Here is a 115343-nt window from a genome sequence, read left to right on the forward strand (position 1 = left end):
GAGCAGCTGCTGCCATTGCATTTGCGAAAGAAGGTGCAGATGTTGTTATCCCATATTATTATACGTATGAAAATGAAGATGCCTTTCGTACGAAGCAAAAAATAGAAGCCTTGGGCAGATATTGCTTATTAATTGTAGGTGATTTACGTGATGCCACCCATTGTAAGTATGTTGTACATCAAACCATTGAGCATTTTGGGAAATTGGATATTTTAGTAAACAACCATGCTGTCCAATTCATACAAAAGAGTTTATTAGATATTTCCGAAGAACAATTGGATGCGACCTTTCAAACGAATATTTATGCATATTTTTATCTCACAAAAGCAGCTTTGCCACACTTAACAAGTGGTGATGCTATTATCAATACAACTTCAATTGTAGCCTATGAAGGCAATGAACAATTAATTGATTATAGTGCTACAAAAGGTGCAATTGTCGGATTTACTCGCTCTTTATCCCAAAACCTAATGAAGGATGGTATTCGTGTTAATGCGGTTGCACCTGGACCGATTTGGACACCACTAATTCCATCTAGTTATCCAGCAAAACAAGTCAAAACTTTTGGCCAAGATGCACCAATGAATCGTGCCGGTCAACCATATGAGTTAGCACCAGCCTATGTTTACTTAGCTTCAGATGATAGCAGTTATGTATCCGGTCAGGTCATTCATGTAAATGGCGGAACAATAGTAAGTTCGTAATAGTTAAGCAAAAACCGAACATTAATGTTAATAATTGATGAATTGTTCGATTTTTTATTGACGTGACTGTAATAAATTTGTTATGCTTAAATCGACAAATCAATACGGAACCTCATATATTTTTGAGAATATGGCTCAAAAGTTTCTACCTGGCACCGTAAATGCTGGACTATGAGGGAGGATGAATCATTGTGGCTAGCACATGATCCGATTTAAGCATGCTAAAAGTCTGTTCGTCTTCTCTCATAAAATGGGGAGACGAATAGACTTTTTTATTGCTATTAGCTAAAAGATTGGTGCTTTGGATTGTAGTTTGCACAAATGGACCTTTCATGGACTTCTTCTAATCTGAACCGAAAATTATTCTAAGCGGCGGGAAAATGCGAGACTCCTATGGGAAAAGGAACAGTCTGAAGACCCCACAGCGAGCGCTTTTTGCTCGCGATGTCTAACTTCAGCGCCTACACCCTCGAGGTCTTAAGTCAATCCTCTTTATGGCAAAAACCGCCACACTGAGGCTTGGCTTAAGCTTGGCAGATAAGAAAAAACTTTCTTACTGCATAAGTGCAACTAAGACTTTCGCCCCTTGGCGACAAGCCAAGTTTTCTAATCGGGTGTGACCAAGGCGCTTACGTTTTTCTTTGAGGAGGCTGAAGCGTTCCCCATGGCAAAGAAGACACTGTGAAAACGAACAGAGAGAGTTTGAACAGATGTCGCACTTGTGCCCATGGTGAAAGCGAGTGTTTTCCCGTAGCGCTGGATTAGCACTTACGTAATAAAGGATGGAAGAAAGTTAACATAACGGTTAGTCACAGTTTATTTCAACTTGGATGGTAAGAAAATAAATAACATATGTGAAAGATAATCTTCTGAACAGAGCATTTCTATAAGACATAAGAGGGGGATATCAATGAAAGTTGGCATCATTATGGGAAGTATTTCAGATTGGGAAACAATGCAACATGCTTGCAAGGTGTTAGATGAATTACAAATTCCTTATGACAAGGAAATTATTTCAGCTCATCGTACACCAGATGAAATGTTTGTATATGCAAAATCAGCGCGTGAACGAGGACTAAATGTCATTATTGCTGGTGCTGGAGGTGCAGCCCACTTACCAGGAATGGTAGCAGCGCAAACAACGCTTCCAGTTATTGGTGTTCCTGTACAAAGTAAAGCATTAAATGGATTAGATTCACTTCTTTCCATCGTACAAATGCCTAAGGGTGTACCGACTGCTACCGTCGCAATCGGAAGTGCTGGTGCGTCAAATGCAGGCATTCTTGCAGCACAAATAATCGGAGCATTTGATGATTACGTGGCTGCTAAATTAGATACATACCGAAAATCAATGAAAGAAAAAGTAGAAGAAATGAGGGAAGACCTTGCCAACAACTAAAACAATTCTTCCAGGACAAATGATTGGGATTATCGGTGGCGGCCAATTGGGGCGTATGATGGCCATTGCAGCGAAGTATATGGGGTATAATGTGACAGTGCTGGATCCAACGCCAAACTGTCCAACAGCCCAAGTTGCGGATAGCCAAATCACCGCACCTTATGATGATATGGAAGCCATCCAGACATTAACCGAACAATGTGATGTCATTACGTATGAATTTGAAAATGTAGATTTACAGGCGGCATCCTATATCGAACAACAAGAAAAATTACCACAAGGTGCCTATGCACTGGAAGTCACACAAAACCGAGAAAAAGAAAAACGTCTCATGAAGGATTTGGGATTGCCAATACCAGCTTTTCACGTTATAACGGACCATCATTCGTGTGAAGAAGCTTTAAACGAGATTTCCTACCCAGCAGTTATTAAAACATGTAGTGGTGGATATGACGGAAAAGGCCAACTTAAATTAACATCACAAGATGACAACAGAGAGGCAATTCGATTTGCAGAAAATAACGAGCATTGCATTATGGAGGAATGGATTTCATTTGATCGAGAAATATCTGTAGTTTTTACACGATCACAATCTGGGGAGATAGCTTTTTTCCCAATTGCAGAGAATACACATAAGGACCATATTCTCTATCAAACAACCGTTCCTGCTAACATAAGTGAAGCGGTCAACGAAAAAGCTATCCATCATGCGAAAATTTTAGCAAATAAAATGAATATTGTTGGTACGTTTGCAATTGAAATGTTTGTACAAGGAGAAACTATTTACTTGAATGAAATGGCTCCAAGGCCACACAATTCTGGTCATTATACAATCGAAGCTTGCAATATTTCGCAATTTGCTCAACATATTCGTGCAATCTGTGGGTTACCATTAATGGAAATTAACTTACTAGAAGAAGCTACCATGATCAATGTTTTAGGCGAAGATATGGAAGGTGTACTAAGTGCAATGCAAAAAGTCTCAGGTGGGTTTGTCCATTTATACGGCAAAGAAGGCATTAAACCAAAGCGGAAAATGGGTCATATCACCTTTATTGGTGATACACATAAAGAAGCAATCCAGGAATTTGAGGAGGCAAAGCAATGATAGGTCGTTACACCAGAGAAGAAATGGGAGCCATTTGGACAGAAGAGAATAAGTTCAACGCATGGCTAGAGGTTGAAATCTTAGCTTGTGAGGCTTGGAGTGAACTAGGGGTTATTCCGAAAGAGGATGTCCAAAAGCTTCGGGAAAAGGCAGGATTTGATATCAATCGTATTTACGAAATTGAACAAGAAACAAGACATGACGTTGTAGCGTTTACTCGTGCAGTATCAGAGACACTAGGCCAAGAGCGAAAGTGGGTTCATTATGGATTGACCTCAACAGATGTTGTCGATACAGCACTTTCCTATTTATTAAAGCAAGCAAACGATATCATCCGAAAAGATCTAAATAACTTCCTAGAAATTTTGAAACAAAAAGCAGTTGAACATAAACATACGGTTATGATGGGAAGAACACATGGTGTCCATGCAGAACCAACCACATTCGGCTTGAAGCTTGCATTATGGTATGAAGAAATGAAACGGAATATCGAACGCTTTGATCTAGCAGCGAAAAATATTGAGTTTGGCAAGCTATCAGGTGCAGTTGGGACATATGCCAATATCGATCCATTTGTGGAAAAGTATGTTTGTGAAAAGCTTGGCTTAACACCAGCTCCCGTTTCGACGCAAACATTACAACGTGACCGTCATGCAGCCTATGTATCGACCCTATCCTTGATTGCAACTTCAATCGAAAAGTTCGCAACAGAAATTAGAGGCCTTCAAAAGACAGAAACACGAGAAGTGGAGGAACGTTTTGCAAAAGGTCAAAAGGGATCCTCTGCTATGCCACATAAACGAAACCCAATTGGTTCAGAGAATATGACCGGTATGGCACGTGTTGTGCGAGGACACATGGTAACAGCGTATGAAAATGTATCTCTTTGGCATGAACGAGATATTTCTCATTCCTCTGCAGAACGTGTGATTTTACCAGATGTCACCATTGCGTTGAATTATATGTTGAACCGTTTCGGCAATATTGTGAAGAACTTGACCGTTTTCCCAGAAAATATGAAACGAAACATTGGTAAAACACATGGTGTCATCTTTTCACAGCGCGTTTTATTAACTTTAATCGACAAAGGTATGGCACGAGAGACTGCCTATGATATCGTCCAGCCAAAAGCAATGCAAGCTTGGGAAACAGAAACACATTTTAAAGAACTTGTTCAAGCAGATGATCAAATTACGGAATTACTGACAGAAGAAGAGATTGACGCTTGCTTTGACTACACCTACCATTTAAAAAATGTCGATGCTATTTTCGACCGCATTGGCTTAGGAGGGGAATAACGTGAAGGCTGAACTGCTTTATGAAGGGAAGGCTAAGAAGGTTTATCGTGCTGCTGATGAAGAGGGGAAACTCGTTTTATCCTATAAAAATGATGCAACCGCATTAAATGGTAAAAAGAAGGAAAGCTTTACTGGAAAAGGCCGTTTAAATAATGAGATATCTTCCTTAGTCTTTTCCTATTTAAAAAAGAAAGGGATTGCCAGTCATTTTATCAAGAAGTTAAATGACAAAGAACAGCTTGTGTATGAAACGAATATTATCCCACTAGAAGTCGTTGTTCGCAACATGGCAACAGGCAGTATTACAAAGCGCTTAGGTTTTACGGAAAAAACCCCTTTCCAACCACCATTAGTGGAATTGTTTTATAAAAATGATGAATTGGATGATCCATTAATCAATGATGATCATGCATTACGATTAAGTGATATTTCACAAGATGAGTTACAAGTAATAAAAAAAGATGCCTTAATGATTAATACTGTCTTACAAGAAATGTTTCAAACGATCAATTTAATATTAGTAGATTTTAAGCTCGAGTTTGGTAGATTGCCAGACGGAACGATTGTGCTGAGTGATGAAATTTCACCAGACACTTGTCGATTATGGGATCGTCATACACAAGTAAAAATGGATAAAGATGTATTCCGTCAAGGGATTGGCGATTTATTGGATGTCTATGAAGAAATATTAAACCGACTGGAGGCAACGTCATGAGAAATGTAACCGTGTATATCACATTGAAGTCTGGAGTATTGGATCCACAGGGAAAAGCAATACAGGAATCGTTAAACTCACTAGGTTATGATGAGGTTCAATCGGCACGTGTAGGCAAGACTATCTCTTTACAAATAGAGGATGGTCCGAATTTAGAGAAACGTATTACCGAAATGTGTGAGAAGCTCCTAGCAAACCCTGTTATTGAAGACTATCGCTTTGATGTGGAGGAGGCTGTTCAGTCGTGAAATTTGCTGTAATTGTTTTTCCAGGATCTAATTGTGATCGTGATATGTACTATGCGGCAAAAGAAGTGCTGGGGGAGGAAGCTGATTTAGTTTGGTATGAATCAGCTGGTAATCTAGGAAACTATGATGGCATCCTTTTGCCTGGAGGTTTTTCGTATGGGGATTACTTACGTTCAGGTGCTGTAGCTGCAACATCTGAGATTATGCAACAAATAAAAGAGCATGCATCAAAAGGAAAACCAGTACTTGGTGTTTGTAATGGTTTCCAAGTTTTAACAGAGGCAGGGTTACTACCAGGAGCGTTAATGCGTAATGAGAAACTATCCTTTATGTGTCACTTTGAGGATCTAATCGTGACGAATAACGAAACCATGTTTACCTCTCTCTTTCAAACAGGAGAGACAATAAAACTACCAATTGCCCATGGTGAAGGAAATTACTTTTGTGACGAAACCACTTTAAAAGATTTACAGGCAAATAACCAAATTGTCTTCACGTATGAAAATAATCCAAATGGATCTGTTGCAGATATTGCAGGTATTGTGAATAAAAAAGGCAATGTTCTTGGCATGATGCCACATCCAGAACGTGCAGTGGAAATGTTATTAGGTAGTGATGATGGTTTGAAACTATTCCAATCACTCGTCCAAAATTGGAGGGAATCCTATGTTGTTAACGCATGAAATCAGCCCAGAGAAAATTGAAAAAGACAAAATCTATCAAGATATGGGGCTTAGTGATCAAGAATATGACATGGTGAAGACCATTTTAAAACGCCGACCTAACTTTACAGAGACTGGTATTTTCTCTGTCATGTGGTCGGAGCATTGTAGTTATAAAACATCAAAACCATTATTGAAAAAATTCCCTTCCAAAGCTCCACATGTGTTACAAGGTCCAGGAGAAGGTGCAGGAATTATTGATATTGGTGACAACCAAGCCGTTGTATTTAAAGTAGAAAGCCATAACCATCCATCTGCGGTTGAACCATATCAAGGTGCAGCTACAGGGGTAGGCGGTATTATTCGTGATGTGTTTTCCATGGGAGCCCGTCCGATTGCTTTAATGAATTCCTTACGATTCGGCAATTTAACGACAGAACGGGTGAAATATTTATTTTCAGAAGTTGTAAACGGAATTGCAGGCTATGGCAACTGTGTCGGGGTACCAACAGTAGGTGGAGAAGTTCAATTTGATGATAGTTATGAAGATAATCCACTTGTAAATGCCATGTGTGTAGGGTTAATTAATCATGATGACATACAAAAAGGAATTGCAACAGGTGTCGGAAATACCGTATTGTATGCAGGTGCTCCAACTGGTCGTGACGGGATTCATGGAGCAACCTTTGCCTCTGATGATTTAGCGGAGGACTCGGATAAAGATCGTCCAGCTGTGCAAGTTGGGGACCCGTTTATGGAAAAATTATTGATTGAAGCATGCTTGGAAGTGATTCATTCTGATGCACTTGTTGGGATGCAAGATATGGGTGCAGCAGGTCTTACGTCATCTGCAAGTGAAATGGCAAGTAAAGCAGGAACAGGTATGGAAATGGATTTAGATCGTGTTCCACAACGAGAACTGAATATGAATGCATATGAATTAATGCTATCTGAATCTCAGGAACGCATGTTATTGGTTGTCAAAAAGGGACGTGAACAAGAAATTATCGATATCTTTGAAAAATACGGACTTCAGGCAGTTGCAGTCGGTGAAATAATTGAGGAGCAAGTATTCCGAATTAAGCAGCATGGTGAAGTTCAGGCAGATATTCCTGTTGATGCATTAGCGGAAGAAGCACCCGTTTATCATTTACCATCACAAGAACCATCGTATTATAAGGTATTTCAAGAAATGGATAATATGATCCCAGCCGTAACAGACCATGTGGATATGTTAAAGAAATTACTAAAACAGCCTACGATTGCTAGTAAAGAGTGGGTCTATGATCAATACGATTCAATGGTCCAAACCAATACGGTAGTGACACCTGGTTCAGATGCAGCAGTGGTACGAGTGAAAGGTACAGATAAGGCGCTTGCGATTACTACTGATTGTAATTCCCGTTATATTTATTTAGATCCTGAAACTGGTGGAAAAATTGCCGTAGCTGAAGCAGCACGTAATCTTGTTTGTTCTGGAGCACGTCCACTAGGATTAACGGATGGACTTAACTTTGGTAATCCGACGAATAGGGAAGTTTTCTGGCAAATGGAAAAGAGTGTAGAAGGAATGAGTGAGGCAGCATCCACATTACAAACTCCCGTTATTAGTGGGAATGTTTCCTTATATAATCAATCGCAAGGCAAGGCTATTTTCCCAACACCAGTAGTTGGAATGGTTGGACTCCATGAATCTGTTGAACACATTACACCAAGTTATTTCCAAGAAGCAGGAGATCTCATTTATGTGATTGGCGAAACCAAGTGTGAGTTTGGTGGAAGTGAATTACAAAATGTACTGAATGGTAAATATGAAGGGAAAGCACCGGAAATCAATCTCTCTGTTGAAGCGAAACGGCAACAAGAACTTTTAGAAACTATTCAACAAGGTATCATCCAATCTGCACATGATATAGCAGAAGGAGGATTAGCTGTTGCATTAGCGGAAAGTGTTTTTCATGATAAAGGATTAGGTGTTTCGGTAGAACTTGAAGGGGACTTCACAACGGAATTATTTAGTGAAACACAATCGCGTTTTGTTGTATCGGTAAAACCTGAACATCAAGCACAATTTGAAAATAAAGTAAATGATGCATCTCAGATTGGTGTTGTCACGGCTGATGGGACATTTTCGGTAAAGGCGCAGAAGGAAGATGGAATACAGGAGGACGTCGAAACGCTTAGCCAACTTTGGAAAGGAGCAATTCCATGCTTGCTGAAATCAAAGGCTTAAATGAAGAATGTGGGGTATTTGGAATCTGGGGTCATGAGAAGGCAGCAGAAATTACGTATTACGGGTTACATGCCTTGCAACATCGGGGTCAAGAAGGCGCGGGAATGGTTATTAGTGATGGTGAAACCTTAAAACAATATAAAGGGTTAGGACTAGTTAATGATGTGTTTAAGGATGCTAACTTTTCCGAGTTAAAAGGGAATGCATCGGTTGGTCATGTTCGCTATGCCACTCAAGGCGATGGGGGTATTGAAAATGTGCAACCATTATATTTTCGTTCGCAAACAGAAAGTATGGCCTTAGCACACAATGGAAATATCATGAATGCTTATAAGCTGCGTGGAGAGTTAGAAGAAGAGGGACGCATCTTACAAACCACATCCGATACAGAGGTACTTGCACACTTAATTAAACGAAACGGCAATCAAGTGAATGAGACAACGATTGCAGAGGCATTAAATCATATTGTTGGAGCCTATGCGTTTGTCATTTTATTAGAAGACCGGATGTATGTTGCACTAGATCCACGAGGCCTGCGTCCATTATCTATTGGTAAATTAGGTGATAGTTATGTCGTGTCATCTGAGACATGTGCTTTTGATATTGTAGGTGCTACCTTCGAACGAGAAGTATTACCAGGTGAGTTAATCACAATAAGTGATAAGGGAATCGAAACAACACGATTTGCATTACGGGAACAGCGTAACATGTGCGCAATGGAGTATGTGTATTTTTCAAGACCAGATAGCAATTTAAACCATGTCAATGTCCATGCATCACGCAAACGAATGGGAATTGAACTGGCGAAGGAATCTCCAGTAGAGGCAGATGTGGTAACAGGTGTACCTGATTCCAGTATTTCAGCAGCGATTGGCTATGCAGAAGAGTGTGGTCTTCCGTATGAAATGGGGTTAATTAAAAACCGTTATGTTGGTCGTACATTTATCCAACCGTCACAGGAATTACGAGAACAAGGTGTGAAAATGAAGCTTTCCCCTGTAAGAGGTATTGTGGAGGGAAAACGTGTCATTATGATTGACGATTCCATTGTAAGAGGAACGACAAGTAGACGGATCGTTCGCATGCTAAAAGAAGCGGGTGCCACAGAAGTGCATGTTCGAATCGCTTCGCCAACTATTGAAAATCCATGTTATTACGGAATTGATATGTCGACAAGAAAAGAGCTAATTGCTGCAAACCATTCTGTCGATGAAATTTGTGAGATAATTGGTGCCGACAGTGTAGCGTATCTATCAACGGAAGGCTTAGAAAACGCGATTGTAAAAGATAAAACATTACACCAAGGAATTTGCAAAGCCTGTTTCACTGGTAATTATCCTGTAACCGAAAGAAATCAAAAAGCAGTAACAAATACAGAAAGTTAGTCCATTTTCTATTAAAATATCGCTGTATCAATTGTTAATAGCTTCTTACTGTGACAAAAGTTGGCTGTTTTCTATAAGATTGTTGTTTTTTCTGATGAATAGTTGATAGATTATGCGTCATAACTTAGAGGCTTTGGTTTCCGCTCCAGACAGTCCCTTTCACCACGGGCATAAGTACGACATCTGTTCAAACTATCCGTTTTCTCAGTGTCTTCTTTACCGCGGACAACATTTCAGCTTCCTCTATAGAAAAGAGGAAGTGCCTTGGTCACCCCAATTAGAAAACTTGGCTTGTCGCCAAGCGGCAAAAGCCTTAGTTGCACTTATGCAGTAAGTAGTTTCTTATCTGCCAAGCTTAAGCCGAGCCTCGGCGTGGCGTATTGTGCCACAAAGAGGATTGACTTAAGACCTCGAGGGTGTAGGCGTGGCCGATGAAAACGACACGTTCTTATGTCTATCGGCACTAGGACATCAATCGCTCGAAGCTAGACATAGGAAGCGAAAACCACTTCCTGTTCAAGTCTAGACTCGTGCTGTTCCTGCAGGAGTCTACTGTCCTAAGCTCCAATCAATTCTTTAAGTTGCTATGTATTTTGGACTCATTTCTAGCTGAGGAAAAACACGAAGACTCCTGCGGAAAAACGAGCCTAAGAGACTCCGCAGTGTGGGTTTCACGAGGAGGCTCGTGGGGAGTCCGCGGTAAAGTAGACACTGTGAAAACGAATAGTTTGAACAGATGTCGCACTTATGCCCCTGGTGAAAGCGAAGTGTTTTTCCGTAGCGGTTGTTATAGCGAAAACTTTACAACGTATAGAAGGTAAACAATAAAATAAGCAAAAATAGCCAAAAAGTTGAAAAAAGGCGGTGTAAGTATGTCCAATGCATATAAAAATGCGGGTGTGGATGTAGAAAAAGGATATGAAGCGGTAGATCGCATGAAAAAACACATTGCAAAAACAAGTCGTCCTGAGGTAATGGGAGGACTTGGGGCGTTTGCAGGTTTATTTGATATTAGTAAACAGGGTTATAAAGAGCCAGTACTTATTTCTGGAACAGATGGAGTGGGAACAAAGCTAAAGCTTGCATTTCAATTGGATAAACATGACACAGTTGGTATTGATTTAGTTGCAATGTGTGTAAACGACATTGTTGCACAAGGTGCAGAACCCTTATTTTTCCTAGATTACATCGCCTGTGGGAAAAATGAACCACAAATGATGGAAGAAATTGTAGCCGGTATTAGTAATGGGTGTGTGGATGCAGGTGCAGCATTAATTGGTGGAGAAACAGCTGAAATGCCAGGAATGTATGCAGAAAATGAATATGACTTAGCTGGCTTTACGGTAGGTATTTCGGACAAACAACAACTTATTACAGGAGATGCAATCCAAGAAGGAAATGTCGTCATTGGTCTCTCTTCTAGTGGTATTCATTCGAATGGTTATTCCTTAGTTCGCAACCTTGTATCAGATCTAGATTTACATACGATCTATGAGCCTTTTACACAGTCTTTAGGTGAGGTGTTACTAACGCCAACAAAAATTTATGCAAAACCGATAATGGAAGTGAAGAAAAGGATTATCATCAAAGGGGTGTCCCACATTACAGGTGGTGGATTTTATGAAAATCTACCAAGAATGCTCCCTGATGGCCTAGGAGTAGAATTAAAGAAAAATTCCTGGAATGTACCAGCTATTTTTCCATTCTTGCAAGGACGAGGTAGCTTATCAGATGAAGAAATGTATGGCATCTTTAATATGGGAATTGGCATGGCATTAGTGGTTAATGAGCATGATGTGGATGAAACATTAAAACTAGTACGTGAAACCGGAGAAAATGCATCTGTAATTGGATCGGTTGTACCAAAAGAAGGAGTGCACTTCACATCATGACACAAGTGAAAGCAGCCGTATTCGCATCAGGGACGGGTAGCAACTTTCAAGCAATCATGGAAGCGGGAGACTTAGGTTGTGAGATTGTATTACTTGTATGTGATAACCCTGATGCAACGGTAATTGATAAGGCTAAATATCATGACATTCCAGTTTTCGTATTTCAACCAACAAACTATGAATCAAAAGAAGCATATGAACAAGTCATTATAAAATATCTAATAGAAGCAAATGTTTCGTGGATTTTTCTAGCGGGATATATGCGGATTGTTGGATCAACCCTTCTAAAGGCGTATAAAGGGAAAGTAATTAATATACACCCTTCCTTGCTTCCTCAATTTCCAGGAAAGGATGGAATTGAACAGGCATTAGAAGCAGGTGTTACCAAAACAGGTGTAACCGTACATTATATTGATGCTGGCATTGATACTGGGCCAATTATAGCGCAAGAGACAGTTGAAGTATTACCACAGGATTCAATTACAACGTTAAAAAAACGAATTCAAAAAGCGGAGCACGAGCTTTACCCAAGTGTTATTAAACAGTTACTAAAAAAGTGAGGGATCGTTATGCGAAAACGAGCACTAGTCAGTGTTTCCAACAAAGAAAATATCACCGAATTTGTCCAAGGACTAGTAGGTTTGGATTATGAAATTATTTCTACTGGAGGTACTTTACGCGTATTAGAGGAAGCAGGAATTTCAGTAAAACCGGTTGAGGCGGTTACAGGATCTCCTGAAATACTAGATGGTAGAGTGAAAACATTACATCCAATGATCCATGGTGGATTGCTTGCCAAACGAGATAATCCTGATCATCGTCAGCAACTAGAAGATCATTCGATCACCCCAATAGATATGGTAATTGTGAACTTATATCCATTTAAACAAACGTTTGATCAAGAAGGTGTGACAGAAGAAGAAATTATTGAAAACATTGATATAGGCGGTCCGACGATGCTTCGTGCAGCAGCGAAAAACTTTTCAGATGTAACGGTTGTCGTGGATCCGAAAGACTATGAAACAGTTCTCGAAGCAGCACGCCATGATAAGTTAAATAAACAAAAAAGACAGCAGCTAGCAGCAAAAGTATTTCGCCACACTGCATATTATGATTCGCTGATAGCGAGTTATTTTACGGATAAAGAAGAAGCGTCCTTCCCAGAGACCTACACAGTTACATACGAAAAAGTTCAATCCCTAAGATATGGTGAAAATCCACACCAACAAGCAGCATTTTATAAAAATCCAATTCAAGACGGGATGAGCCTAGCGACTGCCAACCAGTTACATGGAAAAGAATTATCCTATAATAATATCCAAGATGCTAATGCAGCGGTTGAAATATTATCCGATTACAAGGAACCTGCTGCTGTTGCGGTGAAGCATATGAACCCATGTGGTATTGGAGTGGCTGATACATTAAACGTGGCATTTGATAAAGCGTTTGATGCTGATCCGATTTCTATTTTTGGTGGTATTGTTGCATTGAATGGAGAGGTAGATGAAAAAACAGCAGAAAAATTAAGTGAAATCTTTTTAGAAATCATTATTGCACCAGGTTTTACAGAGGATGCATTTCGTATTTTGACGAAGAAGAAAAATATTCGGTTACTTGAATTAGCTTCAGCTGATAATGAATCAACTACCCATAAACTTACAACCGTTAATGGTGGGGTTTTAATCCAGGAATTTGATAAAGCTGTTGTAATGAAAGACGATCTTACAGTTACAACCAAACGTAGACCATCTGAACAAGAAATAACAGATTTATTATTTGCTTGGAAAGCTGTAAAACACGTGAAGTCCAATGCAATTGTGTTAGCCAAAGATAATCAAACAGTTGGTGTTGGTGCAGGACAAATGAATCGAGTAGGTGCAGCAAAAATTGCAACCGAACAAGCTGAGGAAAAGGCAAAAGGTGCAGTCATGGCTTCTGATGCATTTTTTCCAATGCCAGATACAGTTGAAGTTGCTGCAAAAGCTGGCATAACTGCTATTATCCAGCCTGGTGGCTCTAAACGAGATCAAGATTCCATTGACAAGTGTAATGAATATGGAATCGCCATGGTCTTTACAGGTATGCGTCATTTTAAACATTAAATCCTTACATGGAAGGGAATGGTTTGGTGAAAGTACTAGTTGTCGGTAGTGGTGGTCGTGAGCATAGTATGATCATGAAGTTAGCTAAAAGTGAACAGGTCGATCAGTTGTATGCCGCACCAGGCAATGGTGGAATCGAAGAACATGCAACATGTGTTTATATCCAGGATACAGACATCGATTCATTAATTCGTTTTGTAAAAGAAACCGAAATTGATTTGACGATTGTTGGTCCGGAGAAACCATTATTATTGGGGATTACAGATCGATTTAATGCAGAAGGTTTGGCCATTTTTGCACCAACGGAGGATGGCGCTATGCTTGAGGGGAGTAAAAGCTTTGCCAAAGACTTTATGAAAAAGTATAGAATCCCAACTGCAGCATATGAAACCTTTACAAATGCCGAAGAGGCAAAAGCATATATTGAAGCAAAGGGAGCTCCAATTGTTGTAAAAGCGGATGGTTTAGCAGCAGGAAAAGGTGTTATTGTAGCAAAGACAAAACAAGAAGCGATACAAGCAATTGATGATATGTTAGTGGAAAAGGTTTTTGCAGATGCAGGTTCAACGATTGTAGTGGAGGAATGTTTAGTAGGTGATGAGTTTTCGCTAATGGCATTTGTACATGAAAACAATGTCTATCCCATGGTACCGGCACGTGATCATAAGCGAGCCTTTGATGATGATAAAGGACCAAATACTGGCGGAATGGGCGCTTATGCACCAGTAAGTGATATTACGGAGGAGACGATCACCTATTGCACAGAAGAAATTTTACAAAAGGCAGTAGATGGATTGGTACAGGAAGGGCGTTCGTTCACTGGAATTTTATATGCTGGCTTAATGATGACTTCTGATGGACCCAAAGTAATTGAGTTTAATGCCCGCTTCGGTGATCCTGAAACACAGGTTGTACTACCATTATTGAAAAATGACCTTGTCCAAGTCATAACAGATGTAATGAATGGACAAAATCCACAATTAGAATGGGAAAACCAAATGTGTGCTGGTGTTGTATTGGCTTCCACGGGATATCCAGGAAGCTATGAAAAAGGCGTTCCACTTCCGAATATCCCATTAGCGGAAAACTCGTTTATGGTTCATGCTGGAACGAAGCAAAAAGATGGACAACTTATTAGCAGCGGAGGCCGTGTTCTACTGGTGGGAGCAAAGGATGATTCATTGGAAGGGGCTACTAATCTAGTATATCGTTCACTCTCTTCCATGGATGGTACAGGTGCGTTTTTCTATCGTAAAGATATTGGAACAACAATAGAAACCTCCAAGTTATAGAAATAATAGGCTGTTGAGGAGTACTCGGCAGCCTATAATAGTGTTTAACACAAAGTCATGCAACACATCCCGAAAGTCGTGCAACCTCCGCATAAAGTCATGCAACATATCCCGAAAGTCGTGCACCCTCCACACAAAGTCATGCAACACTCCCTGAAAGTCGTGCACCCTCCGAACAAAGTCATGCAACACCCCCCGAAAGTCGTGCACCCTCCGAACAAAGTCATGCATCACACCCTGAAAGTCGTGCAACCTCCGAACAAAGTCATGCAACACCCCCCGAAAGTCGTGCACCCTCCGAACAAAGTCATGCAGCACCCCCCGAAACTCATGCACTTTCCTAATAAAATCATGCATCCCCATCCCATAAAAGAATTGTCACAAAAATTTCACTTTCGTACATAAAAACGTTACTGTGCGAAAGTGATACAATATGTTAGAATGGAATAAATTTTACATTTGGAGAGTTGCTCTATGTTAGAGAAAGGGACCTATTGGAGAAACCGTGAAATTAGAAATCAAGTTGCCGTAGTTGATGGCACATTAGCACCTACACTAGTTTTAAAAAATAGTACGTATTTAAATGTATTCACGAATCAATGGTTACAAGCAAATATATGGATTCACCATGATCGAATTGTATATGTCGGGGAAAATTTACCAAAAAATGTTGGGAAGGCAGAAATAGTAAATTGTCAGGGATTGTATTTAGTGCCTGGTTATATTGAACCACATACACATCCATTTCAATTATATAATCCGGAAGAATTGGCACTTCATGCGGCTAAATTTGGAACAACAGCATTGATTAATGATAACTTAATGTGGCTTTTTTTATTGGATCGAAAGAAAGCGTTTTCTTTATTAGATGAATTCCAAAAAATACCAGCATCGATGTACTGGTGGGCGAGGTTTGATTCCCAAACCGCTTTAAAGGATGAAGAGGGATTATTTAATACAGAGGAAGTATTGGCATGGTTATCTCATATTGCCATTGCACAGGGTGGGGAACTTACCTCATGGCCAAGTCTTCTAGCTGGGGACGACCGTTTATTATATTGGATTCAAGAAGCAAAGCGACGTGGAAAGCCAGTGGAAGGACATTTTCCTGGAGCTTCAGAATCTACTTTAACAAAAATGAAACTATTAGGAGCAACTGCTGACCATGAATCGATAACAGGTAAGGAAGCGTTTAAACGACTTCAGCTTGGGTACCATGTTGGCTTACGTTATTCATCGATTCGTCCAGACTTACCAAATCTATTAGAAGAAATGTTAGAAGAGGGTTTAACAGCATTTGATAATCTCACGATGACAACAGATGGCTCAACACCGGCTTTCTATGAAAATGGCTTAATTAATCTATGTATCTCCATTGCTATTGAAAAGGGTGTGCCAATAGAAGATGCTTACCGGATGGCTACTTATAATGTAGCAAGACATTTTGGTTTACAAGAACAGCTAGGTAGTATAGCTCCGGGTAGGGTGGCCCATATAAACTTTTTAAAAACAAAGGATAACCCACATCCAATAAGTGTACTGGCCAAAGGTACATGGGTTTTAAAAGATGGAGAAGAGCAGCCGATAACAGAAAGCATAGATTGGGATAAATATGGCATTAGAGCCGTATCCTTTGATTGGGAATTGGAAATGAGAGATTTACAATTTTCGATTCCGATTGGATTAAAAATGGTAAATGACGTTATTATGAAGCCTTTTCCAATTGAAACAGATGTTACATTAGAAGCATTGCCAGACCGTAATTATGATGCATTTCTTGTCTTAATGGATCGATATGGAAAATGGCGAGTAAATACAGCAATTAATGGATTCACCAATCGACTAGGTGCCATCGTTAGTTCGTACTCTACAACAGGAGACATTGTCTTAATTGGGAAAAGAAAACAAGATATGCTTCTTGCGTGGAAACGAATGAAAGAAATCGGTGGTGGAATTGTCGTTGTACATCAAGGAAATATTCTCTTTGAATTACCATTAAAACTTAGTGGCATTATGTATAATGGGAAAATGAATGATCTTATTGATAAAGTAAAAGAATTAAAAGATTTATTACAATCTTATGGGTATCAATTCCATGACCCAATTTATAATATTTTATTCTTATCTTCCACTCATTTACCTTATATTCGCATTACACAACAAGGAATAATCGATGTGAAGAAAAGGGAAGTTCTCTTTCCTGCAATTATGCGATAGCGTATAATAGTAGAAAACGTTCTAAAAGGTGTGAGACAATGAGACAAGGAATCATTTATGGACTATTCATCGCTCTTATTCTTCTTGTAGGGTGTTCTGGTGAGGAAGAAGGACAAGAAAAGGATGCAAAAGATAATAAGCCACGTGAAGAGGAGCAACCTGAAAAAACAGAGCCAGTTGAAGAGACGTTTGAAAATGTTTATCCATTAACAGGTATTGGAACAAATGAAGACGTTAATAATCGCATTGTAAGTGTCATGATTAATAATCATACAAAGGCAAGACCACAAACAGGACTATCGAAAGCAGATATTGTTTTTGAAATATTAGCAGAAGGAAGGATTACTAGGTTCCTAGCAATGTTTCAAAGTGAATTACCAGATGTAGTCGGTCCAGTGCGTAGTGCAAGGGAGTATTATTTTGATTTAGCCAATCGATATAATGCATTATATGTGTATCATGGTGCTGCTGGATTTATTGATAACATGATTGTTAATAGAGGAATTGAATTTTTAAATGGCGCACAATACGATAATGATGGACATTTATTCAAAAGGGAATCATTTCGACAAGCTCCACACAATTCTTACTTATTAACGGATGCAGTATATGAAGTAGCAGAACAAAAAGGGTATGATACAACTAATACATATGATGCATTGCCATTCCTAGACGATGATGAAATGGCAAATATTTCAGGTAATGATGCTAATCATGTGGAAATAGTTTATTCGGATAATCCAATGGAAATTGTGGAGTTTGACTATGATCAAGATAATGAGGCCTACACCCGTTTTAACGATAGAGAAAAAACGATTGAACTGGAAACAGAAGTCCCAATTCAAGTGGAGAATATATTCATTATAGAAGCGCATCATCAAGTCATCGATGATCAAGGACGCCGAGCTATTAATTTAGAAGATGGAGGAAATGCCTACCTTGTCCAGCAAGGGAAAGTACAACAGCTCCAATGGGAAAATCAAGATGGACAAATTATAGCCACTAAGGATGGCCAACCTGTAGGATTTGTACCAGGACAGACATGGGTTAACGTTGTTCCATCCAGTCCAGGGATCGATGAGTCGGTAACGATAACAAATGAGTAAGGAGTGGCGTTATGCAAATTGATAAGTTAAGAGGACCACAGTTAGATCAACTATTTGATGCAATACTATCATTAAAAGATCGTGAAGAGTGTTATCGATTTTTTGATGATATTGCGACAATGAGTGAAGTTCATGCAATTGCCCAACGCTTGCAGGTTGCACGTATGTTAACAGAAGGACATACGTATTCCAAAATTGAGAATAAAACAAATGCCTCTACAGCTACTATATCTCGTGTGAGAAGGTGTCTTAACTTTGGTAGTGATGGCTATCAACTTGTTTTGGATCGGGTGAGCGATTCAGAAGATAACTCTACGGACAATTAAAAAAATCTATACGTGAAAATATACTAATCTCTGTAGAATTCCCTTTTGCATACCTTGTTGCCTTGACGCATAATCTATATTGTGCGCAATAACTAGGATATGCACATAGCTTCGCTTTACGGAAAAACACTACGCTTTCACATGGTGAAAGCGAGTGTTTTCCGCTGCGGTGGTTGACCACTCATCCTATAAAAGATAATAAGGAAACATGTTAAAACTATTGCGCATCATCCATCTTATGTGCATGACGTTTCATACCAAAAACAACCTTCTTGTAGAAAAGTGTTGTTAAAAATAGCATACCTGAAAAAATGTCGTATTCTTATATCTTATAGGAAACGGCATTTTTTCTTTAAGAGATAAGGAAGTATAAATTCAAAGGTGTCTAGCACCAGGCGCCAGCGACTAGCGAGACTTCCCTTCACCTCCGTACGAAGACCTGGATGGTCTAGTATCGGCGCCCGACATAGGTGTAACCGTAGGTCCGTACATCTCTATGCGGGGGTGCCTTTGTGCTTTTCTTAGTTTACCATGTTATATAAGAACTACATCTGAACCCCAAAAAAAAGATATAACATTATCCTAAATTCCTATCCTAATTTTTGCTATAATAAACTAATGGATTATATTAATGGAGGATGCGACTTGTGAAGAATACAATGAACGAATGGAAGCACATATTTAAGCTAGACCCAGCAAAAGAAATCTCAGATGACGCATTAGAGAAAGTCTGTGAATCAGGAACAGATGCCATTATGGTAGGTGGCACAGATGATGTAACGCTAGATGGTGTACTAGATTTATTATCTCGTATCCGGCGTTATACGGTTCCATGTATTCTCGAGATTTCGACAATGGATGCTATTACACCTGGTTTCGATTATTACTATATCCCAATGGTAATGAATAGTACGGAAAAGAAATGGATGATGGATATTCAACATCAAGCCATTAAAGAGTATAAAGCGATTATGAATTGGGATGAGATCCTTATGGAAGGCTATTGTATTTTAAATGAAGAAGCAAAAGCATTCACCCATACCAATAGTTATTTACCAGATGATGAAGATGTTACAGCATATGCATACATGGCAGAGCATGTCTTCCACTTACCGATTTTTTATATGGAGTATAGTGGGACATACGGCAACCCTGAACTAGTAAAAAGCGTTAAGAATGAATTAACCAATACGCTATTGTTCTATGGTGGCGGTATTGAAAATGCAGAACAAGCTCGTGAAATGAAAGAGCATGCAGATGTTATAGTTGTTGGAAATAGTATTTATACCGATTTGAAAAAAGCATTAAAAACGGTACAAGCCGTAAAAGAAATGGAATAAGGGTGGTGTCATTGTGAGTCAAACAACTGCTGACTTACTAAATGGATTAAACAAACAACAGCAAGAAGCTGTCAAACATATAGATGGACCATTATTAATCATGGCAGGTGCAGGAAGTGGAAAAACGCGTGTCCTAACACATCGGATTGCCTATCTATTAAGTGAAAAAGATGTGGCTGCTCGAAATATCTTAGCCATCACGTTTACGAATAAAGCTGCACGTGAAATGAAGGACCGGGTTGGAAAACTAGTTGGCCCAGAAAGTGAATACATGTGGGTTTCGACCTTCCACTCCATGTGTGTGCGGATCTTAAGACGTGATATTGAACGAATTGGCTATAATACTAATTTCACCATTTTAGACAGTGGGGATCAATTATCGGCGATTAAGCAAATTTTAAAAGACCTTAATATGGATCCGAAAAAATTTGACCCTCGTGCAATGCTTGGAGCCATTAGTGGAGCAAAAAATGAACTGATTACGCCAGAAGAATACAGTCAAAATGTTGGAGATTTTTATGAACGCCAAGTTGCACAAGTTTATGAACGTTATCAAAAAGTGTTACGGAAAAATCAATCACTCGATTTTGATGACCTAATCATGCAAACTATTCACTTGTTTAAGCGTGTTCCAGAAGTATTAGAATATTATCAGCGTCGTTTTCAATATATTCACGTTGATGAGTACCAGGATACAAACCATGCCCAATATTACCTTGTCAAGCAGCTTGCGAGTCGTTTTCAAAATCTATGTGTAGTAGGGGATTCGGATCAATCGATCTATCGCTGGCGTGGTGCAGATATTGCAAATATCCTTTCCTTTGAAAAAGACTATCCAACAGCACGGACTGTCTTTTTAGAACAAAACTATCGATCGACGAAATCAATCTTAGATGCAGCAAATCATGTCATTGAAAAAAACACAGGACGCAAACCGAAAAAACTGTGGACGGAAAACCCTGATGGTAAGAAAATTAATTATTTTCAAGGACAAACAGAGCAAGAAGAAGCATTATTTATTGCAGAAAAAATTCAAGAGTTAGCCGAATCTAGCCGTTTTAGCTTAAATGATATTGCGATTTTATACCGCACTAATGCACAATCTCGTGCGATAGAGGATACGTTCATTAAATCAAATATTGCTTATCAAATGGTTGGTGGTACAAAGTTCTATGAGCGAAAAGAAATTAAAGATATGCTAGCCTATTTACGGTTGATTACGAATCCAGATGATGATTTAAGCTTTGAACGTGTTGTCAATGAACCGAAAAGAGGTATTGGTAAAACATCTGTTGAGAAATTGCGCGCTTATGCACAACAGCATGATATTTCGTTTTTTGAAGCGGTGAAAGAAGTTGATTTTGCAGGTGTACCCAAAAAAGCTGCTAATGCATTAGCAAAATTCGGGGAATTAATTCAAAACTTTTCCAATCAACAAGAGTTTTTAACTGCTACCGATATGGTTGAGGCCGTTCTAGAACGAACTGGTTATGAAGAAATGTTGAAGAATGAACGCTCATTGGAAGCACAGAGTCGTTTAGAAAACTTAGAAGAGTTTAAGACAGTTACAAAAGAATTTGAGAAAACAAGTGAAGATAAGACATTGGTTTCTTTCTTAACGGATTTAGCATTAATCGCTGATATAGATAAAGTAGATGAGGAAGAACTAGAAGATGAACCAAAAATAACCTTAATGACCTTGCATGCAGCAAAAGGATTAGAATTTCCAGTTGTCTTTTTAATTGGTATGGAAGAAAATGTCTTTCCACATAGCCGTTCTATGTTTGAAGAGGAAGAAATGGAGGAAGAACGCCGTTTAGCGTATGTAGGGATTACCCGTGCCGAACAGGAACTCTATTTAACTCATGCCAAAATGCGCACCTTGTATGGTCGAACGAATATGAACCCAGTAAGTCGGTTTATTAATGAAATTCCAGAGGATTTAATTGATGGAATTGAACAAATGAAAACGTCTATGTATGGCTCAATTGGACAACCTAAACAACAAGAAAAGCCTGCACCGAAACGTCGTGCACAGAAACTGAATCGGACAACTGGTGCAGAAAATGAAACATGGGGTACTGGAGATAAGGTAGAACACAAAAAATGGGGTGTCGGGACTGTTGTTAATGTACAAGGAGAAGGAGAAGCAACGGAATTAGACATCGCATTTCCTGCACCAACTGGTATTAAACGTTTATTAGCTAAACTTGCTCCAATCACGAAACAGTAGGGAGGGTGCTTCTCGTAAATGGATAAAAAGCAAGCACAAGAACGGATCACTGAACTAAAAAACTCACTTCACCAATATGGATATGAATATTATGTGTTGGACAACCCAAGTGTTCCAGATGCTGAATATGATGAGAAATTACAAGCTTTACAGCAGCTAGAGGAACAATTTCCAGATCTGATCACAGCAGATTCCCCTACTCAACGTGTAGGGGGTGAACCCTTAGATGCTTTTAAGAAAGTCACACATAGCGTACCCATGTTAAGTTTATCGAATGCATTTAATGAAACAGACTTACGTGATTTTGCTCGTCGTGCTAGTCAAGGTACCAGTCAAGCATTATCCTATGTTTGTGAGTTGAAAATAGACGGATTAGCCATTTCGCTAACATATGAAAATGGAAAACTTATTAGAGGTGCAACCCGTGGTGACGGAACGACAGGGGAAGATATTACGAGTAATATTAAAACGATTCGTAGTGTCCCCTTATCTATTAGAGAAAAGCGAAAAATAGAAGTGCGTGGGGAAGCCTTTATGCCACACAAGTCATTTCTAGCATTGAATGAAGCGAAAGAAGAAAATGGAGAAGAGCCATTTGCCAATCCAAGGAATGCTGCTGCTGGTTCGTTAAGACAACTAGATCCTAAGATTGCTGCATCCCGTAATTTAGATGTGTTTTTGTATGGAGTAGGGGAATGGGATGCCGATCCAATTGAATCGCACTCCGAGCGCCTCACGCTGTTAAAAGAGTTAGGATTCAAAACAAATCCTGAATGGAAAAAATGCGATACGATCGAAGAAGTCATCGAGTATGTCAATTATTGGACAAGCGAGCGCCCAAACCTCAGCTATGAAATTGATGGAATTGTGATCAAAGTAGATGATTTAAAAACACAAGAAGATCTCGGGTACACAGCAAAAAGTCCACGGTGGGCGATTGCCTATAAATTTCCAGCCGAAGAGGCCATCACTACGTTAACAGATATTGAGTTAAGTGTTGGTCGTACAGGTGTTGTCACCCCAACAGCTATTTTAGAACCAGTCAGAGTTGCTGGTTCAACGGTGAAACGTGCTTCCCTGCATAATGAAGATTTAATTCAAGCTAAAGACATTCGCATTGGGGATACAGTTGTCATCAAGAAGGCGGGCGACATTATTCCCGAAGTCGTTCGTGTAGTGGAAGAAAAACGGACTAAAGAACAACAACCATTCCATATGCCTAGCGAATGCCCAGCATGTGGGACCGACTTAGTTCGTCTAGAAGAGGAAGTAGCACTGCGTTGTATCAATCCGAATTGTCCTGCACAATTACAAGAAGGACTCATTCATTTTGTTTCTCGAAATGCCATGAATATTGATGGTTTAGGGGAAAAGGTGATAAAACAATTGTTTCAAGCAGATTTGATTGAAACGATTGCAGATATTTACCGACTAGAACGAAATGCGCTATTACAATTAGAACGAATGGGTGAAAAGTCAGTTGATAATTTATTAAAAGCAATTGAGGCATCGAAAAGTAATTCATTAGAAAAACTGTTGTTTGGCTTAGGGATTCGGTTTATTGGTGCAAAAGCAGCGAAAACCTTAGCAGCACATTTTGAAACAATGGAACATTTACAAAAGGCAACCTTTGAAGATATTATTGCGATTGATGAAATCGGCGAGAAAATGGCAGATTCCGTTGTTCGTTATTTTGCAGAAGAAAAGGTAACCGATCTACTTCAGGAGTTAAATAATTTAGGTGTTAACATGACCTATACTGGTCCAAAGCAAACAACTGAAGCTATCAACTCTGAACTAACTGGTAAAACTGTTGTCTTAACTGGAAAAATGGAGAATTTCACAAGAAACGAAGCAAAAGAAATAGTAGAATCTCTTGGTGCAACTGTGACCAGCAGTGTTAGTAAAAAAACCGATATTGTGATAGCGGGAGAAGATGCAGGTTCTAAATATGATAAAGCAGAAAAACTAGGCATTACGATTTGGGATGAACAAAAGCTACAAGAAGTTGTCGAAAGGTAGGAGTCGTAAACATGAAAAAGATCACCATCTATTTAATCGGCGTACTCCTTTTCCTAACAAGTTGTGCACCAGATATAAATGAAGATGAAGTGTTACATGAAGATGAAGCAGAGCAAGAAACATCGATTGTTCCTAGTTATCAGCTTTCAGAAGAAAATTACCGTATGGTCTTACCATATAAAACGAGTGCGGCCCGTGGTGTCATCACAAACCAAATGGGAAATAGGCTTGACATCGATGAAATGGAAGAAGGATTACGACGCCATTCTAAGGAAGTATATGATCCAGAAACATACTATTTTCAAGAAGGCCAATATTTAACGGAAGACACAGTCTATGAATGGCTTGGTGAAGGGGAAGAAGGGTTTAATCCTGAAATCCCTGAAGGTGCTGAAGAAGAAATATATCGGGAAAATCCACGTTATTTATCCCATATTTTGGAACAAAATTTTCTTAGAAGAAATGAGGATAACTCGGTTGATTTAGTCGGTGTTTCACTTGGTATTGCGCTAAAGTCTGTTTATCGTTTTCAAACTGAAATAGGTGGCCCGTATTATTATGAGGAAATTCCCAAAAGTGATATGTTAAATGAGGGAAAAGAAATTGCTCAATCCATTTTAGAGCGCGTTCGTGAAATTGAAGGATTAGAAGATGTGCCCATTTTAATTGGTCTATATCGAGAGGCTGAACAAGGTTCACCAGTTCCTGGGAATTATGTAGCCTTGACGAATGTAGACAGTGGTAGCCGAACAATTGATGAATGGGAATCCATAGATGAAGAGTATATTCTGTTTCCATCTGATGAAGCTGAAGAAAAATACTTTGATGAATTCCAATTATTTAATAGCTTTGCAAACGAAATTGCAACCTATTTTCCAAATTACGTTGGTGCAATTGGCGAAGGATTTTATATAAATGAAGAGCTTCGTAAGTTGACGATTGAGGTACCTCTTGAATTTTATGGGAAAGCAGAAGTCATTGGTTTTACACAATATACCTATGGTGTTATAAACGAAATGTTTCCAAATTACTATGATCTAGAAATAAAAATAAATTCAGATGATAAAATGGAAAGTTTAATCTATCGAGATGCAGGTGATGATAATCCAACCGTGCATATTTTTCATTAATATGATAGATTCATTGAATATTTCAAGCACTTCAGTTAAAATAATCATTGGAATGATGTAATGTAAATAATATGTTAAACCATATTTTGTTGAACGTATTATTTACAGATCGTGAAAGCGCCATTCACTATTTAAAGGGAGGTATTTTTATGGTAGTAGAGTATAAGCATGAACCATTTACAGATTTTTCTGTAGAAGAAAACAAAAATGCATTATTAGAGGCTTTAAAACAAGTAGAATCAAACCTAGGGAAAGAGTATCCACTTATCATTGGTGGAGAAAAGGTTACCACAGAAGATAAGATTGTATCCGTAAATCCAGCAAACAAAGACGAAGTAATTGGATACGTATCCAAAGCAAATAAGGAATTAGCTGAAAAAGCAATGAAAGTAGCGGATGAGAACTTTGAATGGTGGAGAAAATCTGATCCTAAATTCCGTGCAGATATTCTTTTCCGTGCTGCTTCAATCGTTCGTCGTCGTAAATTTGAATTCACTGCACACCTTATTAAAGAAGGTGGAAAGCCTTGGAAAGAAGCAGATGCTGATGTGGCTGAAGGAATTGACTTCTTAGAATACTATGGCCGTCAAATGTTGGAATTAAAAGATGGTGTAAAGGTAAATAGCCGTCCAATTGAACATAATAAATTCAATTATATTCCATTAGGTGTGGGACTTGTAATCTCCCCATGGAATTTCTTGTTTGCCATTATGACAGGAACAACTGTTGCTGCAATGGTTACAGGAAATACGGTATTACTAAAACCAGCAAGTACAACACCAGTTATTGCATATAAACTAATGGAAGTGTTAAAAGAAGCAGGTCTTCCAGATGGCGTTATTAACTACATACCTGGTCCTGGTAGTGAAGTTGGTGACTATTTAGTAGATCATCCACGTACACGTTTTGTTAGCTTTACAGGATCTCGTGAAGTAGGTACACGTATTTTTGAACGTGCAGGTAAAGTACAAGAAGGCCAAAAATGGCTTAAACGTACGATCATTGAAATGGGTGGTAAAGACACGATTGTTGTGGATAATGAAGCAGATCTAGAATTAGCTGCACAATCTATCGTACAATCTGCATTTGGTTTCTCTGGTCAAAAATGTTCTGCATGTTCTCGTGCCGTCATTCATGAGGATGTTTATGATCAAGTGAAAGACCGTGTTGCTGAATTAACAAATGAACTTACAGTTGGAAACCCAGCAGATGCATCCAATAACTTTATGGGTCCGGTAATTGATCAAGGTGCCTATGATAAAATTATGAGCTACATTGAAATCGGTAAAAAAGAAGGAAAACTTGTTGCCGGTGGAAATGGTGATGACAGCAAAGGTTGGTTTGTGAATCCTACTGTATTTGCTGATGTAGATCCAGAAGCACGTATTATGCAAGAAGAAATCTTTGGACCTGTTGTTGGGCTTACAAAAGCGAAAGATTTCGACCAAGCAATCGAAATTGCCAATAACACAGAATATGGCTTAACTGGTGCCGTGATTACAAATAATCGTACAAATCTGGAAAAAGCACGTGAAGACTTCCACGTAGGTAACCTTTACTTCAACCGTGGATGTACAGCAGCGATTGTTGGCTATCACCCATTCGGTGGCTTCAATATGTCTGGTACTGACTCAAAAGCAGGTGGACCTGACTACTTAATCCATCATATGCAAGGAAAAACAACATCTGAAATGTTCTAGTATAAGTTTTATCAAAACCTCTTTTGTCGATATAAATCGGCGGAAGGGGTTTTTTGCGTTTACACCTATGTGTGCTCTAATAATTTCCTATTTTAAAAAACAAGAATGGATGGTTATTTGCGCTTTTCCCCCTCATAGTTCCATGATTTAATGACAATAGCGGAACGACGATTACACTTGACCTTAAAAATAGCGCTTTTCTGGTCAATAGCGGAATGAGGACCCATTTACTTTTACGGGATGAATCCTCATTCCGTTATTCACAGAAAACCCTATGTTTAGAGCATGGTCGCGGATCCTCGTTCCATTATATTTATGTAAACATTGATAGTAAATTTATTCCCGTCGAAAGTGAACAACTTGTCCGAAGTGGAAAATCAACCACGGTGTATTATGTCGCATTTTAGATCAAGTGTGACACAGTATCTATCAACGATTCATTAAGATTCATCTTTGAAAAAGCAGCAATCTTTTAGAAAACCGTCTAAAATTAAAAAGGGAGTATAGGACAAACCATATTTGTAAAGAAAATAGATAGTAGGTTCTACATTAGTTGATTACCAATGCATAATTCTGCTATTATCAAAAGTATTGTAGGGTTTTCTATATGTTTTATGGAGGTGGATAAGATGTCTGATATATCAAAAGATCAAGTAAAGCATGTTGCGCATTTGGCGAGGCTTGCCATAACAGAAGAAGAAGCAGAAAAATTAACGGATGAACTAGGAGCCATTATTGACTATGCAAACCAATTAAATGAATTGGATACAACGGATATTGAACCAACGACACATGATCAGAATGTGAAAAATGTATTACGTAAGGACGAGCCAAGAAAATGGATTACAAAAGAAGAAGCATTGAAGAATGCTCCTGATCAAGAGAATGGTCAATTTAAAGTACCATCGATTTTGGAGTAAGGAGGGAAATAGATTATGTCACTATTTGATCATAGTATTAAAGACTTAGAGCAAAAATTACATAATAATGAAATAACGGTAGAAGATTTAGTAAACACTTCATATGACCGTATTAAAGAAGTAGATGATCAAGTAAAAGCATTTCTTACGTTAGATGAAGAAAATGCACGGAAACAAGCAAAGGAATTGGATAATACATCCACACGTGACAATAAATTGTTCGGAATGCCAGTAGGGATTAAAGATAATATTGTCACAAAAGGCTTGCGCACAACTTGTGGAAGTCAATTTTTACGTAACTTTGAGGACCCACTATATGATGCAACCGTCGTAAACAAACTGGATAACGAAAAAGCAGTGAACATTGGAAAGTTAAATATGGACGAGTTTGCGATGGGATCTTCTAATGAAAACTCAAGTTTCCAGCCAACCCGTAACCCATGGAATACCGACTATGTACCAGGTGGCTCAAGTGGTGGATCTGCTGCATCTGTAGCGGCAGGAGAAGTATTGTTCTCATTAGGATCTGATACAGGTGGATCGATTCGACAACCTGCAGCATTTTGTGGTGTTGTCGGAATGAAGCCGACATATGGTCGTGTATCTCGTTTTGGGTTAGTAGCTTTTGCTTCCTCTCTTGATCAAATTGGACCAGTAACGAGAAATGTGGAAGACAATGCACGCGTGCTTGAAGTTATTTCTGGTCATGATGAAATGGACTCCACTAGTGCAGATGTGGAGGTTCCGAAGTATACAGAGGCCTTAACCAATGATGTAAAGGGGCTAAAAATTGCGGTGCCAAAAGAGTACCTTTCTGAAGGGGTAGCATCAGAAGTGAAAGAATCCGTAATGAACGCCCTGAAAGTGTATGAATCACTAGGTGCAGAATGGGAAGAGGTTTCTTTACCACATTCCAAGTATGCCGTCGCATCCTACTATCTGTTAGCATCATCAGAAGCCAGTGCAAACCTAGCTCGATTTGATGGTGTTCGTTATGGTGTGCGATCTGAGAATGCAGACAATATGGTAGATATGTTTAAAATGTCTCGTAGTGAAGGATTTGGTGAAGAAGTCAAGCGTCGTATCATGCTTGGCACATTTGCCTTAAGCTCTGGTTATTATGATGCCTACTATAAAAAAGCACAACAAGTTCGTACCTTAATTAAACAGGACTTTGACAAAATTTTTGAACAATATGATGTGGTGATTGGTCCAACAACCCCAACGCCAGCCTTTAAAATTGGGGAGAAGATTAATGATCTATTAACCATGTATGCAAATGATATTTTAACCATTCCAGTGAACTTAGCTGGTGTACCAGGAATCTCTGTACCATGTGGCTTTTCAGAAAATGGTCTACCAATTGGTTTACAAATAATTGGAAAACACTTTGACGAAAATACAGTTTATCGTACAGCACATGCCTTTGAACAAGCAACAGATTATCATACAAAACGACCTCAATTAGGAGGTGCACAGTAATGAACTTTGAAACAATTATCGGTCTAGAAGTACACGTAGAATTAAAGACAAATTCGAAAATATTTAGTCCAAGTCCCAATATGTTTGGGGATGAGCCAAATACAAATGTAAATCCAATTGACTTAGGGTATCCTGGTGTTTTACCAGTGTTAAATGAAGAGGCTGTTAACTTTGCAATGAAAGCAGCAATGGCATTAAATTGTGATATTGCTACAGATACAAAATTTGACCGAAAAAATTATTTTTACCCAGATAACCCAAAGGCATATCAAATCTCTCAATTCGATAAGCCTATCGCGGAAAATGGCTGGATTGAGATTGAAGTAAATGGAGAAAAGAAACGCATTGGCATCACGCGTCTACACTTGGAAGAGGATGCAGGAAAGCTAACTCACGGGGATGATGGTTCTTCCTACGTTGACTTTAACCGTCAAGGTACTCCTCTAATTGAGATTGTGTCAGAACCAGATATGCGTTCTCCGGAAGAAGCGTATGCTTATTTGGAAAAATTGAAAAATATCATCCAATATACAGGTGTTTCCGATTGTAAGATGCAAGAAGGATCCCTTCGTTGTGATGCTAACATTTCCTTACGTCCTATTGGCCAAGAGGAGTTTGGAACGAAAACAGAGCTGAAGAACCTGAACTCATTTACCTATGTTCAAAAAGGATTAGAGTTTGAAGAAAAACGCCAAGAAAAAGAGTTGTTAAGTGGTGGGGAAATCCTCCAAGAAACGCGTCGTTATGATGAAAAAACAAAAGAAACAATTCTCATGCGTGTGAAAGAGGGATCTGACGATTATCGTTATTTCCCTGAGCCAGATTTATTGCCATTGTACATTGATGAGGCTTGGAAAGAGCGTATCCGTAATGAAATACCAGAACTACCAGATGCACGGAAAAAGCGCTATATTAAAGCGTTAGGCTTATCTGAATATGATGCTAGTGTTTTAACTGCTTCAAAAGAGATGGCTGATTTCTTTGAAGAGGCGATCGAAAAAGGCGCCGATAAGAAGCAAGTATCCAACTGGCTAATGGGAGAAGTGTCCGCTTATATGAACAAGCATTTGAAAGAATTGAATGAACTGGCAATTACACCAGAAGGACTCGCTAAGATGATTCAATTAATTGAGGATGGGACTATTTCCTCTAAAATTGCGAAAAAAGTATTTGCGGAATTAGTCGAAAAAGGCGGAGACCCAGAGAAAATTGTTAAAGAAAAAGGACTTGTGCAAATTTCGGATGAAGGTCAATTAACCGAAATTATTACCAAGATCCTAGATGAAAACGAACAGTCTATTACCGATTATAAGAACGGTAAAGATAAAGCTGTTAAATATTTAGTTGGTCAAGTAATGAAAGCAACAAAGGGACAAGCAAACCCACCAATGGTTAACAAAATTTTATTACAAGAAATTGAAAAACGTTAAAAAAGCTGGAGGAGGCTATTCCAATGTGGATTGGAGTAGCCTCTATTTTTGTATTTGAGCTTCTCAGTGCCCGAAACGGCGAGAGGAGAGGGAGAACGGTAACAGAGGAAGCTTTTCAGTGCCCCAAACGATGAAAGAAGAGGGGGAACGGTAACAGAGGAAGCCTGTCAATAACCGAATCAACGATAAAAGCAGCAAAACAGTAACAGAGCAACCGTCTAATTGTTTTCATTACCCTATCTTATAGGGAGATTCTAATTCTTATAGCCCACTAGCCAATACAAGGCTTTTCAAATAAGCTGAAAAGGGCTATTATATAGGTTGGACGTTATTATCGTGTGTAAAGTGTAAAGGTTTGTTTGACAATGGATATTAATTACGGTGAATGATCAAATTGGAGGGGACATGATGAAACGCGCCCGAATCATTTATAACCCAACTTCAGGCCGTGAAGCCTTTAAAAAAGAATTGCCACGTGTACTTCAACGTTTTGAAGTTGCAGGCTATGAAACATCAACCCATGCGACAACAGGAGAAGGGGATGCCGTTACAGCGGCTGAAATAGCCGTTGAGCGTAAGTTTGATGTTGTTGTTGCAGCAGGTGGTGATGGAACCATTAATGAGGTGATTAATGGGCTAGCAGAGAAAGAATATCGACCGAAACTTGGCATTATTCCTACTGGGACAACCAATGACTTTGCAAGAGCATTATCAATCCCAAGAGATATTAATAAAGCAGTAGATGTTATATTGGCTGAACAAACCATGCGTTTAGATATCGGTCGGGTAAATGACCATTATTTTATGAATATTGCTGGCGGTGGGAAGATAACCGAATTGACATATGAAGTACCTAGTAAATTAAAAACGATGCTTGGTCAGTTGGCTTATTATATGAAGGGGATCGAAATGCTCCCATCATTTAAACCGATCCATACCAGAATTTAATACGACGGAAATGTAGTCGATGAAGATATCATGTTATTCCTAGTAGCCAATACCAATTCAGTTGGTGGCTTTGAAAAATTAGCACCAGATGCGAAGTTGAATGATGGCTATTTTGATTTATTAATTTTACGCAAAACAAATTTAGCTGAATTTATCCGGATAGCGACACTTGCCACTAGAGGAGTGCATTTGGAAGATGACCATGTTATATATGCACGAGCAAAACAGATAAAAGTGGATGCGGAGGAAAAAATGCAGCTCAACATTGATGGGGAGTTTGGCGGTCTCTTGCCTGGGGAGTTTGTTAATTTACAGGAGCATATAGCCTTTTTTATTCCAGAGATATTTAAAGAAAAAGAAGAATCGTAAAAAACCCCCTTAGTGTTACATTAATAAATGATAACGCTAAGGGGGTTTGTTAAACGTAAGGGGAGGAGGTTATTCAATGGAAAACGATCAGAAATTTGGGATTGATAAAGCGGAAAAGCTACTAAAGATAAATAAAATGTTGACGGAAAGCTTGCAACAGGAAGAGGTACTAAGAAAAGTAATTGTTGCAGCAAGTGAACTTATTGATGTTTCGGATACACTCATTCTATATTTATACGACCAATCAACTAAAAAGCTTAAATTAGCAGAGGGTGAAGGGATTAATAAAGAAAAACTACAACATGTTGCCTTTGAACCAGGCGAATCTATAGCAGGCAAAGTGTTTAAAGGGAAAAAGCCAAAGTTATTCACCTCAGAGGACGAAATAGATTTATATATGAGAAACATGGCAACAGACAATTATTATTACTATTTTGAGGGAGTGTATAGGCGAAAAATAAAAAGTGCATTTTGTGTACCACTCCTTAATAGAGGAGAATGCCTAGGAGTACTCGTAGTTAATAATTTTAATCAAGATGGGGTCTTTACCAAGTCAGATATGCGTGTGATTGAATTTGTAGCAGATCAAAGTGCTATCGCAATCAATAATTCACATGTATATCGGAACTTGGAGGAAAAAAATGAGTTATTATCTCAATCTATTGCTATTCATGATGAATTTTATAGTTTAATTATAAAAGGAGGTGGGATGAAGAAAGTTATTCATTTACTAGAATCCGTACTCCAAGGTAAGGTAACTTTTCATGCTATTACTTTTTATAAAGATGCCGAATCCATTTTTCCAATCGTGCGAGGCGATGAAGTACTGGGAATATTAGAGTTAGAAAAGCCATTTCACTCCTATTCACAAATGGAACAGGTTGCTATAGAGCAAGCAAGTTTATCGATCGCATTAGAGTTAGTGAAAGAGAATGCTTTATTTGAAAAAGAACTTCATTTTCGGGAAGAGGTATTTAATCAATTATTGGAAAGTTTATCACAAGAAGATATGACACGATTACTAGAATATATAAACTGGGATGAAAAATGGAGGCTACAATGTATTATTATAGAGAGTAAAAACGGGGTACTGTGGGAAAAGAAAAAGATAACAGATAAAGAAAGGTTTATTAAGTCTATTGAAGCTATTACTAAAAAGATTAGTTCTCATAGCCTTGTTTTTACAAAGGCATATCAAATTATATTGATCATTCCACAAACTAAGGAAAATACAGTACAACGGGTTATCTCTTCTATAGATGATCAGTGGATAGGGGAAAAACAATTAATTTATGGTGTGGGAAGAGAAACATCTATTCATCATTTAGATGTTACATACAGAGAAGCGATGCGATCTGTTAGTTTTGCCAAGTCAAATCAAGCAATGAATGTTGTAGAATATGCAAAACTTGGGATAGAGCGATTACTCTATGAAGCCGACTCGGAAACGATTGAGTTGTTTATGGAAGATAAGTTGGGAGGACTTTTTAAATTAGATCAAAGTTATTTAAAAACGGTAAACAAGCTTATCGAAAATAACAAAAATCATAAACAAACCTCTCAAGATTTACACATACACCCCAACACCTTATATTATCGGCTGCGAAAGATTGAAGAAGTGCTTTCGATTGACTTAAGTAATGAAAGAGACTGGTTAAACTTAGTAATTGCACTTCAATTATTTCGTGGTAAGCAACAAAAATAATTTTCAATAATTGTTGCTTGCCACATTTATTTATATAATTTAGAGTATTATAATGATTGGTAACAGACGAAAAGGAGGTTTCAATCATGACGAAAACATATTACAATCACATTAATGGTGAATGGCTTTCATCTAAAACTGGAGAAACATATTCAAGTATCAACCCAGCAAACAAGGAAGAGGTTCTAGGTGTCTTTCAACGATCAGATGAAAGAGATGTAGAGTTAGCTATTGAATCAGCTGAAAACGCTTTCCTTGAATGGTCAAAAACACCTGCACCAAAACGTGGGGATGTTATATTTAATTTAATTAACTTACTAGAGGATCAAAAAGAATCATTGGCAACAATCATTACTAAAGAAGTAGGGAAGTCATTTCGAGAGGCACATGGAGAGGTACGTAAGACAATTGAAGCGATGAAACAGTTTAGTGGAGAGGCGACTAGATTAACTGGAGAGACTGCACCTTCTCAAGACTCGGATATTTTTGCATATACGATTCGGGAGCCATTAGGTGTTGTGGGTGTTATTGCTCCTTATAATTTTCCATTAGGGATAGGTATATGGAAAATAGCACCTGCTATAATTGCTGGAAATACTGTTGTGTTTAAGCCAGCTAGTAATACATCTCTGATTAGTGTTAAGATAATTGAATTATTCGAGAAGGCGGGTGTGCCAGCAGGGGTTATTAATATGGTTACTGGACCTGGAAGTGTCATTGGAGGTGCAATTGGAAATAACCCTAAAATAAAAGCTGTTTCCTTTACTGGATCAACTGATGTAGGATTAGCATTAGGAAGATCAGTAACGAAACGTGGTGCAAAAATGCAAGCAGAAATGGGAGGAAAAAACCCAGCTATTATATTAGAGGACGCTGATATTGATAAAGCGTTAGATAGTATCGTTGTTAGTGGGTTTTTAGATAATGGTCAACGTTGTACAGGTACTAGCAGATTAATTGTACCAAAATCAATCGCTAAAGAAGTGACAGATAAATTAGTAGACCGTGCTCGAAGTCTGAAAATTGGCGAAGGGTTTGGAGAAAATGTTGATAATGGTCCTGTAATTGATGAAAATCAATTAAATACCTACCTACATTATGTAAGCGTTTCCCTAGATGAAGGAGCAAAGTTAGCATATGGTGGTAAGCAATTAATGGATAATGGTAGAGATAAAGGCTTTTTCGTAGAACCAACTGTATTTACTAATGTTACAAAAGATATGACAATTTTTAGGGAAGAAATATTTGGACCAGTAATTGCGATTATAGAAGTAGAATCTTATGATGAAGCAATAGAGCTTGCTAATGACTCTGATTTTGGTTTATCATCAACCGTTTATACAAATGATTTACAAAAGGCATTCCACTTTGTTCGAAATATTCAATCTGGTGTTACTCATGTGAACATGCCTTCAACTTATTTTGAAAATCAGTTTCCGTTTGGAGGAAAGAAAGAGTCTAGTATAGGACCTCGAGAACAAGGATCGACAGCTTTAGACTTTTGGACAGATTATAAAACAGTGTATATGAAACCATAAAAAATAATTAGGAGAGGGGGGGAAGTTCTTGAAAACAGTTGGAGTTATTGGATGTGGATTAATGGGTCAAGGTATTGTTAAAAATCTACTAAAAAATAATTTTATCGTCTATATTAACGATATTAATGAAGATGCAATAGAAAAATTGGTGAATGAAGGTGCAAAAGCTACTGAAAGTATAGAAGAAATAGCTAGTAAAGTAGAATGCTTGATCTTATCACTACCTTCACCACAACTTATTAAACAGATAATGTTAGATGAACAAAATGGAGCAATATCTTTCATGCAACCAGGTAGTTATATCTTAGACATGAGTACAAATGATGTAGGCGCTACAAGGGAAATACATGATAAAGCCCAATCAAAAAATATAGAATTTTTTGATTGTCCATTAAGTGGAGGACCATCTGGAGCGGACAGTGGGACACTCACTATTATGGTAGGTGGAAATAAAGAAGCTTTTACCTCGATTATGTCTGTACTCAATGCAGTAGGAAGTCATATAGAATATATAGGCCAAAGTGGGGCAGGTCAGGTTGTGAAGCTATGTCACAATATGGTGGTAGGAGGTGTGATAGCACTATTAAGTGAAACCTTTTTGACAGGTGAACAAGCAGGTGTATCGAAAGAAAAGATTGCTTCCATTTTACAAAAGGGTTCAGGGCAGACAAAAGTAATGGAAGTTTTTGGACCTAATCTATTAAATAGTACATTTCAAGAAGTGAAGTTCTCACTGTCAAATATGCAAAAAGACATCCACTTGTATCAACGATTAGCAGAGACATCCAAGGTTCCAACATTCGCAAGTCAAATGATACATCAGTTATATCAAGTCTCTCAAAATAGAGGAAAAGGACAATCTGACTCTACTGTAGTATATGAATTTTTAGCTGAACTAGGTGGAGACAAAAAAAGCCCTGTACAGTAAGAAGAATAATTTTAAAAAACAAGGGGGAGAAATTATGAGTAATGAAATGCTATTTGGTCTTTGGAAAGATTGGAGATTACATGCTCTCGTACTAATAACAGTTGTAATTACAGAGGCAATTGGAACTTTTAGCTTTACAATTGGCCCTGGTGTTGTAATGTTACTTCCTATGCTATATGCCTTGATTATCGGATTAGCTCTATACTTCACACCTTTGGTCAAAGAAAAACAGTCAAAAAATGCAGAACCGATTATTGTATTAGGTGTTTCCTTATTACTAGCTAAGATTGGGGTTATAATTGGCCCAGATTTACCAGAAATAATAGCAGCAGGTCCCGCGCTCTTATTACAGGAGTTAGGTAATTTAGGAACGATTCTTATTGCTTTACCTGTTGCTGTATGGTTAGGACTTAAGCGAGAATCGATTGGTATGACGCATTCCGTGGCTCGTGAGCCAAATGTGGGTTTAATTATGGATAAATTCGGTATTAACTCACCTGAAGGTCGTGGGGTTATGGCAGTTTACATTTTTGGTACTGTTTTTGGAGCAGTGTTCATGGGACTTATCGCTGGATTTCTTGCTACATTAACTCCATTAGACCCTCTTTCATTTGCAATGGCATCTGGGATTGGAAGTGGAAGTATGATGGCTGCAGCTAGTGGCTCATTAGTTGCATCATTTCCTGAAATAGAAAATCAAATTGTAGCATTTGCTGGTGCCAGTAATTTATTGTCATTGTCGACAGGTCTTTATGTCAGTATTTTTATCGCACTACCATTAACAGAAAAGCTTTATAAGAAAATGACAAAATCAGATGAAGATAAAAAGGCAGCTTAATTAAAGGGGGGAATTTTCATGTTGTTAAAGAATATACAAGAGTGGACATTGTTGTTGGTTATATTTGGTTTTACAGCAATACTTGGTAATTGGGCTGGATATGACGTTATGCCGTTAGAAGCAATACCTGGAATGATTGTTCTAATCTTAATATGTTTAGCAGGATTTATACTACACAAATTAATACCAATTGATTTCCCAAGCGTTGCTTACATTGCTATAATAGGGGTTATTGTTTCAATGCCGTGGATGCCTGGTTCTGAACAGGTTGTTGCTTGGACAAGCAAAATAGAATTACTAGCTTTAGCAACACCAATTTTAGCATATGCAGGTATTTCAATAGGACGCTCATGGACAGACTTTATGAAATTGGGCTGGAAAACAATTGTGATAGCAAGTTTAGTATTATTAGGTTCCTTTATAGGTTCAGCCTTGATTGCCGAAATTGTGTTGAGATTTCAAGGTATTATATAATCTTAGTAAATACTCCTTTAACATTTAATCATTAAGTGTAAAGGAGTATTTTTCTATAAAAATACAAATTGGATATGCTAATATTAGAACCAATACATATGAACGAAAAGGAAGGTACCAATGGCAAAACAACCTGCACCAGTGAAAAAGAATGAAACGATTACACTACAATTTGAAGACCTTACCCATGAAGGGAATGGAGTTGGTAAAGTCAACGGCTATCCACTCTTTGTTCCTTATGCTTTACCAGGTGAGGAAGCAACTGTAAAAGTGGTTAAAGTCAATAAAAATTTTGGATTTGGAAAATTAATCGACGTGACAACCCCTAGTCCGGAGCGGGTAGAGCCACCATGTGATGTCTTTTATAAATGTGGTGGCTGCCAGATTCAACATATGAGCTATAACATGCAGTTAGAAATGAAGCAAAATCAAGTGAAGAACGTTATGCGTAAAATTGCACATCTTGATCATATCCCAGTATATCCGACAATTGGAATGGAGGACCCATGGCGTTACCGAAATAAGGTAGCTATCCCTGTTGGGGAAAAGGATGGAGAATTGATTACAGGGTTCTATCGAAAAAAAAGCCACCAAATCATTGATGATATGGACACATGTGTTGTCCAAGATGATCTAAATGATCGAATGGTGGAAGCGGTAAGACGAATTGCAGATCGGCTAGGGATTTCTGCTTATGATGAAAAGTCTGATCGTGGTGTATTACGCCATATTATGGTTCGTACTGGACGCGAAACGAAAGATACAATGGTTGTGATCATCACAAGAACGGAAAAATTGCCACATCAAGAAGAGCTAGTTCAAGAGTTAACGGCTACGTATCCACATGTGAAATCCATTATCCATAATATTAATAATAAGCGTACAAATGTCATTCTGGGTAGGAAAACGAACGTTATCTGGGGAAAAGAATATATTTATGACTCAATTGGTGATATTCAATTTGCCATTTCAGCAAAATCTTTTTACCAAATAAACCCGCCGCAAACGAAAAAACTGTATGAAAAAGCATTAGAATATGCAAAGATTGATCGTGATGATGTCGTAGTGGATGCCTATTGTGGGATAGGAACAATTTCATTATTCTTGGCACAAAAAGCGAAGAAAGTATACGGGGTTGAAATTGTACCTGATGCGATTAATGATGCAAAAATGAATGCCGAATTAAACGGTATAACGAATACAGAATTTGTCGTTGGCAAGGCAGAGAAAGTCATGCCACAGTGGAAAGAAGAAGGACTCGATCCAGATGTCATCATTGTAGACCCACCACGTAAAGGCTGTGAGGAAGATTTATTACATGCCATGGCTGATATGAAGCCAAAACGGATTGTGTATGTATCCTGTAATCCATCTACCTTAGCTCGGGATGTAAACATTTTAGAGGAAAGTGGCTATACGGCTAAGGAAGTACAACCAGTCGATATGTTTCCTCAGAGCATGCATGTAGAAGCAGTATGCCGACTGGAGCGGAGGGATTGAATATGATAGATAATTTTTGGCGTGAATTACCAAGACCGTTTTTTGTACTGGCTCCAATGGAAGATGTGACAGATGTTGTCTTTCGCCATGTAGTAAGCGCGGCAGCCAGACCTGATGTGTTTTTTACAGAGTTTACAAACTCTGAAAGTTATTGTCATCCAGAGGGAAAAAATAGTGTGCGTGGCCGATTGACGTTTACAGAAGATGAACAACCTATTGTAGCCCATATATGGGGGGATAAACCCGAATACTTTCGGCAAATGAGTATAGGTATGGCAGAACAAGGGTTTAGTGGATTGGATATTAATATGGGCTGTCCTGTACCTAATGTAGCAGGGGATGGGAAGGGATGTGGTCTTATCCGTCGTCCAGATGTTGCAGCAGAGCTGATACAAGCAGCTAAAGCAGGGGGACTGCCCGTAAGCGTGAAAACTAGACTTGGTTATACGGATGTAGACGAATGGCACGACTGGCTAACACACCTATTGAAGCAAGACATCGTAAATCTTTCCATTCATTTGCGTACAAAGAAGGAAATGAGTAAGGTAGATGCTCATTGGGAACTGATCCCCGAGATTAAGAAACTTCGTGACCAGGTGGCACCAGAGACACTTTTAACAATCAATGGAGATATCCCTGATCGTCAAACTGGTCTGAAGCTCGCCCATCAATACGGTGTTGATGGGGTGATGATTGGTCGTGGAGTGTTTAAAAATCCATTTGCCTTTGAAAAGGAGCCGAAAGACCATAGCAGCAAGGAATTACTCGATCTCTTACGATTACAATTGGATCTTTATGATCAATATTCTAAAGAATTAGAGCTACGTCCATTCAAATCCCTTCATCGCTTTTTTAAGATATATGTCCGTGGTTTCCGTGGAGCAAGTGGATTAAGAAATGAATTGATGAGTACAGGATCAACAGACGAAGTGCGGACATTACTCGATAAATTTTTAGAAAAAAATGTTGATGGGACGGATAAATAGCGATATGTCTCACGCGGTAGAGATAATACTAAACAAATTAATGGGGATTAAAATTCCAGGGTTAAGTCGAATAAGTCTCGGTTTTTTCAACAAGAACCGAGACTTATTTTGTTTTTACTGATTTGGATCCAATACGTTTCTATTTAAAGATTGCTTTTATTATTTTATTTGTCCTTTATCCCACATGTAACGGGCAGTAAGACCCCCACTTCCAGATTTTTTAGGAGATCTAAGAAAGATAAGTGGAGGATCAAACTGCCCGTAAATGTTCGATTCGTTCAACTAACCATCAGTGAGGGAGGAAAGGAACCCCTACTGATTGAAGATTAACTGATCAAGTATTGGGCACACCCCAACTGAGGCTTTGCAGTAAGTACCTACTTCAAAAGTTGAAACAAAGTAGGGTATCTGCCAATATTATCATTCTAAGAGAAAGAAAAGCTGCCTAATACTCGAGTCCTATTCGTGATCGGTTTAGAATTAATTTTAAAGAAATAGTAATGGTTTCTGCATAAAAACTGGTTACTTTTTTTGTAAGGTATCATAGGGATAGGTACCTAAATAGTTAGTAGTATAATAAAGCATCCTAATCTTTATGTAGATGAACTCCCAGGTTATAGAGAATGGAAAAGTAGGTGAATTACTAAATATGTTTGATCTTTTTAATCAAATTAGCGGAATGTTAAGCGGACCTATTCATGGTTTAGCTTATGGCTTCGAACAAATTCCAGTATTATTTGCCTTTTTTCTGGGGTTAGTTGGAGCTGTTGCGCCATGCCAATTAACGAGTAATGTTAGTGCAATTACTATTTATGGGAATAAATCACTGGTGGATAAAGTGCCCTGGTTACATGTATTCTTGTTTATTATTGGGAAGATTGTAGTCTTCTCTGCATTAGGAATAATCATTTGGTTATTAGGAAAAGAAGTAAATAGCATATTAACTCAACTATTTCCAGTAATCAGAAAAGCAATAGGACCACTTCTAATCATTATAGGGTTGTTTATGATTGGATTGTTTAAATTTAATAAATCACTTGGAAGGATCAAGTTACCAAAAAAATTAAAAGATAGCTATTTGGGAAGTTTTTTAATGGGCGTAAGTTTTACATTGGCATTTTGCCCAACGATGTTTGTACTGTTTATCATGACATTAATGCCAGTTGTTTTGACAACTTCCTATGGCGTTATATTGCCATCTGTTTTTGGAATTGGAACTTCTCTTCCCCTTCTACTTGTAATCTTTCTCATTTGGTATTTTGGTGCAAGTGGGGTAATCTTAAAGAAAAGCAGAAAGATAGGGGCTATTACCCAAAAAGTTGCCGGTGCATTACTCCTTGTTATAGGTATTTTTGATACATTAACCTATTGGGGGTAAAGTGATCTGTTTCTGTTTTGTTACTATCTTTAATATTTAATACCCATTTGAAGAAGTAATGGATACAGGAAATACGCATAGTGCGGTACTAGAATATAATGACAATCTTTTGTAATATTTTCTTCATAATTAATTGAAAAAATTTTTTTATAGTTAGGATAAGGGAGGGATATAGATGAAAAAAAGACTTTTATCTTTGGGTCTAGTATTTGCTTTTGTTTTAGGGATAGGAAATGTTGTATACGCTAATAGTGAAACAGAAGGCTGGAGTTTTGAAGAAATGCTACCATTCATGAAAGAAATGCACCCTGAAATGAATGAACAGCAAATGGAGCAAATGTATCAAGATTGTCACGGTTCAAGTGATAAAGTTCCTATGAATAACCACTTATAACATGAGTAGATTAATATCCCCCTATATTAGTCGAAATCGTTAAATAGAACTATCTACATTTAGGATAGTTCTATTTTTTATTAATGTCTCTTTTCGCAAACTTTGTTGTTTTCTACGTCGCATATCTATATAATGCGTAAAATAGTGTGGTTGATTTCCGCTACGGACAGTCGCTTTCACCATGGGCATAAGTGCGACATCTGTTCAAACTATTCGTTTTTACAGTGTTTAATTTACCGCAGGCACGGCCTCAGCCTCATCCATCGAAAAGCGTAAGCGCCTTGATCACACCCAATTAGAAAACTTGGCTTATCGCCAAGTGGCGAAAGCCTTAGTTGCACTTATGCAGTAAGATATTTTTTTCTTATCTGCCAAGCTTAAGCCGAGCCTCAGCGTGGTGTGTTTTGTGCCCGTGATGAGGATTTACTTAAGACATCGAGGGTGTAGGCGCTGAAGCTAGACATCAGAAGAAGACCACTTCCTGTTCAGGTCTAGACACGTGCTTTTCCTGCAGGAGTCGACTGTCTTCCGCTCCAATCAACTATTATATTAGCATCAATGATGATCTTAATAAGAAATAGTCCACGAGCCAGCGAAGTATACTTCCGTAGCGGTATTCATAGCTAAAACTATTGCGCATAAAACATCGTATATGCAAGATGTTTTATACTAAAAAGTAGCAATTTTTTAGAAAATAGCCTTATTACTTCAGTTTTTAAATTTACTATACAGGGGTATGGTATGGTAGTGTAGAAGTAAGCAAAGGATGTCTTACAAAATATATAAATTTAAATTTCGAGGAGTGTTATCAATGGTAAAGCATAAGCATGAAAAGCATATGCACATAGAACACAACTACCACGAACATCATAACCATGAGCATCATGGGACTGAACGCCACAATCATGATCATAATCATGATAGTCATGAACATCACGGTCATCATGGTAGTCACGGAAATCATAACCATCATGATCATGGAGATATGGTAGATAACTTTAAAAAGCGATTTTTTATTTCATTAATGATTACCATTCCAATTCTTGCTTTATCACCTATGATTCAAGATTTTATGGGAGTGGATTGGCGTTTTTCGGGTGATATGTATGTTTTATTCGCATTATCATCGATAGTATTTTTCTATGGCGGATGGCCGTTTATAACAGGTGGTATTAGTGAATTAAAAGATAGGAACCCAGGGATGATGATGTTAATTGCTCTTGCAATTACCATTGCTTATGGTTACAGTACTGTAGTTGTATTTGGATGGGATGGGAATCAGCTTTTCTGGGAATTAGCTACATTGGTCGACATCATGTTATTAGGTCATTGGATTGAAATGAGATCTGTAATGGGTGCATCAAACGCCCTTGAGCAGCTTGTAAAACTCATGCCAAATGAAGCACATCGCTTAGATGATAACGATGAAGTGACAGATGTTCCTTTATCGGAGTTAAAAAATAACGATAGGGTTCTTGTCAAACCAGGTGAAAAGATTCCTGTTGATGGAACAATCATTGATGGAAAATCTGCTATAGATGAGTCGATGCTTACAGGAGAGTCTGTGCCAGTAGAGAAGTTTAAAGGTGATGGAGTGATCGGTGGATCGGTTAATAATGAGGGTTCACTTACGATACAAGTGGAAAAAACGGGAGAAGAGTCGTATTTATCTCAAGTTATTAGCATGGTTAAAGAGGCCCAAGAGTCAAAGTCCAGAACACAGGACTTAACAAACCGTGCAGCTAAGTGGTTATTTTACCTCGCTCTAGTTACTGGGTTTGCAACTTTATTCATTTGGCTACTACTTGGCTACTCTATAGATGTTGCGATTGAACGAATGGTAACCGTAATGGTTATTACATGTCCTCATGCTCTGGGATTGGCAGCACCGCTTGTTGTTGCGGTTTCTACATCCATTTCAGCCAAAAAAGGGCTGTTAATTCGTAATCGAGCTAATTTTGAAGGAGCACGTAACCTAAATGCGGTAGTTTTTGATAAAACTGGTACCCTGACCAAAGGGGAGTTTGGTGTAACTAATATCGTGCCAAGTAAAGATTTTAAAGAGGTAGAAATTCTTAGTTTTGCAGCAAGTTTAGAACAAAATTCAGAACATCCAATTGCAACTGGAATTGTCAAATCTACTAAGGATAAAAAGGTTAAGTTAGGTAAAGTAACAGATTTTGAGTCTATAACTGGTAAAGGTATTCAAGGTATAGTAGACGGAAGAAAAGTAAACGTTGTCAGTCCAGGCTATGTAAATAGTAATAATTTAAGTTACGATCAGCAGTTGTTTAATGAAATGTCAGAGGAAGGGAAGACTGTCGTATTTGTTCTTCTTGAAGACGAATTGATCGGGATGATTGCATTAGCAGACATGGTTCGTGAAACAGCAAAAGAGGCAATTGCAGCCTTAAAAGGAAATGGAATATGTTCCATTATGTTAACGGGGGATAATAAAAAGGTTGCAAACTGGGTAGCAAAACAATTAGAAATTGATGAAGTATATGCAGAAGTTTTACCAGATGATAAGGCGAATCAGGTGAAGAAAATAAAAAAAGAAAAAGGCTGGAAGGTTGCTATGACAGGTGATGGGGTAAATGATGCGCCAGCTCTGGCAACAGCCGACTTAGGAATTGCAATAGGAGCTGGAACAGATGTAGCAATGGAAACTGCGGATGTTGTTTTAGTTAAAAGTAATCCAAATGATGTTGTTTCTTTAATGGAATTATCGAGAAAAACATATCGGAAAATGGTACAAAATCTTTGGTGGGCAACAGGCTATAACATTTTTGCAATTCCACTTGCAGCGGGCGTTCTAGCACCAGTTGGAATTGTGTTAAGTCCTGCAGTAGGTGCTGTACTGATGAGTTTAAGTACAATAATTGTTGCTATTAATGCAAGGTTATTGAAGGCATAATGGCCCGTATTCGATTTTATTCCGCTTCAAGCGCGAAATTACAAATCGATACCACTAGTTGTATAGGAGAATTTACAGCAAGGTAATGTGAAGAGTAATTGCCAGTTGTCAAGTGAATTAGATAACCCAAGTATTTTTGCCATATTGCTGTTAGGTAGTATTTGTTACTTTATTTTCAAACATGCCTGCCAACGACACTATATTGGCAGGCATAAATAGTATGATGCTATAAAAGATGTTTGAAATGGTAATAGGTATTAACCTGTTCCTGGAAAGATGAGTGGGGGACAAATTCCCATCCTATGTTTGTTATAAAATCATCATACATTTTCTGAAGCTGTTGTTGTTGCAAGGCCATTTCAATATGTGCGTTTTTAACATTTAAATCTTGCATCATTAAAGCGGAATTATAATTGGTGCTTGCCATAGTTTTGGCTGTATTACGGACTTCTAAAGCAATCCACTTATTATCGTTACTCTTCTTGTTTTGTTCACCAATAGAATGGTGGTGGACCCCATAGTTACTTAATGATGGAACTTCAACATAGTTACTGTAATCAGGATTTATTAATGCCAACATAACCCATACATGTGTTTGCATTACATTTTCCTGTATTCTAATAATATCTCTTAACTTGGGATTGGTTACAATACGTTGATAAGCCTTTAATTTGCTAATTACCCCTTCATGAGCTGATAAGTGATTTGACATAAGCCCAAGGTCGACTGCAGGTAGTAAAGATGCCATAAATACCCCTCTTCTTCCATATGGTATTTCCCTATAATGTATGAAAATGGAAGGGAATTGTTCATGTGATAATCATGAAAAAGAAAAGGAAAGTGTAGGAGGAGATCAACTATCGATTTGTCCTGATATTATTGGTTCAAGATTACTCGATTAATAAACCACTGATTACTAGAAAGCGTTATTGAAGAAGATTTTTTAAAACTTACTTCAGATAAAAAAGTAAGAAAAAAACAACAGTTTCCTCTAGATAAAGATATGAGTACTACTTTAGACTTTGAAATCGTGAACGTTTATTTTGCGAATTCAAGGTCTTTTATTGTACCTTAGAAAATTGTAGCTAATGAGTGAACGTTACGTGAGTAAATGTGATTGAACCTACCTATTAAAATCCAATGTTATTCCTCGATTGGTTAACTGCAAAATTCTTTAATAGGAGAGTTAGGGTTGAAAAAGTGGACAAACCTCAACTTAACGTTTTTTAAAGAATCCTCTCTTTTTTCTATTGATAAGGTAAATACAATTGTAACTATAGTTTCCTTTGCAAAGGTACATACATATATGTGTGGAAATAGGAACATCCTGGTGAAAAATCACCACTACCAGCATTTATGGTAGTTAGTAATATGATTATGTGGTTTATTGCAACATTAGGTGTTGCAGCAACAGTACTATTACAATTTATTCCTTGGTCTTTAGGTTATACTGCCACAATCGATGTATTATTAAGCAGAACTTTATTCTGGTATTTTGGTCACCCATTAGTATACTTCTGGCTATTACCAGCATATATGGCTTGGTATGCGATTATTCCAAAAATCATCGGTGGTAAGATATTTAGTGATTCTTTAGCAAAATTCTCGTTTGTTTTATTTATATTCTTCTCGATTCCAGTTGGACTCCATCACCAATTTACGGAGCCAGGACTTGATACTACATGGAAATTTATTCAAACAGTATTAACATTTATGGTTGTTATACCGAGTTTGATGACAGCATTCTCTATGTTTGCGGCATTTGAAATTACTGGTCGCAAAAAAGGATATACCGGATTATTCTCATGGTTAAAAGGACTCCCTTGGAAAGATGTTCGTTTCTTAGCGCCATTTATTGGGATGCTATCATTTGTTCCGGGTGGTGTTGGGGGGCTAATTAACGCTTCCTATCAATTAAACACAGTTGTTCATAATACCATTTGGGTAACAGGTCACTTCCACTTAACCGTGGCAACAACGGTGATACTGACCTTCTTCGGAATTAGTTATTGGCTTATCCCGCACTTAACAGGCCGTAAATTAACGAAAAAAATGAATAACCTAGGTATTGTGCAAACTATCTTTTGGGCAGTAGGTATGCTCATTATGTCTGGTGGAATGCATATTCAAGGTTTACTTGGAGGCCCGCGTCGTTCATCATATTCCGAATATGCTGGTGGTGAGCAAGTTGCTGAATGGGGTTGGTATAAATGGCTCAAGCTGTAGGTGGTACCATTCTATTCATCGGAATTGTAATCATGGTGTATATTGCTATTTATTTAGCATTCTTTGCTCCTAAAGGGGAACAAGGATATCCACTTGCGGAAGAAGAACCAGATGCAGAACCAACACCTGCATGGATAGAAAGATGGGCATTATGGATTTCGATCACCATTGCCTTAATTTTATTTGCATACACGGTTCCAATTGTAGATATCGTCCAAAATGCAACACCAGGATCAGTACCATTTTCATGGCCAATTGGAAACTAGTGTGAACTAGCTTCGTGTTGAAGTAAACTATTACTAGTAGGACCCTGAACTCGTAAAAAATAGTTTTACGAGTTCAGGGTCTGTTTGTTTGATGACTGGGAAAGTTTACCTGAGTCTCGAGAGCTAAAAGCATTTTTAGTGCTACTAATGCAACAGATTTCGTTATAATATATTCATACAGGAATTATAGCTTTTATCCATGTAAAAAGCTGGTTTTGTCTTACTTTTTGTTTTTAAGGTAGACTATTGAAGAACTTCCTACTTTTTTACAACTTTGAAATAACTTATAATTATCATATAATAGTAGATAGTAATTGTATTAAAAATGATTGTATTTATGATATGGTTATAATGGTAAAAGGAAAAGGTGTGTGACCAGATCGTGCCTACATCTTTTCTGTAAATTTTCAGGGGGGAAAGGTTGGTAAACATGAGCAACAGAGTATCGAAATCAGACGTCATATTAATTGGTTCTGGAATTATGAGTGCAACGTTAGGAACAATTTTGAAAGAATTAGAACCAACTTGGGAGATTACAGTATTTGAAAAGCTCGGTAAGCCAGGGGAGGAAAGTTCAAACGAATGGAATAATGCAGGAACGGGGCATGCAGCACTATGTGAACTGAACTACACATCTGAAAAAGAAGATGGATCAATCGATATGAGTAAAGCGATAAAAATAAATGAGCAATTTCGTGTTTCTATGCAGTTTTGGTCACATCTACTAAAGAATGACCTGATACATAATCCACAGGACTTTATTATGCCATTACCACACATGAGTTTGGTACATGGGGAAGATAATGTTTCATTTTTAAACAAGCGTTTTAAAGCGCTGTCAAACAACCCGTTATTCAAAGGGATGGAGTTTTCTGATGATCCTGAAAAACTAAAGGAATGGATTCCACTTGTCATGCAAGAGCGTGAGACAAATGAGCCGATTGCAGCAACTAAAATTGACTCTGGAACAGATGTTAACTTTGGTGCTTTAACGCGGAAGTTATTTAATCATTTAGAGGATCAAGATGTCGATCTTAACTACAACCATCATGTTCAAGATATTAAACGGAACAGTGATGGCATGTGGGAAGTGAAAGTATATGATGCTAGTAGCGATAGAATCGAATACCATACTGCTAAATTCGTCTTTATTGGAGGTGGAGGAGCAAGTTTGCACTTGTTACAACAGTCTGGAATACCAGAAGGAAAACAAATCGGCGGATTCCCTGTAAGCGGATTGTTTATGGTGTGTAACAATCCAGAAATTGTTGAGAAGCACGAAGCAAAAGTATATGGAAAAGCTAAAGTTGGTGCTCCTCCAATGTCAGTTCCGCATCTTGATACAAGGTTTATTAATAATAAGAAATCATTATTATTCGGACCATTTGCCGGTTTTTCGCCTAAGTTTTTAAAGTCAGGATCTATTTTTGATTTAATCAACTCTGTAAAACCACATAATCTGTTAACTATGTTAGCAGCAGGAACAAAAAATATTCCATTAACCAAGTACTTAGTCCAACAAGTTATGTTGTCAAAAGAACAACGTATGAATGAGTTACGTGAGTTTATCCCAAATGCTAAAAGTGAAGACTGGGATCTTATCGTAGCTGGACAACGTGTACAAGTTATTAAAGATACAAAAGATGGGAAAGGAACACTTCAATTTGGTACTGAAGTAGTAAATGCAGCAGATGGTTCAATCGCAGCATTGCTAGGAGCCTCACCAGGTGCTTCTACAGCTGTTAATGTCATGTTAGAAGTGATATCGAAATGCTTCCCTGAACAGTTAGATGAGTGGGAACCAAAAATTAAAGAAATGATTCCGTCTTATGGGGTATCATTAATGGAGAATCCAGAGTTATTGGATGAGATTGATGCACAAACTACGGAAACACTTGGGTTAACACGTGTGGCAGAAAGAGGGTAAGCTGCTTTTTCTAAAACGAAGAACGGAATTCAAAACACTAAAAACAAACCACGAAAACTGCACCTCGAAATGTTAGATTGAGTCTAACAATAGAGGTGCAGTTTAATGTGTACTTTTATCCCGCATGTAGCGGGCGGTAAGACCCCCACTTCAAGATTTCGAGGAGAACCAAGAAAGATAAGTGGGGGATCAAATTGCCCGGAAATTTCCGATTTGTTCAACTAACAATCAGTGGGTAGGAAAGGAAACCCCAACTGATTGAAGTTTCACTTTATATAAGTAGCCGTATCCCATAAGCACTTTTCAACTTAATGTTCATTTTTTCCTGGTTTTGTTCCGAACGGGGGATCTATTGCTTTTGCCAATTCGGTCTTTCCAGTAAACATGATTGTGAAATTTGAAAACAAAAGCATCTATAATTCGTAAGGAACAGGTGAGTAAGGAGGAAAATGAAATGGATGAGCGGATAAAAGAATTAGTGCAAATGGTAAAAGGTGCTATTGGATTAGATGCTTATTATTTAAAAAGGTACCAACTAGATCGTTATGTGACGATGTTGAATGATACAAATTACACCATATCGATGGAATGGTTTCCGAATCATGTCATAGAGCATGACGATGAGGAGGTGAATCCTGAGGGTACCGTAATAGTTGATATAGAGTTAAACGAATCAAATGAAAAAAATCTCATTTGTTGGTGGAAGGACTTTTGCAAATGGAATTACATTTTCTGACTATCGTACAGAAACAATCGTTCAATGGATAGAAAAGCAAACAGGGTTAATCTATGGGAAACAATTTGAGTTACATAAAGAGGAAGAAGGAGAGTTTCATTTTAAGGAGTGTATCGACGGAATTGCAGTTTCCCGGTCTGGATTGATTGATATTGATATCAATAAAGAAGGAAGGCTTATCAAGTTCTCCGTTCATGGTAACGCTCCAGCTAACGATATGGTAAGAGAAGAAACATACACACTTTCCCTCCAAAAAGTCGAACAGGTCGGTAAGAAACAACTGAAATTAATTGAATTTCCCTCCCATGAAAAAAAGTGGCTAATTCCTATCTATGGGATTGATGAAATATATATTACTAATGACCAAATGGCAACCATTCCACTCCTTGTTGATGAGAGATCCTATTGGAAAATAGATAAAACACTTTATTGGGATGCGCAAATTAATAGTGAGTTTAAGAGAAAAGAAATTCAATGGTTGGAGGAAGTTACGTTAGAACAGGCATTTTCGAATGAGCCATCTCCTGATTCATTACCAATTACAGAAAAAGAAAAAGAGAAGTGTATAATAGCGGTTAAAGATGTTCTACGTCAGGAATATCCAAATGAATCTGGAAAATGGGTGTTAAAAACATTACATCGTGATAAAGGGTATATTCATGCAACACTAAGAACGAATAAACAGGATGACCTTGTATTTCAGAGAAAATTGATTATCTTAGTTGATGCGAAAAGTCTTCAACCAATTAATTATATCGATAACCATTCAATGCTAGAGATGTTTGGTCAATTTCAAGAACCTGATCAGGCAGTGGTAACGAAAAACGAAGCATATGACAAAATCAAGTCGCTGTTTGAATTATGTTTTTGATGTTGAACAAAAAGAATATGTTTTGTGTGGGAAGCTAGATTGTCAGTATGGAGTGAATGCAGCAACTGGAAAAGTTGTCGCATTAAGTGATTTGTAAGTTGTTAGAGGAATAGTTTGAAAAATATTTAAGTAAGGAGAGAATTTGCTTATGGTAAACTCCTGGCAGCGTCCAAAGCTAAAAATCCCAAAAACAAGAAGTGAATGGATTTGGGATATTCTTGGCTATTCCTTTTACGTAGGCTCGATCATTCTTTTGGTCTTTGTATGGAACAAACTCCCAGCGGAAGTTCCTGCACATTATAATGCATTCGGTGAGGTAGACCGCTGGGGATCAAAAATGGAACTTTTAATCCTACCTATTGTGGGAACGTTTCTTCTTCTGTTTACACAATTGCTAGAAAAGTTTCCAGAGGCACATAATTATCCAAAACGGTTGAATGAGTCGAACGCGAAACAGTTTTACTTAAATAGCCGAAAAATGATGAATCAAATAAAAAATATCTGTATGATTATCTTTGCACTTATTTTGTTTGAATCGATTTCCATTGCATTAGGCTGGAGAGGTGGCTTTGGCAAAGCCTTTTTGCCGGTTACAATTATTGGCATGGGGATTCCAATTGTATTGGGAATCATGCGCCAAAAGAGGATTAGATAAACCTGACAAAAATACATGGGACGGTCAATCAGCTACCAGTGCTTCCATTGCGGCAGCGTTTATGCCAAGTATTTGTTTCACGTTAGGAAAGTATAAAATTTTAGCTAAGAAGTGGACTCGATGTTGCTAAAATTTTAATGTCCCAAGTATAAAAAAACTAACACATTCGCTAAGGACGAGCGAATGTGTTAGTTTTTCTAAAAAGATAAGAATGTATAAAATGTTGGCTTTATTTTGTTCATATACAGGAACAGCCATGTCCAGCTTCGAGCGATTGACGTCCTAGTGCCGATAGACATAAGGACGCACGAGTTTTTATCTCAGCTTTTATCAGCATTCCATGTAAATGTAATTCTCTCTTTCCTTCTTTTTTCATCCTTCTTATGGGACGAATCATTACAATTACGTTTTCAAACACTTTCTAGTAATTTTTTATGTGAGTTCGCTAAAAAGTACTCTTTAGATAGTATTACAAAAAAATAATGGGGAAAATTAATCACCAATTGAAAAGCCCAAGCTTGATTTAGATAGGCTTAAAGAGAAATTCCCATCTGAAGTTAACAATTCACTTAAGAGATAGAAGGGGGCATAAAATTGGAACTCTCTCCTTTTTTTTACCATAGGTTAATTCGCCCTAGGTGGATTAACCAAATTTATATTCATAATCGAATTAAAAGGAAACTTCAACTTTACAATAAAAAGGTACTTGATTTTGGAGCAGGTACAGGAGCAAATTGTACCCTTTGCAAGCCTGGACAATATATTGGGATAGATCCTGATGTGAAGAGAATAGACTTTGCAAAAAAATGTTATCCCGATTATGACTTTGAGGTATTCCGTAATGATCAATTTACGTTTAAAAGAAATTCTATTGATGTAATCTTAATCATCGCCGTCTTACATCATATCCCACCACAAAAAATAAGAAATTATGTGAAGCAATTCCAAAAAATATTAACACCTGGGGGAATAATTGCAGCCATAGAGCCCTGTTTTTTTGAAAAAAATAAAATTTGCAATTGGTATATGGAAAAAAATGATAATGGATCTTATATTCAAAATGAAAAGGGTTATCATGATCTTTTTGAACAAGCAGGTTTTCGTTGTGAAACCATAAAGACATTCAGGAAATTCTTTTTATATCAAGAATTGTTTTTTATAGCTTATTAAAGCCAATAGGTAGTTTAAAAAACGTATTTTGTAATACGAGTCAGAATAGAAGTGATAGTAATGTATTCCGAACTAACAAACATGTATACATTCGTTATATATTTCGTTATGATTGGTAATATTTTTTTAACAGGAGTTGTTATATTTAATGAAAAAAGAGAGACGGGATCAACCTGGGCTTGGTTACTGGTCCTCATATTATTACCACTTGCTGGTTTACTCATCTACCTCGTATTTGGTCGACAATTAAGGCATAAAAATTCATATGCCAAATTAGGCCAAGAAAGAAGACTTCCTCCTTCCATTCCAAACGAAAAACGCAAACGGATAGATCAGACGATAGTGGATGGTCACCACTTACTAAAAAAGTATTCAAAAATATATTTGATGTATGTAACATCGTTCAATACGTTTGCCTCATTAGACAATGAGGTTATAATATTCCGTGATGGACATGAGAAATTTGATGCCTTATTTCAAGATATAAGAAAAGCAAAGAAGGAAATAAACATACAATATTATACAATCCAGCCAGATGAATTAGGAAAAAAACTAAGGGATTCGCTTATTAAAAAGGCAATGAACGGGGTTAAAATACGTATCCTTTATGATGAGATTGGATCTAGAAGGATGAATCGATCTTTCTTTAAAGAATTAATGATATATGGTGGCGAAGTACATGTTTTTTTTCCATCATTTTTAAAGTTTTTTAATTTTCACCTTAATAATCGAAATCATCGAAAGGCGTGTATTATTGACGGAAGCGTTGCTTATATTGGAGGTTTAAATATTGGGAATGAATATCTTGGACTGAATACTAAATATGGGTACTGGCGGGATACACATTTAAGAATTAAAGGGGAAGCGGTTAACCATATTCAACAAGCCTTCATTTTAGATTGGTACCAAACGAGTAAGCAACAAGACCTTCGATTTGATGAATTTTCCTTTCGCAACGAAAAACATAATGGTAATAGTCCTGTTCAGGTTATTACCAGTGGACCCTACTCGGAAACAGAACACCTTAAAAATATGTATATTCAGCTAATTATGTCTGCTAAGGAAAGTGTTTATATCCAAACTCCTTACTTTATACCAGACCCAAGTTTCTTGGATGCATGTAAAATTGCTTTATTAGCGGGTGTTGATATACGAATTATGATTCCAAATAAGGATGATAAACTCCTTGTATACTGGGCAACCAGGTCATATGTAGGTGAATTATTAGCCTACGGTGCAAGGATTTTGCTGTATGAGAAAGGATTTTTGCACGCTAAAGCAATTGTCGTAGATCAAGAAATAGCTTCTGTAGGATCAGCCAACATTGATGTACGAAGTTTTAAATTAAATTTTGAAATGAATACAATTATTTACGATAAGGAAGTTTCGAATGAACTGTACCATTTATTTATGAAAGATAGTCAAGTAAGTTCGGAGTTAACAATAAATAAATTTAGAGAAAGGTCTTTTCCAAATAAATGTATGGAAGCAATATCACGACTCTTTTCACCAATTCTATAGAGATAGTCTAAGAATCAAGCCAAAAAAAGTGGTGTGTATATGATTAAGTAGCCCACTTATGATGAGAAAATCTAAATCAACAGCCGAAATAGTTAATTCTAAAAGGTTTGTCTTTCATACTGTCATGGTAGATTGCATCGTATTTTAGAGAGTTTTGTCCGTCATCCCCCATTCTTGGACCTTTATTGTGAGATGGTTCCTATATTCAAAAAACACCCCCGAAAGTTAGATTTATTACTCTAACTTTCGGGGGTCGGTACCCTATCCAAGCGTTTTTTATGTTAAAATAGACCAAATACACTGCAAAATCTAATGTTATTCGTTATGTGATTTATCGTTTCCTCCACGGTAAGTGAAATACTTGGTGTATAATATAAACCCTCCTATTCTTACTAAAGGCTTTTTAATAATAATTTCTTCAATAACGGAGCAAAATGTTCCGGTAACTCTGATACAGTTGGAATCATCATTCGCTCTCTTCCATAAATGTTTTTCATCATGACATCTTCATTTTCATCGGTTTCTCCATTTGCTAAAAATAATCCAATCACATCGATTCCTTTTTTCCGTGCATCAGAAACGGCAACATGGGTATCGACAATGCCATTTTGCTCATAGTTAGTTGCTGCTGGTTCGCCATCTGAAAATACGAGTAAAAACTTATTTTTCTCCCGTCTAGCTGCCAGTTCCTCTGTTGCAACACGAATGCTAAATCCATCTCGATTATCCTCTTCTGGTTCCAGCTGCATAATCTTAGGTCCATTTTCTACATAAAAAGAATCCGTAAAAGCGTGGATTTTATGGAAGTAATTTGGCTGATATCCTTCTTTCACGCTAGTTGCATCCTCCCAAAACCCAGTGATTGCATGCGGGATTTTTAGCTCTTTTAATACCTCATGGAAGAGAACAATCCCTTTTTTGGTTTCATCCATTTTGTTATGCATCGAGGCAGAACAATCTACTAACAGCGTGAAAGCGGCATCCATCTCCTTGGAATCCTCGTTTTTCTTATAAAATAAACGACGGCTTTCATCGGTGACAATAGGTAACAGTTTCTTGGATAAACGTCCATATAAAAGGTCTTTTCTAGGTTCTATCTTTTTATGTTCAATTGTTTTTTCGATGGTTTTGGCTAGTTTTCGCTTGTATGGTTCAATAGCGGATACCAACTCACTATAAAGTTTAATGTCATCATCAGAAGGTTGCTCTGCCATTTTAAAACGTTTCACAGCATCTTTGTTTTCCTCTCCATAGGGACTTTCGTTTTGCTTGCTTCCTTTGTTTGCTTCCTGTTTTTCAAGGGATTCTAATTTGGAATAATCATTCTGTTTACTTTCACCGGAAGCACCTTGAATGGCTGCCATTGCCTGATCGCCTTCTTCTGTTTCTCTTGCACCATCCCCCATTAAATTGGTATTTGTTCCTTGATCCAACTCAAACTGGAGAAAGGTTTGATTCCCTTCGCCATTTTCAGTCTCCCTGTGCCAGGTTGAGAACTTTTCATCAATATACTCACTTTTCTCCTCATCCACATCTTCTTGGTCATCATTAGCTAGTGGATCGGTTCGAGTCAGTTCATCAAATAATGTGTTTCGTTGGAAGTGTTCAATATGTGCTATTGGAAATACAAAATAATATTGAACAGAATCCTTCTCATAGTCTTCTAATTGAAATACGATACGTTCTGCGATTTGGATAATATCTTCGGTTGTTTTTGCTTCAAATATCTGATAAATAAGGGCTTTTAACTTTTCTAATTGATTTAGCTGCCTTTCATTAGCCTGTGGAAAGGTTGGATCAGGTCGATCGGATTGAATAAGCAAATAAATGAGGCAAAACAGTTCATCTAAGGAAAGACTTCTAGTCACATTAGTCGTCAATTGTGTTTCAAAATAGTGTTTCATATAAGAGGTGCGAACCGCAAAGAATTTTTGCGTACCTGGTCGTTCCCGTTTAATCAACTCTTCTAATCGAATATCTTCCAGAAATGTTACTAATTGGGATGCAAATTTTGGGATATTGGTTTCCTCTGCTGTTTCTAAAAAGTGCTTCATAGCAGGGACGTTGGTGTAATGTAATGTGCCAATTGTTCGTAAATAAATATCTGATTTTAAACCAGGTATTTTGGTGGTTTCGTCTGTTTTTTCCCAGAAAGTACTCGCAGTTACTCTGTTATCAATTAGGTCGATAAAGGATCCATAACTAAATTCAAAGTCCATATCTCTGTTTCCTGATAAAACAGAAGCTATATCTTGTAATTGTAGAAAAAGATTGGTATCAACCTTTTTATCATGAAAACGATACATGCATCATTCTCCTATCTAGAAAAGCGTTTCGGTTAGATTTTTAACAAATTCTCGTTCACGCTCTTCATCTAACTTATCAACGATGGCGCGCTGAATTGCACGTTTTGGTGGGATAAATATACTTAGATCACAAGCATCCAATAAAGCACGAATGGAGGCTGCATCTTCAGATAGCTTTCCTTGATATACAGCTTGAATCAAGTCACCCGATAGTTTTACAAATAAATCAATGGTTGCTTTGTCCTGAAGCTGGGTTTGTGCTTCAATTAAGTCTGCTAATTGATCTCCCTCTAAATAAGGTACTTCAATCACGACAAAGCGGTTTTTTAATGCTTCGTTAAGTGGGACAGTACCAATATATCCTTCATTAATGGCAGCAATTACACCAAAGCCATCTGCTGCAGTAATCACTTCATTGGTGAATGGATTTGTAATCGTTCTACGGTAATCAAGGACACCATTGATAAGTGGCAATGTTTCTGGTTTGGCCATGTTCACCTCATCAATATATAAAAAGTTTCCATAACTCATAGCGTTTATAACGGGTCCTGGCACAAACTCGATTACTTGTTTTTCTCCTTGGTAGGATAAAGTTTTAAACCCTAGTAAACTTTCTGCGTCTAAATCAACGGAACAGTTGACACTAAACATTGGCTGATGGAATAGATGGGATAATGTTTCGGCAAACTTTGTCTTACCAGCACCAGTTGGTCCTTTCAATAAAATGTTCTTTCCTAAGCTTAGGGCAGAAATTGCATCAATCAGTAAATCGTTATGTGGTGGAACATAACCACCCTGTCTAATTAATTCCTCAAATGTATTTTGGTGATTATTTCGATTTGTATTTAATAGATCCATAACAGAATCTGGTAACTCGTCATAAATGCTCATGTAAAAACTCCTTTCTTACTCCTCGTTTTTTATTGATTGAAGTTGACTGGGAGTAGTAGGTACTGAATGGATACTATTACGAAAAGGGGTAGTAGTCAAGTGATTCAGGTTAGTATTGGAAGGAGCCTGTTATTTAGCTAATTTAAACAGGGTGTTGGTTGGTTTAAGGTTATTGATCAAACGTTTGTTTAAAAACCAAATATTCCGTTAAATAATTTCGCAAACATGCTTGTATAATAAATGGTTACGTAAAGGCGTAGTTAATCAGTATGACCAGTAGATAAAGGCTCGAACCTATAGTAGAAGTAGTAAGGAAATTCCCTAACGTAATATCAGATTTAAAGAATGGTATGTAAGTAACTTAAAGATGTTCTCAATTATATAGAATGGAGCACCTTATAAGCTATTATCCAGTGGTCTATTTAGTTAAACAAACGTTTGATTAAATATAGAATATATGTAGTATGCAGTACACGATGATTAGTAATATCCTATTTGCAATCGCCTATCTGACGCATACAGGTTTTTCACATCATGGAGAGGGAATTACGGTATTTCTTTTACAAATTGGTTTTCTTTCCATATTACTTTTATATATCGCAAGCTTGAAGGACTCATTTTCGATCTGGCATTAGAAGGAATTTAAGGATTACTGTAAACCGACAGCTATTAATCGCGAATGCTTTTAAAAACATCCTTGAACAATACGTCCCCAGCTGTCATAAAATGATTCGCACCATTTACGACAGGTATGGTTATCCAATTAGAGTAAGCACATCCATTCAAAGTGGACACAGATCTTATCTACCTAATAATGAAACCGTTAGTATGGTTTTTTCTTATCGTGTTGTATAACGTGGACCAAAAACCAGAGTAATAGTGGGTTGCCAAAGTAATATTGAAATGATCAGGAAGTTTTTTTGCTAAAAGTGATATAATGAACTAATAATACACTTTTTAATTGGGGTGATTGAATGTCATTTCCAGAAAAAGACAGAGTATATACGTATAGTGATTATATATCATGGCCAGAGGATGAGAGAGTGGAATTAATTGATGGTAATCCACATTTAAAAGCTGCTCCTTCCAGAATTCATCAAAAAACATTATCGGAACTACACCGTCAAATTGCTAATTTTTTAGATGGAAAAGAATGCGAAGTATATCCTGCACCATTTAATGTTGTATTGAACCTAGAAGAAAACAGGAATGAAGAAGATAGTCAGAACGTATTTGAACCAGACATCACGATTGTCTGTGATCAATCAAAGCTAGATGATCGTGGTTGTAAAGGAAGTCCAGATATGGTCATTGAAATTATTTCTCCTTCATCAGCAAGAACTGATAAGATCGATAAGTTTAATAAGTACGAACAAGCTGGCGTTAAAGAATATTGGATCATAGAACCAGAAGAAAAAATTGTTAGTGTTTTTACGCTTCAAAAAAACCAAAGATACGGTAGACCTAATTTGTACTCAGATGAAGATCAGGTGAGGGTTTCTATTTTCGATGATTTAATGATTGATTTAAAAAGGGTGTTTTCTTTCTAAAAATGTTACTGTACAGACTGTATGATAAACAAAGGCTGTAGGAATCAATACGTTTGCCGAGTAAACTTAGGTTTTTATCTTGAGTTACTTGTCTTTTTATATTGCATTAATAGGAAATACACCTGCACTATCCAATGATTCAGAAGGAAGAGATTCATATTTGCTCTCTCTTATTGATTAGCGGTTATCCGCGTTTGTCCTGCGGTTTCCGTTGTTTATTCAGTGAAAACTGATAAGTCATACAAAAATTTTCCCACGAAAAGTATAATATCCAAAAAATCGGTTGAAAATTGTAATAAAGGATAATACAATAAAGCTTGGGTAAAAGAAAAAATGCTTTTATCTAAAAAAAGGAAGGATTTTGTGTCTATAGAACAAACCCAAAAAGAAATGGCAAGCTATATCGGAAAACTGCTTCGAGATAACTTTGGACGAGGTCCAGAGTCTGTCTTTGTAACGATAAATGAACCATTTATTACGATCTATTTGCAAAAATTTCTTTCTCCCGTTGAAAAAGTTCTCATGGACGAGGAAAAAGAATCCGTCGTACAGACAACAAGAGATGTCTTAATGAAGAATTTAATACCGGAAATGAAAGCAAATATACGCCTATACACTGGGTTAGAAATAGAAGAATTCTATTATGATTGGGGTTTACACAATCATTCTGGCGTATTTATCGCAGTCTCTTCTGATTCAACCAAAATGGATACACTCGCAAATAAAGATTACTTTGGAAAAGATGCACTTCATGAAGAAATAACGAATATTACGCAGCAAGTCCAAAGAGTACCAGATGAAGTTGTATCGTGTAAATTAAACAATCGAACTGTTATGGTCATCCGAAATGGGATCTTTATAAGTATTGAACGAGAATTGATTCGAATGGGCTATAAAGAGATATTGCTAGAAGCAAAACGAAGAATGGAGAAACGCCTTTTACATAACAGTATGCGACTGGAGTCTATTTTTGATACGAAGATTAAAGACACGTTTGTTTCTTGGGATTTCAGTCGTGATAAAAGTGTCATGGTATTTATAATTGCCCCACATCAGCATGGTGGAAATGAGCTAGACAAATGAGCTAGACATAAGCCAAAAAAAGGAAAGCACATGCTTTATTCCTTCTTTTTGGCTTTTTTTATTGTTTAAAAAGTCATTATTAGAAGTTGATTTATTGCATTAGTCTTTTTAATACTGGACAAGTTTACAGCAAGAGAGAAGGTGACGAAAACATGAAGCGAAAAAACTTTTATGAGAATTTGACAAATGAACTACTTGGTTGTTTCTACTGTTATGTGATGGATAGGCTAAATCAAGGGAACCATCTAAAACTATTAAACTATGAACGACAGTTAATTGAAAAGGTTGCCAAAAAAAGGGGGATCTCCTTACTAGAGCTACGTATAATTGGACACTGGTTTATCCAAAAAGAAGTGAATCTTGTGAAGGAAGAAAATCAAGAATACTAGCATACACGTTGAATTAACTTTATTTATGTTTGTATTTTCCCTCCACTGACTGGATGCTTGTTACAATTGCTTGATAGAATCATTATTGATATGATAGATGTGACTTTTTACCTAGTTTTGGCATGCATGATTTTGCCACTTTCGTAAAAAATAAGGATGTCAGTGTAGGAGGAAGAAAAAGTTGCGTTTTTTATCATTTCAACGATTTTTACAAGTTTTTCTAGCACTTATCGTAATTATTACTATTTATTTTGTGATTCATACCTTCATGGCACAAGAAATGAATAGTACAATAGAACAAGCTAAAGGAACTCCCATCAAAATAAGGGATGAAGCTATTGAAATAAAAGATATGTACCTCCCTTATCACAATTCTGAAGAAAGGGTAAACCCTATCACCCATGTTATGATTCATTTTTCAAGTAATGTTACGGAAAAACCACAAAGTCCTTATGAGATAGAAGATATATATACTATTTTGGCGGAGTATGGCCTTTCTGCACATTTTGTTATTGACCGAGATGGGACCATTTATCGTTTTGTTTCAGAAAATCGTGTGGCTTATCATGCGGGTAAAGGTAGTTTAGCCAAGTTTCCATCATATGAAAACAACTTAAATGACTATTCGATTGGGATTGAATTACTAGCCATTGGAACCAAAAAGGAAATGCAATCCTTTATTTCAGAAGAAGTGTATGATTCACTTCCAGAAAGCTATATAGGCTATACGGATGATCAATATAAGTCTTTACGCAAATTATTAAATTCCATTCACGATTTTTATCCGACCATACCACGGAATCGAGATCATGTAATTGGCCATGACGAGTATGCACCAGATCGAAAAAATGACCCTGGGGCGTTATTTGATTGGTCCCGGCTTGGCTATTAGGCTGTTTTATGAAAGATTGTTGCTTTTACAAACATTAAGCTTAATGCATAGTTGATAGATGATGCGACTTAAAATAATTGCACCATTGATTTCCGCTGCGATGGTTGAGCACTCATCCTATAAAGAATGAGAAAGAGACATGTCAAAAACTACTGTGCATAATATAGAAGATGTCGACGTTAAAAAAAGGAATATGAAAAGAGCGATATATTAACACAATAGGCATATGACATGCTAATGCATATGTAAACGTGTACAATACACCCAAGGAGGGATTGAAGATGGTAACGATTCAAAAAGGGGATAATAAGTTTTTTGTAGGAGAAAATGAAAGTGATCCATTGGCAGAGATTACATTTAAAGAAACTGGTGATTCCAATTTAACAGTTGATCACACGTTTGTTTCAGAAAAACTGCGTGGGGAAGGGGTAGCTGGAAAACTAGTAGAAAAGATGGTTGCCTTTGCAAGAGAAGAAGGGAAGAAAATTATTCCAGAATGCTCCTATGCTCAAAATAAGATTGATAAAACACCTGAGTATCACGATGTACTAGCTTAATGAAAACTTAAGTTTGGTGGCACTAATTGGGAAACCAACATGCCACCAATTAACTATATTTCTTTTATTCCTTTAATTTAAAATTAAAATGACAAACGCCTTCTTTTAATACATACTGATCATGTTCTACTTCAAAGTTTGGATTATAGCCTTTTGCAACTGCTGGATCAATCATTTCACAATATAAAATGCCATATTCGTGCATATCGTCATCTGCCCATTGTTGCCCAAGTGGACACTTTGTGAATGTTTGTTCTATAACGTTTTTGTGAAAATCTGTTTCGATTTCAAACAATTCACTACGGGCCATATCATAGTTTGATAGATAATGATCAATCGTATTTTTCTCATTATTTAGTGCTGCTCGTTCTGCTATCCCATTTCCACGCTCTTCTCCAAATGTCCGAACGCCTTCTCGCACAGCATCTTTTCCTTTATTGCCATACGTATCAACAACTGCTTTGGAAACTTGTGCAAATAGTTTTGCCATCAATCCATATATTGTGGTATCTTCGTATTTATTCTCTCTATCGAATTCTTCTGGAATATATTCATCCAGAACGTGTATTTCTCCTTCATGTGTAGCTCTCTCAGCAATATCCTTAGCGTCTTTGTATCCGAAGTGTTTTACACCAGTTGCAATTAGTTCCTTACCTTTCGTTCCAAATGATTCAACTATCTGATGTTCGAGATGTGTAAACAGTTTTGCTGTAATGCGATACATTGATAGTGGAGGCATCTTTTTTTTCGTGGTTTCCATACACCAAACTCCTTTCTAATCCTTACATAGATAGTCATGTTAATTCGATTGTATCCTAATTCCATGATACAATAAAGGTAATAATCGAAATTGTAATAGAAATGTTTATTATGGTTGGAGGCATAGGTTGATGAAAAAAGAGGGGACCCCTTCATCATATTCAAATAACTCACAGGACTCACCACAGAAAACATCTGTTTTAACTGATTTGAAAGAATTGTTTAAAGCGGGTGTGTTGATTGCTAATGTACTACCTGTTTTAAGTGGATTTTGGTTAGCACTTTATTTTACAGATTCATCTATGGCAGCCTACTGGGATGTACTTCTTCTTACGATAATTGGAAGTACACTTATAATGGCTGGTGCATTGATTATCAATAATTGGTATGATGTTGATATTGATACAATTATGGCACGAACGAGAAAACGCCCAACCGTTACTGGCCACATTCCACTTAAAACCGTTTTACGAATGGGAATTTTTTTGTCGATCGTCGGTCTATTTATATTAGGGACTGTATCGATTGAAGCAGCTGTGTATGGGTTTATTGGTTGGTTTACGTACGTTGTGTTATATACGATGTGGTCCAAACGAAGGTATACATTGAATACTGTAATTGGAAGTGTTTCAGGTGCTGTTACCCCATTAATTGGATGGGGAGCCGTTACCTCAACCCTTCACATAGTTCCAATTATTTTATTTTTCATTTTATTTGTTTGGCAAATGCCACATACATTTGCAATTGCCATGAAAAAGTACGAAGAATATAAAGCGGCTGGGGTTGCGATGCTTCCAGTAGTGTATGGCTTTTCTGTCACCAAACGTCAGATGTTGGTTTACATTGCTTGTCTACTACCACTACCACTTTATTTAATATCTCTTGGTATTCCATTTGTTGTATTGGCAACGATTCTTAACATTGGTTTTATTGGTCTAAGTATACTCGGTTTTTTCGTAAAAGATGACTGGAAATGGGCACATCACATGTTTCTCTACTCAGTCAATTATTTAACTATCATCTTTTTGCTAATGATTGCTGTAACGTTGCCAGTTTTTCAATGAATTTATCTCTCATACTGAGGGCAGTTTTCATTAAATTAGTTCGGACTTTGGTAAGGGTGTTTGAATCCTTTAGCAAGGTAAGTTTTTCGTTTTGTACCACGTTAAGAAAGTATAAAATTTTAGCTAAAAAGAAGACTCGACGTTGCTAAAATTTTAATGTCCCAAGTATAAGAAAAAAGAACACATTCGCTAAAGGACGAGCGAATGCGAGTTTTTCTAAAAAGATAAGAATGTATAAAAATTTTGCTTTATTTTGTTCATATATAGGAACAGCACGTCCAGCTTCGAGCGATTGACGTCCTAGTACTGGCGTTGTCACAGGACGTGACGATTTAAGCCAGTGAGAGCGATTTACGTCCTAGTGCCGATAGACATAAGGACGCACGAGTTTTCATCGGCCAGCGCCTACCCCTCGAGGTCATAAGTCAATCCACATTACGCGCAAAGAGCGCCACGTCGAGGCTTGGCTTATGCTTGGCAGATAAGAAAACCTTCTTACTGCATAAGTGCAACTAAGGCTTTCGCCACTTCACTTGGCGACAAGCCAAGTTTTCTAATCGGGGGTGATCAAGGCGCTTGCGCTTTTAAGGGTTTCCGAAATTAACGGAATCCCTTTTTCATTTCTAGCTTTGGACAAGACTTGTAAAAAGACCTTCAGCGATTAGTTGATATCCTGTCTTATTTGGATGAATACCGAAAGATAAAGCTTTTTTACCATAGTTTTTAAAAATAGGTTGGATATCTATAAATTGTACATTGTTGGATACCATGGATTGAATAGCTGTATTAAATTGCAGAACCCAAAAATCACTATACGGAATTTGGGGATAGGGATTATATAAACCAATTATTTGTACCATATAGGGCATGTTACCGAGGGACTTAATTGACTTTATGTCGTTTAGGATGGAATTAAGATTTTGATAAAAATGTTCATAAGCTTGATTAAAAACATAAGGATCTCGCTTTTTTGAGAACAACTTATTTGCCTGAAGCAGATCGTTGCCTCCAATGGTTACGGTTATAATGGTAGATTCATAAATAGCTTGTTGAACGTTGGGATTTGAAAGGAAGTTTAATAATTCAATAGAAGTTATTCTTGGTTTGGCATGTTTAAGTAATCGAACAGGAACTTGATAATGTTGTTCGAGCATATGTTTATACCGAGGAACAAAACCGTTTTGAAAGTAGGACCCTGTACCAACAGTTAAAGAATCACCAAGTGCAGTATAGATAAAAGGCATTTTATCCTCCTTAGCCAAATAAGTGTTGCTGTAGTATATGAAAATGGAAGATGTATGTGTCACAATCATAATGTAAAATAGAAAAGCCTAAAAAGGGGAAGCATGATGCAACATGTGGTGAAAACGATTTATGAAAGTACAATGATTATATTAGTAGTACTAACCATTCTTACATTATGGACAGATAATGCCTATAATTCTACTATTAATTGGATTGTGTGGATTGTCTTTTTTGTAGACTTTTTAACACGATTTATAACGACAAAGCGGAAATGGGAATTTATAAAGCAAAACCCATTCCTCGTAATTGCTATTATCCCCCTTGATCAATTTTTTCAAGTTGCACGCGTAGTTCGACTGTTTTATTTATTTAGAATTAAAACAATCGCAAAATATTATATTACACCATATATAGAAAATCGCTCCTATCAATCAATAACAAGGATAATTTTGGTTATCCTTTCCATACTATTATTAGAATCCATTCTTATTTGGCAAGTTGAAATGGCTGTTGTGTCATATGGTGAAGCGTTGTATGTGGTTATCGGCCATTTGTTATTTTTTGGTCACCAATTAATAATGATTGAACATCCTTTTTCAATCGCTTTTTTAACGATTACTTCGATTGGTGGAATTGTTGTGCAAGGGTTAGCCTTACAATGGGCGTTTAGTAAATTGGAGCGGATTTTTCAGCATGTGAAACAGAAGCTACCAAAGAATGAGCATGATCAGTAATTTCTTGAATAAGGCTACCCGTGGTGAGGCTTTGTGCGAGCCATCAGAAAGTTTAGTGTAATTCTGGATTGGTGGAATTTGTCGTAGTTTATAAGCTATTAATAAAGCTTCATCATCCAAAAAGGGTGCAATAGTCATAAATAGTGTGAAGGGAGCGTCATATTGATGTATTTGACAATCGATGAAATAGCAGATTATTTATCAATGGATGAATCTAGAGTCAAAGCACTTGTACTTCAAGGTCGTATTCGATCCATTCATGATGGGGAGCAGTTTCTCATCAATAAGGAGCAATTCACGACACACTTTGAACAAGTGGAAAAATATAAACAAATGATCCAGGAATATTGGAATGAACCGCTCCTTGAGGATATTGATGTAAAGGATGAAGATTAAGAAAAAGGGGGTTCATGCAAATGACGAAACATACTCGATCGTCAACAAATGATACGTTGCAATTTAACGTAGAAGAGGAAACGGAATTATTATCATTTTTACGGAGCGTCATGCCTAATCGAAGCCGCAATTCGGTCAAGTCTATTTTGACGCGTGGACAAGTTAGTGTTGATGGACATATGGAAACAAAACATAATTATCAATTACATCCTGGACAAGAAGTAACTATTTTAAAAAACAAAGTAGCTGTAAAGGAAAGTATGTTAATTGGAATGTCTATTTTATATGAGGACAGGGACTTGATTGTCATTTATAAAGAAGCAGGATTACTATCCATTGCTACACCAAAAGAGAAGAAACAAACTGCACACCATCAATTAATGGAGCATGTGCAACGGGAAAATCCACAAAATCGTATTTTTATCGTACATCGATTAGATAAAGATACATCAGGTGTCATGGTGTTTGCAAAAAGTGAGCAAATGAAACGGAAATTACAACGTAACTGGAAAGAAAATGTAAAAGAACGAACGTATATGGCACTAGTGGAGGGACAAATCCAACAGGAAAGTGGTACGATCTCATCGTGGCTGAAGGAAAACAAGATCCATGTTGTTTATTCTAGTCAAAAAAAAGGAGATGGACAGCATGCGGTTACTCATTTTAAAAAGGTCCGTTCCAATGCCCAATTCTCCTTATTGGAAGTGGAATTAGAAACAGGGAGAAAAAACCAAATACGGGTTCATATGCAAGACTTAGGTCATCCAGTTGTAGGTGATAAAAAATATGGTGCTACAACAAATCCGATTCAGCGCCTTGGATTACATGCAAAAGTACTAGCATTTAGTCATCCAGTAACTAATAAATTGATGCGTTTTGAAGCACCAGTACCGAAGTCATTTTACCGAGCAGTTAGCTAATGAAAATGGATTAGTAGTGTAGATGTTACTACTAATCCATTTCTGTGACTACAATGGTGCTTGTTCAACAACGCGACCTTTTCGACCTGTGGTGGTTTCTGCATGTTTTAATGAATTAATAATTGCTTCTTCCGTTGCTTCAATGACTGCTTGAAATAATTCATTCATGGCTGGGTCATCATCTCGGATATGAGTTAAATTTTCTAACTGTTCATTGGAGGCATGCTGATACATATTAGCTGTTGAAAAGGAAATCGCAATATCGCCACTTCCATTATGGATATGACTTCCTGTTCGTCCTAATCCAGCCGAACACCGTTTAACTAGTCGTTTTAGCTGACGATCATAAAGAGGTGCATCTGTTCCGACCACCATCATGATGGAGCCATCTGGTGTGTCGATCTTTTTTGTTGCCCAATCTGCAAATAACGCTTCTTCCCTTTTTCCAAAATTGGATAACACAAGACAACCAACTGTATAGCCAGCAGAAGTGATACGGGATGCCGAACCAATTCCCCCTTTATATCCAAAACAGACCATTCCTTTTCCAGCACCAACGGCTCCTTGTTCAAAATTATCGACTTGTTTTGCATTGTCGATAGCTTCAATCGCATGCTCTGGTTCGATTGCATGATGTCGGATCGAGTTTAAATAACCATCATTGCATTCCCCTACAACGATATTAATTGTACTTGTTGTGTCTCCAATTTCTTTATCTTGTTGAAGCATGTATTGTAAGGTGCCATCCAATACTGGACCGACACTAAAGGTGTTTGTCAACATGATGGGGGATTCAATAACACCTAATTCGTCTACTTGCACAAGTCCCGCTGTTTTGCCAAAACCGTTAATAACACTGCTAGCAGCACGAACCTTTTTCGTAAATAGATTTCCTTCATGTGGTAAAATAGCCGTAACCCCAGTACAGATTGTTTCTTCTTCATTTACTTCTTCATATAATGTAACATGTCCAACTTTCACGCCGCTTACATCGGTAATATTATTTTTCTGTCCTTTTTGTAGTGGCATATTTACACTCCTATACTAAATATTTTAGGCTCTTTTTGTTGTTTTCTACTACGCATAATCTATATTATGTGCAGTAGTTGGGATATGCACATAGCTTCGCTACGGAAAAACACTACGCTTTCACCAGGGGCATAAGTGCGACATCTGTTCAAACTATTCGTTTTCACAATGTCTACTTTACCGCAGGCACGGCCTCAGACTCCTCTATAGAAAAGCTAAAAGTGCCTTGGTCACCCCCGACATGCTTAAGCCGAGCCTCGGCGTGGCGCTTTGTGCCACAAAGAGGATTGACTTAGGACCTCGAGGGGGTAGGCAATGTAGCTAGACATCGGAAGAAAACCACTTCCTGCTCAGGTCTGGACACGTGCTTTTCCTGCAGGAGTCGACTGTCCTACGCTCCAATCAACTATTGTTTAGCATTAATGATGATATTAATAAGAAATAGAACACGAGCTAGCGTAGGAAAAACACGGAGACTCCTGCGGGAAGTAGGAGATCGGTGAGACCCCACAGGGCGCTAGCCCGAGGAGGCTTACCACTCCCCCGCGGAAAGCGAAGTGTTTTTCCGAAGCGAAGCAATGTGCATATACTAGTTATTGCGTATAATATATCAACTGTTCATTATGATTTATACTTGAAAAAGCAACAATCTTTTAGAAAACAGCCATATTTTATCCCGCATGTAACGGGTAGTAAGACCCCCACTTCAAGATTTCTTAGGAGATCAAAGAAAGATAAATAAGTGGGGGATCAAACTGCCCGTAAATGTCCGATTCGTTCAACTAACCATCAGTGGGGGAGGAAAGGAAACCCCCACTGATTAAAGTTTCACTTTATGTATTCTAACAGGTGATAGTTATATTATAACAAATATTCTAATAATAAGTTAGGAAAAGGGGAGTACAAACAACTTAAAGCAAATTTACATAGAGATGCTTTATACTAGGTCTAGGCATGGAAGTTAATATAGTGGAGGTTTAGGTTTTGTTATGATTGCTACATGGATGCTTGAAACAATTTCTATTTTAGTCATTAGTTTTATTGCAGGTTTTCTCTCTTTTTACATGGTAAGTTCTTTAAGTAGTCAAACCAAACGAAAACAAATCGATGAAATGGTATCATTGTTGATCAATTTTGTTTTGTTTATATGGGTTGCAAAGGTAGTATTAAATATAGATGTGTTTCTAAGTGATCCATTTGCAGTTTTAGCGTATCCTAGTAATTCGCATGCTTTTTATTTAGCGACATTATTTAGTATGATTCATATAGGATACAAAGTGTGGCGCAAATCATTAGATATTGTTCTAACGTTGTACACGTTTGTCCATGTTTTTCTGTTTGCCTCATTTGTTTATGAGTTTATTCAAATTGTTTGGGTGAAAGATAGCTATACTTGGGGATTAATAGGTCTATTATTTGTCTTATTATTAGTGTTAGTCTTTTTAACCAATCACTTATCAAAGAAGAATTTAAGTTTAGTGATGATAATAGGATGGAGTATAGGACAACTCATCTTAGCACTTTCACTTCCATATACAACGGTATTTGGGTATATGCTAGCACCATGGTTTCTCGTGGTTATTTTATTAGTAAGTCTTTTCTCTTGGCTGTTTTATCGGGATTGACGCTTTTTTGAATAAAACCTAATGAATAATGGATGTATGATGCGCAGTAAATGTTTAGCATGGTTTTCTCATATTATTTATAAGGTGAGTACTAAACCAACGCTGTGGAAAACACTCGCCTTCCCCAGGGGCACAAGTGCGACATCTGTTCAAACTCTTTTTGGTCGTTTTCACAGTGTCTTCTTTGCCACAAAGAGGATTGACTTAAGACCTCGAGGGGGAGGAGCTGGAGCTAGACATCGCGAGCAAAAAGCTCTCGCTGTGGGGTCTTCAGACTGTTCCTTTTCCCGTAGGAGTCTCGCATTTTCCACAGCTTAGAATAATTTTCTATACAAGTAAAAAGACACTATATATCGAATAAGTCTATCACTCGCTTCAACTGTCGCATTGTCAATAGTAATGAGGATAGCACAACTTAGCGGAGGAAATACACGGAGACTCCTGCGGGAAGAGAGGCATAGGTGAGACCCCGGAGTGCGTAGCACGAGGAGGCTCAACAGCCGCCCTGGAAAGCGTAGTGTATTTCCGTAGCGATTTTTATAGATAAAACTACTGCGCATAATGTGAAAAGCGTCTTTCTTTTTGTTGATAAGCTCCTTTCGTAAAAAAAGATGATAGATATAGATAGCTTTAGCTTTAATCTCGTTCGTTATGGGCGAAATATGATAAACGGGAGGTATACCCTTGAAACAAATAATTGTTGGTCTTTTATTGTTGGGCATGTTTGCCTGGGCAATTTATGAATTTGTCGGTCAATCCAATGAAAACGAAATGGTAGCACCTGAAAGTGAAGCAGAACCGAATCAAGATGAAGAAGTAGATTCCAGTCAGGATCCAGCTAATGCTGAAGTAGGGTTAGAGAAAGGGAACTTAGCACCAGATTTTGAATTAACGACATTGGATGACGAAACCGTTAAATTATCGGACTTTCGCGGGGAACGTGTTATGTTAAATTTCTGGGCATCCTGGTGTGGTCCTTGCCGTGCTGAAATGCCTGATATGCAACAGTTTTATGAAGATAAAGATGTTATTATTTTAGCTGTAAACTTAACAGATACAGAAACAGAAATGAGCGATGTAACGAACTTTGTTGATGAGTATTCCTTAACATTTCCGATTTTGTTAGATGAAGAAACAGAGGTTGCTGATCTTTATCGGATCCAGCCAATTCCTACCTCCTATTTAATCGATTCAAATGGAATCATTCATAATGTAGCCTTTGGTGCATTAAATTATGAATTAATGGTCAAAGAGTTTGAACAGATGCAATAAGCTCTCATCTCTGAAAAAATACAGTAAAAAGGAGCTAAGAAGATGAAATTTTTAGTATATCAAATTATTGCGATTGCAATTATCTGGACTGGAATGGCATTTTTCTTTGATGAAATGAACGAAATGAGTAAAATGATCTTTTATTTGGTTACATCTTGGTTATTATTTTTAATTGTCCTACTGGTCAAGCAATGGATAAGAATGCGGAAAGCGAAGTAGGGCTTTTTCTGGGCGGAAAGAAGCCGTATAATAAAGTGAGATGATAAAAGTGGATGTATCCTACCAATGCATGCGGAATACATACACAATGAACACGATAGGAAGGTTTTTATATGCTAACGGTTGAACAATTATATAAGTCTTATGGGGATAAAACATTATTTAAAGATCTCTCGTTTACAATAAAATCGCACGACCGTATTGGATTAATTGGGGTAAATGGAACAGGAAAGTCAACACTGTTAAAAGTCATTGCAGGAATGGATACAGCAGAGCGTGGTACTATAAATTCGCCAAAAGATTACCATATTGAGTATTTAGCGCAAGATCCAGAACTAGATCCTGCCTTAACTGTAATGGAGCAAATCTACCATGGTGATGCTACCATTATGCAAGTGATGCGAGGATATGAAACCGCTCTTAGACAATTACAACATGAAGCTAATGATGAAGCAGCTCAAGAAAAACTATTGAATATGCAACGAAAAATGGATGAACACGATGCTTGGGAGGCAAATACAACAGCAAAAACAGTATTAACCAAATTGGGTATCACCGATTTTGATAAGCCTACAACTGCTTTATCAGGTGGCCAGAAAAAGCGGGTTGCTATTGCAAAAGCACTGATTCAGCCTGCTGATTTACTTATACTAGATGAGCCTACTAACCATTTAGACAACGAAACGATTGAATGGCTCGAACAATATTTAACCTCCTATGCTGGTGCACTAATGATTGTTACCCATGATCGTTACTTTCTAAATCGGGTAACCAATACCATTTTTGAATTAGATAAAGGAAATCTTTATAAATATGATGGGAATTATGAAGTATTTTTAGAAAAGAAAGCAGAACGGGAAGCATTGGAACAACAGGCGGAAGAAAAACATGCTAATCTACTGCAAAGAGAGTTAGCTTGGTTGAAGCGTGGGGCAAAAGCAAGATCCACAAAACAGAAGGCACATGTGCAGCGTGTCCATGAGTTGAAAGAGAAGACATTTGATACGAACAAACAAAATATTGACATTCAAGTAGGTTCTAAAAGATTAGGTAAAAAAGTCATTGAACTAAAAAATGTTTCCAAAACATATGAAGCGAAACGTCTTTTCCATGATTTTAGTTATTTGATTATACCAGATGATCGCATCGGAATTGTCGGATTAAACGGTTCAGGAAAAACAACATTATTAAATATTATGGCAAAACGAGTGGCACCTGATGAAGGGGAAGTGATCGTCGGGGAAACGGTTAAGATTGGCTATTATACACAAGGTGAGGAAGAATTGGATGGGAGCCTTCGAGTGATTGATTATATAAAGGAAGTTGCCGAAGTAATCCACACAAAGGATGGTAATGTTATCACGGCTGAACAAATGCTGGAACGTTTTTTGTTTACCCGATCAGAACAATGGACCTATATTCGAAAGCTTTCTGGTGGAGAAAGGCGGCGCTTATATTTATTAAAAATATTGATGACAGAGCCAAATGTATTGTTTTTAGATGAGCCGACTAATGATTTAGATACCCAAACATTAACGATATTAGAAGAGTATTTGGGTCAGTTCCCAGGTGTTGTCATTACCGTTAGTCATGATCGTTATTTCTTAGATCGGGTTACAGATAAATTGCTTGTTTTCACAAATGAGGATACACCAAAACAATATATGGGAAATTATAGTGAATATCTAGAACAGCAACAAAAACAAAAGCAAACAGAGGCTAAACCGAAAAAAGAAGTGCCAAAACCGTCAAAACCGAAAAAGAAGTTATCCTATATGGAACAACGAGAATGGAATGTCATTGAGGATGAAATCACATCATTAGAGGAAAAGATAGAACACCTGCAAAATGAGATTAACAATGCAGGTAGTGATACACAAAAAGTTCAGGAGTTATTTACCGAACAACAAGCAATAGAAGAAGAACTAGAAAAGAAAATGGAACGCTGGGAAGAGCTATCCCTACTAGTTGAACAATACAATCAATAGGTGCAAATGAGTTGGAGGATGGAGCATGAAACAAATATACAGTAATATTATTCAATTTCGTGGTACTCATTATGATTTCGGATATATGCAAGGGGAATTATTGAAGGATTCCTTAACGATTGAAAACCGTCGAAAACAATGGAAGGTGAGAAAACCTCGATTTCATATCGATCCAAAAGAAGTAAAAGAAGCGCTCCTTCCCTATGTCCCTGGTGTATGGGAAGAATTAGAAGGCTTACAGGATGCGTTAAAATGGTCTATGGAAGATGTTTTAAAGGAATTCGGTGGTTATCGATTAGAATATGTCAAAAGTGGGTGTTCCGTCTTTACCGATGCGACTTATATGATTCGCAATTATGACTATCAGCCAAAAACATACGAAGGACGTTATACATTATTTCAACCATCTGAACACGGGTATGCTGTGATTGGACCTAGTCAACGAATTACAGGTCGAATGGATGGCATGAATGAAAAAGGTCTTGTGATGGCATACAATTTCATGCATCGTAAAAAGCCTGGTGATGGCTTTATTTGTAATATGATTGGGAGGATGATCTTAGAAAGCTGCGCATCAGTTGATGAAGCAGTTTCAATGTTAAAGGAAATTCCACATCGTCACTCATTCAGTTATATTGTGTTGGATCGGAATGAACAAACCTATGTTGTGGAAACGTCTCCACGTCACGTGGAAGTGCGTCAATCTAATGTATGTACCAATCATTTCGAACAATTAACACACGAAAATCGCCATCATTTAAAGGATTCGTATAAGCGGTTAGAAACCATGCAACATCACCAAAAAGACATTTCGAATCCTACAGAAGCATATCGCCTGTTAAATGATACAGATAAAGGTATCTTCTCTAAGGAATATAAGAACTGGGCAGGAACCATTCATACAGCTGCTTACTTTCCAAAAACATTAAAGGCTTGGTTTGCATTAGGTGGAGACCAGGATCCAATTGAATTTGACTTTAATGAATGGCTTAATGGGAAAGATTTATCACAACAACAAATTACCGGTGAAGTGGATACAACCTTACCATTCGTTCATATGGATCAACACGCACGATAAGGTAAAAAATGTAATGAATTTCTTAAAAACGCATATACTAAAATGTGAAAGCTTTGTTTGGCATCATGACTTTAATATGTTTAAATAAGGATATATATGGAAAACTAAAATAAAAATACTGTGATGATTTAGGAGGAACCCTCATATGAAGCTTTTTCAAGTTAGAAAAGGGCAATTCGTTTACTATAATAATGAATTGCATAAAGTATATGCGGTAAAACCGATGTTTAAAAAATCCATCCACCTATATCGGTTAAAAGATATGCAGCAAGTATTAACGAGAGCAAGTGACATTTATTTATATAAGCCAGCACATATGGACTCATTTATTTTTTATGGAAAACGTTTCACAATTGATAAAAATAAACGGCCAAACTCTGGTGATTATATACTTATTACAAAGCCTGCACCTGATTTCTTAGATCACTATTCATTAAACGAAATTGAGAAAGTAGATCATGTAGAAGACGGGAATGTGGTTACAACTAGGGATAATGGCGTTAAACACCATGAATATGTTGTGATGGTTCCTGGGGTTCTAGATGATAGTCAAGATATTGCTTACTATGATAAGAGTCTTGTAACAGAAGAACAGAAAGAAGCGGATGAGTCGCCGAAACAGTTATTAGAAGTGGATGAAGATCTGACACCAGTAGTTGGGGACATTTACTTTGATAATAAAACGGGAACCAAAGCGATGATTGTTGCAAGAACTGCAGATGAAGTCATATTTGGGCATGGCGTGCGTGTACATGTGACAGAACTGCTAGATGACTCGAAGTATACCTTAGTTTATCGGGTTGAAGAAGATATATAAAAGTCTACTTTTAGAGAAACTCGCATTCACTCGTCCTTTAGTGAATGTGTTAGTTTTTCTTATACTTGGGACATTAAAATTTTGTCCACGTCGAGTCCACTTCTTAGTTAAAATTTTATACTTTCCTAACGTGTAAAAAAGTCGGTATTCGCAAATGGAATACCGACTTTTTTTATAAAGGTAAGAATGTATAAAAATTTTGCTTTATATTGTTCATATATAGGAACAGCCACGTCCAGCTTTGAGCGATTGACGTCCTAGTGTTGGCGTTGTCACAGGACGTGACGATTTTAGCCAGTGAGAGCGATTGACGTCCTAGTGCTGATAGACATAAGGACGCACGAGTTTTCATCGGCCAGTGCCTACCCCCTCGAGGTCATAAGTCAATCCTCATTACGCGCAAAAAACGCCACGTCGAGGCTTGGCTTATGATTGGTAGATAAGAAAAACTTTCTTACTGCATAAGTGCAACTAAGGCTTTCGCCACTTGGCGACAAGTCAAGTTTTCTAATCGGGCGTGACCAAAGCGCTTACGCTTTTCTATAGAGGAGGCTGAGGCTGTGTCCATGAAAAAAACACTGTGAAAACGACTGTCCGAAACGGAATTCAATGGCGCAATTTTAAAAGCATTATATAATTATAACGTTCCTGGAATCGGTAAGACACTATAAAGGAGGACCCAGCCACCAACAACACTATAGAACGACATTAAGAGAAATGCTTCTAGCACCCCCCATTTTCCAATTATGGGCCATTCACTATTTGGAGCTAAATGCTTATAATGGCCTTTTTTTGTGCTCCTCGCCCAATTATGAATTCCGCTATTAGTAAAGGAAATCCAACTATGACCGTAAAAAATATAAATAAAAGAAAAAATGCGCCACCACCATTCATTCCTGTCATATATGGAAATTTTCAAATGGCAACAAGTCCAATTACTGCTCCAGCAGATGATAAAATAAAGCCTAACTTGGATGACCATTGCTGATTTTTTGTACCCATTCAAGAAAACCCTTTCTGTTAAAACGTTGATGTAATTTTTTTAGTATAGCACGTTTATTCTATTTGACCATTCTACGTGATAATTTTTAGGAATAGCTTGTACCTAAAAATTTATACTATTTATACTTCATAAACAATTGAAAAAACTATAGTTGTGTATTATACTTGTTGGTAGACAGATGAAATGGCATTTTAATAAATGAAACGGGAGGCTAGAACATGGCGTTTGTTTCGGAAAAAGTAAGTCAATTGCCACCATATTTATTTTCCGAATTCCAACGTAAGAAAAAACAAAAGCAAGCAGAAGGTGTCGATGTGATCGATTTAGGAATTGGTGCTCCTGATTTACCAACACCAGATTTCGTAATTGATAAATTGACAGAAGAAGTAAAACAGCCAGCAAATCATCGCTATTCCACTTATGGTGGTTGCCAAGAATTTAGAGAAGCTGTTGCATCCTTTTATGAAAAACATTATGGTGTATCACTTGATCCAGAAACGGAAGTCTTAACACTTATTGGTTCCAAGGAAGGGATCGCGAATCTAGTTCAATCTGTTATCAATCCTGGCGATGGTGTACTTTTACCAGATCCAGGCTATCCAGCATATCAGGCGGCCGTACACTTAGCGGATGGAGAACAGATTCTTCTACCATTGGATCCAGAGAATGGATATCAACCTAACTTTTCCACAATAGCTACAGAATCAATTCAGCGATCAAAATTAATGCTTCTAAACTATCCAAGTAATCCAACAGCAGCAACTATTGATTTAAAAACATTTATGGAAGCGGTAACATTTGCAAAGAAAAATAACCTCGTTGTGGCTCAAGATGCAGCATATGACTTAATTACATTCGGAGATTATAAAGCGCCTAGTATTTTACAAGTTCCTGGTGCTAAAGATTGCGCTGTTGAACTTGGTTCCCTATCAAAAAGCTTTAATATGACTGGGTGGCGCATTGGTTATATTGTAGGAAATAAAACAGTCATTAAGGCGTTAGCAACATTAAAAAGCAATATTGATACATCGCAATTTCTACCCATACAAAAAGCAGCAGCAACGGCCCTAACGAGTGATTTAGAAGCTGTTAAAGAGCATAATGCAGTTTATTATAAGCGAATGGAAACGATGTATAACGGTTTACGAGATATGGGGATTGAAGTGGAAAAACCAGCTGGTACGATTTTTATTTGGGCAAAAGTACCAAATGGTCATACATCCATGTCCTTTGCTAATAGAATGTTAGAAGAGGCTGGTGTAATTGTAACACCTGGAAATGCATTTGGATCATCAGGTGAAGGCTATTTCCGAATTGCATTGTCGGTTCCATCAGAACGATTAGAGGAAGTAGTCAGTAGGATGAAAAGCATGAAACGTGAGGGGTTGACGAGTAGTGGAAACAAAGACAGCAGCTGAGGAAGTGGTAACAAAAAAAACGATGACTGCTGCACAAGCAATTGTAACGTGTATGAAACATGAGGGCGTGGAAAATGTTTTCTGTGTTCCAGGTGAGAGTTATTTGCCTTTATTAGATGCGCTTTATGATGAAGAGCAAATAGATGTGATTTCTACAAGACATGAGAGTGGAGCAGCCTTTATGGCAGAAGGATATGCGAAGTCGACATTAAAACCAGGGGTTGTTATGGCTACTAGGGGTGTAGGAGCAGCAAATTTATCAATTGGTGTACATACAGCGTATCAGGACTCGACCCCTATGGTTGTGTTATTAGGCCAAGTGCATCGGAAATTTAGAGGGAGAGAAGGTTTCCAAGAAGTCGAGTTGGATCAATATTTCCAGTCGATTGCCAAATGGTCTGTCGAAGTGAAAGATCCTGAGCGAACACCAGAGATTATCCAGCGAGCATTCCGTCAAGCACAAACTGGGAGACCAGGTCCAGTCATTGTGTCACTACCAGAAGACGTGTTGCCAGTGGAAGCTGATATGCATTTTGGAAAGGCGGTAACAAAGCCTAAACCAGCACCTTCTCTAGAGGAAGTGCAAGCTATGGAAGAAGTAGTGGCATCAAGTGATAGACCATTAATGATTGTGGGTGGTGGTGTGAAAAGCTCTCAAGCAGAAGAAGCACTAGTTTCTTTTGCAGAAAAATATCACTTACCAGTCATAGCTGCTTTTCGTAGGCAGGATGCATTCCCAAATAATCATCCACTATATGTGGGACATCTCGGTCTAGGAACAAATAAGAAGATCATCGATACGGTAAACGAAGCAGATACCATTTTAGCCGTTGGAACGAGACTATCAGAAGTGACGACACAGGATTATCAGCTTATTCATGAAAAGCAGCATTTAATTCATATTGATATTGATGTCGATACATTAGGCAAAGTGTATCCACCAACTATTGGAGTAGTGGCAGATATAAGGGAAGCAATGAAAACGATGAAGTCTATGGATCTTACACCAACATGGCAAAATTGGGTACAAAAGCGTCGAGAGAAATTTGAAGAGACAAGTAATTTAAATGTGACAGAAGATGATGTATTGAACAAACAGATCATTTCTATTTTAGCAGAAAAGCTTGATAAAAATGCATTACTGGCAAATGATGCGGGGAACTTTGCTGGCTGGTTGCATGGTTTTTATCCATTTACAGAAAAGCATACGTATGTTGGCCCAACCTCTGGCGCGATGGGCTATGGGATGCCAGCAGCACTTGGAGCCAAATTAGCCTTCCCAGAAAAAACGGTCGTAGCTCTATCAGGTGATGGCGGATTTATGATGACCGCACAAGAACTAGAGACGGCAGTCCGTTATGACATTCCAGTTATCTGCTTAGTGTTTAATAATAAAATGTATGGAACAATTCGTATGCATCAAGAAATGCATTATCCTGAGAAAGTGATTGGAACAGACCTAGGAAGTGTATCCTTTACTAATTTAGCAAAAAGTGTTGGTGCAGAGGGTGTTTGTGTGACCAATGTGGAGGACTTTACAGAGGCACTAGAAAATGCATTAGAAAACCAAACACCTACCGTGATTGAAATTTTAACAGACCCAGAACAAATTTCGGTATCATCGACGATCCGTGACATTCGCTCACGATCGTTAAAATAGATTAATAATATAGGAGGAATGTACATGTCACAAACATTATTAGATGTAAAAAAACTTGAAAATTTTATCGGAGGAGAATGGTTGGAAACTGGTAATACAACACCTGTGAATAACCCTGCAACAGGGGAGACAGTAGTTGAAGTGCCGCTATCCACTGCTGAGCATGTTAATCAAGCGGTAGCTACTGCAAAGAAAGCTCAAAAAGAATGGGCATTAGTACCTGCACCACAACGTGCGGAAGTATTATTACGTGTAGGGAACTTGATGAAAGAACGGAAAGAACGCCTCTCCCAATTATTAACCATGGAAAATGGAAAAGTTTTAGAAGAAGCTCGTGGGGAAGTGCAGGAAGGAATTGACATGGCCTTTTATATGGCAGGGGAAGGACGTCGTTTGTTTGGTCACACAACTCCTGCAGAATTAAATGATAAATTTGCGATGAGTGTTCGTTCTCCTGTTGGAGTAGTGGGGATTATTACACCATGGAATTTCCCAATTGCGATCGCAACATGGAAATCATTCCCTGCAATTGTAGCAGGTAATGCTGTGGTTTGGAAACCTGCAACAGAAACGCCGATCATGGCATATGAGCTAGCGAAAATTTTTGAAGAAGCAGGTTTGCCAAAAGGTGTGTTAAATGTTGTCTTCGGAAAAGGCTCATCTGTCGGAGATGCAATGGTACATCATGATGATATAAGGGTCATTTCGTTTACAGGTTCTAATGACACTGGTCGAAATATTGCTGCAGAATGTGGTCGTCAATTGAAAAAGGTTTCATTAGAAATGGGTGGAAAAAATGCAGTGATTGTGATGGATGATGCAGATCTTAACTTAGCCGTTGAAGGTATAGTATGGAGTGCATTTGGAACTAGTGGACAACGGTGTACGGCATGTAGCAGGGTTATTGTCCATGAGGATGTGAAAGAAGAATTAGAAAAACGATTACTAGCTGAAATGGAAAAATTAACGATTGGTAATGGGTTAGATGAATCGATTAAAGTAGGTCCAATTATTAATAAGGCTGGGCTTGATAAAATTAAAAAATATATGGAAATCGGTAAAAATGAAGGTGCAAAATTATTAGCAGGTGGCGAAGAATTAACAGGTGAAAACTTTAAAGACGGGTATTATTTCGCACCAACTCTATTTACAGATGCAACACCTGATATGCGTATCTCCCAAGAGGAAATTTTTGGTCCAGTTGTATCGTTAATCCCTGTTAAGAGCTTTGAAGAAGCAATTGAAGTGAACAATGGCGTTTCCTATGGATTGTCTAGCTCTATCTTTACAAGGGATGCGAACCGTGTCTTCCAAGCTCAACGTGACCTAGATACAGGTATTGTCTATGTCAATGCTGGTACGACAGGTGCAGAAATTCATTTGCCATTTGGTGGTACAAAAGGAACTGGAAACGGCCATCGTGACTCTGGTGTTCAAGCATTGGATGTCTTTACAGAATGGAAAGCAGTGTATGTTGACTATAGTGGTAAGCTACAACGTGCACAAATTGATGTAGATTAAGGATTAGTAGACTTACAGAAAAAGGAGAAATCGACTTTTATCCGTCGATTTCTTCTTAAAATAAGGATGGAGTCTACGTATTCTACCTCTACTAGTAGAGATTTTCTAATCAGAAGTAATTAAAACCCATGAAATCAACATGTTGCGGAGTTCATCTTACTTAAGCCTTAAAAAATTATTATAAGCTCTGGAAAATTTAAGTCTCTTCCGGAATAGGAGTCGACTGTCCTACGCTCCAATCACTAAAATAAGCTATAAGTTGCTGTGTATTTGGAACTCATTTCTAGCGGAGGAAATACACGGAGACTCCTGCGGGAAGTAGGAGATCGGTGAGACCCCACAGGGCGGTAGCCCGAGGAGGCTCACCACTCCCCCGCGGTAAAGAAGACACTGTGAAAACGAATAGTTTGAACAGATGTCGCACTTATGCCCCTGGTGAAAGCGTAGTGTATTTCCGTAGCGAAACTATGTGAATATCCTAACTACTGCGCACAATATAGATTATACGTCGCAGAAAACAGCAATGGGTGCAAAAAGAGCCTAGGATAAAGATATTAATAATGTTGGGAGTGGTCATATGAAAATAGGTGTATTAGGTTCAGGACTAATGGGAAAAGAAGCAGCAAGAGATTTAGTTTTAAGTGATGGTGTTGAAAAAGTTGGCTTAGCAGATATTGATTTGGATCGTGCAAAAGCGGTATGCGATCAATTAAATTCTGACAAATTAACGGCCTATCAGGTTGATGCGAGTGATGAGCAAGATTTGGCTAATTATATGAGACAATTTGATGTCATCATTAATGCTTTATTTTATTCGTTCAATGAGATTGTTGCGAAAACAGCGATTGAAGTCGGCGTAAATTCTGTTGATTTAGGTGGTCATATCGGTCATGTAACAGATAAAGTATTAACAATGTATGAGGAAGCAGAAGCAAGTGGTGTGACCTTAATTCCAGACCTTGGTGTTGCACCAGGAATGATTAACATCCTATCTGGTTATGGTGCAGGGAAGTTAGATAACATAGAATCTATTAAACTATTTGTCGGTGGAATTCCTGTTCGTCCAGAACCACCATTTGAATATAACCACGTTTTTTCCATGGAAGGTGTATTTGACCATTATACAGATCCAGCACTGATTATTCGCGATGGCAAGAAACAAGAAATTTCATCCTTATCAGAAGTGGAAGAGGTTCATTTTGAAAAGTTTGGGCCATTGGAAGCATTCCATACATCTGGTGGTACGTCGACATTATCCCATTCTTATCCAAACTTGAAAACATTGGAATATAAAACAATACGCTATAAAGGTCATGCTGAAAAGTTTAAGCTGTTGGTCGATCTAAATTTAACTCGTGCTGATTATGAAGTAGATGTAAATGGCGAGAAGGTTAATCCTCGACAAGTATTATTAAAAGTACTTGATCCGATCGTTGATTTAAAAGATAAAGATGATGCTGTCCTACTCCGAGTTGTCGTAACTGGTGAAAAGCATGGAGCACCGAAAACCTATGAGTATGAAATGACAACATATAAAGATCGAAAAACGAATGTAACGGCAATGGCACGAGCAACTGCAAATACGATTTCGGTTGTAGCGCAGATGATTGCGAACGGAACCATTCAGAAACCTGGTGTATATCCACCTGAACAAATCGTTCCAGGGGAAGCGTATATAAACGAAATGAAAAAACGCGATGTTGTCATAAAGGAATCTGAAAATGTAGAAAAAGTTTCGGTAAACACGTAAAATTAATTTATAGGAGATTCCCTCTACCCTCCATAAGTAGAGGGTTCTTTCCTTTTTATTTCACGTTAGGAAAATTTTAGCTAAGAAGTGGACTCGACGTGGCTAAAATTTTAATGTCCCAAGTATAAGAAAAACTAACACAATCGATAAGGACGAGCGGATGCGAGTATTTCTAATTAACAATAGGAGAATTTTATAATGAATCAAAGTGTTGTCAAGGCCCTTAAATTACTCGATTTATTTACAGAAGGAAAATCAGAATTAACATTAAAGGAGATCGCAGACAAATCTCAACTGCCAAAACCAACTGTTTATCGATTGCTTTCATCACTAGAATTTGCAGGATATTTGCGAAAAATAAAAGAAACCGAACATGATAGTCGTTATCGCTTAGGACTGAAATTATTAGAATTAGGCCAACTCGTATCAGACCAATTAGAATTACGAAATGTGGCGCTTCCCTTTATGGAGCAATTAGCGCATGATTTGAATGAAGTGATCCACTTGGTTATTGTGAATCAAGAAGAGGCGACCTATATAGAAAAAGTGGAAAGCAGTCGAGCACTACGCCTGTATACAAGAATCGGCAAGAGTTCTCCTTTATATCTTGGCTCTGGTCCGAAAATGCTGTTAGCAATGCTGCCAAAAGGAAAGCAGGAAGAAATATTACGCAATGCAGATTTATTTCGATTGAGAGATGAGGAACAGATCGGGGAAGAGGCATTAAGAAAGGAACTGGAAATGATACGGAAAAAAGGATATGCTTATAGTATCGGAGAACAAGATGCTGATACAACTGGTATTTCCTTTCCTATCTATGATCATCAGCACCAGGTTGTTGCTGCATTAGCAGTAAGTGGCTTGTCCAAGCATTTTGAAGGGGAAAACTTAACCTACATAAAAGAAAAAACACAACAGACAGCAACCAATATCTCCAGTGAATTAGGATATCGTAGTAAAACGGTTGACTGGGAGGAGATAACGTAATGAAAACAGTTTTTATTGCAGGTCATGCACGACTTCCATCTGGAATGGCTGCCAAAAGTATCTATGAAACATTAACCATTACAGCAGAAATTGATAAAAAATACGGAGTAATTGTTACAGCAAATTGTACATTAGCTACAGAGCATGGGCGAGATTATGTACACCAACTATTACGGGGACATAGTTTACAGGATGGAATTGAACAGCCTGTACAGGAAGTGAAAAAGCATTATCTTGGAAAGGCTGGAAATGCATTAGCATCTGCCTTAAAGGATTTGTATAAGCAATATGAAACACATAAAGGAGAATAAAAATGCGCGTGACCATATAACATTTGCGCATATTTACTAGGTCCTGCTTTAGGTTTATCCCGCATGTAACGGGCAGTAAGACCCCCACTTCAAGATTTCTTAGGAGATCTAAGAAAGATAAGTGGAGGATCAAATTGCCGTAAATGTCCGATTCGTTCAACTAACAATCAGTGGGGGAGGATAGGAACCCCCCACTATTGAAGTTTTACTTTTAATACATTATTGTTTTTCATAACAATAGTAAAAAGCATGTGAAAAGTTTTGCGATTTCACATGCTTTTTAATGCTCGTTCATTTACTTACAATGGCTGGATTCTAAAAGAGTCTTCGTGTTTTTCCTTCGCTAGCTCCTGTTTTATTTCTTATTAATATTATATTGATGCTTATACAATAGTTGATGGAACGGAGTACAGTTGACTCCTGCGGAAAAAACACGCAGCTAGATCCCACAGGAAGCGGTTTTTGCTTCCTATGTCTAGCTACAATGCCTACCCCCTCGAAGTCTTAAGTCAACCCTCATTACGCGCAAAAAGCGCCACGCCGAGGGTCGGCTTAAGCTTGGCAGATAAGAAACTACTTATTGCATAAGTGCAACTAAGGCATTCGCCACTTGGCGACAAGCCAAGTTTTCTAATCGGGGGTGACCAAGGCACTTCCGCTTTTCTATAGAGGAAGCTAAAAGCGTCTGTCCGCGGTAAAGAAGACACTGCGAAAACGAATAGTTTGAACAGATGTCGCACTTATACTCCTGATGAAAGCGACTGTCTGAAGTGGAAATCAACGGCTTTGATTTACTGCGCACCATATATAAGACGAAACGGTAAAAACCATCAAAGAAAGAGCCTTTATAAATTAAGAGAAGTTACAAGATGTACTTGAGTCCATTTAGTTTCCGATTCCTAGTGATACAAATTTCTTTTCTAAGAATTCATCCATTCCTTGATGGCCGCCTTCTTTACCGACCCCAGATTGTTTCATTCCACCAAATGGAGCTTCTGGTGTAGCAGGAAATGCATCATTGATGCCGACAATACCGTATTCTAGCTTTTCCATTACTCGAATAGCACGGCTCGTTTTTTCAGTGAATAGGTAAGCCGCTAATCCATAATCCGTATCATTTGCTTTTTCGACCACTGTTTCCTCATCAGTAAAGGTTTGAATTGGCATGACAGGACCAAACGTTTCTTCATTCATAATGCGCATATCGTCTGTAATGTCCGATATGACGGTCGGCTCAAAGAAATGTCCTGCTAAATCGCCACTCCATTTGCCGCCACCACAAACAACTTGTGCACCTTTTTCGACTGCATCATCAAGATGGGACTGTACTTTTTTAGACGCTTGTTCGTTAATTAATGGTCCAAGGTCTGTATCCTTTTCAAGTCCATAACCAACTTTTAGTTGATCCACTTTTTCTTTTAATGTTTTGGTAAATGATTCTGCAATTGATTCATGTACATAAATCCGATTTGCACAAATACAAGTTTGACCATTATTGCGGAATTTACTACCGAGTGCCATCGTTGCAGCTAGATCAATATCGGCATCATCAAACACAAGAATTGGTGCATGCCCACCTAACTCAAGGGAAAGTTTTTTCACGTGATTTGCACTTTCGCGCATGAGGTGTTTTCCGACAGCCGTTGAACCAGTGAATGTAATTAAGCGAACTGTTTTACTTTGTAGCATCGTATCGCCTATCGCTTGTGCTTCTCCTGTCACCATATTAACAACTCCACTCGGCATTCCTGCACGTTCAAATATTTTCATAATTTCTATGGCTGATAACGGTGTTTCAGGTGAAGGCTTTAATACAACAGTACAACCAGCCGCTAAAGCTGGACCTAGTTTACGAGTGATCATAGATGCAGGAAAGTTCCATGGAGTAATCGCTCCTACAACACCGATTGGTTTTGGAACAACAAGCATTCGCTTTTCCTTAAAGGAGGATGGTACCCATTCCCCATAACCGCGACTTGCTTCTTCTGCATACCATAATAAAAAGTTAGCAGCAGCTTTAATTTCACCCGTAGATTCTTTTAATGACTTCCCTTGCTCTGTTGTTAAAATCTCCGCTAAACGATCGACATCTTCTAGCATGAGTTCGTGTGCTTTGTATAAAATCCGTGAACGTTCACGCCCAGGTAGCTCTCCCCATGTTTTAAACGCTTCTTTTGCCGCTTCAATCGCTTCTTCTGTTTCTTTAGCACCACCATAGGCTACTTCTGTAATAGGTTCTAACGTTGCTGGGTTATAAATCGTATCTGTCTTCCCATCCACAGCACGCCATTTTCCATCAATAAAAATACTTTTCGTTTGTTTCTCAAACAATAATAGCCCCTCCCTTTTTCCTTTATTATAACGTACACGATGTTTGTTTTTCATTGTTTGTGCAATATAAATGCGAAATGTTTGGAAAAATCATTCTCTATTATACATAATGCTTAACCGTCCGTAATTATTCAAGGCTCTTTTCGCATACTTTGTTGTTTTCTACCTCGCATAATGTATATGATGCGTCGTAATTTGAGATAGCCTTATTGCTCCGCTTCGGAAAAACACTACGCTTTCACCATGGGCACTTGTGCCCGTGGTGAAAGCGACTGCCGTGAGGTGGAAATCAACGGCGTTAATTTACGACACATAATACATCTTATATGCAAGACGTTTCATGCTAGAAAGCAACAATCTTTTAGAAAATAGCCTTATTCAAAGTTAGAGTAGGAAAGGTCGGTATGGTAAACAGTGGAGTCAACATACTAACCAACTTAATGGTAGACTATTTGTTTACTAAGTCACCTTCCCAAGCAGGCAGCATTTTATTTAATGGTTTATCCTCACGATACCCTAGTACATACTCTGCTTGCATAATCGTATGAATTTCTCGGGTTCCTTCATAAATAACAGGTGCTTTGGAATTACGCAAGTACCGCTCAACTGGATATTCATCCGAATACCCATATGCGCCATGGACCTGTACCGCATCATCTGCAGCTTTATTGGCGAAATCACACGCCTGCCATTTTGCTAAGGAAGTCTCACGGGTATTCCGTTTTCCTTCATTTTTCAGCTCACCAGCACGATAGACAAGTAGACGACTCATTTGCAAGCCAGCTTCCATATTCGCAATCATTCGTTGTACAAGTTGATGCTTTCCAATTGGTTTTCCAAATGTTTCGCGTTCATGACAGTAATTTACACTTGCTTCAAGACAAGCCATAATTTGCCCAACTGCACCAGCAGCTACGGTGAAGCGACCATTATCTAAGGCAGACATGGCAATTTTAAATCCTTCTCCTTCTTCACCTAATAGATTTTCTTTTGGTACTTTTACATCTTCAAAGAATATTTCCCCTGTATTCCCAGAACGAATACCATGCTTTCCTTTAATAGCTTTAGAAGAAAATCCTTCCCATGTTCGCTCAACGATGAAGGCAGAAATTCCTTTATGTTTTTTAGACTTATCCGTATATGCAAAAACTAAGAAATGATCAGCTGTATCACATAGAGAGATCCACGTTTTTTGGCCATTTAAAATATAATAGTCACCTTCGTTTGTCGCAGTAGATTGTAGTGCAACAACATCAGAACCAGCACCAGGCTCTGTTAATCCATATGCGCCTATTTTTTCACCCCTTGCTTGGGGAACAAGATATTTTTGCTTTTGTTCCTCTGTTCCCCATTGTAATAATGTCATACTGTTAAGTCCTGTATGAACCGATACGGCTGTACGGAAAGCAGTGTCCCCACGTTCTAACTCTTCACAAACAATCGCTAAAGAGTTGTAATCCATCCCACTTCCACCATATTGCTCTGGGATACATACGCCCATTAATCCAAGATCAGCCAGTTTTGGCATAATCGAAGGATCAAATTTTCCCTCTCGATCCCAGTCTGCGATATGTGGCATGATCTCTTTATCTACAAAACTTCTAACTGTATTACGTAGCATTTCTTGTTCTTCTGTAAAGTTAAAATCCATCTAAAAATCTCTCCCTTAATTAATTTGGTTTCGTTGTTTTTATATTTCCAAGTATTTGATCATTGTGCTCACCAGCATTAGGTGGGTGATGACGAACTTGTGGTGGTGTACGTGATAGTTTTAAAGGACTTCCTACCATTTGGATAGGGCCAGCTGTTGGGTGGTCGCTTTCAATAAACATGTTGCGTGCCTGTAATTGAGGGTCGTTTGTAACTTCTTCTATATTTTGGATAGGACCACATGGAATCTTATTTTCTTTACATTGATCTTGCCAATAAGCAGTCGGCTTTTCCAAGAATGCTTCTTGTAGTAAAGGCACTAATTCTTCACGATGTTCCACACGATCTGGGTTGGTCTTAAACCGATTATCTGCTGCAAGTTCAGGTCTGTTTATGACATCACATAGCTTTTTAAATTGACGATCATTGCCAACTGCGATAACCATTTCCCCATCCATTGTGTTAAAAGTTTGGTATGGAACGATATTTGCATGTTGGTTCCCCAAGGCTTCTGGGATTTTTCCTGCCATTAAATAGTTGCTACCGACATTTACAAGAGCACTAACAGCAGAATCATATAAAGATAAATCCAATTTTTGTCCTTTTCCTGATTGTGTTCGTTCTAGTAAGGCTCCCTGTATACCAATACAGGCATATAAGCCAGTAATAATATCAGTAATAGCAACTCCAAGCTTCTGGGGACCAGATTCTTTATCACCAGTAATGCTCATGAGTCCACTCATTGCTTGGATAATAAAATCATATCCTGGCATATCTTGATAAGGCCCTGTTTCCCCAAAACCGGTAATGGAACAATAAACAATTTGCGGATTAATGGCTGCTAATGTTTCGTAACCCAGTCCAAAACGTTCCATTGTACCAGCCTTGAAATTATTAATGACAACATCACTAGTAGCAACTAATTCTTTAATCGTGGCAATGCCTTCTTCTGACTTTAAATCAACAGTTATGCTTTTTTTGTTACGATTTGCACAAAGGTAATAAGCGCTAACACCATTTTGAAAGGGAGGACCCCATTTTCGTGTCTCATCACTTCCACCTGGTGCTTCTACTTTAATTACATCGGCACCAAGATCCCCTAAAATCATCGTGCAATAGGGACCAGCAAGCACACGCGATAAGTCTAAAATCCGTATATTTTCAAGTGCTCCCGACACAACTTCACTCCTTCCTGTTACTTTTTATTCATGGATAATAAAAAAAAGCCAATCCAATATAACGACAGTCGTTGCTGACGTTACTTGAACTGGCTTACATCTGTTGGAACAGAACTGGAATTGAACTGTAAACAGATTAGGCAGTTTGATGAACTTATTGGTATTGTGTTGAATTAACTATATTATATCGAATTCAGAATAAAATGTAAACGCTTTATTGAAAGAAAATTTTTTTAATGGGTTTAGTCGATGGTAGAGAATGAGGATCGAAATGCTTTGTGATGATTAACTAAGAAATTGGCATGTTCTAAGAGTTGATTGAATTCTTCGTGTTGCTTTACGTTCTCGGTGACCTCCTCATAGTGAGAAAGGTTGCGAAATATTGCTTGACTGAAAAATAGTGTTTCATTTTCTTTTAAAGGAATAATCTCTTCTAAACCGATACACCCACCTTTTCCAGTTAAGTCATCAGCGCGATAAATGGTATTTTCCAGTGCACCATTAGCTAAATAGATATCATTAATTTGATCATATAGATCTATTAATGTGACGATATTTTTCTTTTTAACGCGATATAAATAAATGACTGTATACAAGCCCATCACCCTACCTCTTTTAGAACACTACATATATATTCAACAAAAAGAGAAAAAATCCTTTTTTTGTGTAGTGGAAACGGGCTTATAGCACAACAAGACGGGATTTGCATGGGGAAGAACTGATCAGTGCGGGAACTGTTTGGAGATGAGAAAAGTGAATTAAGAATGCTGCTCGGTGAAGAAACCGGTGATGGAAGATGAAGAAAGTAAATCGATCATGCTTGTCGGAGCGCAAATAGGTGATAGAGATACAAAAAGTAAAACGAGAGTGCTGCTCTGTACCAAATCAACAGGTAATAATGCAAAACGGTAACAGAGCAAGTCTCTCAGTGGCCAAACCAACCAGCAAAACTGCAAAACGGTAACAGAGAAATCCCAATCCGCGAGGCTTCTATAAATTAAAATACACACGTTATTTCTGAACAAGCAAAATAACGTGTGTCATCTGTAAACTGTTTTACTTCGCTGCTTTTTCTAATTTAGAGATCATTTTTAATGAACGGCCTGTACCAATCGCAACAGATTCTAACGGGTTGGGAGCTAGATGGACTGGTACAGATAGTTCATGGGTGAGCCATTCTTTCATTCCTTTTAATAGTGCGCCACCACCTGTTAAGACGATACCGTGATCGACGATATCCCCACTTAATTCTGGTGGGCAATTTTCAAGCGTAGTCTTAATTGCCTCTAAAATTTGCTGTAGTGACTCCCGAAGTGCGTCATACACTTCTTTAGACGAAATTGTAATGGTTTTTGGTAAACCTGTTACCATATCACGTCCACGTACCTCAACCATTTCTTCTTTATGGTTTGGGTGTGCGTAGCCAATTTCCATTTTAATATTTTCTGCAGTACGTTCACCGATCAAAACATTATAATGTTTACGGATGTGGTGGATGATTTCATCGTCCATTGTATCCCCACCAGTTCGTACAGAATTAGAGGAAACAACACCGCCAAAAGAAATAATCCCAACTTCTGCTGTTCCACCACCAATATCGACGACAACATTGGCGATTGGTTCATCAACTGGAAGGTCTGCACCAATAGCTGCTGCTACGGGTTCTTCAATAAGGTGTACTTGTTTTGCACCATAGCTTGTAATCGCATTGTGGATTGCACGTCTTTCCACCGTCGTACTGCCAGTTGGTGTACAGACAACAACAGTTGGCTTTCGCATCGATCTCCCCAGTTTTTTACTCACTTTTTTTAAGAAGGCTTTTAGCATTTGTGCCGTAATATCATAATCTGCAATGACACCATCTTTTAGTGGACGAATTGGAACAATATTGCGGGGGGTTTTTCCTATCATTTCTTTTGCCTCATGTCCAACAGCTACGACATTTTTCGTGTTTATATCGATTGCCACTACAGATGGCTCATTTAATACTATCCCTTTTGACTTCGTGTAAATAAGAATGTTTGCAGTACCTAAATCGATACCAATTTCTGCATTTGATAACATAAACGTTCCTCCATGATGTTATTCTATCACTATATCATTTCTATACTTTACCACAATTTGAGGGGGTTGGTGAATTTTTTTGTCGTATATTGTCCCAATCCAAAATTACCTGCAAAAAACAAATACTTTCCAAGCTGATTACTATATCAGTATAATAAATATGTCGGGAATGGAGGGACTAAGATGGGACTGATACGTTCATTAGGCATCTACTTGTATGCTGGAATTCTTGTAATTGGAACTTACTTTAAATTACAAAAGGCAAAAAGATTATTTCAACAGGAGAGTAATCCATCCATTAATGAGAAAATATTTTCTGAACCAAAAAATGTTTCACAAAAAGTAATTAAACGGACAGGTTCACAAGTTATTGTTAAGGGTAATGAAAAACTGCCAAATGAAGCAGTATTATTTGTTTCCAATCACCAAGGGTTATTTGATATCTTAGCGTTTCTTGGATATCTTGGGAAACCTGTTGGCTTTATTGCCAAAAAAGAAATCCAAAAGCTTCCAATTATCCGTTCCTGGATGAAGCTGATCCACTGCGTTTTCTTGGATAGGTCTGACCGAAGACAATCCATTAAAGCCATAAACCGTGGTATTACGTTCTTAAAAGAAGGTCATTCCATGGTGATTTTTCCAGAAGGTACGAGAAGTAGAGATCGTACCTTAAACCCATTTAAGCCAGGAAGTTTACGTTTAGCTACGAAAGCAAATGTTCCGATTGTTCCTGTTGCGATAGATGGAACCTACCAGATTTTAGAAAAGGGGAATGGACGTGATATTCGTTCATCCACTATCACGATAACTATCCATGATCCGATTTATCCAACGTCTTATAAAGGTCAAAAAAACACAGAGCTTGCAGCTAATTTACAAGAGATTATTCAAACAACACTCGATCAAAATAAAGGTTCCATTCCACATGATCAGGTTACTATCCACTAGTTTTGGTTAAATTCACCGATAGTATTACAATTAAAATTGTCACATACTAAAACACAGTATAATCTTGCACAGGCTCTAAATAGTGAGGTGATAATATGGTCCAAGGAATTGCGAATTGGAACACAGAACAAACAGAAGAATGGTTACAAGGTTATGTCGATGATTGGGTAGCCTTTTTTCGGAAGCATACGAATGAGGGAAAAGTAGCTTCCTATATACCAGAACTCAAAAAAGCAAACCCAGATCAATTAGGAATTAGCATTGTAGGAACAAATGGGATGAAGATTCAATCAGGTGATACATCCATTCCATTTACCATCCAAAGTATCTCAAAAGTGTTCAGTTTTATTGTGGCATGTATGGAACGTGGTGTATCTTATATGTTAGACCGTGTGGATGTGGAACCAACAGGGGAAGCATTTAATTCCATTATGCACTTAGAGATGAGGCAAGTGAAAAAGCCTTTTAATCCACTTGTGAATGCTGGTGCGATAACGGTATCATCCATATTAGAAGGGAACACATCTGATGAAAAGTTAGAACCAATATTTGAGCTTTTGGAGAAGCTTTTACATTATCGACCAGCTATTGATGTCGATGTGTACGAATCAGAACGAGATTCCTCGATGCGTAATCGTGCCATTGGATATTATTTATTAGAGACTGGCTTTTTGGAATCAGACTTGAATAGTACATTGGAAACGTATTTTAAACAATGCTCGATTGAATTGACGATTGAGGATATCGCTCGAATTGGAACGACACTTGCAAATGATGGCAGAGATATAGAGACAGATGAGGAAATCATTCCACGTCCGATTGCCCGAATTGCCAAGGCTTTAATGTTAACTTGTGGAATGTATGATGCTTCTGGGAAATTTGCAACCTATGTTGGAATACCTGCAAAAAGTGGTGTGTCTGGAGGTATTATGGCTGTTGTTCCACCTCGTGTACGATCAGAGGACATGCCTTTTATTGAAGGTTGTGGAATAGGTGTGTTTGGTCCAGCGCTAGATAAACAAGGAAACAGTATTGCAGGTATTCGCCTATTAAAACATATTGCCAGACAGTGGGATTTGAGTATTTTTTAAAAGGCTAAGGAGTGATTCGAATATGTGTGGACGTTACACGTTACTAGCGGAGGAAGAAGAAATTAGGCAAGCATTTGAGTTAGACATGCCGATCTCCAACTTTGAAAAAAGCTATAATGTTGCACCAGGTCAGCGTGTATTAGCGATTATACATGATGGACAAAAGCGACGTGCTGGGTATATGCGTTGGGGACTTGTTCCATCATGGGCGAAGGATGAAAGAATAGGTTACAAGATGATTAATGCTCGTAGTGAAACTGCTCATGAGAAGCCGAGTTTTCAAAATCTAATGGCACGAAAACGGTGCCTAATCGTGGCGGATAGCTTTTATGAGTGGAAACGATCAGAAGATAAAAAACAACCCAAACGGATTCAATTGGCTAATAGAAAACTGTTTGCTTTTGCTGGGTTATGGGATAAATGGGAACATGGGGAAGATGATCTTTTTACATGTACGATTTTAACGAAAGATGCAAATACATTTATGCAGGATATTCATCATCGTATGCCAATCATATTATCTAAGGCAGAAGAGTCAGAATGGATTAAACCATATGAGGAAAAACCTCAAGAAATGCAACAGTTTCTTCAGACCATTGAGCCAGAGGCATTAACCGCTTATGATGTGGATACATATGTAAATGCTGCTAAAAATAATGATGAGACATGCATTAAACCAATTGCATAAATGATTTTGGATTTCACATACTGTTTGGTGCGCATTTTGTATATTATACGCAGTAACTTAAACGCCGTTGCTTTCCACTTCGGACAGTTGCTTTCACCATGGGCAAAAGTGCGACATCTGTTCAAACTATTCGTTTCACAGTGTCTACTTTACCGCAGGCCCGGCCTCAGCCTCCTCAGAAGCAAAAACCGCTTCTTGCTCAGGTCTGGACACGTGCTATTCCTGCAGGAGTCGACTGTCCTACGCTCCAATCAACTATATATTAGCTTAATGATGATATTAACAAGAAAATAAAACACGATCTAGTGAAGGGAATACACGGAGACTCCTGCGGGAAGTAGGAGATCGGTGAGACCCCACAGGGCGCTAGCCCGAGGAGGCTTACCACTCCCCCCGCGGAAAGCGTAGTGTATTTCCGTAGCGGTATTTAGCTAAAACTATTGCACAAAAAATATCAACTATTCACTAAGATCTATACTTGAAAGCAACATCTTCTAATTAAAAAATAATGCGTCACAAGTTTGGATGATAGATAGTGGAAAATGATGGTCGTTATCGCGTATAATTTTGATAGATGCTAAAAAGAAAGATGGTGATGATTCGGAGTGATACGAGTACTATTTGTATGTTTAGGAAATATCTGCCGGTCTCCTATGGCAGAGGCAGTGTTTCGGGATAGGATTAAAATGGAGCAGTTAGAATCAAAAATTGAGGTAGACTCAGCTGGAACTGGCAAATGGCATGTTGGTGAACAACCACACCAAGGGACAAAAGACTTATTAGAACAACGTAATATTTCATATGATGGCATTCTTGCAAGACAGGTACATAAAAAAGGATTGGGAAAAATTCGATTATATCATTAAAATGGATGAGCAAAATAAAAGAGATATACATCCTCCTCTAGATAAGGGAAACAATAAACCAGTTATTGCCAAGTTAATGGACTTTGTAGAGGATGAGGATGAAAAGGATATTCCAGATCCATATTATACAGGGAATTTTGATTATACGTATTCGCTAGTCGAAAAAGGCTGTCAAAACCTGTTAGAGTCAATAAAAAGAGAACATAACATATCATAAAAAGGAGCGGATTTATAATGGGAAAACGAAAATTAATGGTAGGAGTAGTTTTAGGCGCTATCCTAGGAGGAATTGTTGCATTATTTGATCGTGAAGCGAGACAGTATAGCAAACATCAATTAACCGTACTAAAAGATAAAACAACAAATTCTGTCAAACATCCATCTGAAACAGTTCATAATCTAAAAGTTTCATTTGATAAATTAAACAAAAGTTTCACGAACAATGCAGAAAATGCGATTAATGCATTAGAACAAGTTGAGCAAACACTTGATAAATTTACAAATAATGACCAAGCTAAGTTAGATGACACCATGTAAGTCTTAAAGGTATGGAGTTTTCCGCCCTTTAAGGCGGAAAGGAGAGATAGTTGCATGGGTGAAATGGTATCGTTTGTAAAAGATTTGTACAAACGGGTAATGGACGACGATGTCTTTGGATTAGGTGCCCAACTTGCATATTTCTTCCTATTATCTCTTTTTCCATTTTTGTTATTTGTCATGACCTTAATAGGGTATTTGCCAATTGAGGAAGACTATTTGATGGATTTCATTGAAACCTATGCACCAACGGAAATAATGGATTTAATTCAATCCAATATTCATCAGCTCGTGAATGATCAAAATACAGGATTACTTTCAATCGGGATTATTGGAACGTTATGGCCAGCATCCAATGCGATTAATGCAATCATTCGTGCACTTAATAAAGCCTATAATGTGAAGGAAAACCGATCATTTATTGTCGCGCGCTTGATCGCAATTGTTCTTACAATTGTAATGGTTGTAGTAATTTGCATCGCACTATTATTACCCGTTTTTGGTCGCATGATTGGGATTTACCTTTTTTCATTTGTCGGATTATCGGATGATTTCCTTCAAGCTTGGGAAATGCTTCGCTGGATCATTTTCTCTGTCATCTCATTTATTGCATTAGTAGCTTTATATAGACTAGCACCCAATAAACGGATTCGGATAAAAAACGTTTTAGGTGGTGCCATTTTTGCAACACTTAGTTGGCAGTTAATTTCATTTGCATTTTCATTTTATATTAATACAATAGGAAATTACTCTGCGACATATGGAAGTTTAGGTGCTGTGATTATTTTAATGATCTGGTTTTATATATTTGCGATTATTATCATTATAGGCGGAATCATTAATGCCATGACACGTGAACGTAAAACTCAAAAAAGGTAGCTGTTACCAATCTGGTAGCAGCTTTTTTACACGTTAGGAAAGTATAAAATTTTAGCTAAGAAGTGGACTCGACGTGGCTAAAATTTTAATGTCCCAAGTATAAGAAAAACTAACACATTCGCTAAGGACGAGCGAATGCGAGTTTTCTAAACTTGTATATTAATGAAAAGTAAAGCATAGATTTAATTTGGAGCGGGTATTTTTTCTATACTATAACAGTATGGATTGTATGAATATAACAGAGTTAAAATTCGTTGAAAAATAAATTGTTAACTGTTATAATTTTCTAGTGTTTAATTATTATACAATTTTAAGGGGTGTTAATGATGAGAAAGTATATAGCATTTATTGTATTGGTTTCCATCCTCATACTTACTGCATGTGGTAATGATGATAGTGGTAATGAGGCTGAGAAGAATGATAAGGTATGGAGTGAAATTCAAGAAGCAGGAGAAATTGTTGTTGGTACAGCAGGAACATTGTATCCCGCCTCCTTTTATCCAGAGGACTCTGATGAACTAACTGGATACGAAGTCGAAGTATCTCGTGAAATTGCAGATCGTTTAGGAGTTGACGTACGGTTTGAAGAAATGGCATTCGATGCAACATTATCTGCTTTAGATAGTGGCCGAATCGATATGAGTTTAGCTGGCCCTAGAGAAAATAGTGAAGAAAAGTTTGGATTTAGTGAACCTGTTAAATACTCTTACTCAACAATGGTTGTCCGAGCAGATGATCATTCTGGAATTGAAACCTTGGAAGATTTAGAAGGAAAAAAAGCTGGAGGAGCAGCAACAACTGTATATAGTGATATTGCTAGAAAATATGGGGCAGAAGTGATCACATATGGAAATGTTACCAATGATGCTTATTTAAGGGATGTACATAATGGCCGAACAGACACCGTTATTAATGATTATTATTTACAAAGTCTTGCTTTGGAAGGGTTTCCAGATTTAGATATTGTCTTGCATCCTGACTTAAAATTTCATCCAACAACAAAATCGGTTGTCATGGATAAAGAGGCACATACATTTATGGAAAAAGTAAATACTGTCATTCAAGAAATGAAAGAGGACGGCACATTAGCAGAAATCTCAGGTCAATTCTTTGGTGGCCAAGATGTTTCCCAAGAACCTGAAGAGGATATTATCGAAATCGAAGGCATTGAGTAGAAATAGGTGACGGGTAATGTTTGATATCACAATTGATCAAGTCCAATTAAAAAATCTTTTTGACTTTCAGTTAGCATGGGAAAGTTTCCCCTTCCTATTAGAAGGGGTTCCCATGACAATGGCGATCGCAATAATTGGGATGGGATTAGGGTTATTAATTGGCTTTTTCTTAGCATTAGCTCGAAGTTCTGAACGAATTATCATGCGCTGGCCTGCACGCATGTATATATCATACATGCGAGGCACACCAATGATTGTTTTTTTATTTTTATTGTATTATGGCTTGCCAATTATTGGGTTAGAACTAACAGCATTTCTAGCGGCTTCTTTAGGCTTTGGATTAAATAGTGCTGCATATATTGCTGAAATCAATCGTTCTGCATTGAGTAGTATTGACCAAGGACAATGGGAGTCTGCTAGAGCATTAAATATGTCCTATTGGAAAACGATGCAAAAAGTAATCCTGCCACAAGCAACAAGGACCGCGATACCACCATTAACGAATGTTTTTATGGATATTGTCAAAGCGACCTCGCTAGCTGCCATTATTACAGTACCTGAATTATTCCAAAAAGCTCGAATTGTAGCAGGACGTGAATTTGACTCGATGACAATGTATATTTTGGTTGCTTTGATTTACTGGCCTATTTGTATTGTTATATCCTATATACAAGATCGACTGGAAGAACGATATAGTCGGTTTTTATAAGGCAGAGATCTTACGTCAAACGAAGGGACCGAGTACATCGCTCGGTCCCTATCTAGTACTTCTCTAACGTCCGTGCTTACGATGCAACTGCTCGCTCTCTTTTTAAAAGTATCGCACCAAATAAAAATACGAGCATGATCACAATGACATAGAAAAACGATACACCTGGAACGTATTGGACGAATAAACCGCCAATATAAGGTCCACCGATACTCCCTAAACTAAAGGAAATCCCACACATAATGTTTCCAGCCGGTAGCAAGGCTTTTGGTAACAAGTCCGTCATGTAAGAGATTCCAAGCGAAAATAAGGATCCGACAAACATGCCTGATAAAGCGAATAATAGAAATAATGCAGGTACCGAAGCTTCCAAAAAGGTAGCAAGCCAAAAACAAAGTGCTCCCCCTAATATGACAACTAATAATACATTTCGCCTTCCTAATCGGTCACTCAATATCCCTAATGGAAGCTGTGAAATAAGACTTCCTGCGGCAAAGCAAGGGATAATTAAAGATAAGATATCCACATCATGTCCAATTCGCATCCCATAAACTGGGAACACCCCATGTAGACTTGCTTCCATAAATCCATAGCCAAATGGTGCCAAAAATGCAACCCAAGCAATCTTTCCACTTTTTATAAAACGCTTGATGGAACTAGATGTTTGAACTGTACGATCATCGTCTTCTGGCCACCGATTTCGGACAAAGAACATCGTAGACCAAACGATAACACTTAATGAAGCGGATAGTAGAAAAGGTAGTGCTTCATTAACGGATAACAATCGTGTCATTAGTGGTCCCAATGTGAAACCTGCACCAAAGAACAGACCATATAAGGCAATACTTCGTCCACGTGTTTCTTTTTCAACAGTAGTCGTAACCCAAGTTTGTGTTCCAAAGTGAAGCATATGGTCACCGATCCCAACCATTACGCGCAAAATAAACCAAAACCATAATGCCTGCCAAAACGGAAATAATGCTAAAGAGACGAATACAAGTATTCCTCCAATTAAGATGATTGGTTTAAACCCGAATTTGCGCATGGGTTTTTCCATAAAAGGAGAGGCTATTAAAACCCCTATGTATAATCCTGTTGCATGAAGTCCATTGATCGAGGAAGCGACACCATTTTGTTCTAAAATAACAGCTAATAATGGCAATAACATCCCCTGCGAAAAACCTGATATCGTTACAAGTGCGATAAGGATCCAAAACCGAATCTTTACAGATACCATTTCATCACGCCTTTCTGTAAAGCATTGTAATTCCAATCTAATTGTTTTTTTGAAATAGGTCAATGCACATTTCCTGCTTCACCAATCAAAATAAGGTACGATAAATTACAAATACTAGTGAAGAATCGAAAAAGGAGTTGTTAGAATGGAATTTCATATTACCGAACATGGCATGCGTTCGAATTTTGAGTATGGGGAATTGAATGTTTCAGGGAACGAAGAGCATGGCTTTCGTCCCTTCCAATTAATGGTAGCTTCTATTGTAGGGTGTAGTGGATCTGTCTTTCGTCGAATTTTACAAAAGCAACAGATTCCAATTAGTGATTTAAAGATTGCAGCTGAAGTAGATCGGAATGAGGATGAGGCTAATCGAATTGAAGCGATCCGCCTTCATTATACCGTTAGTGGGAAACGATTGGATCCAGATAAATTATATAAAAGTCTAGAGATTGCTCGTAAGAATTGTCCCATAGTTCGATCAGTAGAAGATAGTATTAAGATAACAGAAACCATTCAAACCATTGAGATAAGCGATTAACTAGGTATAATAATCATGTGTCTCGAAAAAACTAAGCAAAAATGAAAGGAATAGGTGGGACACATGAAAAATATAATCCTTAGAAGCGGTATTTTAACCATTGCAATGCTTTTCCTATTTTCGTTCAGCATTGTTGCCGAAGAAAAGATAGAGGAAAAAGATCCGTTTGAAATACCAGATCATGTCTTGAAGATATCCAAAGAAAACACGTATACGAATTCATCTGAGGATCAAGAAGAAGTGGAACCAAGTGAATTCACAAAAGAATTGTTAGAAGACATGGATATCCCAATAACGAATCCTGATTTAATCAAAATGTTGAATGAAACGTCGATTAATCCTTCACCAATTGCATTTGGTTATCGTGGCATGGTTTATATAGGTAGGTGGCCATTAAATTACCAATCAAATGAAACTAATGTAAATTGGGAATACCAAAAGGTTAATATGAATGAACTTAATAATATTGGTGGGGATAATGAACAAAAATTAAGATATACTCAACAAGCCCAAAAAGAAGTGAAGGGTGCACTTACCAATAAAATTACAAATTCACAAGACATTAAGAAAATGATGTTATTAGAGGCCGAAAAAAATACCGAATTACCACTTGGGTATGAAACGATAATCGGGGAAAACACGAAATTAAACAATGAGTATAATGTTCCTGTTAAGAAATACGGATATTTACATGCGTATGCACCAGCAGTTAGCGAAAAAGGAAAAGTGACGTTTGGAGAAGTTTATTTCCAATTGAAAGGTTCCAAGAAATCTCTTGTCGTAAAAAATGTAACAAAGCAAGATATTGGTGCATGGCTTCCAATTCAAGATCATGTATCCTTAATGTTTGAGCTAAAATAAAACAGCCCTGGTGGAGCCTCCAGAGCTGTTTTTTTCTTATGTTTGGGATGTGATGAGCTTGTCGGTTACTTTGAGTATGAGTTAAAACTATTAAGTGGTAACAGAGCAAGCTTATCAGTGCCTGAACTGGTGAGAATAATAGGTGAAAGGTAACAGAGGACGTCTGTCAGTGACCAAATTAGTAAGCGAAGATAAAAATGAGTAACAGAGAAAGTTTGTCAACGCCTAAACAGTCTAGAAAAGTACAAAAACGGTAACAGCGCTCGATTAAATTCATCCATATAATCAAAAAAAAACAATAAGTTTATAAAAATGTACTTTATGGGTTGATTTTTTGACTTTAATACTTTATCATGATGAAGTGTTAAAGAAATTATATATAATCATCCAAACAAAAAATAAAAAGATAAAGATAGAGAGGGGAATACGGTATGGAATGGGTTGTCGTTGTATCTGTTTTAGTCATGACGATTCTAAGTTTACTTCGTGTAAATGTTATTGTCGCTATTATTGCTGCTGCATTAACAGCAGGTTTAATGGCTGGTTTATCGATTGTAGAATCAGTTGACATGTTAGTTGCTGGTATGGGAGGTCAAGCGAATACAGCATTAAGTTATATTTTATTAGGTGCCTTTGCTGTGGCCATTAGTTATACAGGAATTACAACCATTTTAGTTAATTATTTAATAAAAATTTTAACTGGCAAGAAAACAATGATGGTATTAGTAATTGCTGGTGTTGCATCGCTATCTCAAAACGTGGTTCCAGTGCATATTGCATTTATACCTATTTTAATTCCACCATTATTAAAATTATTCGATGAGATGCGATTAGATCGTCGTGGGGTTGCAACAGCATTGACATTCGGATTAAAAGCTCCATATGTCATGATCCCTGCAGGGTTTGGACTCATTTTCCATGGTACGATTTACGATGGGATGCAAGAAAACGGTGCAGCAATTTCCATGGGAGATATTGCACTATCTATGATAATTCCTGGTGCAGGCATGGTTTTAGGCTTATTAATTGCTATTTTTATTACGTATCGAAAAGATCGTGTTGCTAAACCTGGTGCAGGTGGGACAGAAGTAATGGAGTCAGTGACGAATGAATTAAAAGAAGTATCCTTTAATCGCAATCACTTATTTACGATTATTGCGATCATAGCTGCACTAGCAGTACAGTTAATGACAGATAACTTAATTCTTGGTGCTTTAACAGGACTTGTTATTATGTTTGCGTTAATGGTTGTTCCATTTAAAAATGGAGACAAAATTGTAAGTGATGGGATTGCCATGATGGGGACCATAGCATTTGTAATGCTTGTTGCATCTGGATTTGGAAACATTTTAAGTGAAACAGGCGCAGTGGATGCCTTAGTAGAAGTCTCTTCTGGAAGTATTGGGGATAACAAAGCAGTGATTGCACTAATTTTACTATTAGTAGGGTTGGTTGTGACCATCGGAATTGGAACATCATTTGGTACGATACCAATTTTAGCAGCACTGTATGTACCTATTTGTTTAGAAGCAGGATTTTCACCAATGGCAATTGCAGTCCTTATTGGAACGGCTGGTGCTTTAGGGGATGCAGGTTCTCCAGCATCTGATAGCACACTAGGACCGACTGCTGGGTTAAATGCAGATGGAAAACACAATCACATCTGGGATACATGTGTTCCAACATTTGTGCACTTTAATATTCCGTTAGTGTTGTTTGGTTGGATTGGTGCGATAATTTTATAAGAAGCCTTTTAAGTAGTTAGGCTAGATAGATCTGAGTGAAAACTAAAAGTGGCTGCTTGAAGCGGAAGAGTAGTAAAAGAAATAATCGATATTAAAGAATAAGAAAAAGCGTTACAGGGCAAATTAAGGGAAAAACAATAGGTGGTTGGGTAATGCAAAAATTTGTTAAGAAGCTAACAATCATACTGATGTGTTTATTCCCTTTTTCTTTGTCTGTGACTATGGGTGAGCCTCAGGCAGCTGGATATGGTTGGGGATTTAAAAAAAACACAGAACATAAAATTCCAGATGTCGGGAAATACAAAGAAATGTTAGATAAATATGGTGCCTTTTACGCAGATCACTCTGGTGATAAACATATATACCTTACATTTGATAGTGGGTATGAAGAAGGCTTAACAGATGATATCCTAGATATACTGAAAGAAGAGGATGTCCCTGCAACATTTTTTGTCGCTGGCCATTATGTCGATAGTGAACCAGAGTTAATTAATCGTATGGTAGAAGAAGGACATATTATCGGAAATCATTCTTATCATCATCCAGAATTAACGATCCTAACAAAAGAGGGGATGAAGAATGAATTAGAAACATTGGAAAAAGCCGTTGCAGAGGTTTCTGACCAAAAGGAACTAAAGTTTTTACGGCCACCTAAAGGGGTCTTTAATGAACAAACCTTACAATGGTCCTATGAATTAGGCTATATTCATATCTTCTGGTCACTGACGCATATTGATTGGAATAAAACAAGTGAAGGATGGCAGCATCCATATGAACAAGTTATGAAAAATATTCATCCAGGAGCGATTATTTTATTCCATACGATTTCTGAAGATAATGTGGAAGCATTGAAACATATAATCCCAGACTTAAGAGAGCAAGGGTATGAATTTAAAAGCTTAGATGATTTAGTTTTGAAACATACGCTACCTGAACCTATACTTGGATATGAATAAAAAAGTGAGGCAATAATACTTGCCTCACTTTCGTCATTATAAGTGATGCTTTTTCAAATACGTATATGGATTCTCGTTGATAAATGGTGTATCTGGTATCATCCGATTATTTCGTTGGAGAACGGTCATTTTGTTGATGACACCGACAAGTAGATCTTCTAAAACTTCATTAATACGGAATTGAATCCCATAATAAAACGCATCGCCTCTTGCTTCATTTTTCCATGCAAGGGTTCCCTCTAATTCAAATTCCTCGCCCATTAAATTAAGATGAAAGATAAATTTAATTCCAGCATTTATAGGTAGCTTAAGTGTTGATAAGATTTTTAATCCACCGAGACTTATGTCTTCCACTAATACAGGTGCAGAACCAAGGTTAACTTTTTGTTGATTGACTTCATAGATTGTCATCTCACCTTGTATATGATGGTCAAACTCTAATCGAAAATGACTACGGCGCTCATCTTCTGGCATTTGAATCGTTTTCCATTTGGTTGGTTTAAGATACCCTGTATTCATCATTTCGGTAAACATCTCAGCTGGTACAGGTTTTGAATATAGATAGCCTTGAATGACATCACATTCTTTTTGTCTTAGAAATTCCAGTTGGTCAAATTCCTCGACACCTTCAGCGACAACTTTCATATCCAATTCTTTTGCTAAATGCAATATAGAAGAGATTATCACTTTATCACGCTTATTTGACGAACTGATATTTTGTATAAATGTTTTATCAATTTTAATGGTATCTGCTTGAAAGTCATGTAAATAGGTTAGAGAAGCATGCCCTGTACCGAAATCGTCAATCGAAAGGCATATTCCTAATTCTCTTAAGCGATGTAAAGTGTTTAATACATTTTTATCATTCTGTAATAGGGAACCCTCCGTAATTTCAAACACAAGATATTTACCAGGGATTTGATAGTGTTTAAGCTGTTCTTGGACAAATTCTACTAACCCTTTTTTCAAAAAGCGGATCGGTGAAATATTGATGGATATTGGTTGGATGGCAAAGCCTTGATCCTTCCAATTCCGTAACTGTGCACAGACTTTTTTTATAACCCAATCGCTAATTTCATTAATAAGATGATTTTCTTCGGCTAATGGTATAAATTCATCTGGAGACACTAGTCCCCACTCTTCATGTAGCCAGCGTATTAATGCTTCCGCACCTTGAATAGTGCCATTTTTTGGATCGACTAGTGGTTGATAAAATAACTCAAATGTTTCGTCTTTAATAGCATCTCGCATGTGCTGTTCAAGCTGATACCGCTTATAGGCAGAAATATCTTTTGTAAACGAATAAAGCTGTATATTACTTTTCCCAAGTTGCTTAGCATGATATAAAGCAGAATGTGCTGTTTCGATTAAGGTCAGTTTATCACCCCCATCTTCTGGGAAAAAGCTTACGCCTATACTTAAGGTTACGTGCAGCTTAAAATCGTTTACGATAATCGGATTCTCGACTCCTTTAATTACATTTTCTGCAAACTGAAAGAGATCATCCTTGTTTACATATTCTTTGACGATTAAAATAAAGTCGCAGCTTGTTAACCTTGCTAGGTAGCTGTTTTTTGGCAATGATTCAAGTATTCGTTTGGCAGCAATCTTTAAAACTTCATCCCCAATATGATAACCTAGTGAGTCATTAATAAGGCTAAGTCGTTCAAGATCAAGATAAAGTAGTGCAAATGGTTCTTGTTTATTGTTTTCACATAGTGCATCCAGTTCATCATATAAACTACGCCTGTTTGGCAAGCCAGTTAAGGTATCATGTGTCGCAAAGTATTCTAATTGCTCTCTCATTTCCTTTTCGGCGGTAATATCAGCAAGCAACCCAAATACATTTGTTAATTTTCCTTGATCATCAAACCATGGTACAGCCTGATCGTATACCCATTTCATTGTGCCATTTCCAGTTGTTATTTTATATTGATGATATAACGTTTCCCCACTAGCAAGCGATTTTTGGGCTTCAAGTACTCCCTGTCTTGATGTCGGATGAAGCATTTCTTCCCATGAATTAGGATTGTTATATAGGGAATCCCTAGAGGTTTCCAAAATATTTTCTGCACCTTTAGAAATAAACGTCAGCTTTCCTGTGTCATATTCTCGAACCCAAATTCCTACATCTAAGTGGTTAAAAATATGTCTATACTGTTCCTGTGTTTTTTCTATTTGCTCCTCCAGCATTTTTTGCTTAGTATAATCTCTAATAACTCCAACTAATTTTACCGTTTTATTGTTTTTACAAACAGCCTCTGCATGTACTCGAATAAAACGTATGTCATCTTTTTTATTTCCCTTAAAAATTCGATATTCTCTTTCATAGATTTTTCCTTTTCGAATGTCTTTTTGTAATATATGTTTTGTTTTTTCATAGTCTTCTGGGTGGATTAATGCAGAAACTTCTTCTAACTTTGGATCCTTTAGTGACTTACTGAGTCCAAAAATATCGTAAAATGCGTCGGATAAAAACATTTTATCTTCTTTCACATAGTATTCCCAGCTTCCAACATTCGCGATTTGTTGGGCATGGGATAGATGACTTTCGGTTAATTGTAATGCTTCAACTAATGCTTGATATTCTGTGTTTGCAATTCCATCCCTATCTGATGACGGTTGTGATTGATTTTGAACAAGGTATTTTTTAAAAAAATGCGTTAGAAATTTTGATTTGTTAGAAGAATGCTTTGACATCATAACACCTCTTATCCTTAGGCCGTTTTCTGAAAAAAATGTTGCTTTTTTAATTATAAATCTTACTGCATAGTTGATAGATTATACGTCAAAATGTTTAACATGGCTTTCTCACATTATTTATAAGGAGGGATAGCACAACTTAGTGGAGGAAATACGCGGAAAGCGAAGTGTATTTCCGTAGCGGTTTTTATAGATAAAACTACTGCACATTATATACAAGATGCGACGTTAAAAAACAGTAAAGAATGCGAAAAAGAGCCTATTTGTAGAACATGAAAAAATAGTTAATTTGTACTAATTATATAACAAATTTCCCATATAGAAAATAGGAATTTGCAATAATTTGTCGAAAAAAGTCGATCCGTTACTAATTATCAATATAGTATTTAAAATTTTTAAAACAATTGATATACTAATAGAAATACTAGTAAGGGGAGTGACAGTAGTGAAAAAAGAAGATCTGATTGCACCGATGGATTATAATATTGTAATGGAAATGGAACGTTATGCGCTAGAGGCGGATCGGAAAGCACTGATTTGGCAAAGTGAATCTGGACAAAAGAGAGAGATGACTTATGCTGAATTAATGAAAAGTGTCAATAAAATTGGAAACGCTTTCTTGGAAAGTGGACTGCAAAAAGGAGATAAAGTCCTTGTTATGATTCCGAGAATGATAGAGGCTTATGAAGTATATTTAGCGGCATTAAAGACGGGCATGATTGTCATCCCAAGTTCAGAAATGTTAAAAACAAAAGATTTACAGTATCGTATTACACATGGGGAAGTATCAGCAGTTGTCACTTATTTTCCATATGCTGATCAATTTAAGCCAATCAGCGAATTTAACCAATTAAAACGTTTTGTCGTTGGCAAACCAGCAGATGATTGGCAGTTTTTAGATGGTTTAAAGGAAGATGCATCAGAGCAACTGGAAATGGCTTCTACAACAAAAGAGGATATGGCCTTTTTATCGTACACATCTGGAACAACTGGAAATCCAAAAGGGGTTGTCCATACGCATGGCTGGGGGTTTGCACATTTAAAAACAGCAGCCGAAAATTGGTTATGTATTGAAGATGGTGATACGGTTTGGGCAACAGCAGGTCCTGGATGGCAAAAGTGGATTTGGAGTCCGTTTTTATCTGTGTTAGGTTCAGGCGCAACTGGGTTTGTCTATCATGGTAAATTTGAGCCGAAAACCTATTTGACATTGTTACAAGACCATGAGATTAACGTATTATGCTGTACGCCAACGGAATATAGGTTAATGGCTAAGGTTGATAATTTAGAAGACTATCAATTTCCTGCATTACATAGTGCCGTTTCAGCAGGGGAGCCATTAAATGTAGAAGTGATTAATACATTCCGTCGTTATTTTGATTTAACGGTACGAGATGGATATGGACAAACGGAAAACACCCTTTTATTAGGTGTGATGAAGGATATGGAAGTAAAGCCAGGATCCATGGGTAAACCAACACCTGGAAATGATGTTGCTATTATCGATGAATTTGGTGAAAAAGTACAAGCAGGTGAAATCGGGGATATTGCTGTGAAGGTAGATAGTCCAGCATTATTTCGTGAATACTATAAAGATACAGAACGTACAAAAATGTCACAGCGAGGCGATTATTACGTAACAGGTGACCAAGCTTCGATTGATGAAGATGGCTACTTCTGGTTTGAGGGACGCAGTGATGATATTATTATTAGCTCTGGCTATACGATTGGACCATTCGAAGTAGAAGATGCTTTGGTCAAACATTCAGCCGTTCAAGAGTGTGCAGTAGTCGCAAGTCCAGATGAATTACGTGGTAATATCGTCAAAGCCTTTGTTGTGTTAAAAGAAGATATTAAGCAAGATAATCCCGAATTGGTCAAAGAGTTACAAGACCATGTAAAAAGATTAACAGCACCATATAAATACCCACGAGAGATTGAGTTTATAGATGAACTACCAAAAACAACATCAGGAAAAATCAGACGTATTGCCCTACGGCAACAGGAAAAGGTAAAACAATAGATGAAACAGACAGGCAGGGAAAAGTCCCTGTCTTTTTATTTTGAGTTTTTTTGCAATATGTTCCTGTTTTCTTTGTCGCATAAGCTATATTTTGTGCAATAGTTTGGTCTATGAAAATCGCTACGGAAATACACTACGCTTTCACCAGGGGCATAAGTGCGACATCTGTTCAAACTTTTCGTTTTCACAGTGTCTTCTTTACCGCGGGCGGCTGTTGAGCCTCCTCGTGCTACGCACTCCGGGGTCTCACCTATGCCTCTTTTCCCGCAGGAGTCTCCGTGTATTTCCTCCGCTAAGTTGTGCAGTCTTAATTTTTATCATTACTATTGACAATGCGACAGTTGATTGAAGCGAATGATAGGGACTTATTTGATTCACATCGTCTTTTTACTTTTATAGAAAGTTATTCAAAGCTGTGGAAAATGCGAGACTCCTACGGGAAAAGGAACAGTCTGAAGACCACACAGCGAGCGTCTTTTGCTCGCGAGGAGGCTGAAGCGTTCCCCGAGGAAAGCGAGTGTTTTCCACAGCGTAGGTTTTGCAATCACTTTATAAGAATTAAGGAAGACATGCTAAACATTTACTGCGTATCATCTATCTTATATGCATGACGTAAAATGTGTGCTAATAAGCAGAATTGACGTGGTTATAATTCTAATGTCCCAAGTCCGCCTTCCCAAGCGAATGTGGGTTTTTTAATAAAAAACACTTGAAAGTCAAAATTGGTCAGAGTATAATATAGGTGTAAGGTCAAAGATAGTCAAAGTCAAACTTGTGAAAAACAAAATTAAATAAATGAACCAAACAAAAAAATGAAGGAGGAACGATTATGCAATGTCAACAATGTGGTAAAAATCCAGCTACTGTTAATGTTGCGATGCAATTGAACAATGAGAAGATGCAGATGCACCTTTGCCAATCATGTTTCCATGAAATCCAAGGAAAAATGATGAGTGGCAATGACTTTTTCAATGATTCATTCTTCGGTGGGAACGCAAATGATGTATTTTCGAAAGGATTTCATGCAAATGGTGCAAATCAATCAGGAACAACCACACATACGCAAGCAAATCACGGAGGAAATGGATTGCTCGATCAGCTAGGGAAAAACGTTACCCACGCTGCACGTGCTGGTTTAATTGACCCAGTTATCGGACGTGATCAAGAAGTAAAACGTGTGATTGAAACACTAAACCGTCGTAATAAAAATAACCCTGTATTAATTGGGGAGCCTGGTGTAGGGAAAACGGCCATTGCAGAAGGCCTTGCACTAAAAATTACAGAAGGCAATGTACCAGCAAAATTAATGAATAAAGAAATTTATGTATTAGATGTTGCATCACTAGTGGCAAATACAGGTGTACGTGGTCAGTTTGAAGAACGAATGAAACAATTAATTCAAGAGCTGCAAAATCGTAAAAATGTGATTCTATTTGTCGATGAGATTCATTTACTTGTTGGAGCTGGAACTGCAGAAAGCTCGCAGATGGATGCTGGAAATATCCTGAAACCAGCACTAGCACGTGGTGAATTACAACTAATTGGTGCAACAACGTTAAAAGAATATCGTCAAATTGAAAAAGATGCTGCACTAGAACGTCGCCTGCAACCAATTATGGTAAAAGAGCCATCTATTGAAGAAGCCGTTCAAATACTACATGGTATTAAAGATCGTTATGAAAAATTCCATGAAGTTCGATACTCTGATGAAGCCATTCGTGCATTTGTAACATTGTCAGAACGTTACATCCAAGATCGCTTCTTACCAGATAAAGCAATTGACTTAATGGATGAAGTAGGATCACGCTTAAACCTTTCAAATGCAGAAAAAGATTCCAACTCAATTGAAAAGCGATTAGAAGAAATCGTAAAAGAAAAAGAAGCAGCTGCAGAAAAAGAAGATTATGAACGTGCGGCCAATCTGCGTTATCAAGAAATTCAACTACAAAAACAACTAGACAAAGCAAAAGATGAGGATAAAGATATTCACGTCGATGTTTCGGATATTCAATTAATTGTAGAAGAAAAAACAGGTATCCCTGTGACAAAGCTACAAGCTGACGAGCAAGAAAAAATGAAAAATATCGGCAAAAACTTGAGCGAAAAAGTTATTGGACAACAAGTAGCAGTCGATAAAGTGGCAAAAGCAATTCGCCGTAGCCGTGCAGGATTGAAATCAAAATATCGTCCAATTGGTTCATTCCTATTTGTCGGACCAACTGGAGTAGGGAAAACAGAATTAACGAAAGCATTAGCGGAAGAATTATTTGGTTCACGCGATGCACTCATTCGACTAGATATGAGTGAGTATATGGAAAAACATGCCATATCTAAAATTATTGGTTCACCACCAGGATATGTTGGCCATGAGGAAGCTGGGCAATTAACCGAACGTGTCCGTCGTAACCCATATTCCATTCTTTTACTAGATGAAATTGAAAAAGCACATCCAGATGTGCAAAACATGTTCCTGCAAATTATGGAGGATGGTCACTTAACCGATTCACACGGCCGAACAGTTAGCTTTAAAGAAACGGTTATCATCATGACAAGTAATGCTGGAACAGGTGATAAACAAATCAATGTAGGCTTTAATGCCGAAACACATGAATCTGTATCCACATTAGAAAACTTGAGTGAATACTTTAAACCAGAATTCTTAAACCGTTTTGATGCGATCATCCAATTTAACGAACTGACAGAAGACAACTTACTAGAAATCGTTGACTTGATGCTTCACGATCTAGAAGAAACGATTGAAGAAAACAATATTGCGATCACGATTACAGATGATGCAAAACGCAAATTAGTAAGGTTAGGCTATGACAGACGATTTGGTGCAAGACCATTACGTCGTGTCATCCAAGATAAAATAGATGACCAACTTACTGATTTAATCCTTGAAGAAGAAAGTGTAGAGCATGTGAAAGTGGATGTCAAAAATGATGACATTGTTGTCGAGAAAGCATAACTGAATTAGTGAAAAGGCTATAGCATCTGTTGAGGGTGTTATAGCCTTTTTATTTTTTTACACGTTAGGAAAGTATAAAATTTTAGCTAAGAAGTAGACTAAGGCGTTGCTAATATTTTAATGTCCTAAGTATAAGAAAAACGAACACATTCGCTAAAGGAAGATCGAATGCGAGTTTTTCTAATTGTTAGTTGCTACATATTACATGTTTATTGAATAAATAGAAATGGAATATAGTGTGAAAACTATGCATGGTAAGAAATAACGAAGGGTGTTTTGCATGCAACAATCCATTCGAATTACTATCATTATGGTTTTATTTATTTTTATTATTCCGATTAGTGGTTATAGCTATGAATCAAATCTGGAGGTTCACTTTATTGATGTTGGACAAGGGGATAGTGTCCTGGTTAAAACACCGAACGATAAAGTCATTTTAATTGATGGTGGTCGTCCAAAGGTTGGGAAAAGGGTTGTGAACTATTTAGAAGATCATCATGTCAATGAAATTGACCTTATGATTTCAACACATCCAGATATAGATCATATTGGTGGTTTGATTGATGTAATGAAGCAGTTTAAGGTAAAACAAATTTTAGACTCTGGTAAACTGCATTCAACTGCAACATACGCCAAGTATATTAATGAAATACGAAAACAGGATATACCTTTTAAACTTGCCGAACAGGGGAAGAAAGTGAAACTTGATTCTGAATTAGAAATACGTATTTTGAATAGTTATCAAGGAATGAAAACAAATAATCAATCTTCTATTGCTTTAAAAATGACCTATGGGGAGATTGATTTTTTGTTGATGGGAGATGTGGAGAAGAAACAGGAAGAACAAATGCTGCGTAGTTACGATGTACAGGCTGAAATTGTCAAAGTAGCACACCATGGTTCTGATACTAGTACAAGTCTACCGTTTTTATATGCGGTAGGACCGGAAGTTGCGATGATTACGTATGGAGAGAACAACGATTTTGGTCATCCAGTTAATCGTGTCATTGATAATTTAAAACAGGTGGGTGCATCGATTTACTCTACAGCAACTTATGGAAATGTATCGATTATATCAGATGGAGAGAGTTATCTTGTTCTGCCAGAAAAAGAACCTCTCGATCATCTACCAAAAGAAGCTAGTTAAATTAAATGAAGATGAGATTGGAAGCGGAGCGCCATATGGAATGGCGCTTTTTGTATGGAGTGGGAGTGGTGGGGAATTTTGGATGGTGAATTGTTGTCAATGAAGAAAAGAGGAGTGAGGTCATTGAAAGTGGATCGAGGGAGCTTGTCAGTGCTAAGATCAGCCAGGGAAGGTCCAAAAAAGTAACAGAGGGAGCTTATCAGTGACCAAATTGGTAAGCGAATCACTAAAAAAGTAACAGAGCACGCGCTCCTCAATAACCAAACCACCAATTAAATCTTCAAATAAGTAACAGACATCCACCCCTCTTGCTAATCTAACATTCCCTAGTCCACCTAGAATTCAAAAAATTCCATAATACTTATTGACAAAACACTTTATTAGTTATATGGTTAGTTACATAAGTAATTAACCAATGAACGCTAAGGGTGGTTATGATGAAACGAACATTAGATGAAAGTAAGCCCATCTTTTTACAAATAAAAGAACAGCTAGAAGACTCTATTATCAATGAGACAATCCAACAAGGTGAACGGGTACCATCTACAAATGAATTTGCTGCGTTCTATGAAATCAATCCTGCAACCGCCGCAAAAGGAGTTAATCAGTTGGTTGATGAGGGGATTTTACGAAAACGAAGGGGTGTTGGGATGTTTGTGACACAAGAAGCAAAATCCATATTAATTGAAAAACGAAAAAAGACCTTTTATGACAATTACGTAAAGCCACTTAAAAGTGAAGCAGCGAAATTAAATATTAACAATGAACAATTAGTAGAGTTGGTTAAAAGGGGAGGAGAATTTGGTGAAAATTGAGGTAGAAAATGTCCAGAAGAAGTATAAGGATCAGTATGCTTTACAAGATGTTACATTCACATTGGAAGGACCTAAAATTTACGGATTATTAGGTCGAAATGGAGCGGGTAAAACAACCTTTATGGATATTTTAGCTGGTAATATCCTTCCATCAGCTGGTCGGATCAAGATTGATGGCGAAAATCCTTTTGATAATCAACGTTTAACTCAATCGATTTGTCTGATTAAGGAAGGCAATAATTTTAAGAAAGACTTAAAGATAAAGAATGTGCTAAAAATATTTTCCTTCTTTTATCCAAACTGGGATCATGCATTAGCGATGGACTTAATCAAGGAATATAACTTAAATCCTAACGCTAAAATTAAGACACTATCTAAGGGTATGGAATCGGCATTGGGGATTACGGTAGGTTTAGCTAGTAAGGCTCCAATTACTATTTTCGATGAACCCTATATTGGACTGGATGCAGCGGCTAGGAAGAAGTTTTATCAAATTCTCTTAGAAGAATACGAGGCGGAGGAACGGACAATCATTTTTTCCACCCACCTAATTGACGAAGTAAGTTTATTATTTGAGGAAGTCTTAATTTTGCAGGAAGGTTCACTAGTTTTACAGGAAAAAGCCGAGTTTCTACGGGAGAATACTTGTGCAGTTACAGGAACTGTTGAAGAGGTGGAAGCTTTTATTAACGGAAAAGAAGTATTGGATAAAAAGGAATTAGCTGGAATGATGACTGCTTATGTTTATGCATCAATGGAGGAAGCGGAATCGAGTGGCTTTAAAGTGGAAGGAATACCGATTCAGGATTTAATGATTTATTTAACTGAACGAAAGAAGGGAGCCTAAAAAATGCAGAAACAAATAAAAGGGTTACTATACTTTTACACAGCAGATATTCGTCATTCGTTGACTGTATTTTGGACAATTTTATTGGCAATATTGGTGGTGTCATTAACGTTTGTCTACTTTTTAGAAAGACTAGGAGATGGTTTTTTCACGTTTAGTTTAACAGGACCAATGTATGTTTATTGTGCGATTTTAGGATTTATCACTGTGAAAGAAGCCATTCCATTTTCTATTAAAATTGGAGCAACGAGAAAGAATATTTTTATCAGTTTAGGGATCTTTTTCTTTCTTCTTTCCTTTTCAATGGCTACAGTAGGAAGTTTGTTACAGGAGGCTATCAAGGGCTTAAATCAGTTATTGAATGTTGATATTTTTACCTTTCTCCATATCAGCCATTTCTTGAGTGATGTATGGTATAGCCGGATTTTAATTGATACGTCCATTATGTTCTTTTTATTGACATTTATGCTTGTCGTAGGATTAATTTTTTATCGTTACGGCCTGTTAGGCGGAGGGACTTTCCTTGGTATATTATTAGTCATATTTCTCGTTGGCATTACACAAGACTGGTTCGTTAATTTCTTTGGAGAGGTATTTCTGAATATAGATCTAGTATTCTTCATCCAACTATTTGGCATCGGGGTCAGCTTATATTTTCTTTCTTTCCTACTGTTAAGGCGAATCACCATTGTAAAAGTACGATAAAGCTTAACTCATTCGGTTCCGACTCGGCATGACGTGCTAGTACTAAGCGTTGCGATTGACGTGGCGTTCTTAGTCAGCCTGCTGGTTAACACGTAATAAGCAAAGGTCCAGACAATGATATGGTCTGGACCTTTCGCATGTATGAGCACGGTACTCGACTAGTTTGCTAATTCTTTCTTTTGTAATGTAAAGGTTGCACCAATGATTAATAGGATCGAGAGGATGAAGGTGACAATAGCTGCACCAATAAGATCACCTGGAATTTGTTCGATTAAAAGCATCTCATGAATGTGTTGGGCTATCATATTAGGACTCCAAGCTAAAACATGGCTAAATACTTGGGTGATTCCACTCATCGCGATGATCGTTGCTATCGTAAGAAATGCGACTAAGCCTGGTAATTTTACAAGTGTGTTATAAAAAATCGATAGGGATATTACGAATGTTAGCCATAATCCATAGAAAAAGACAACTTGGATAAAAGCAACAAAGGAAAGTTCACCAAATAATAAATTGATATAATACCAACTTACGAATAAGCCTAAAAATAGAGAGAGCCAGATAAGTAACAGATAAGATGTCCATTTGGCTGAAACATAATTCCAGTAGCTAACTGGTTTTACTAAAATAAGTTCTGACACGCCACTTTTTCGCTCGCCACTAATGGTTCCCATCGACATTAAGACAATGACTAGCACACCCATTGTACTCAATTGGCCTAAACTCATCATCACTGCATCAGCTGGTGAAAATTCAGGTAACTCAAAAGCAGTTCCTTCTGGCATCCCTCCTGCCATGTCAATAATTTGTGGCATATAGTAATTGGCAAGTGGGTCAAGAATAGCTAATAAAATAATGACGAGTGGAACCCAAATCCATTTGACATTTCGCCAGTTCTCTAATAATTCTTTTTTGAAAAGTGTC

General features: G+C 37.6%; 95 protein-coding genes, 4 pseudogenes and 1 riboswitch (2 of these 100 cut by a window edge). Of the genes and pseudogenes, 84 read left to right on the forward strand and 15 right to left on the reverse strand.

Annotated features, from left to right (window positions below):
• From GHC26_RS09005 to GHC26_RS09175, 35 genes and pseudogenes are all read left to right on the forward strand, one after another.
• Positions 1 to 704: the 3' portion of an SDR family oxidoreductase gene (locus GHC26_RS09005; protein WP_163970941.1), read on the forward strand. Its footprint begins 199 nt before the window's first position; 704 of the gene's 903 nt are visible here — the last part of the coding sequence; its start codon lies beyond the left edge, outside the window; it ends in the stop codon at positions 702 to 704.
• A 92-nt stretch (positions 705 to 796) separates the two neighbouring features.
• Positions 797 to 896, forward strand: a riboswitch (purine riboswitch).
• Positions 897 to 1614: 718 nt separating this feature from the next.
• The gene (gene purE / locus GHC26_RS09010) at positions 1615 to 2103 is read left to right on the forward strand and encodes a 5-(carboxyamino)imidazole ribonucleotide mutase (RefSeq protein WP_205599210.1); all 489 of its coding nucleotides are present in this window, start codon (positions 1615 to 1617) and stop codon (positions 2101 to 2103) included.
• Positions 2090 to 3211 (forward strand): 5-(carboxyamino)imidazole ribonucleotide synthase, encoded by a 1122-nt coding sequence (gene purK / locus GHC26_RS09015; RefSeq protein ID WP_163970942.1) that lies wholly within the window; start codon positions 2090 to 2092, stop codon positions 3209 to 3211. The genes purE and purK overlap by 14 nt, the downstream gene beginning before the upstream one ends.
• Positions 3208 to 4509 (forward strand): adenylosuccinate lyase, encoded by a 1302-nt coding sequence (gene purB, locus GHC26_RS09020; RefSeq protein WP_163970943.1) that lies wholly within the window; start codon positions 3208 to 3210, stop codon positions 4507 to 4509. Before purK ends, purB begins: the two co-directional genes overlap by 4 nt.
• Position 4510: 1 nt before the next feature.
• Positions 4511 to 5224, forward strand: coding sequence for a phosphoribosylaminoimidazolesuccinocarboxamide synthase (gene purC, locus GHC26_RS09025; RefSeq protein WP_163970944.1), 714 nt, complete (start codon positions 4511 to 4513; stop codon positions 5222 to 5224).
• Entirely contained in the window at positions 5221 to 5472 is a 252-nt protein-coding gene (purS, locus tag GHC26_RS09030) for a phosphoribosylformylglycinamidine synthase subunit PurS (RefSeq protein WP_163970945.1), read from the forward strand. Before purC ends, purS begins: the two co-directional genes overlap by 4 nt.
• Positions 5469 to 6155, forward strand: a complete 687-nt coding sequence (gene purQ / locus GHC26_RS09035) for a phosphoribosylformylglycinamidine synthase subunit PurQ (RefSeq protein WP_163970946.1) — start codon at positions 5469 to 5471, stop codon at positions 6153 to 6155. The genes purS and purQ overlap by 4 nt, the downstream gene beginning before the upstream one ends.
• A complete protein-coding gene (gene purL / locus GHC26_RS09040) occupies positions 6139 to 8367 on the forward strand; it encodes a phosphoribosylformylglycinamidine synthase subunit PurL (protein ID WP_163970947.1) in 2229 nt (742 codons plus the stop codon). The genes purQ and purL overlap by 17 nt, the downstream gene beginning before the upstream one ends.
• A complete protein-coding gene (gene purF / locus GHC26_RS09045; protein ID WP_163970948.1) occupies positions 8343 to 9752 on the forward strand; it encodes an amidophosphoribosyltransferase in 1410 nt (469 codons plus the stop codon). Before purL ends, purF begins: the two co-directional genes overlap by 25 nt.
• Positions 9753 to 10624: 872 nt before the next feature.
• Positions 10625 to 11644 carry a phosphoribosylformylglycinamidine cyclo-ligase gene (gene purM, locus GHC26_RS09050; RefSeq protein WP_163970949.1) on the forward strand — a complete coding sequence of 340 codons (1020 nt, stop codon included), beginning with the start codon at positions 10625 to 10627 and terminating at the stop codon, positions 11642 to 11644.
• Entirely contained in the window at positions 11641 to 12204 is a 564-nt protein-coding gene (gene purN, locus GHC26_RS09055; RefSeq protein ID WP_163970950.1) for a phosphoribosylglycinamide formyltransferase, read from the forward strand. Before purM ends, purN begins: the two co-directional genes overlap by 4 nt.
• Before the next feature lie 9 nt (positions 12205 to 12213).
• Entirely contained in the window at positions 12214 to 13746 is a 1533-nt protein-coding gene (gene purH / locus GHC26_RS09060; RefSeq protein ID WP_163970951.1) for a bifunctional phosphoribosylaminoimidazolecarboxamide formyltransferase/IMP cyclohydrolase, read from the forward strand.
• Positions 13747 to 13772: 26 nt separating this feature from the next.
• The gene (gene purD, locus GHC26_RS09065; RefSeq protein WP_163971046.1) at positions 13773 to 15038 is read left to right on the forward strand and encodes a phosphoribosylamine--glycine ligase; all 1266 of its coding nucleotides are present in this window, start codon (positions 13773 to 13775) and stop codon (positions 15036 to 15038) included.
• A gap of 474 nt (positions 15039 to 15512) precedes the next feature.
• Positions 15513 to 17255, forward strand: a complete 1743-nt coding sequence (locus GHC26_RS09070; protein ID WP_163970952.1) for an adenine deaminase C-terminal domain-containing protein — start codon at positions 15513 to 15515, stop codon at positions 17253 to 17255.
• Between the two features lie 38 nt (positions 17256 to 17293).
• Positions 17294 to 18361, forward strand: a complete 1068-nt coding sequence (locus GHC26_RS09075) for a DUF3048 domain-containing protein (protein ID WP_163970953.1) — start codon at positions 17294 to 17296, stop codon at positions 18359 to 18361.
• An 11-nt stretch (positions 18362 to 18372) separates the two neighbouring features.
• Positions 18373 to 18687 (forward strand): YerC/YecD family TrpR-related protein, encoded by a 315-nt coding sequence (locus GHC26_RS09080; protein WP_163970954.1) that lies wholly within the window; start codon positions 18373 to 18375, stop codon positions 18685 to 18687.
• Between the two features lie 659 nt (positions 18688 to 19346).
• Entirely contained in the window at positions 19347 to 20027 is a 681-nt protein-coding gene (locus GHC26_RS09085; protein WP_404821777.1) for a heptaprenylglyceryl phosphate synthase, read from the forward strand.
• 13 nt (positions 20028 to 20040) lie between these two features.
• Positions 20041 to 22260 (forward strand): DNA helicase PcrA, encoded by a 2220-nt coding sequence (pcrA, locus tag GHC26_RS09090; protein WP_163970956.1) that lies wholly within the window; start codon positions 20041 to 20043, stop codon positions 22258 to 22260.
• 18 nt (positions 22261 to 22278) lie between these two features.
• Entirely contained in the window at positions 22279 to 24282 is a 2004-nt protein-coding gene (ligA, locus tag GHC26_RS09095; protein WP_163970957.1) for an NAD-dependent DNA ligase LigA, read from the forward strand.
• Between the two features lie 11 nt (positions 24283 to 24293).
• Positions 24294 to 25412 (forward strand): CamS family sex pheromone protein, encoded by a 1119-nt coding sequence (locus GHC26_RS09100; protein ID WP_163970958.1) that lies wholly within the window; start codon positions 24294 to 24296, stop codon positions 25410 to 25412.
• 149 nt (positions 25413 to 25561) lie between these two features.
• Positions 25562 to 27112: an L-glutamate gamma-semialdehyde dehydrogenase gene (gene pruA, locus GHC26_RS09105; protein ID WP_163970959.1), complete on the forward strand. Its 1551-nt coding sequence runs from the start codon at positions 25562 to 25564 to the stop codon at positions 27110 to 27112.
• 629 nt (positions 27113 to 27741) lie between these two features.
• Complete coding sequence (gene gatC / locus GHC26_RS09110; RefSeq protein WP_163970960.1) at positions 27742 to 28032, forward strand: Asp-tRNA(Asn)/Glu-tRNA(Gln) amidotransferase subunit GatC; 291 nt, start codon at positions 27742 to 27744, stop codon at positions 28030 to 28032.
• Between the two features lie 15 nt (positions 28033 to 28047).
• On the forward strand, positions 28048 to 29514 hold the full coding sequence (gene gatA / locus GHC26_RS09115; protein WP_163970961.1) for an Asp-tRNA(Asn)/Glu-tRNA(Gln) amidotransferase subunit GatA: 1467 nt from the start codon (positions 28048 to 28050) through the stop codon (positions 29512 to 29514).
• The gene (gene gatB / locus GHC26_RS09120; RefSeq protein WP_163970962.1) at positions 29514 to 30944 is read left to right on the forward strand and encodes an Asp-tRNA(Asn)/Glu-tRNA(Gln) amidotransferase subunit GatB; all 1431 of its coding nucleotides are present in this window, start codon (positions 29514 to 29516) and stop codon (positions 30942 to 30944) included. Before gatA ends, gatB begins: the two co-directional genes overlap by 1 nt.
• Before the next feature lie 408 nt (positions 30945 to 31352).
• Positions 31353 to 32261: pseudogene (locus GHC26_RS09125) on the forward strand (diacylglycerol kinase).
• 76 nt (positions 32262 to 32337) lie between these two features.
• The gene (locus GHC26_RS09130; protein ID WP_163970963.1) at positions 32338 to 33966 is read left to right on the forward strand and encodes a helix-turn-helix domain-containing protein; all 1629 of its coding nucleotides are present in this window, start codon (positions 32338 to 32340) and stop codon (positions 33964 to 33966) included.
• Between the two features lie 86 nt (positions 33967 to 34052).
• Positions 34053 to 35504 (forward strand): aldehyde dehydrogenase family protein, encoded by a 1452-nt coding sequence (locus GHC26_RS09135; protein WP_163970964.1) that lies wholly within the window; start codon positions 34053 to 34055, stop codon positions 35502 to 35504.
• A gap of 28 nt (positions 35505 to 35532) precedes the next feature.
• Positions 35533 to 36432: an NAD(P)-dependent oxidoreductase gene (locus GHC26_RS09140; RefSeq protein WP_163970965.1), complete on the forward strand. Its 900-nt coding sequence runs from the start codon at positions 35533 to 35535 to the stop codon at positions 36430 to 36432.
• A 34-nt stretch (positions 36433 to 36466) separates the two neighbouring features.
• A complete protein-coding gene (locus GHC26_RS09145) occupies positions 36467 to 37270 on the forward strand; it encodes a DUF3100 domain-containing protein (protein WP_163970966.1) in 804 nt (267 codons plus the stop codon).
• A gap of 21 nt (positions 37271 to 37291) precedes the next feature.
• Positions 37292 to 37744, forward strand: a complete 453-nt coding sequence (locus tag GHC26_RS09150) for a hypothetical protein (RefSeq protein WP_163971047.1) — start codon at positions 37292 to 37294, stop codon at positions 37742 to 37744.
• 120 nt (positions 37745 to 37864) lie between these two features.
• On the forward strand, positions 37865 to 39244 hold the full coding sequence (gene rlmD / locus GHC26_RS09155) for a 23S rRNA (uracil(1939)-C(5))-methyltransferase RlmD (protein ID WP_163970967.1): 1380 nt from the start codon (positions 37865 to 37867) through the stop codon (positions 39242 to 39244).
• Positions 39245 to 39246: 2 nt separating this feature from the next.
• A complete protein-coding gene (locus GHC26_RS09160) occupies positions 39247 to 40230 on the forward strand; it encodes a tRNA dihydrouridine synthase (RefSeq protein ID WP_163970968.1) in 984 nt (327 codons plus the stop codon).
• A 649-nt stretch (positions 40231 to 40879) separates the two neighbouring features.
• Positions 40880 to 41608 (forward strand): cytochrome c biogenesis CcdA family protein, encoded by a 729-nt coding sequence (locus GHC26_RS09165; RefSeq protein WP_163970969.1) that lies wholly within the window; start codon positions 40880 to 40882, stop codon positions 41606 to 41608.
• A gap of 175 nt (positions 41609 to 41783) precedes the next feature.
• Positions 41784 to 42002 (forward strand): hypothetical protein, encoded by a 219-nt coding sequence (locus GHC26_RS09170; RefSeq protein ID WP_163970970.1) that lies wholly within the window; start codon positions 41784 to 41786, stop codon positions 42000 to 42002.
• A gap of 811 nt (positions 42003 to 42813) precedes the next feature.
• Positions 42814 to 44919 (forward strand): heavy metal translocating P-type ATPase, encoded by a 2106-nt coding sequence (locus GHC26_RS09175; RefSeq protein WP_163970971.1) that lies wholly within the window; start codon positions 42814 to 42816, stop codon positions 44917 to 44919.
• A gap of 226 nt (positions 44920 to 45145) precedes the next feature.
• Here GHC26_RS09175 and GHC26_RS09180 read toward each other — a convergent pair whose 3' ends face one another.
• A complete protein-coding gene (locus tag GHC26_RS09180) occupies positions 45146 to 45667 on the reverse strand; it encodes a hypothetical protein (RefSeq protein WP_163970972.1) in 522 nt (173 codons plus the stop codon).
• A 575-nt stretch (positions 45668 to 46242) separates the two neighbouring features.
• On the opposite strand from GHC26_RS09180, the pseudogene GHC26_RS09185 reads away from it, so the two are divergent.
• The 7 genes and pseudogenes from GHC26_RS09185 to cls all read left to right on the forward strand — a co-directional run.
• Positions 46243 to 47411, forward strand: a pseudogene (locus tag GHC26_RS09185) (cbb3-type cytochrome c oxidase subunit I); the annotation flags it as partial.
• Positions 47412 to 47841: 430 nt separating this feature from the next.
• A complete protein-coding gene (locus GHC26_RS09190; RefSeq protein WP_163970973.1) occupies positions 47842 to 49338 on the forward strand; it encodes a malate:quinone oxidoreductase in 1497 nt (498 codons plus the stop codon).
• Between the two features lie 454 nt (positions 49339 to 49792).
• A complete protein-coding gene (locus GHC26_RS15935) occupies positions 49793 to 50074 on the forward strand; it encodes a hypothetical protein (protein WP_226376903.1) in 282 nt (93 codons plus the stop codon).
• Positions 50016 to 50945: a hypothetical protein gene (locus GHC26_RS09195; RefSeq protein ID WP_226376904.1), complete on the forward strand. Its 930-nt coding sequence runs from the start codon at positions 50016 to 50018 to the stop codon at positions 50943 to 50945. Before GHC26_RS15935 ends, GHC26_RS09195 begins: the two co-directional genes overlap by 59 nt.
• 148 nt (positions 50946 to 51093) lie before the next feature.
• Positions 51094 to 51600 carry a DUF1648 domain-containing protein gene (locus GHC26_RS09200; RefSeq protein WP_163970974.1) on the forward strand — a complete coding sequence of 169 codons (507 nt, stop codon included), beginning with the start codon at positions 51094 to 51096 and terminating at the stop codon, positions 51598 to 51600.
• Between the two features lie 594 nt (positions 51601 to 52194).
• Positions 52195 to 52770 carry a class I SAM-dependent methyltransferase gene (locus tag GHC26_RS09205; protein WP_163970975.1) on the forward strand — a complete coding sequence of 192 codons (576 nt, stop codon included), beginning with the start codon at positions 52195 to 52197 and terminating at the stop codon, positions 52768 to 52770.
• Positions 52771 to 52830: 60 nt separating this feature from the next.
• On the forward strand, positions 52831 to 54291 hold the full coding sequence (gene cls, locus GHC26_RS09210; protein WP_226376905.1) for a cardiolipin synthase: 1461 nt from the start codon (positions 52831 to 52833) through the stop codon (positions 54289 to 54291).
• Between the two features lie 392 nt (positions 54292 to 54683).
• Here cls and GHC26_RS09215 read toward each other — a convergent pair whose 3' ends face one another.
• A complete protein-coding gene (locus GHC26_RS09215; RefSeq protein ID WP_163970976.1) occupies positions 54684 to 56597 on the reverse strand; it encodes a vWA domain-containing protein in 1914 nt (637 codons plus the stop codon).
• 15 nt (positions 56598 to 56612) lie between these two features.
• Positions 56613 to 57488 carry an AAA family ATPase gene (locus GHC26_RS09220; RefSeq protein WP_163970977.1) on the reverse strand — a complete coding sequence of 292 codons (876 nt, stop codon included), beginning with the start codon at positions 57486 to 57488 and terminating at the stop codon, positions 56613 to 56615.
• A gap of 476 nt (positions 57489 to 57964) precedes the next feature.
• Here GHC26_RS09220 and GHC26_RS16250 point away from each other — a divergent pair, with 476 nt between their 5' ends.
• The 7 genes from GHC26_RS16250 to GHC26_RS09245 all read left to right on the forward strand — a co-directional run bounded on the left by GHC26_RS16250 (position 57965) and on the right by GHC26_RS09245 (position 61959).
• Complete coding sequence (locus tag GHC26_RS16250) at positions 57965 to 58123, forward strand: DUF6688 domain-containing protein (protein ID WP_449866950.1); 159 nt, start codon at positions 57965 to 57967, stop codon at positions 58121 to 58123.
• 179 nt (positions 58124 to 58302) lie between these two features.
• A complete protein-coding gene (locus tag GHC26_RS16210; protein WP_404821778.1) occupies positions 58303 to 58365 on the forward strand; it encodes a DUF6688 family protein in 63 nt (20 codons plus the stop codon).
• A 97-nt stretch (positions 58366 to 58462) separates the two neighbouring features.
• Entirely contained in the window at positions 58463 to 59038 is a 576-nt protein-coding gene (locus tag GHC26_RS09225; protein WP_163970978.1) for a Uma2 family endonuclease, read from the forward strand.
• A 363-nt stretch (positions 59039 to 59401) separates the two neighbouring features.
• Complete coding sequence (locus GHC26_RS09230; protein ID WP_226376906.1) at positions 59402 to 60121, forward strand: DUF2294 domain-containing protein; 720 nt, start codon at positions 59402 to 59404, stop codon at positions 60119 to 60121.
• A 152-nt stretch (positions 60122 to 60273) separates the two neighbouring features.
• Positions 60274 to 60510 carry a hypothetical protein gene (locus tag GHC26_RS09235; RefSeq protein WP_163970980.1) on the forward strand — a complete coding sequence of 79 codons (237 nt, stop codon included), beginning with the start codon at positions 60274 to 60276 and terminating at the stop codon, positions 60508 to 60510.
• 181 nt (positions 60511 to 60691) lie between these two features.
• Complete coding sequence (locus tag GHC26_RS09240) at positions 60692 to 61402, forward strand: N-acetylmuramoyl-L-alanine amidase (protein ID WP_226376907.1); 711 nt, start codon at positions 60692 to 60694, stop codon at positions 61400 to 61402.
• A 281-nt stretch (positions 61403 to 61683) separates the two neighbouring features.
• Positions 61684 to 61959 (forward strand): GNAT family N-acetyltransferase, encoded by a 276-nt coding sequence (locus tag GHC26_RS09245; RefSeq protein ID WP_163970981.1) that lies wholly within the window; start codon positions 61684 to 61686, stop codon positions 61957 to 61959.
• Positions 61960 to 62023: 64 nt separating this feature from the next.
• On the opposite strand, the gene GHC26_RS09250 is transcribed toward GHC26_RS09245, so the two are convergent.
• On the reverse strand, positions 62024 to 62719 hold the full coding sequence (locus tag GHC26_RS09250; RefSeq protein WP_163970982.1) for an L-2-amino-thiazoline-4-carboxylic acid hydrolase: 696 nt from the start codon (positions 62717 to 62719) through the stop codon (positions 62024 to 62026).
• A gap of 130 nt (positions 62720 to 62849) precedes the next feature.
• On the opposite strand from GHC26_RS09250, the gene cyoE reads away from it, so the two are divergent.
• Positions 62850 to 63782 carry a heme o synthase gene (gene cyoE, locus GHC26_RS09255; RefSeq protein ID WP_163970983.1) on the forward strand — a complete coding sequence of 311 codons (933 nt, stop codon included), beginning with the start codon at positions 62850 to 62852 and terminating at the stop codon, positions 63780 to 63782.
• A 623-nt stretch (positions 63783 to 64405) separates the two neighbouring features.
• On the opposite strand, the gene GHC26_RS09260 is transcribed toward cyoE, so the two are convergent.
• Entirely contained in the window at positions 64406 to 65026 is a 621-nt protein-coding gene (locus GHC26_RS09260) for a GDSL-type esterase/lipase family protein (RefSeq protein WP_163970984.1), read from the reverse strand.
• A 105-nt stretch (positions 65027 to 65131) separates the two neighbouring features.
• On the opposite strand from GHC26_RS09260, the gene GHC26_RS09265 reads away from it, so the two are divergent.
• From GHC26_RS09265 to GHC26_RS09275, 3 genes are all read left to right on the forward strand, one after another.
• Positions 65132 to 65761: a transporter gene (locus tag GHC26_RS09265; RefSeq protein ID WP_163970985.1), complete on the forward strand. Its 630-nt coding sequence runs from the start codon at positions 65132 to 65134 to the stop codon at positions 65759 to 65761.
• Between the two features lie 165 nt (positions 65762 to 65926).
• Positions 65927 to 66157 (forward strand): excisionase family DNA-binding protein, encoded by a 231-nt coding sequence (locus tag GHC26_RS09270; protein ID WP_163970986.1) that lies wholly within the window; start codon positions 65927 to 65929, stop codon positions 66155 to 66157.
• Between the two features lie 20 nt (positions 66158 to 66177).
• Positions 66178 to 67077 carry an RluA family pseudouridine synthase gene (locus GHC26_RS09275; RefSeq protein WP_163970987.1) on the forward strand — a complete coding sequence of 300 codons (900 nt, stop codon included), beginning with the start codon at positions 66178 to 66180 and terminating at the stop codon, positions 67075 to 67077.
• Positions 67078 to 67125: 48 nt separating this feature from the next.
• On the opposite strand, the gene GHC26_RS09280 is transcribed toward GHC26_RS09275, so the two are convergent.
• Positions 67126 to 68106 (reverse strand): DmpA family aminopeptidase, encoded by a 981-nt coding sequence (locus GHC26_RS09280; RefSeq protein ID WP_163970988.1) that lies wholly within the window; start codon positions 68104 to 68106, stop codon positions 67126 to 67128.
• 989 nt (positions 68107 to 69095) lie between these two features.
• Between GHC26_RS09280 and GHC26_RS15795 the strand changes: the two genes are divergently transcribed.
• The 6 genes from GHC26_RS15795 (at position 69096) to GHC26_RS09310 (ending at position 75105) form a co-directional block, all read left to right on the forward strand.
• Positions 69096 to 69731, forward strand: a complete 636-nt coding sequence (locus tag GHC26_RS15795) for a hypothetical protein (RefSeq protein ID WP_205599211.1) — start codon at positions 69096 to 69098, stop codon at positions 69729 to 69731.
• A gap of 684 nt (positions 69732 to 70415) precedes the next feature.
• Positions 70416 to 71003, forward strand: coding sequence for a redoxin domain-containing protein (locus GHC26_RS09290; protein WP_163970989.1), 588 nt, complete (start codon positions 70416 to 70418; stop codon positions 71001 to 71003).
• Positions 71004 to 71045: 42 nt separating this feature from the next.
• Positions 71046 to 71222 carry a hypothetical protein gene (locus GHC26_RS09295; RefSeq protein WP_163970990.1) on the forward strand — a complete coding sequence of 59 codons (177 nt, stop codon included), beginning with the start codon at positions 71046 to 71048 and terminating at the stop codon, positions 71220 to 71222.
• A gap of 113 nt (positions 71223 to 71335) precedes the next feature.
• A complete protein-coding gene (locus GHC26_RS09300) occupies positions 71336 to 73210 on the forward strand; it encodes an ABC-F family ATP-binding cassette domain-containing protein (RefSeq protein ID WP_163970991.1) in 1875 nt (624 codons plus the stop codon).
• Between the two features lie 25 nt (positions 73211 to 73235).
• A complete protein-coding gene (locus tag GHC26_RS09305; RefSeq protein WP_163970992.1) occupies positions 73236 to 74288 on the forward strand; it encodes a C45 family autoproteolytic acyltransferase/hydolase in 1053 nt (350 codons plus the stop codon).
• 145 nt (positions 74289 to 74433) lie between these two features.
• Positions 74434 to 75105: a hypothetical protein gene (locus GHC26_RS09310; RefSeq protein WP_163970993.1), complete on the forward strand. Its 672-nt coding sequence runs from the start codon at positions 74434 to 74436 to the stop codon at positions 75103 to 75105.
• A 640-nt stretch (positions 75106 to 75745) separates the two neighbouring features.
• Here the strand turns inward: GHC26_RS09310 and GHC26_RS09315 are convergent.
• Positions 75746 to 76107 (reverse strand): annotated as a pseudogene (locus GHC26_RS09315) (sodium-dependent transporter); the annotation flags it as partial.
• Between the two features lie 219 nt (positions 76108 to 76326).
• On the opposite strand from GHC26_RS09315, the gene GHC26_RS09320 reads away from it, so the two are divergent.
• From GHC26_RS09320 to GHC26_RS09345, 6 genes are all read left to right on the forward strand, one after another.
• Positions 76327 to 77526, forward strand: coding sequence for an LL-diaminopimelate aminotransferase (locus GHC26_RS09320; protein ID WP_163970994.1), 1200 nt, complete (start codon positions 76327 to 76329; stop codon positions 77524 to 77526).
• Positions 77527 to 77548: 22 nt separating this feature from the next.
• Positions 77549 to 79186, forward strand: coding sequence for a thiamine pyrophosphate-dependent enzyme (locus GHC26_RS09325; RefSeq protein WP_163971050.1), 1638 nt, complete (start codon positions 77549 to 77551; stop codon positions 79184 to 79186).
• Between the two features lie 24 nt (positions 79187 to 79210).
• Positions 79211 to 80707 (forward strand): aldehyde dehydrogenase family protein, encoded by a 1497-nt coding sequence (locus GHC26_RS09330; RefSeq protein ID WP_163970995.1) that lies wholly within the window; start codon positions 79211 to 79213, stop codon positions 80705 to 80707.
• A gap of 577 nt (positions 80708 to 81284) precedes the next feature.
• Positions 81285 to 82457: a saccharopine dehydrogenase family protein gene (locus GHC26_RS09335; RefSeq protein ID WP_163970996.1), complete on the forward strand. Its 1173-nt coding sequence runs from the start codon at positions 81285 to 81287 to the stop codon at positions 82455 to 82457.
• 198 nt (positions 82458 to 82655) lie between these two features.
• Positions 82656 to 83444, forward strand: a complete 789-nt coding sequence (locus GHC26_RS09340; RefSeq protein WP_163970997.1) for an IclR family transcriptional regulator — start codon at positions 82656 to 82658, stop codon at positions 83442 to 83444.
• Entirely contained in the window at positions 83444 to 83755 is a 312-nt protein-coding gene (locus tag GHC26_RS09345) for a DUF3870 domain-containing protein (RefSeq protein WP_163970998.1), read from the forward strand. Before GHC26_RS09340 ends, GHC26_RS09345 begins: the two co-directional genes overlap by 1 nt.
• A gap of 885 nt (positions 83756 to 84640) precedes the next feature.
• On the opposite strand, the gene GHC26_RS09350 is transcribed toward GHC26_RS09345, so the two are convergent.
• The 4 genes from GHC26_RS09350 to GHC26_RS09365 all read right to left on the reverse strand — a co-directional run bounded on the left by GHC26_RS09350 (position 84641) and on the right by GHC26_RS09365 (position 89516).
• Positions 84641 to 86086: an NAD-dependent succinate-semialdehyde dehydrogenase gene (locus GHC26_RS09350; protein WP_318936999.1), complete on the reverse strand. Its 1446-nt coding sequence runs from the start codon at positions 86084 to 86086 to the stop codon at positions 84641 to 84643.
• A gap of 448 nt (positions 86087 to 86534) precedes the next feature.
• Positions 86535 to 87737 carry an acyl-CoA dehydrogenase family protein gene (locus GHC26_RS09355; protein WP_163971000.1) on the reverse strand — a complete coding sequence of 401 codons (1203 nt, stop codon included), beginning with the start codon at positions 87735 to 87737 and terminating at the stop codon, positions 86535 to 86537.
• Positions 87738 to 87756: 19 nt separating this feature from the next.
• Positions 87757 to 88914, reverse strand: a complete 1158-nt coding sequence (locus GHC26_RS09360) for a CaiB/BaiF CoA transferase family protein (protein ID WP_163971001.1) — start codon at positions 88912 to 88914, stop codon at positions 87757 to 87759.
• 242 nt (positions 88915 to 89156) lie between these two features.
• The gene (locus GHC26_RS09365) at positions 89157 to 89516 is read right to left on the reverse strand and encodes a DUF1428 family protein (RefSeq protein ID WP_163971002.1); all 360 of its coding nucleotides are present in this window, start codon (positions 89514 to 89516) and stop codon (positions 89157 to 89159) included.
• Between the two features lie 172 nt (positions 89517 to 89688).
• Here GHC26_RS09365 and GHC26_RS09370 point away from each other — a divergent pair, with 172 nt between their 5' ends.
• Complete coding sequence (locus GHC26_RS09370) at positions 89689 to 89826, forward strand: hypothetical protein (protein WP_163971003.1); 138 nt, start codon at positions 89689 to 89691, stop codon at positions 89824 to 89826.
• Positions 89827 to 89970: 144 nt separating this feature from the next.
• On the opposite strand, the gene mreBH is transcribed toward GHC26_RS09370, so the two are convergent.
• Positions 89971 to 90978 carry a rod-share determining protein MreBH gene (gene mreBH / locus GHC26_RS09375; protein ID WP_163971004.1) on the reverse strand — a complete coding sequence of 336 codons (1008 nt, stop codon included), beginning with the start codon at positions 90976 to 90978 and terminating at the stop codon, positions 89971 to 89973.
• Positions 90979 to 91161: 183 nt separating this feature from the next.
• Between mreBH and GHC26_RS09380 the strand changes: the two genes are divergently transcribed.
• From GHC26_RS09380 to GHC26_RS09415, 8 genes and pseudogenes are all read left to right on the forward strand, one after another.
• Positions 91162 to 91926: a lysophospholipid acyltransferase family protein gene (locus GHC26_RS09380; RefSeq protein WP_226376908.1), complete on the forward strand. Its 765-nt coding sequence runs from the start codon at positions 91162 to 91164 to the stop codon at positions 91924 to 91926.
• A gap of 95 nt (positions 91927 to 92021) precedes the next feature.
• The gene (locus tag GHC26_RS09385) at positions 92022 to 93017 is read left to right on the forward strand and encodes a glutaminase (protein ID WP_163971005.1); all 996 of its coding nucleotides are present in this window, start codon (positions 92022 to 92024) and stop codon (positions 93015 to 93017) included.
• A 22-nt stretch (positions 93018 to 93039) separates the two neighbouring features.
• Positions 93040 to 93705, forward strand: coding sequence for an SOS response-associated peptidase (locus GHC26_RS09390; RefSeq protein WP_163971006.1), 666 nt, complete (start codon positions 93040 to 93042; stop codon positions 93703 to 93705).
• 605 nt (positions 93706 to 94310) lie between these two features.
• A pseudogene (locus GHC26_RS09395) lies at positions 94311 to 94788 on the forward strand (low molecular weight protein-tyrosine-phosphatase).
• A gap of 17 nt (positions 94789 to 94805) precedes the next feature.
• Positions 94806 to 95108 carry a YtxH domain-containing protein gene (locus GHC26_RS09400; protein WP_163971007.1) on the forward strand — a complete coding sequence of 101 codons (303 nt, stop codon included), beginning with the start codon at positions 94806 to 94808 and terminating at the stop codon, positions 95106 to 95108.
• A gap of 54 nt (positions 95109 to 95162) precedes the next feature.
• Positions 95163 to 95987 (forward strand): YihY/virulence factor BrkB family protein, encoded by an 825-nt coding sequence (locus GHC26_RS09405; protein ID WP_163971008.1) that lies wholly within the window; start codon positions 95163 to 95165, stop codon positions 95985 to 95987.
• A gap of 326 nt (positions 95988 to 96313) precedes the next feature.
• Entirely contained in the window at positions 96314 to 97162 is an 849-nt protein-coding gene (locus GHC26_RS09410) for a transporter substrate-binding domain-containing protein (protein ID WP_163971009.1), read from the forward strand.
• Positions 97163 to 97178: 16 nt separating this feature from the next.
• A complete protein-coding gene (locus GHC26_RS09415) occupies positions 97179 to 97871 on the forward strand; it encodes an amino acid ABC transporter permease (protein ID WP_163971010.1) in 693 nt (230 codons plus the stop codon).
• A 76-nt stretch (positions 97872 to 97947) separates the two neighbouring features.
• Here the strand turns inward: GHC26_RS09415 and GHC26_RS09420 are convergent, their stop codons facing one another.
• On the reverse strand, positions 97948 to 99108 hold the full coding sequence (locus GHC26_RS09420) for an MFS transporter (RefSeq protein ID WP_163971052.1): 1161 nt from the start codon (positions 99106 to 99108) through the stop codon (positions 97948 to 97950).
• 145 nt (positions 99109 to 99253) lie between these two features.
• On the opposite strand from GHC26_RS09420, the gene GHC26_RS09425 reads away from it, so the two are divergent.
• The 4 genes from GHC26_RS09425 (at position 99254) to pdaA (ending at position 103208) form a co-directional block, all read left to right on the forward strand.
• Positions 99254 to 99646 (forward strand): OsmC family protein, encoded by a 393-nt coding sequence (locus GHC26_RS09425; RefSeq protein ID WP_163971011.1) that lies wholly within the window; start codon positions 99254 to 99256, stop codon positions 99644 to 99646.
• Positions 99647 to 99709: 63 nt separating this feature from the next.
• Positions 99710 to 100507, forward strand: a complete 798-nt coding sequence (locus tag GHC26_RS09430) for a YfkD famly protein (protein ID WP_163971012.1) — start codon at positions 99710 to 99712, stop codon at positions 100505 to 100507.
• A 431-nt stretch (positions 100508 to 100938) separates the two neighbouring features.
• Positions 100939 to 102252, forward strand: a complete 1314-nt coding sequence (locus GHC26_RS09435; RefSeq protein WP_163971013.1) for a Na+/H+ antiporter family protein — start codon at positions 100939 to 100941, stop codon at positions 102250 to 102252.
• A gap of 152 nt (positions 102253 to 102404) precedes the next feature.
• Entirely contained in the window at positions 102405 to 103208 is an 804-nt protein-coding gene (gene pdaA, locus GHC26_RS09440) for a delta-lactam-biosynthetic de-N-acetylase (protein WP_163971014.1), read from the forward strand.
• Between the two features lie 36 nt (positions 103209 to 103244).
• Here the strand turns inward: pdaA and GHC26_RS09445 are convergent, their stop codons facing one another.
• A complete protein-coding gene (locus GHC26_RS09445; RefSeq protein ID WP_163971015.1) occupies positions 103245 to 105908 on the reverse strand; it encodes an EAL domain-containing protein in 2664 nt (887 codons plus the stop codon).
• A gap of 448 nt (positions 105909 to 106356) precedes the next feature.
• Here GHC26_RS09445 and mbcS point away from each other — a divergent pair, with 448 nt between their 5' ends.
• From mbcS to GHC26_RS09475, 6 genes are all read left to right on the forward strand, one after another.
• Positions 106357 to 107934 (forward strand): acyl-CoA synthetase MbcS, encoded by a 1578-nt coding sequence (gene mbcS / locus GHC26_RS09450; protein ID WP_163971016.1) that lies wholly within the window; start codon positions 106357 to 106359, stop codon positions 107932 to 107934.
• A gap of 829 nt (positions 107935 to 108763) precedes the next feature.
• Positions 108764 to 110905, forward strand: a complete 2142-nt coding sequence (locus GHC26_RS09455) for an ATP-dependent Clp protease ATP-binding subunit (protein WP_163971017.1) — start codon at positions 108764 to 108766, stop codon at positions 110903 to 110905.
• A 280-nt stretch (positions 110906 to 111185) separates the two neighbouring features.
• On the forward strand, positions 111186 to 112052 hold the full coding sequence (locus GHC26_RS09460; protein ID WP_163971018.1) for a ComEC/Rec2 family competence protein: 867 nt from the start codon (positions 111186 to 111188) through the stop codon (positions 112050 to 112052).
• A 437-nt stretch (positions 112053 to 112489) separates the two neighbouring features.
• On the forward strand, positions 112490 to 112867 hold the full coding sequence (locus tag GHC26_RS09465; RefSeq protein ID WP_163971019.1) for a GntR family transcriptional regulator: 378 nt from the start codon (positions 112490 to 112492) through the stop codon (positions 112865 to 112867).
• Positions 112857 to 113714 (forward strand): ABC transporter ATP-binding protein, encoded by an 858-nt coding sequence (locus GHC26_RS09470; RefSeq protein ID WP_163971020.1) that lies wholly within the window; start codon positions 112857 to 112859, stop codon positions 113712 to 113714. Before GHC26_RS09465 ends, GHC26_RS09470 begins: the two co-directional genes overlap by 11 nt.
• Before the next feature lie 3 nt (positions 113715 to 113717).
• A complete protein-coding gene (locus tag GHC26_RS09475; RefSeq protein WP_163971021.1) occupies positions 113718 to 114419 on the forward strand; it encodes a hypothetical protein in 702 nt (233 codons plus the stop codon).
• A 158-nt stretch (positions 114420 to 114577) separates the two neighbouring features.
• On the opposite strand, the gene GHC26_RS09480 is transcribed toward GHC26_RS09475, so the two are convergent.
• Positions 114578 to 115343 carry the 3' portion of an ABC transporter permease gene (locus GHC26_RS09480; protein WP_163971022.1) on the reverse strand. It continues 11 nt past the right edge of the window, so only the last 766 of its 777 coding nucleotides appear in the window; the start codon falls outside the window, past its right edge — the gene reads right to left on this strand; the stop codon is at positions 114578 to 114580.

The sequence above is a fragment of the Oceanobacillus halotolerans genome, from assembly GCF_010993955.1.
GTDB classification, from domain to species: Bacteria; Bacillota; Bacilli; order Bacillales; family Amphibacillaceae; genus Oceanibacillus_A; species Oceanibacillus_A halotolerans.

Excerpts from the sequence above, each read along its gene's own strand:
- purE (WP_205599210.1), top strand. The coding sequence starts at position 1,615 with ATGAAAGTTGGCATCATTATGGGAAGTATTTCAGATTGGGAAACAATG.
- purB (WP_163970943.1), top strand. The coding sequence starts at position 3,208 with ATGATAGGTCGTTACACCAGAGAAGAAATGGGAGCCATTTGGACAGAA.
- purS (WP_163970945.1), top strand. The coding sequence starts at position 5,221 with ATGAGAAATGTAACCGTGTATATCACATTGAAGTCTGGAGTATTGGAT.
- purL (WP_163970947.1), top strand. The coding sequence starts at position 6,139 with ATGTTGTTAACGCATGAAATCAGCCCAGAGAAAATTGAAAAAGACAAA.
- purF (WP_163970948.1), top strand. The coding sequence starts at position 8,343 with ATGCTTGCTGAAATCAAAGGCTTAAATGAAGAATGTGGGGTATTTGGA.
- purM (WP_163970949.1), top strand. The coding sequence starts at position 10,625 with ATGTCCAATGCATATAAAAATGCGGGTGTGGATGTAGAAAAAGGATAT.
- purN (WP_163970950.1), top strand. The coding sequence starts at position 11,641 with ATGACACAAGTGAAAGCAGCCGTATTCGCATCAGGGACGGGTAGCAAC.
- purH (WP_163970951.1), top strand. The coding sequence starts at position 12,214 with ATGCGAAAACGAGCACTAGTCAGTGTTTCCAACAAAGAAAATATCACC.
- GHC26_RS09070 (WP_163970952.1), top strand. The coding sequence starts at position 15,513 with ATGTTAGAGAAAGGGACCTATTGGAGAAACCGTGAAATTAGAAATCAA.
- GHC26_RS09075 (WP_163970953.1), top strand. The coding sequence starts at position 17,294 with ATGAGACAAGGAATCATTTATGGACTATTCATCGCTCTTATTCTTCTT.
- GHC26_RS09080 (WP_163970954.1), top strand. The coding sequence starts at position 18,373 with ATGCAAATTGATAAGTTAAGAGGACCACAGTTAGATCAACTATTTGAT.
- GHC26_RS09085 (WP_404821777.1), top strand. The coding sequence starts at position 19,347 with ATGAACGAATGGAAGCACATATTTAAGCTAGACCCAGCAAAAGAAATC.
- ligA (WP_163970957.1), top strand. The coding sequence starts at position 22,279 with ATGGATAAAAAGCAAGCACAAGAACGGATCACTGAACTAAAAAACTCA.
- GHC26_RS09100 (WP_163970958.1), top strand. The coding sequence starts at position 24,294 with ATGAAAAAGATCACCATCTATTTAATCGGCGTACTCCTTTTCCTAACA.
- pruA (WP_163970959.1), top strand. The coding sequence starts at position 25,562 with ATGGTAGTAGAGTATAAGCATGAACCATTTACAGATTTTTCTGTAGAA.
- gatC (WP_163970960.1), top strand. The coding sequence starts at position 27,742 with ATGTCTGATATATCAAAAGATCAAGTAAAGCATGTTGCGCATTTGGCG.
- gatA (WP_163970961.1), top strand. The coding sequence starts at position 28,048 with ATGTCACTATTTGATCATAGTATTAAAGACTTAGAGCAAAAATTACAT.
- gatB (WP_163970962.1), top strand. The coding sequence starts at position 29,514 with ATGAACTTTGAAACAATTATCGGTCTAGAAGTACACGTAGAATTAAAG.
- GHC26_RS09130 (WP_163970963.1), top strand. The coding sequence starts at position 32,338 with ATGGAAAACGATCAGAAATTTGGGATTGATAAAGCGGAAAAGCTACTA.
- GHC26_RS09135 (WP_163970964.1), top strand. The coding sequence starts at position 34,053 with ATGACGAAAACATATTACAATCACATTAATGGTGAATGGCTTTCATCT.
- GHC26_RS09145 (WP_163970966.1), top strand. The coding sequence starts at position 36,467 with ATGAGTAATGAAATGCTATTTGGTCTTTGGAAAGATTGGAGATTACAT.
- rlmD (WP_163970967.1), top strand. The coding sequence starts at position 37,865 with ATGGCAAAACAACCTGCACCAGTGAAAAAGAATGAAACGATTACACTA.
- GHC26_RS09160 (WP_163970968.1), top strand. The coding sequence starts at position 39,247 with ATGATAGATAATTTTTGGCGTGAATTACCAAGACCGTTTTTTGTACTG.
- GHC26_RS09165 (WP_163970969.1), top strand. The coding sequence starts at position 40,880 with ATGTTTGATCTTTTTAATCAAATTAGCGGAATGTTAAGCGGACCTATT.
- GHC26_RS09170 (WP_163970970.1), top strand. The coding sequence starts at position 41,784 with ATGAAAAAAAGACTTTTATCTTTGGGTCTAGTATTTGCTTTTGTTTTA.
- GHC26_RS09175 (WP_163970971.1), top strand. The coding sequence starts at position 42,814 with ATGGTAAAGCATAAGCATGAAAAGCATATGCACATAGAACACAACTAC.
- GHC26_RS09180 (WP_163970972.1), bottom strand. The coding sequence starts at position 45,667 with ATGGCATCTTTACTACCTGCAGTCGACCTTGGGCTTATGTCAAATCAC.
- GHC26_RS09190 (WP_163970973.1), top strand. The coding sequence starts at position 47,842 with ATGAGCAACAGAGTATCGAAATCAGACGTCATATTAATTGGTTCTGGA.
- GHC26_RS15935 (WP_226376903.1), top strand. The coding sequence starts at position 49,793 with ATGGATGAGCGGATAAAAGAATTAGTGCAAATGGTAAAAGGTGCTATT.
- GHC26_RS09195 (WP_226376904.1), top strand. The coding sequence starts at position 50,016 with ATGAAAAAAATCTCATTTGTTGGTGGAAGGACTTTTGCAAATGGAATT.
- GHC26_RS09200 (WP_163970974.1), top strand. The coding sequence starts at position 51,094 with ATGGTAAACTCCTGGCAGCGTCCAAAGCTAAAAATCCCAAAAACAAGA.
- cls (WP_226376905.1), top strand. The coding sequence starts at position 52,831 with ATGTATTCCGAACTAACAAACATGTATACATTCGTTATATATTTCGTT.
- GHC26_RS09215 (WP_163970976.1), bottom strand. The coding sequence starts at position 56,597 with ATGTATCGTTTTCATGATAAAAAGGTTGATACCAATCTTTTTCTACAA.
- GHC26_RS09220 (WP_163970977.1), bottom strand. The coding sequence starts at position 57,488 with ATGAGCATTTATGACGAGTTACCAGATTCTGTTATGGATCTATTAAAT.
- GHC26_RS16250 (WP_449866950.1), top strand. The coding sequence starts at position 57,965 with ATGATTAGTAATATCCTATTTGCAATCGCCTATCTGACGCATACAGGT.
- GHC26_RS09225 (WP_163970978.1), top strand. The coding sequence starts at position 58,463 with ATGTCATTTCCAGAAAAAGACAGAGTATATACGTATAGTGATTATATA.
- GHC26_RS09235 (WP_163970980.1), top strand. The coding sequence starts at position 60,274 with ATGAAGCGAAAAAACTTTTATGAGAATTTGACAAATGAACTACTTGGT.
- GHC26_RS09245 (WP_163970981.1), top strand. The coding sequence starts at position 61,684 with ATGGTAACGATTCAAAAAGGGGATAATAAGTTTTTTGTAGGAGAAAAT.
- GHC26_RS09250 (WP_163970982.1), bottom strand. The coding sequence starts at position 62,719 with ATGGAAACCACGAAAAAAAAGATGCCTCCACTATCAATGTATCGCATT.
- cyoE (WP_163970983.1), top strand. The coding sequence starts at position 62,850 with ATGAAAAAAGAGGGGACCCCTTCATCATATTCAAATAACTCACAGGAC.
- GHC26_RS09260 (WP_163970984.1), bottom strand. The coding sequence starts at position 65,026 with ATGCCTTTTATCTATACTGCACTTGGTGATTCTTTAACTGTTGGTACA.
- GHC26_RS09265 (WP_163970985.1), top strand. The coding sequence starts at position 65,132 with ATGCAACATGTGGTGAAAACGATTTATGAAAGTACAATGATTATATTA.
- GHC26_RS09270 (WP_163970986.1), top strand. The coding sequence starts at position 65,927 with ATGTATTTGACAATCGATGAAATAGCAGATTATTTATCAATGGATGAA.
- GHC26_RS09275 (WP_163970987.1), top strand. The coding sequence starts at position 66,178 with ATGACGAAACATACTCGATCGTCAACAAATGATACGTTGCAATTTAAC.
- GHC26_RS09280 (WP_163970988.1), bottom strand. The coding sequence starts at position 68,106 with ATGCCACTACAAAAAGGACAGAAAAATAATATTACCGATGTAAGCGGC.
- GHC26_RS15795 (WP_205599211.1), top strand. The coding sequence starts at position 69,096 with ATGATTGCTACATGGATGCTTGAAACAATTTCTATTTTAGTCATTAGT.
- GHC26_RS09295 (WP_163970990.1), top strand. The coding sequence starts at position 71,046 with ATGAAATTTTTAGTATATCAAATTATTGCGATTGCAATTATCTGGACT.
- GHC26_RS09300 (WP_163970991.1), top strand. The coding sequence starts at position 71,336 with ATGCTAACGGTTGAACAATTATATAAGTCTTATGGGGATAAAACATTA.
- GHC26_RS09305 (WP_163970992.1), top strand. The coding sequence starts at position 73,236 with ATGAAACAAATATACAGTAATATTATTCAATTTCGTGGTACTCATTAT.
- GHC26_RS09310 (WP_163970993.1), top strand. The coding sequence starts at position 74,434 with ATGAAGCTTTTTCAAGTTAGAAAAGGGCAATTCGTTTACTATAATAAT.
- GHC26_RS09320 (WP_163970994.1), top strand. The coding sequence starts at position 76,327 with ATGGCGTTTGTTTCGGAAAAAGTAAGTCAATTGCCACCATATTTATTT.
- GHC26_RS09325 (WP_163971050.1), top strand. The coding sequence starts at position 77,549 with ATGACTGCTGCACAAGCAATTGTAACGTGTATGAAACATGAGGGCGTG.
- GHC26_RS09330 (WP_163970995.1), top strand. The coding sequence starts at position 79,211 with ATGTCACAAACATTATTAGATGTAAAAAAACTTGAAAATTTTATCGGA.
- GHC26_RS09335 (WP_163970996.1), top strand. The coding sequence starts at position 81,285 with ATGAAAATAGGTGTATTAGGTTCAGGACTAATGGGAAAAGAAGCAGCA.
- GHC26_RS09340 (WP_163970997.1), top strand. The coding sequence starts at position 82,656 with ATGAATCAAAGTGTTGTCAAGGCCCTTAAATTACTCGATTTATTTACA.
- GHC26_RS09345 (WP_163970998.1), top strand. The coding sequence starts at position 83,444 with ATGAAAACAGTTTTTATTGCAGGTCATGCACGACTTCCATCTGGAATG.
- GHC26_RS09355 (WP_163971000.1), bottom strand. The coding sequence starts at position 87,737 with ATGGATTTTAACTTTACAGAAGAACAAGAAATGCTACGTAATACAGTT.
- GHC26_RS09365 (WP_163971002.1), bottom strand. The coding sequence starts at position 89,516 with ATGGGCTTGTATACAGTCATTTATTTATATCGCGTTAAAAAGAAAAAT.
- mreBH (WP_163971004.1), bottom strand. The coding sequence starts at position 90,978 with ATGTTATCAAATGCAGAAATTGGTATCGATTTAGGTACTGCAAACATT.
- GHC26_RS09380 (WP_226376908.1), top strand. The coding sequence starts at position 91,162 with ATGGGACTGATACGTTCATTAGGCATCTACTTGTATGCTGGAATTCTT.
- GHC26_RS09385 (WP_163971005.1), top strand. The coding sequence starts at position 92,022 with ATGGTCCAAGGAATTGCGAATTGGAACACAGAACAAACAGAAGAATGG.
- GHC26_RS09390 (WP_163971006.1), top strand. The coding sequence starts at position 93,040 with ATGTGTGGACGTTACACGTTACTAGCGGAGGAAGAAGAAATTAGGCAA.
- GHC26_RS09400 (WP_163971007.1), top strand. The coding sequence starts at position 94,806 with ATGGGAAAACGAAAATTAATGGTAGGAGTAGTTTTAGGCGCTATCCTA.
- GHC26_RS09405 (WP_163971008.1), top strand. The coding sequence starts at position 95,163 with ATGGGTGAAATGGTATCGTTTGTAAAAGATTTGTACAAACGGGTAATG.
- GHC26_RS09410 (WP_163971009.1), top strand. The coding sequence starts at position 96,314 with ATGAGAAAGTATATAGCATTTATTGTATTGGTTTCCATCCTCATACTT.
- GHC26_RS09415 (WP_163971010.1), top strand. The coding sequence starts at position 97,179 with ATGTTTGATATCACAATTGATCAAGTCCAATTAAAAAATCTTTTTGAC.
- GHC26_RS09420 (WP_163971052.1), bottom strand. The coding sequence starts at position 99,108 with ATGGTATCTGTAAAGATTCGGTTTTGGATCCTTATCGCACTTGTAACG.
- GHC26_RS09425 (WP_163971011.1), top strand. The coding sequence starts at position 99,254 with ATGGAATTTCATATTACCGAACATGGCATGCGTTCGAATTTTGAGTAT.
- GHC26_RS09430 (WP_163971012.1), top strand. The coding sequence starts at position 99,710 with ATGAAAAATATAATCCTTAGAAGCGGTATTTTAACCATTGCAATGCTT.
- GHC26_RS09435 (WP_163971013.1), top strand. The coding sequence starts at position 100,939 with ATGGAATGGGTTGTCGTTGTATCTGTTTTAGTCATGACGATTCTAAGT.
- pdaA (WP_163971014.1), top strand. The coding sequence starts at position 102,405 with ATGCAAAAATTTGTTAAGAAGCTAACAATCATACTGATGTGTTTATTC.
- GHC26_RS09445 (WP_163971015.1), bottom strand. The coding sequence starts at position 105,908 with ATGTCAAAGCATTCTTCTAACAAATCAAAATTTCTAACGCATTTTTTT.
- GHC26_RS09455 (WP_163971017.1), top strand. The coding sequence starts at position 108,764 with ATGCAATGTCAACAATGTGGTAAAAATCCAGCTACTGTTAATGTTGCG.
- GHC26_RS09460 (WP_163971018.1), top strand. The coding sequence starts at position 111,186 with ATGCAACAATCCATTCGAATTACTATCATTATGGTTTTATTTATTTTT.
- GHC26_RS09465 (WP_163971019.1), top strand. The coding sequence starts at position 112,490 with ATGAAACGAACATTAGATGAAAGTAAGCCCATCTTTTTACAAATAAAA.
- GHC26_RS09475 (WP_163971021.1), top strand. The coding sequence starts at position 113,718 with ATGCAGAAACAAATAAAAGGGTTACTATACTTTTACACAGCAGATATT.